The sequence below is a fragment of the Providencia sp. PROV024 genome (genome assembly GCF_032709665.1).
In the GTDB taxonomy this organism is placed as follows: Bacteria; Pseudomonadota; Gammaproteobacteria; order Enterobacterales; family Enterobacteriaceae; genus Providencia; species Providencia huashanensis.
Genome location: NZ_CP120545.1, coordinates 2076174 through 2191516 on the forward strand (window position 1 = coordinate 2076174; position 115343 = coordinate 2191516).

A 115343-nucleotide genomic window follows, 5' to 3' on the forward strand; every position below is an offset into this window, starting at 1 on the left:
CAGTGAAGGGAATGGTTTAGAACGTGGTTTTTTACGTTTCCCAACGGCAAAACAATTTAGAGTTTCTTCCCAATTTAACCCACGTCGTGTAAACCCGGTTACAGGGCGTGTAGCACCTCATAAAGGTGTCGACTTTGCTATGCCAGTAGGGACACCTGTCCTTGCAGTAGGGGATGGCGAAGTGATTGTATCGAAATACAGTGGTGCGGCGGGGAATTTTATCGCGATCCGCCATGGTCGCCAGTATACCACTCGCTATATGCACTTACGTCAATTATTAGTGAAGCCAGGCCAAAAAGTTAAACGTGGTGATCGTATTGCATTATCTGGTAATACAGGGCGTTCAACGGGGCCTCATTTGCATTTTGAAATGTGGGTTAACCAACAAGCAGTGAATCCACTAACAGCAAAATTACCAAGTTCTGGTGGTTTAACGGGGAAAGAAAGGAAAGAATACTTAGCGTTAGTTAAAGAAACAAAACCCCAACTTAAACTGCAATAATTAATGATCTTATTTTTCATAGCTGGCAGGTACTTGTATCTGCCAGTTTTCTTTGTAATGCTTTCGAAAATTATTATTATAGGCTATAAAAGATAGCCGTTATTCACTTGAGTGCAGCATGAATAAAGACCAAGACACTGATAGTAAAAAAGGGTATGTGCCAACCTTTCATCGTTCCTATCTACTACCTAAATATTGGGGAGTTTGGATGGGCGCAGCTGTATTAGCAGGCTTAGCTTACATCCCTGTTAAAGTTCGGGACCCATTACTAGCAAAGGCAGGGAAATGGGTAGGACGGGTAGCTAAAAGTGCGCGTCGTCGCGCTAAAATCAATTTACTTTATTGTTTCCCACAATTAACGGAATCACAAAGAGAACAATTGGTTGACCGCATGTTTGAAACTGCGCCGCAGTCTTTTGTTATGTTAGCTGAATTATGTCTTCGCGGAGCAAATAAAACACTCGCAAGAACACATTGGCATAATGAAGAAATCATTGAACGCTTAAAACAACAACAAAGTAATGTGATTTTTATGGTGCCTCATGGTTGGGCAGTTGATGTCCCAGCTATGTTATTAGCGGCAAGAGGTCAGACTATGGCCGCTATGTTTCATCACCAGAAAAACCCTGTAGCGGATTATTTATGGAATAAAGCCCGCTATCATTTTGGTGGGCGTTTACACTCAAGGGAGGCGGGTATCAAACCGTTTATCGCCTCTGTCAGGCAAGGATACTGGGGGTTTTATCTTCCAGACCAAGACCATGGTGAAGAGCACAGTGAGTTTGTCGATTTTTTTGGTACTTATAAAGCGACGTTACCTGCAATTGGTCGGTTGATGAAAGTGTGCAAAGCAAAAGTTGTTCCGCTATTTCCTGTATATGACCATAAAACACATCAATTACATATTTATATTCGTGAACCGATGGATGATATTGATGGTAAGGATGATGAATATATAGCACGAAGAATGAATGAGGAATTGGAATACCTTGTTTCACCGAACCCTGAGCAATATACGTGGATATTGAAATTACTAAAAACCCGCAAAGAAGGGGAAATTGAGCCTTATCAGCGTAAAGATTTATATCGCTAACTATCGGATACTATACGTTAACAATGAAATGAGCCCCCGCCTGAATAGGCGAGGGCAAAAGGTTATTCGACTTCTAAAATACGGCAAGTATTGGTACTACCGATAGTCCCCATCAAGTCACCTTGAGTAACTAGGACAATATCACCACTCATTAAATAGCCGTTGTCGCGTAGGCGAGTTACCGCTTCATTGGCGGCAGCAATTCCATCAGTATGGGTGCTACAGAAAACTGGAGTAACGCCACGGTATAGTGAACACTGGTTGAGTGTTTTCTCATGGCGTGACATTGCGAAAATAGGCAAGCCAGAACTAATACGTGACATCATACGAGCGGTACGGCCTGATTCTGTCATCGCAATAATGGCTTTAACCCCTTTAAGGTGGTTAGCTGCGTACATTGTTGACATCGCAATAGCTTCTTCTGGGCTATTAAATTCTGCATCTAAACGGTGTTTAGAGACATTCAAGCCAGGCATTTTTTCTGCGCCAAAACACACTTGCGCCATCGCAGCAACAGTTTCTGCTGGGTATTGACCTGCTGCCGTTTCAGCTGAAAGCATAACCGCATCTGTACCATCAAGCACCGCGTTTGCTACGTCCATAACTTCTGCACGAGTTGGCATTGGGTTGGTGATCATCGATTCCATCATTTGTGTCGCGGTGATCACGACGCGGTTTAATTGACGTGAGCGGCGGATCAATTTTTTCTGAACCGCGACCAGTTCAGGATCGCCAATTTCAACACCGAGGTCACCACGAGCAACCATAACGACATCAGATGCAAGGATCACTTCATCCATGACTTCATCATTAGCAACGGCTTCGGCACGTTCAACTTTCGCTACAATTTGGCATTCACAGCCTGCATCTCGTGCTAAACGACGTGCATAATCTAAGTCTTCACCTGAACGAGGGAAAGAAATAGCTAAATAGTCTACGTTAATTTTTGCTGCGGTTTTAATATCTTCTTTGTCTTTATCAGTTAATGCTTCAGCAGAAAGGCCACCACCTAATTTATTAATGCCTTTATTATTTGAGAGCTGACCACCAACCGTAACTTCAGTGAATACTTGCAGGCCTTGGACTTCACGTACTTTTAATTGAACACGTCCATCATCAAGGAGCAGGATATCGCCAGGTACTACATCAGCAGGCAAACCTTTATAGTCAATACCTACTTTTTGTTGATCGCCTTCCCCTTTACCTAGGTTAGCGTCAAGAATAAATTTGTCCCCAACATTTAAGAAAACTTTGCCATCTTTAAAGGTAGAAACGCGAATTTTTGGACCTTGTAAATCACCGAGGATCGCAACATGACGACCTAAACGAGCGGCAATTTCACGTACTTTATTAGCACGTATTTGATGGTCTTCTGGAGTTCCGTGGGAGAAGTTAAGGCGAACAACGTTGGCACCAGCGTTAATAATTTTTTCAAGGTTATTATCACGATCAGTAGCTGGACCAAGAGTTGTAACAATTTTAGTTCTTCTAAGCCGTCTAGACATGTATTACTCCGTTGACCTGTATGGTGTTGATAAAAGAGTGAAACCATTTCACTCCATTTCGAAACCTGTTTACTGCAAATAGGGATGCTGACACGAGCACAGCTATTATATACTGCGAATATTTTTATGCTATCAGGTCTGCAAAACTATTAAAGTCTGATAAGCAAAGAAAATCATTCACACTGCCAATTTATTGTATTCAGGCATTATCAAACCGCGAATCACGTAATGCTTCTTTGACGCGCTTCAAGTTATCTCTAAATTTTTCACCTCTTCTTAACGTAAAGCCAGTGGTTAACACATCAATAACAGCGAGCTGTGCCATTCTGGAAACCATTGGCATGTACATATCCGTATCTTCTGGGACATCGATAATAATGGCAAGGGAGGCGGCTTGTGCTAAAGGGGTATTTTCTGAGGTGATAGCAATTACGGTGGCATCATTTTCACGGGCTAAATAAGCCATATCAACGAGTGCTTTGGTTCTTCCTGTATGGGAAATTAACACGATGACATCTCCTTCAATACTATTGATGCAGCTCATGCGTTGCATAACAATATCATCAAAGTACATGACAGGAATATTAAAGCGGAAAAATTTATTCATCGCATCATGAGCGACAGCCGCAGAAGCACCAAAACCAAAAAAGCTTATTTTTCGTGCTTGCGTTAATAAATCGACTGCTCGATTGATGGCACTGATATCTAAGGTATGTTTTACGTTATCAAGGCCTGCCATAGCTGATTCAAAAATTTTGTGTGTATAAGTGTTTACGGTATCCGTTTCTTCCACATGGCGGTTTATATAGGGGGTGCCATTCGCTAAATTTTGTGCGAGCCGTAATTTAAAATCAGGGAACCCTTTAGTGTCCATTTTTCGGCAAAAACGATTCACTGTTGGTTCGCTAACGTCTGCTAATTGTGCTAAGGCTGCGATACTAAGATGAATAGCGTTTTGCGGCATGCCTAGAATGACTTCAGCCACTTTTTTTTCTGATTTACTTAAAAAATCGAGACTCATTTTCATTTGTTCTAAAATATTCATATAGCAAAAGCGCCTATTTCATCGAAAGGAGAAATTTTTGAGCCATCACGTTATCCTAGTGTTGATTTTAAGTTTCTTATTCATGAGGCTGTTATGGTGTGTGAAAATATACTATGTATGATGTGTAAACTATCTGAATGCAGAGGCTAAATGGTAGCTTTTTTGTGAAACTTTGACCCGTATCTAATTTTCAGATTAGTAAACATCCTACAGATTTGGTTATTTTGTTTCACGGGCTGGCTCCATTCAGTTTTGATGCGCACTTTTCGTACAATAAAGAATATTCCCGTTATAACATGAGATTAGGACAAAATTATGTTGTTTTTTTCAGCATAAAAACTGTGATCGGCATCATGAACATTTACTGGACACTTGCAACAGGGTACATTAGCGGAATTAGGGCTAATTTTAACAAAATTACAATAAGGCCTATCCTAGTTAGGTCTTAGATTCCGCAAATTGAGGAGAACCAATATGGCGGTACATAATGCTGCTCAAGCTTGTGACTTAATTATCTTTGGCACCAAGGGTGACCTTGCACGTCGCAAACTGCTGCCGTCGCTTTATCAATTAGAAAAGGCAGGCTACATTCACCCAGACACGCGTATCATAGGTGTTGGCCGTGCAGAGTGGAGCCAAGATGATTATGTTAACTTCGTCGAAGAAGCGTTACATAAGTTCTTAAAAGAGGAACTCGATTCAGCATTGTGGGAAAAGCTCAGCGCACGCTTAGATTTCTGTAACTTGGACGTTAATGAAACAGAAAGTTTTGTTCGTCTCGCTGAAATGTTAAAACAAGATTCCCAGCCAGCTATCCATTATTTCGCTATGCCGCCAAGCACATTTGGGGCTATGTGCCAAGGACTGGGTCATGCAAAATTAAATAAAAAACCTAATCGTGTCGTAATGGAGAAACCATTAGGAACGAATTTAGCATCCTCACAAGAAATTAATAATGAAGTAGCGAAGTATTTCGATGAAAGCCAAGTTTATCGTATTGACCACTACCTTGGTAAAGAAACGGTTTTAAACTTATTAGCTCTGCGTTTTGCTAACTCGTTATTTATTAATAACTGGGATAATCGCACTATTGACCATGTGCAAATTACCGTAGCAGAAGAGGTTGGTATTGAAGGTCGCTGGGGTTACTTTGACCAAGCAGGGCAAATGCGTGATATGGTACAGAACCACTTGCTGCAAATTTTAACGATGATAGCAATGTCACCCCCAGCAGATTTAACGACCGACCGTATTCGTGATGAAAAAGTGAAAGTATTACGTTCACTGCGCCGAATCGACCACAGCAATGTGCGTGAAAAAGCAGTTCGTGGGCAATACACTGCAGGTTTTGTGCAAGGCAAAAAAGTCCCTGGTTATTTAGAAGAAGATGGGGCGAATAAACAAAGCATGACTGAGTCATTTGTTGCCCTGCGCGTAGATATTGATGATTGGCGTTGGGCTGGCGTTCCTTTCTACTTACGTACCGGTAAACGTTTACCTGCAAAATGTTCTGAGGTGGTTGTTTACTTTAAAAAACCGGCATTGAATATTTTCTCTGAAAGCTACCAAGACCTGCCGCAAAATAAATTAACCATTCGTCTACAGCCAGATGAAGGGATTGATATTGAAATTATGAACAAGGCACCGGGTCTTGATCATAAACATCGGTTACAAACTACAAAACTGGATTTAAGCTTTTCAGAAACTTTCAATCAAACACACTTAGCCGATGCCTACGAACGCTTACTACTCGAAGCGATGAGAGGGATCCAAGCATTGTTTGTACGACGTGATGAAGTAGAAGAAGCGTGGAAGTTTGTTGATTCCATTATTGATGCATGGGCAATGGATAATGACGCACCAAAACCATACCAAGCAGGTACATGGGGGCCGATTGCTTCTGTTGCCATGATTGCTCGCGATGGGCGTTCTTGGAATGAATTTGAGTAACAGCTGATGTTATTTAGTTAACTCATCCCGCAAAAGCCAAACAATTGTTTGGCTTTTTTTGTCGTGAGGGGGAGATAAACACTTAGAGAATTAACTCACTGCGGCCCGTGGCAACCATATGAATAATGCCTTGTTCGATACGTAAACAGGCCATTTTGGCTGCGTCAGGCACTGAAAGCCCCGCAAGAAGTTGGGCGGTTAACTCTGCACCAAATAAGTCACCAGTCCCTTTGGGGGTCACGGGGTAACGTTTGTGACGGATCACCGCAACCTCATGTTGTGTCACGCAAACTACCTCGATATTGTCTTCATCAGGCTGAAATGCGCTGGTGATAATCACCCATTGAGTATTACCTTTTAATAGCGTGCGTGCCGCGTTAACAGCGTCATCTAAATTATTGACCTGTTTACCACTCAATGTCATTAATTCGAATTTATTTGGAATGATACCCGTTGCTAAAGGGATGACCTTGTCACGGTAAACTTCGGCGATTTCTGGCGGAATATAAAAGCCGCTATCTTCATCCCCCATAACTGGGTCAACAATAACTGGCAATGTTGGGCGTTGCTCCCGAATGCGTATTAGCCAGTTAGCTAAGTCTTGTGCTTTCTCAGGGGAACCTAAGTAACCTGTAAGGATAGCTCTTACTGAGTCTAAACTACCTCGCTCTATAAAGCCGTTTAAGTAGCCACGAAACCATTCACCAGGCAATTCACCACCATAGCAAGTAGAATAATGTGGGGTATTGCTGAGTACCACAGTGGGAACGGCAGCAACACGCAGGCCTTGCTTGGTGAGTGCAGGTACCGCAATACTATTACCGACGCTACCATAAATAACTTGAGATTGGATTGATACAACATCATAGGGTAGTGGAGTCGCATCGGCGGCATTTTGAAAACTATTGGAGGTAAGGCTGAAGGTGTTCATGACTCTCTCTTAGGTATATTTCAATCATATAGCTACTATAAGAAGCTTGTTCAACTGGCTTGTCAATGTTAAAGATCAAATAGCATATTAGTGCTGCCTGTAAAGTGAAAAAAAGGGTAAAAATCTATTTTTTTATTAAAAAATATTTGTGTAAAACGTATTATCTTCGACTTTTTATTCGTTTTTAGAATGCCAAAGTTACGTTTATCGTGTTTATCGATGCATAATTATGCGATTTTTTATTCAAACCAAAAGGTGTTTATATTCATTGACTTAATAAAAATGACATGCTAAAAATAAGCAGTAATTAACTATCAACATGAGGGTTCGGAGTAAATTGGGTAGATGTCTACCTGATGAAAAGAATGAGATATCATGCTTAGCTCAACTAGCGGCAAGATCAGTAAGTCCCAAAAAAGAACGACACATCGGCTTTTCCTTTCAGCTATCCTTTCCAGTGAACACTACTGGTGTGGTGCATTATAGCGTCTCTCTCGATTATTCATTCTGCTGAATAAACTCAGCAACACGTTGTTATTTATTTGAATTTTCAACAACTGCGTATGGGTATTTTGACCCCTTGGTCTGTATAAAAAATAGTCTATTACGCGGCTGCATATAGAGAGATATTATAATGATTTATTGGATATTTTTAGTATTAGCTATCATAACCGAGGTTATCGGTACCTTATCAATGAAACATGCCAGTGTCAGTGGCGATTTCACCGGTATGGTGGTGATGTATGTCATGATAGCAACATCATATATTTTATTGGCCGTTGCAGTAAAAAAAGTGGCTTTAGGTGTGGCATACGCACTGTGGGAAGGTATCGGGATCTTATTTATTACGACATTTAGCGTAATGTGGTTTGGAGAAACGTTATCACCCATGAAAATCGGTGGGTTAGTATTACTGATCACCGGTATTGGCTTGATTAAATCAGGGACCAAAAAAGCCACTGTTCGCCAATCTGCACAAAAGGTAAAACAAGTAACGCAAAATGCGGTCAATGCAGCCAAAACTAATGCTCTAGTTGGACGCGAAGCTAAGTCGGAGGCATAAGATGGCCAGTCATTTTGAATGGTGGCATGCAGCCTTTTTGATCCTAGCGGTAGTACTCGAAATTATCGCCAATATTTTACTAAAGATGTCGAATGGTTTTAAACGATATTGGTTAGGTATTTTATCGTTGGTGGCGGTATTAGGGGCTTTTAGTTCCTTAGCCCAAGCAGTAAAAGGCATTGAATTATCAATTGCTTATGCTCTATGGGGTGCGTTTGGTATTATTGCCACAGTAGCTGCAGGCTGGATACTCTTCAACCAGCGGCTAAATTATAAAGGTTGGGGTGGGATAGTGCTGCTATTGCTAGGAATGGTGCTGATTAAAATGTCTTAACCTATTTGGTATATTGAAAAGTAATATAAGCCCAAGTCGGGCTGAGGAGTTCGGCTTGGGCTTATTGTTATCTATCAATACGTTAAAAGTATATTCTTTTAATTTTTGCCTTTTGTCGTAGTTGCATCTCGCACTGATTTGACATCACTAACCGTCACTTTCTCTGCATTATTCCCCCAACTACTACGGATGAACGTCAATAAATTAGCCATTTGTAGGTCATCTAAACGCCACGCAAAATCAGGCATAGTTAACCCGGTTGGCGCATCTTGAGTCACAGGGACTTGGCTGCCATTTAATACTATCCTTATCAAAGAGTCGGGTTTTTCACTTAAGACTACTGGGCTGCCTGCAAGGGATGGGAAGGTTTTAGTATAACCCTGACCATCAATACGATGGCATGCAGAACAGCTGTCCATATACTCTTGAGCACCAGGTTGGCTCATATCTCCGGCAACTAACGAAGTGGTTGTGTTGCTAGTTGTTGAAGACGCTGAGTGTTTACTCGTTGATGTTAATGATTTTAAATACACGGCTATTGACGTTAGGTCTTCATCTGACAAATATTGTGTACTATTTTTAATCACATCAGACATTGAGCCAAATGCGGCATTTTTATCATTATGGCCAGTTTTTAAAAATTGAATGATATCTTGCTTAGACCAATTACCTAATCCACTTATCGCATTTTCAGTTAAGTCAGGTGCATACCAGTTATCGATTAGTGCCCCTGTTAAATAAGTCTGATCAGATTGGTCTAGTGCTTTTTCTGCGAATCCAATCCCCCTAGAGGTATGGCAGGCCCCACAATGCGCTAACCCTTGAACTAAATAAGCGCCTCGATTCCATTGTTCGCTTTTTGAATTGTCTGCTTGATAAATACTATTGTCTAAGTAGATTTCATTCCAGACAGCCAGCGGCCAGCGCATACTGATTAGCCAAGGGATATCACTTTCTAAGTTGGCTTGCTTTACGGGTTTAACTTGCGTCATGAAATAATCATAAATCATGCGCATATCTTGGTCAGTCACTTTTGCATATGAAGTATAAGGCATCGCGGGGTAGAGGTTACGGCCGTCTTTGGCAACCCCCTCACGTACTGCCTTAACGAAGTCATCATAACTATAATTACCGATACCAAACGTTTTATCTGGTGTGATATTTGAAGAATAAACGGCCCCAATTGGGGTGATCATCTTTAATCCTCCCGCGAAAGGAGCTCCGTCTTTAGCGGTATGACAAGAAATACAATCTCCAGCTGCGACCAACTGTTGACCATTAGTGAAATTATTGTCTGCTTTGGCTGCAATGCTACAAAGGCCAATAATCAATAATAGAGAGTTTATTTTTAGCTTACCCATCATATTCCCCTTTATTTAGGCTTGAACCAAAGGACCTGGGTTTGGTAAATAAAGTTCACGTATAGCGTTTGCAGCAAACAGTGCTGTCGCACCCACTATCCCGGTTGGGTTATAAGCAAGGTTTTGTGGAAAACAACAAGCCCCTAATACAAATACATTGGGAACATCCCAAGTTTGCATGTACTTATTTACGACACTATTTTGTGGGGAGTCACCCATCACTGCACCACCGGTGGTATGGGTTGATTGGTATGGGCGTACATCATAATGTGCATCCATTGACATAAACCCCATTTCATAATGTTTAGGGTTCATTCTTTTTGTTATTTCTTCAGCCTTAGAACCGACAAAGTTAGTCATTTTCAATTCGTTGGGTTGCCAATCGAATGTCATTCTTAACAGTGGTAGGCCATGCTTATCTTGGTAAGTTGGATCAAGGTCTAGGTAACATTGTTTATAAGGCATGACAGACCCTGAGGCCCCAATATGCATTGAGTGTAAATAATTTTCTTTAATAGCTTTTTTCCAACCTGTTCCCCATGTTGGCGAATCTTTTGGTATCGTCATTTGCTGAATAGGGCGTCCACCTGAAGTTGTCGTCGATATTGTTGAACCGCCGATAAAGCCTAGTTGGCTATGGTCAAAATTTTCAGCGTTATAGTTATCAATAAAACTACCTGTGCAGCCCGCGGCGGCGAATGGATTCATGAATTGGTTTTGATCGTAAAATAAAGTGACTCCACCGTTCATTTGATAAGCAAAGTTACGACCGACAACCCCTTCTCCTGTAGTAGGGTTATAAGGCTTTCCTATATTCGATAACAAAAGTAGTCGGACATTATGTAATTGGAATGCACTTAAGATAACAAGGTCTGCTGGCTGTACAACACGCTGCCCATGGCTATCTATATAAGTGACTCCCGTTGCTTTTTTCCCCGTCGAATCCATATTGACTTGAACAACATGTGAGTTTGTTCGTAATTCAATGTTCTTATGTTGCCTTAATGCTGGGAGCACACAGGCTTGAGGGGATGCTTTAGAATAGTTAAAACAGCCAAAACGTTCACAATAACCACAATAATTACAAACCCCAAGTTGAACGCCATAAGGGTTGACGTAAGGCTCTGTACAGTTAGCACTTGGTGTTGGGAAAGGGTGGTAACCAAGGGATTTTGCTGCTTCATTAAATAATATGGATGAATATTGCATTTTTAATGGTTTAGTTGGATAAGGGTTTTTCCGTTCAGACTCGAAAGGGTTTCCTCCATCCAAAATTTTGCCATTAATATTACCGGCTTGGCCTGAAGTTCCACAAATTTTTTCAAATTTGTCAAAATAGGGCTCCATTTCTTCATAACTAAAAGGATAATCCTGTACAGTCATATCCGATGGAATAAAGTCAGCCCCATACTTTTCAATAACAGTACTGCGCATTTTGATATCTGCATGTAACGGTCGCCAAAGCATGCCATTCCAGTGAACACCCGCACCACCAACCCCATTTCCGGGCAAGAAAGAGCCTAAACGCCGATAAGGCAGCGCAGTGTCTGATTGTTTATGCCTTACCGTAATGGTTTCTCCAGATATATTTTGGAATAATTTCAGTCGAATACCATAAGTCAATTCATCTGCAATTCGAGGATAAGCAAAATCAGGATAAGTATCCCGTTTTTCACCTCGTTCAAGAGCGACTATTTTTAGACCTGTATTGGCGAGCTCCATGGCCATTAATGACCCAGTCCAACCAAAACCCACAATGACAATATCAACAGGATCTTTTTTAATTTCCATGGCTATATTCCTCTTTTTTTACCTGAAATACTCACGGGCCCTAATGGGTACGGTTGACCAGGATTATCCATAACTTGTTGATAATCAGCTCTAGCACCAGGGAACCCAATTAATTTCCACGAAGCCATCGTTTGATTTCCGCCATGAATCGGGTCAGAAAAATAGCCCTCTTTTGTATTTTCAAGCATTTGTGTGAAGAACAGTTCGCTTGGAACGGAGGAAAGTTCAAGCGCGCCATTTTCAAGCTGAGTGAGTATTTCATCTTGCTCTGCCGTTTCTAGTTCAGCGAACATTTTATTGTGGTGTTGTTGACACCATACATTGACATCCTGAATCCCATTGCGCCATAAATCACGAGGGGTTAACGGAGATTGATAACCTAATTCTGGAACACTAGTTGCAAAGGGGCCATGCATATACCAAAGATGCCCATATCCATAAGGTTGTTCCATTTGTTTATCAATAAAAATAGGGATGCCTTCATCGACGGCACCTGGGCCATATTGGTCGGCAGGAATAAGCCTATTGGTGGCAGCAAGAACGAATTGCCACTCAATTTCATTAAAAAAAAGCGGGGAATATAGCGTTGATAAATTATTGGGTGAATGAGATGTAGCAGCTAAACTGTCCATGGTTATTAGATTGCTGCCTAGCGCGGTAAGCGGAATGATAGCTAATGTTTTTTGTAAAAAAATTCGCCTAGGAGGTACGTTTTCTTTTTTGCTCATATTACTATCCCAGTTATGATCTATTAATTTAAATAAACACATAAGTTTCTTTTAGTGCGCGATATAAGATAGAACTATCTAAAATTTATAGTCGTTTATTTTAATGAGGGATATTTGCCTAAAAAAGGTTTCTAAATGTGTTTTATGTAACAAAACGCAGATTTTAGTGGCAATAAATTGTTAATAAGGGAAGCTGGATTGAGAGAATTGGGATGCTGCTTTAGCTATTTTATTCGCGGGCGATTGCAGACAGAAGGCAGTTTTAAATTTAAAGGGTATATTTTTAGTTTAGAGCCCCAGTTTCGTTACTAGGACTCCTAAGCTAACCCTACAATCACTTATTTTTAAATATAAAATCAATCAATTGCAGCAATTATCTTTATTTCAACTTTATATTCAGGCTTCATCAATAATGCCTGTACAGTACAACGTACAGGTGCACTTCCCGCAACGACCCATGCATCCCATGCTTGGTTCATCCCAGCAAAATCAGCTTTATCAGCCAAGAAAATTGTTGCATCGAGGATTTTGCTTTTATCCGAACCTATACGCTCTAACATGACATCAATTGCAGCAAGTGTATTGGCGGTTTGCGCCACGATATCGGCATCGAGGTTTTCTGGCACGCTGGTGTAGTAAACAACATTATTATGAATAACAGCTTCAGACCAACGATTATCTGGGTCAATACGTTTAATGGACATAATCATTCCTTATTATACATGTAACTCAAGAATAGCAGCTTGATAGCCGGATGAAAATCAGTTGTTCAACCAAGTATTAATTAGCTCAGCAGGGTAAGCCAACTCATGGTAAAGTGTGCTACTCATTTTTTTGATAAATAGGTTTTTGTTGTGCACGATGATTTTTCTGCGGATGGCTTTTTAGCCAGAACAATTCCTGGTTTTCAACCTCGTGAAGCTCAGGTCACTATGTCCAAAGCCGTAGCTGAGTCGATTGAACAGCAACAGGTGCTGGTGGCTGAAGCGGGAACGGGAACAGGAAAAACCTATGCTTATTTAGTGCCAGCATTGCGTAGTGGGAAAAAAGTTATTGTTTCAACAGGGTCAAAAGCACTACAGGATCAATTATATCATCGGGATTTACCCTCAATAATCGAAGCGATGAACTATACTGGGCGCACAGCTTTATTGAAAGGGCGCTCCAATTACTTGTGTTTAGAAAGGTTAGATCAGCAATCATTAGGTGGCGGAAGCCTCGAACCAGAAATTTTATCTGCCGTTGTTAGGTTACGTAGTTGGTCAATAGAGTCTGAGTTAGGCGACACCAGTACTTGCCATGATATTGCTGAGGATAGCCCGGTTTGGCCACTAGTCACTAGTACCAATGATAATTGTCTGGGAAGTGATTGCCCTCGTTATAAAGAGTGTTTTGTTCTCAAAGCTCGCCGTAAAGCTTTAGAAGCGGATATTGTCGTCGTCAATCATCATTTATTCATGGCGGATAGAGTCGTCAAAGATACGGGGTTTGGGGAACTAATCCCCCAAGCAGAGGTGATGATTTTTGATGAAGCACACCAAATTCCAGATATTGCCAGCCAATATTTTGGCCAACAGTTAAGTAGTCGTCAATTACTTGACCTTGCCCGGGACATGGTCATGACGTATCGAACGGAGTTGAAAGACCAAGTACAACTGCAAAAAAGTGCGGATAGGCTAACGCAAAGCACGTTAGATTTTAGGTTGAATTTGGGGGAAAACAGCTTCCGTGGGAACTTACGTGACTTACTTAAGCTACCTGCTGTGCAAAGGGCGCTGACATTACTCGATGATTCATTAGAATTATGCTATGAGGTAATTAAAACCTCTTTAGGGCGCTCTCAAAGCTTAGATTCTATTTTCGAGCGAGTAACTATGTATCGCAACCGGCTAAACCGGCTTAAAGATGTTTCTATTGCTGGCTACAGTTATTGGTTTGAAAGCTATGGACGTCATTTTTTACTCGCTTTGACCCCATTAACGGTCGCAGAAAAATTTAGTGAGATGATTAATAGCACACCTGCGAGTTGGGTTTTCACATCAGCAACGTTATCTGTCAATGAAAAGCTAAGTCATTTTACAGACCGCTTAGGTTTGGTTAAAGCCAAAACATTATTACTGGCGAGCCCATTTGATTATCAACGTCAAACGTTGTTGTGTGTGCCGCGTTTTTTACCGGAACCGAATCAACGCGGAGTTGCGCAAAAACTGGCAACGATGTTACGGCCTTTAATCGAGAAAAACCAAGGGCGGTGCTTCTTTTTGTGTACATCTCATGTGATGATGCGTGAATTAGCCGAAGAATTTAAAGCCTCATTAACGTTACCCGTATTAATGCAAGGGGAGAGCAGTAAGAACAAACTGTTATCTCAGTTTATTGCGGCAGGAAACGCTGTGTTAGTCGCAACAAGTAGTTTCTGGGAAGGGGTAGATGTACGTGGCGATGAACTTACTTGTGTGATTATTGATAAACTGCCATTTACGGCACCAGATGACCCCTTATTGAGGGCGCGAATTGAAGACTGTGAATTACGCGGTGGCGACCCTTTTGCCGATGTACAGCTACCTGATGCTGTTATTACCTTAAAACAAGGTGTTGGTCGGTTAATTCGTGATACAAGTGATTATGGTGTGATAGTGATTTGTGATAATCGCCTAGTGACTCGTCCTTATGGTGAGGTATTTTTACGCAGCCTTCCTCCATCTCCACGGACGAGAAGCGTAACCAAGGCTATCGAATTTCTTGAAGAAAAAAGGCGACAGTCTCCCTAAAAAGAGTCAATTCCTTGGCGTTTTTCTGCTGTTACGGAAGTTGTTTGTGTTAATATGCATAACATCTTTTAATCAAAAATTATTAATTTGCCGGAGTTTAGGCATGTCGACCCGTATTCTTGCTGTTGATACAGCAACCGAAGCATGTTCAGTTGCACTTTGGTGTGATGGTGAAATCATTTCACGCTTTGCTATTTCCCCTCGTGAACATACACAAAAAGTTTTACCCATGGTTGAAGAGGTTTTGGCCGAAGCAGGTATGGGGCTAAACCAGTTAGATGCATTAGCATTTGGTCGTGGCCCGGGTAGTTTCACGGGGGTGCGCATTGGTGTAGGGATAGCACAAGGGTTAGCATTAGGTGCTGATTTGCCAATGATTGGTGTTTCTTCATTAATGACTCTCGCTCAAGGTGCATTACGTCTCACGGGGCAAACGCAAGTCCTAGTTGCCATTGATGCACGTATGTCTGAAATCTATTGTGCTCAATATCAATATGTTGTAGATAGGCAATGGTTAGGTGAAGGCACAGAAGCTGTTCTACAACCTGATGACTTTAAAGCCCAATTCACCTCATTGACTGGGCAATGGTGCTATGCCGGTACAGGTTGGGCAGCTTATCCAACATTATTAGCCAGTGATAAGGCATTGAGTGATAGTCAGGTGACGTTACCTGATGCGCAAGACATGCTGCCAATTGCTGCACAGTTATGGCAACAAGGTAAAGCGATTGCAGTTGAAAATGTAGAACCAACTTATTTGCGTAATGAAGTGACTTGGAAAAAATTGCCCGGTAGAGAATAAGTTCAGCAGAAGTCATCAAAAATTGAATTGGCTGTATCTTATCACTAAATATATAGCCAATTTATTATCTAATTTAGGTAATACATAATATCTTGATAAATTAAAATACAAATCGAATTGTTTAAAAAGATAGGTTATTATTAAAAGGTAATGTATGCCTGTTTAACATATTGTGTTGTCTCAAATTAAGACTATTTTAAACAACACAATATAAAATTATACTATTGCTAATCGGAGGTGGTCTATGAATATTGAATTAAACTGCCGCACTGCACTTAAAGGTCTTTTTGTCGCAAGCGTATTAGCACTAACAGGGTGCGTCTCGATACCCGCATCAATTCAAGGGTCGGTACAAAACCCTACGGATAACTTAACATCCGTACAAAATGCACCTGAAATGTATATTGGTCAAGAGGCACGCTTTGGTGGAAAAGTCCTTGCTGTGGCAAATGAGCCGACAAGGACTCGCTTAGAAATTGCGGTGATGGCATTGAGTAAATACGATGCTGCACCTGAACTCAATGCTCCATCTATTGGTCGTATATATGCTTATTTGAATGGCTTCCGTGAGCCGAGTGATTTCACTAATCGTTACGTCACGGTAGTCGGTAAAATCACTGGTGAACAACCAGGTAAAGTCGGGCAAGTTCCTTACAAATATGTCACTTTAGATGTGACAGGTTTTCAACGTTGGAATATTGCACAAAGTGTTATGATACCACCGAGTGGGCCGTGGAATTATGGCTACTACGGGGACCCTTACTATTATAACCATCCTTGGGGGTGGGGATATGGCTATCCAGGCGGCCCGGCTCAGGTTCACACTTACTTAACTGAGTAATATTTTATCTCTGTTTTTGAACTTAAGACTCACTAAGTAAAAAGGAAAAGGCTGTTACCTTTAAAGTAATGGCCTTTTTTTGTGCTTGAAGATAAATAATGGCGTTCTTCGGCAGTCTTTTATACCACTAAAACTATCTTTTTTTGATATGGCAAGTTATTAAGCATCGATAAGCTCTCCAAACTTAGTGTAGTTCGGTGTATAATTACGTTATCTTGTATAGATTTACATCTATTTAATTAATCTTAAGACAAACAAGGCGGCATAGACCGCCTTGTTTTTTCTTAGAAGAATAAAATTTATTTAGTGATAGAGGTCTCAACCTTGACATTGTCTGTTTTTCAAACTGGTACGCTGAGTTAATAATTTGTTAAAACATGTGTTGAGTATAATAAATTCACTAAATTCAGGAGTAACATTTTGGAAAAAATCTGGCTAAAAAATTACCCTACTGATGTGCCGGAAGAAATCAATCCTGATCGCTTTGCCTCTTTGGCTGAGTTACTTGAAAACGCGGTTTCTCAATATGCTGATCAGCCTGCATTTATCAATATGGGCGCAGTCATGACTTATCGGAAGCTGGAGGAAAGAAGCCGTGCTTTCGCTGCTTATTTGCAAAATGGGCTTGGTCTAAAAAAAGGGGATCGTGTTGCATTAATGATGCCGAACCTCTTGCAGTACCCTATTGCTTTGTTTGGGATATTGCGGGCAGGTATGGTAGTGGTGAATGTTAATCCACTGTATACACCGCGAGAACTAGAACATCAACTAAACGATAGCGGTGCAGCAGCGATTGTGATTGTGTCGAATTTTGCTCATACGCTAGAAAAAATTGTTTATAACACCAAAGTTAAGCATGTCATTTTGACGCGAATGGGCGATCAACTCTCACGACCAAAAGCGACCATTGTGGATTTTGTTGTTAAGTATGTGAAACGCTTAGTTCCTAAATACAATTTACCCGATGCCATATCATTTCGTCGTGCAATGCATTATGGCTATCGTATGCAATATATTAAACCAAACATTGCAGGTAGTGATTTGGCTTTCTTGCAATACACGGGGGGAACAACAGGGGTTGCCAAAGGCGCGATGTTAACCCATCGCAATATGTTAGCGAATTTAGAACAAGCGAGAGCAGCTTACGGCCCTGTGTTGAAGTTTGGGGAAGAGTTTGTTGTGACTGCATTACCTCTTTACCATGTATTTGCGCTGATGGTGAACTGTTTGTTATTCATCAATGTTGGGGGAGTCAATTTACTTATAACTAACCCGCGTGATGTACCAGACACGGTGAAGCAATTAGGGCGTTATCCTGTTACATCCATTACTGGGGTGAATACATTATTTAATGCATGGCTTCATAATGATGAATTTAAGAAATTGGATTTTTCACGTTTACGTCTTTCGGTTGGTGGGGGGATGCCAGTACAAAAAGCAGTGGCTGAAAAATGGCAGCAGCTCACCGGGAAACATTTGCTTGAAGGGTATGGTTTGACAGAATGTTCACCATTAGTGACGGGGAACCCCTATACCTTAACGTCTTATAGTGGAAGTATTGGTTTACCTGTTCCATCAACTGATGTTAAATTCCTTGATGATGATGGTCATGAAGTTGCCATTGGTGAACCCGGTGAAATGTGGGTAAAAGGCCCTCAGGTTATGAAAGGGTATTGGAATCGCCCTGACTCAACCGCGGAGGCCATCGTTGATGGCTGGTTAGCAACAGGGGATATCGCTGAAATAGATACTGAAGGCTATATTCGCATTGTTGATCGCAAAAAGGACATGATTATTGTTTCTGGTTTTAATGTTTATCCAAATGAAATTGAAGATGTCATTTCGGCACACCCTGATGTGATTGAATGCGCTGCAATTGGTGTTCCTAGCGAAAGTACAGGGGAAGCCGTTAAAGTGTTTGTTGTGACGAAAAATACGAATTTAACTGCTGATGAACTTAAAACCTTTTGCCGTCGTTCGTTAACCGCGTATAAAGTGCCTAAGTTATTTGAATTTCGTGATGAATTACCAAAATCTAACGTAGGTAAAATTTTACGTAAAGATCTGCGTGATGAAGAAAAATTGCAAAGAGATAAAACACCAGTATGATGATGGTTTAGTCTCATAAAGATAATAAGTAACGCCGGTTTATACCGGCGTTACTGTGATGAAAATATAAAAAGAGAAACTTGTTTTGAATTATCGTTTAGTAACTACAGATAGTGAACTAGCCCAAATATGTCAAGAAGCGAGCCATGCGCCATGGCTTGCGTTGGATACCGAGTTTGTTCGTACCAGAACGTATTATCCTCAATTAGGTTTGCTACAGCTGTATGATGGAAAGCAAGTTTCGTTGATTGACCCGTTATCAATAACGGATTTTAGCCCGTTCAAAGCACTTTTGACTAACCCAAATCAAATTAAGTTCTTACATGCGGGCAGTGAAGATCTCGAAGTCTTTATGCATGATTTCGGCTGCGTTCCTGAACCCATGATTGACACGCAAATTATAGCGGCTTTTTTAGGGTATCCTATTTCGTGTGGTTTTGCGTCGTTGGTATCAGAACATCTGGGAATTGAGTTGGATAAAAGTGAGTCTCGTACTGATTGGTTAGCGCGCCCATTGAGTGAAAAACAGTGTGATTACGCAACAGCGGATGTGCTGTATTTACTACCATTAGCTGAAATCCTGATGGCTAAAGTGATGGAGGCTGGGTATTTAGAAGATGTTAAAGATGAGTGCCAACGTGTTGTCGCTCGTCGTCAAAAAACACTCAAACCGGAAAAAGCATACCTAAATATTCATAATGCTTGGCAATTACGTGATGAACAACTCGCGTGTTTACAGTTACTCGCGGCATGGCGATTAAATCAGGCAAAAGCTCGTGATATGGCAATTAACTTTGTTGTAAAAGAAGAGCACTTGTGGAAAGTGGCTCGTTTTTTACCGGGTTCTCTCGGCGAACTTGATAGCTTAGGTTTGACGGGGCAAGAAATCCGTTGTCACGGTAAGCGTTTGTTAGCTATTGTGGATCAAGCTAAAAAACTTGATGCAAGCCAATATCCTGCACCTGTGGCAAATATTACTGAACAAAGTGAATATAAAAATCTCTTTAAAGAAATTAAAGCTATCGTCAAAGATATCGCTGAAAATGAAAAATTTAATGCAGAATTATTAGCCTCAAGAAGGCAGATTAACCAGTTACTTTCTTTACATTGGGGGCTAAAAACTTCGGCAACGCCCCCTGAGCTTCTCGATGGTTGGCGTGGAAAGTTGCTTGCAAAACCTATTTCAAAGTTACTAACAAACGTATAATCGTTTAAGGTACAGGGGGTTTTCCCTTGTACCTACTAAAAACATCCTTTTCAGTTATATTATCATTTCATTTAATCACTCTAACAAATAAATTCTAGTTAATCGCCTGCTATATTTAAATAAAAATTGGTTTTTAATTAAATTTACTCTTAAAAATAAACAAACAAAAAAGAGTAAAGGGGGATAATATAATTAATTACTATAAGGTTATTTTTTAATAAACTGAAAATAAACCATTATTTTTGTTTTTCACCAAATAATAAAAAAGCTAATTATATTAAGCTTATTTGTAAATGAAAGGTGATTTCATATACTGACATCTACGCATTAAAGGAAAATATAATATTTTCTTAATGTGCATTTTTATTTAACAAGGTAAGTTAATTTCTATTGAAAAGGACCCAAAAAATGAAAAAAAATATCGGTATTAACATTAGCAGTTACATTCTCTGTATTTTTTAGTAGCACTATGGCTGAAACCATCTCAGGGCAAAGCCAAAGTTATGATAATAATATGGTAAATATAAGAATAGATGAAACTGAATCAACAATGGGACCACACGGTGGTGCGTTAGGTACCCCCGGTATTGGTTATCGAAGCATAGCAGGAGGAAAAACTATATCATTTTCAGGCTTAAAAAGTAGTGATATTAAGAAGCCTGATAATGTTTATCTTCTTGATGGTACTACTATACCACATGGTAACATGGGCAAGTTTCAATTTAGTCAGGTTGCGGATGCCGAAGTATATTTCGGTGATTGGTCACAGACAGGGGTAAACGGTGATACAACACACACAGCTTATTTCTCGGGTGAGAACGCGATGAGTGAGGTTCCATCTAGTGGGCAAGCCAATTATACCCTAGAAGGAATCAACCAATTTGATGGTGAAACAAAACTAATAGGCTCATTCACGGCTGATTTTAATCATAAGTCGTATAAAGGCTCATTAAAAGGGAAAACATTAAGTATTTCGATGGGGGGGAATATTGCAGAGCAAGGGAAATTCAGTGGTAATGCTATAGCGAATGATACAATAACAGGTAGTAGTATGGGGCAGTTATTTGGCGATAATGCAGAGCAAGTTGCAGGTATTACTTCATTTAAGGGGCATGAGCACTTAGATACCGCATTTGGTGGCAAAAAAGACTAATAATTAAACTTAAATAAAGACAAGTAGGCAAAATATTATTTTGTCTGCTTTTTTTATCACTAAAGAATAGGTTATTTATGGTCGTATATATTAAGTATATAATTGGTTTTATTATTGTAAGCTCATGTGATTTTGTAACCCCAATATTTGCGGTGCAACAATTAGACGAACAATTTATTAGTATTTTAAGTGTAGATAATAATGATAAACATGAACTGAAAATAAAAAAAAACAAAAAATAATGAAAAAAACATCGACGAACTTGGGTTTATTCTTTATGATCTTGTTCGTAAAAAAGAGTTTGATAAAATAGAAACTATAATTTTTCTTTATAAAAGCGATCATCAGCATGATGAAAACCTAGTTAAATATATTTACGCTGAAAAGGCACTGGTAAGGCGAGAGTATGAGATAGCGATTGGTTTTTATAATGAAATTTTGGCTGTACAGCCGGATTTACCCTTAATTGAAATAAAGCTTGCACTTGCACTTATTGGTATTAAGCGCTATGAAGATGCTTTATTGGTGTATCAAACATTGCTAACCAAGTATAAAAATAAACTATCAGTAAGCCTGAGTAATTTCATTAGTAGTCAAATAATTTTACTGGAAACTAAAAATCATTGGCAGGGTACGATTAAACTTGGTGCAAGCTATGATTTTAATTTAAATGAAGCATCCAATAGTAATAATATTTATTGTTTTCGAAGCAAGTGTATGGGGAGTAGTAAAAAGGCGATAGCTGGTGGGGAATGGCATTATTCTATTGAACTATCGAAACGCTATGCATTATTAGGTAATCATGCTGGGCAGTTTTCGTTTAACATTGTTGGGTTAGAACCGATGAAAACAGTGTCCACTAAAAAAATAAGTGTTTTACTCAATGGAGGCTACCAGTTTGAAGGTGCAAATAAAAAAATACAGTTGTTACCGATTGTTGAAACTAAATGGCATGATAATCAATATCATAGTTTGAAATTAGGGGCACGGATAGCCGTAGAATACGAATTTACGCCTCAAGTAATATTATTCGGGGGGGTAGAGTTAAAAAATAAAAATTATATTGATAAATATAACTTTAATGATGGTAATAAACTCTCTTATTCACTGATTAGTGGTTATTTTCTTAATCCAAATCTATTATTTTTTTCAGGGATAGATGTTATCAAGAGGGAGAAAAAATTCAAAAGCGACAGTTATCTGCAATATGGAACAAAAATTGGGCTATTAACAGTTGTCGACCCCTATAAGTTATTGGTTGTTACTGGTTATAAATATACAGAGTTTAAGCAGTTTGATGATTATTTGAATACAAAAAGAAGTGATCATAATTGGTATTTGAATACACAACTGACATTAGAAAAATACAAAGTATTAAGCTTTACACCGGCGGTGTATTTTAATAGCCAAATAAATAAAAGTACGGCTCATATTATTTATTCTTTTAAGCAAAGTGAAGTTGGTGTCAATTTTAGCAAAAAATTCTAATGTTTAGCGGAAGGAATAATGAAAGTAAAGACAGTAATAGCGATTAATATTGCGACAGGGTTGTCTGTTTGTAGTATTCCTAATTTATTGTATGCACAAGAGCGTGAAAATATCGGTTCTATCATAGTTAATGATAAAACAACCACAATTAAACAGCGCGATAAAAAAGGGGCTGATGATCAGTATGATAAAGATGAATCGAATATCTATATCAGTAAGGAAGAAATCGAGCGTTATAAGGGGACAAACCCAGCCGACACTATCAACCATGCTGTTGGGGTGTATAGTGGTGATGCCCGCAATAGTGGGGCGTTAGATCCTAACGTACGGGGTATTCAAGGGCAAGGGCGTGTTCCTGTTACGGTTGATGGTACTGAACAGGCTATCACGGTTTGGCGTGGTTACAATGGTGCTAACAACCGTAATTATATTGACCCGAACATGATTAGTCGTATTAGGGTGATGAAAAGCGGGGGACTCAGTCGTGATGTGCGTACTTCGACAGGTGGGGGAATCGCAATAACAACTATTGGTATTGATGATGTTGTTGATGCAGATGAACAATTTGGGTTTGATATCAAGTTAGAAACCAGTAGTAATTCAACAAAGCCGAGAATTCGTCAGGTAAATTATGGTGTGGATTATCGGGATGACAAACGCCTATTAGAAACACTGGATTATAAAAAATTTCGCGGGATCTATTTCCAAGACTCCCAAGTCCTTGTTAAACCTCGTTCTAGAGGGAATGCCAATTTCTTTAATTTACAAGATAAAGCGGCACGTTTTGCCATTGGTACACGGCAAGAAAAATTTGACCTTATGTTAGCCTATAGTTATCGCAACCAAGGTAATTATTTTGCGGGAAGTCGTGGGTCAGGCAAATATACAGGTGAGATTATTACTTATGACCCAGCTTCGCCACAGAAATCCATTGACCCCTATATGCCATTTGTTGCCAAAATTTATGCTCCCAATAAAGAGGTTGGTAACACGTCTAATGAAATGTCTACATTATTAGCAAAATTAAATCTTATGCTGCCTAATGCACAAGATTTGTCTCTTGGTTACATGAGAACAACCAGCCACTATGGTGAAATCATGCCATCACAGATCCGCTATCATGATTTAACTGGCAGTATCCCACAGTGGTCTTTAGCTAATTTAACCTTAAATACCTTTTATGCGAATTATTCTTTCAAACCGGAATCTATGGATTGGGTTGATTTTCGTTTAGGGTATTGGCTGACGAAAATGGATTTAAATTCGAATACGGCGGGAGGTCAGCCTAGGGAGCCTATGCAAAGAGATTGGTCTTATGAATTTAAAACTCGACCTCGCTTAGCTGAGCTCAATGGTACATTAGTCAATGGCATTAAATTAAGCCAGCTTAATGATCGTTATGGTATTTCGTTATCCAATAAATTTCAATTAGCTCCTGAGTTTAAAATCACATTAATAGGAAATTTAATTGATGAAAAGATAGGGAGTAGAGACGATGTGTATAATTCAAATACAGTTCCGATAAGTGGTTTATTCCGTGCGGTTCCAAGGGAAGGTAAACGCAGGGAATACAATGGTGCAATAAGGCTTGATTGGCAACCAACAGATTGGTTAAGCCTTAATGCAGGGGCTCAATATATTAGCTATTGGTCTAGGGACACTTTAAAAGAAAGAAGGGTAGCGGCAAAAGACATAAATTTTGCTCGAGTCAGTCAGGTAACAGCTAGAAATTTTCGGTTAACCCGTGTGTTAACAGCCGATGAATTTAAACTAATACAGAATTATGTTAATAGTAAGGGACAAAGTTTTGCAAGCATAAAAGATAAACTACCATATGATACAAAGGTCTTGATTGAAGAAGCTTTAGGCATGCCGAAACATTCTTTAATATGGGCAAGTAATATGAAAGGAAAACGCGAATTTAGAATTGCGGGAAAAGACTACATAGTTAAATGGAAGGCCGATACCAACAACCGCTTTATGCGAAAAAATAATCCTTTTTATAATGGTGAAGTTGATTTAAAAGAAGAGGTTATCGACCCAGTCACTGGTTTGACAGCGAAAAAATATGGATTGACTGAGTTAAATAAAAGGAAAGATAAAATTAAATTTACAGAGGTTGAAAAATTTAAAGCCCCGAAAAGAAATGAAGATTCAGCTTGGGCGCCAGCCTTTGGTATAACTGCATATGTCACGGATAATGATCGTCTATTTGCCCGTTATTTAGAAACCGTTAGGATGCCAAGTCTTTTTGAAGATACTGTTGGTTTTTCGAGCAGTAGAGGTGTTAGTTATGTCCCCCCTACATTTTTACCTGAGCGTAGCCATACTATAGAATTTGGTTATGTGCGCAACTTCCAAGAATTATTAAATGCTGAAAACCACGCTGATTTAAGAATAAATTATTACAATACAGTGGTGACCAATGCGTTTGAGCGAGATATGAATTTGATTTTCACTCAAGTAGATAAACATAAAACAGCAGGGATAGAGCTATTAGCTCGTTATGATAATGGCTGGTTTTTTGGTGATGTGGGGTTAGATTACCGCTTAAAAAACGAAGTGTGTGATGAAGCGTCATTAGTATCAATGGACCCCTACAATAAATATGGAGGCTCAGAATGCACAACTGCAGGGTTTCCAGGGGGGTATTTACGGACTCAATTACAACCTAAATACAGTATTCATACTAACTTAGGGTTACGTTTCTTAGATGAAACGTTGGAAGTGGGTAGTCGTATGCGTTATCACAGTAGGGCGAAAAATGAAGATGAAGAAGCGATGATAAATAAATACCCATATCATTTTGCACCTTTAAATAATAGCCCAATGCATTGGAATGCTGTTTTTACTACAGATGCTTACGTCAATTTCCAAGTGAATAAAGACCTATCATTAGAGCTCTTAGCGACTAACTTATTTGATGAATATTATATTGACCCATTAACACGTAGCATGATGCCTGCGCCAGGTAGGGCAATACGTTTTAATTTAACCAGCAGATTCTAACAATTAACCCTTTATGTGGTGAAGTGTGGTCGCATAAAGGGTTTTTTATGTAGGAAAAGAGATGACTTATTCACGTTTTGTGTATGCAGTTATTGTCTCATTACTGCTACATGGTGGGCTAACTTATTACAGTCTACGGAGCAGTTCAGTATCTGCAAAAATATTGGTACCGATTAATTCAGATGTCATAACGGTTGCTCTATCTCAATTACTGGTTGAAAAACAAATCGCTAAAACTGAAGAGCCCCTTGTTGGCTCTGGTGGATTAATGAGTTCGCCAGTTGAATTGGAAAGCGCACTAATTGAGGTCGCAAAAACAAACAGTGAAACGCATAGCGAAGACAGTTCATCAAAAACAAAAATTAATTTGAATAAGCCCAAGAAAAGCTCAGAGAGTGAGAATAAAAAACGGGTCATCTCGAAAGAGATAGTAGAAAAAATAAACCATGATGAAACTGAGCAGCAGTTTAAGGAGGGGGATAACCAAATAGAATCGCTAGCGAGTGGGGAACAAGGGGAGCAGAAAACGAGAATGGTGGGCGATAATAGCAATGATATTCGGTTAAATTACCTTACAAGAATACGTAATGAGTTAGAACGCCATAAAAAATACCCACGGCGAGCGAAAATGATGAATAAGGAGGGCCATGTTGTTGTTCACTTTGAAATTACACCGCAAGGGGAGTTAACTAATGTTTATATTGTGAGGTCTGAACATAGTGAAATGTTTGGTAAAGCAGTACTTGACGCAACTAGACGTTACAGATCTGTTGGTGTAAAACCTGAAGGTGTTAATGCATTGAACAGCCTAACAATTTATTTCTCATTAGAGAAATAATAAGATAGAAAGACTGGCATCACAGCGATGTAATGCTTGGGTTGAAAAGCAAGCCGCCATAGTAAATAGCGGCTTCTTTGCAAATTATTTTTCAGCTGTTGAACTTTTTATTTCGTCACCTTCAGGTAACGTAACATTGAGCTCTAGAACAGAGATATCATCGCCTTTTTGTTCAAACTGCACTGATAACATATCAGGGTCAACCTGAACATATTTACAAATAACTTGCAGAATATCGCGTTTCATATCGGCCAGATATGGGGGTTCACTATCACCACGGCGACGTTCTGCAACGATGATTTGCAATCGCTCTTTTGCGATATTCGCTGTCGGTTTTTTTCTCGACAGAAAGAAATCCAATAAAGCCATTATTTATCCCCCAAATAGGCGTTTTAAGAAACCTTTTTTCTCTTCTTCAATGAAACGGATAGGGCGTTCTTCGCCTAAAATACGTGCAACACAATCATCATACGCTTGGCCCGCTTCGGACTCAGTATCTAAAATAACGGGTTCACCTTGGTTAGATGAGCGCAGTACCGATTGATCTTCAGGAATAACACCAATTAAAGGAATGCAAAGGATTTCAAGTACATCTTCCATACTTAGCATATCACCGCGGGTAACACGGCCTGGGTTATAACGAGTCAGTAGTAAATGTTCTTTAATTGGCTCTTCACCTCTTTCAGCACGACGTGATTTAGAGGCTAAAATACCTAAAATACGGTCAGAGTCACGGACGGAAGAAACTTCTGGGTTTGTAGTAATAATAGCTTCATCAGCAAAGTAGAGCGCCATTAATGCGCCACTTTCAATACCAGCTGGTGAGTCACAAACGATAAAGTCAAAGCCCAAGTTATCACTTAATTCATCAAGGACTTTAGCGACCCCCTCACGAGTTAATGCATCTTTGTCGCGAGTTTGTGAAGCGGGTAAAATAAATAGGTTTTCGGTGCGTTTATCTTTAATCAGTGCCTGATTTAGGGTAGCGTCACCTTGGATGACGTTCACGAAGTCATACACTACTCGACGTTCACACCCCATAATAAGGTCAAGGTTACGTAGGCCGATATCAAAATCGATCACTACCGTTTTGTTTCCTTTTTGTGCCAGGCCAGTAGCTATGGCCGCGCTTGAAGTGGTTTTACCAACGCCACCTTTACCAGAAGTCACTACAATTATGCGTGCCATGAATAATTCCTTGTAAATAAGGTCTAAATTAAATATTCGATGTTAAGTTTATTATCAACTAAACGAAGTTTAGTTGCTTTGGCAAGATAATCAGCAGGGATTTGATCGCTCAACCAATATTCACCTGCAATTGAAACTAATTCAGCTTGCAAGTGAGTACAGTAAATCTGGCTTTCAACATCACCAGAGGCACCTGCTAATGCGCGACCTCTCATCATGCCATATATATGAATATTACCATCTGCTAACAGTTCTGCACCTGCGCTCACATTACTTGTGACGATTAGATCACTATTTGGTGCGTAAATGCGTTGCCCAGAACGAACAGGGGTATTTATAATTCGAGTTTTACGATACAGCGGCTCAGTTTGAACCGTCGTAACCTGAGTTTCAGCTTGCACTTCAACAGGTTTTTGGCTTTTACCTTCATTCAATACCGGTAAACCAACATCATTTGCTTTTTGTCGTAACTGTGGGTCAGTACATCCGCTGACACCGACAATTCGTAAACCAGCTGAAATAACGGACTTGTGAATACTCGATAAGTCTACATTTGGTGATAGTTCAGCAATATTAATTACGACAGGGGCATTTTTAAAGAAGTCAGGAGCTTGACTTACTTTATCTTGCAGCGCTTTTTTGATGAGTTTAGGCTCTTCACTGTATAAGTGAATTACTGAAAGAGTAAAACTGCTGCCTTTAAGTTCTATTGGCGATTGTGGCATCTATCTAGACTCAGCAAATTAAAATTTCCGAAACAATCCTCGGGTGAAGATATTCTGTAAAACAATAGCATGTTATAGTTACTGTATTCTTCAAGCAAGCTAATGAACTAAGAAAAAGAGTTAAATATAATGATTTGTGCAATTTATAGAAGCCCTAAGCGTGAGCAAACTTATCTTTATATTGAAAAGAAAGATGATTTTTCACGGGTTCCTGAGGACTTATTAGCCCAATTTGGAACACCACAATTTGCTATGCTTATTGCGTTGGATAAACGCGACAGGCTTGCCAATGCTGACTTAGCACGTGTTAAGGCCGATCTTATCGATGTTGGTTATTACCTACAATTCCCACCTCCGGTAGAAAATTTGCTTTCAGAACACAAAGAACTGAATAACTGAAGCAAATTAAGAAAATCCTGAAAAGTAATTCTGTCTGGAGGATACGAATGAAACCAACATTATTATATACATTAGTCGCTGGTTTGCTTTTAGCAAGTTGTTCTGCGACACAACCTGAATCCGTGGTAACTCAACCGATTACTGCAAAACAAAACGAGGCAATAATTCAAGAAGTTGCCGCGCTAGATAAAGCATTTCCAATTGAACAACGTGAACCAGAGCAATTTCCCGCCTATGTGGAATTACTAAAAGAACATGCTGTTGCACAAGGGATTAAACCCGCAACGATTGAGCGAGCCTTTGCTAATATACATTTTATAGAGCGAGTGGTAAAAGCAGATAAAGGTCAGCCAGAAAAAAGAGCCACCGTTACATTAGCCAGCTATTTAAAAAATGTCTTGCCACAATCACGGATTAACGCAGGGTATAATAAATACTTAGAAAATAAAAAATTGTTGGATTCCACTAGCCAAAAATATGGGGTGCCACCCCAATTTATTGTATCGTTATGGGGATTAGAAAGTGGATTTGGGCGCTCTCAAGGGAAAGAGGATGTCATTTCTGCTCTTGCGACACTGTCGTTCGAAGGGCGTAGAGAGGCGCTTTTTAGTAAACAATTATTAGCCGCACTTGAAATAATGGATAAAGGCTTCATTCCAGAAGACCAGCAATTGAAAGGTTCATGGGCCGGGGCGATGGGGCAGAGCCAATTTATGCCAACCTCATACTTATCCTATGCCGCAGATGGCGATGGCGATGGGAAAATGGATATATGGGCTAATAAGGCCGATGTTTTTGCCTCTATTGCCAATTACCTATCAACGGAGGGCTGGCAATCACAATTACCTTGGGGTTATCAAGTCACTTTACCTGCTGATTTCAATCGAACTTTGGAAGGCGTAAAAACTGAACAAGGGAAAACAGTGAGCGAATGGCAACAATTAGGTGTTAAATTGCCTACAGGTGCGCAATTATCTCCAGACGTGAAAACATGGGTAGTTATCCCTGATGATCCAGAAGGGAGAACATTTTTAGTGACTGAAAACTTTCGCACCATTATGCATTGGAACCGCTCATATTATTTTGCACTGAGTGTTTGTATGATGGCAGATGGCATCGCTAACAAAATAAAATAATGATAGTAGATAGGAGTCCCCTTATGTATCAACATCGTGATTGGCAAGGTGCGTTACTTGATTTCCCAGCAAACAAAGTAGTTTGTGTGGGTAGTAACTATGCAAAGCATATTAAAGAGATGGGGTCAGCGGTTCCTGAAGAGCCTGTGGTTTTTATTAAGCCAGAAACAGCTTTATGCGATATTACACAATCAATTGTTATTCCAAAAGATTTTGGTGAGGTTCACCATGAAATTGAAATGGCAATTTTAATTGGTATGCCGTTAAAAAATGCTGATGAAGACCGAGTTTCGCGTTCTATTGTCGGTTATGCAGTTGCTCTGGATTTAACATTACGGGATCTACAAGCTAAATTTAAGCAAGCAGGGCAGCCATGGGAAAAAAGCAAAGCTTTTGACGGTTCTTGCCCAATTTCTGGTTTTATTCCTGTTAGTAACCCGAATGACCTACAAAATATTGAGCTTTCTTTGGAAATTAATGGTGAAGTTCGCCAAAGCGGCTCGACGCGTGATATGATCACCCCAATTTTACCACTGATTAGCTACATGTCCCGTTTCTTTACTCTACGTGCAGGGGATGTCATTTTGACTGGGACGCCTGAAGGTGTAGGCCCATTGGCTTCTGGTGATATGCTGAAGTTATCGATAAATGATCATTCGCTGACTACTCGAATTATTTAATTATAGGATTAATTAGTATTATGTCGCAGTTTTGGCAAGTTAAAACATTGGATGAAATGACGGATGAGGAATGGGAGTCTCTCTGTGACGGGTGTGGGCAATGTTGCTTACACAAATTAATGGATGAAGACACTGATGAAATCTATTTTACTAATGTAGCTTGCAATCAGCTAAATTTAAAAACATGTCAATGTAAGCATTATGAAGACAGGTTTAGTTATGAAGCGGACTGTATTAAACTTAATCGTTATAATTTAGAAACGTTTGAGTGGTTACCCAATACGTGTGCTTATCGTTTGTTACTTGAAGGTAAGTCGCTCCCTGCTTGGCATCCATTGAAAACAGGTTCAAAAGCTGCGATGCATAGTGAGGGTATTTCGGTTCGCCATATTGCTGTAAAAGAAATTGATGTGGTGGATTGGGAAGAACACATTATGAACCGGCCTATGGGTAGGGGGTAATATTCCCCCTCATTGGTAAGGTAATTTTAATGGGTATCTCTTTACTAACCGCAGCTTTATCTATTCTCATCAATGCATCTTTATTGCCTGCTCTTGGGGTTTTTATCGAAAAATTCTGTCAGTATGCAGAGACGATGCTTTATACATTTTAGACATTATTGAGTTAAATAGAATCAATAATATCGAAAGAACTATTTTGGAATAATGCCAGTTTTAAGCATAGATATTATTTCATATGTTGACTTTAACGATAAAAAATTATTTATTAATATCATTCGATTGTTTTAGCTTATTAAAAACACTCAATTTATTAAGCGGAAATTTCCAATTAAACTGTGCCTTAGAACACATTTATTATTGTAGTTACGCAAAAAAAAGCCCATTTATAATAGCAGCCGCACAACTAGTGGCTCCTTGCTTTGCTTTTATAAAGATAGTCCGCTACCCTATTTTAACAGAAGTGATTTGAGGGTCTGGAATGAAAACGTTTGGTGTTGTGCTCACAATCATTGGGTTAATTACAGCGATTATTTCTTATAATATGGATGTTAGTATCCCTATTGTTTATGGAGAGTCGATTAAAGACACAGGCTTAGCATTTGATAGGCAAAATTATATTATTGGTAGTTTGCTGGTTGCAGTTTTTGGAGTATTAATTGTTATTTTCGATAGTAGAAAACGTAAATAGTACAATTATCAGGGATGATAAGGTTTCTTTTTTAGATTGTTTTATCCATTTCTCATCATTTATACCAATATAAGTTAAGCAAAGTTAAAGAACGATTGCCATCAATATTCTTATAGCAATAACCCGCTATGTATCCTTTAGTATTGAAACTGTATTTCAACTAGTGTGGATATCGAATCCTATATCAAAATATTGTACTAATTTGATGGTCAATCAGCGTAAATTAATCCCTTAATAGGGTCGGTTTCACACTATAATTTGCCACCAAATGGTCATTCTAGTTTGCCTTTTATTCCATATCTATTAGTAAAAGTTCTATTCCTTATGGTTTTTTGGCTATACCACCACCATCAGCCACTCTCTTTTTTAGTGATTAATCATTTCAATTTATTAGCCGATATTAAATGAGTATCAATCGCTTTTTGCTCGTCATAAAGCGAATAACGGAATGAAATGTTGCAGGTAGTATCCGTCAACTATTCCGTATGTACTTTAGGCGATATTTTAAGAAAGGCATATTGATTTAGTAAAGGTAAGCTAGTCGGTATATGGCAAATTATTGATATAAAATATTTTTATTTGTTAATGTCTCAAAATTGTTAAATTATGATACTAAAATGGAGATAGCTACTTTATGTTATGTAATCGACAAAAAATGAGCGTTATTCACGGGATTGAATTGTTTGAAAAACGGTAAACTCTCTTTTTTATGCATAAATGAGGGTAAGAAAAACATCTTTTATTGATGGCTTTAAGCTTAGGATCACACTTTAACACACTATGAGAGTAAATTAGGAATATTCTTAATGATAAAAAACGGTGTATAGATCACATTTTTGGCTGTTGTTCGGTTTGAGAAAATACGCGTATTTTCATATGGTTATAAAATAGAAAAATTGACATAAGTTAGTTTATAGTTTGTGCAGCGATTCTGTTTTTTTATTTTATATCAAAAACAATGATAATTTTTTCTAACATAGGCTTACTTGTACAAGTTGATATTGAGTTTTTAGTAATAATTTAGAGTTGAATGAAAAGAGGATTATATTGCGATTTTATCGTCATTTTCGTTAACATTCTAAATTTGTCCTCATCATATATATTATTATTTTAATTAAAATCGATGTTTCTCCCTCCAAAACACACATTTCAGAATTTTAATAACGACCAAAGTTGACTGTTGATATAAAAACTCACTTATACACTCATAGTGTGTTTTTTAGGTTTTAAGCATAAAAATTCGGTATTAAATTTTTTTTTGAAATCGAAATTTATTACGAATATCAGTAAAAATACATTAATAAAATTAATGACACAATCTTTAAATGATGGTCATTAATAGATATATATTGGTGTTATTTTGCGACTAAAAGTATCAAAATGTGTAATTTAGTATCATTTTAATATAGTAAATGTATTTTTTGTTGTTCATGTAAATCTAATTTATTAGGAATTAATAGTTAATTAAGTCTGTAATTCAATAAAATTAAGATTTTTTTCTAAAATGTAAGCGCGGCACGAGTAATTTAGTGAAATAATCACATCAAGTAACTCAATCAATAGAACAGTTTTAATAGGCATGACCTATTAAAAAATAAATAAGCGATGGTAAAAACGATTTAATAAAACTTAAGTTATTATGTATCCTCTCTTCGAAATCATATAGAGCATATGATTATAAATTCTAAATAGGACTAATTAAGAAATACATTTATTTGCATTAATACGAATGGTTCAAAGTGAAGCATAAACTACCAGTCATACTCTATGTATGACTAGACTCTTGCATTTATTTTTTGCCTAACAATAAAACAAAAAACTTAATCAGTTCTTTTTAATGTAAAAAATAAATACCCTCATATTAGGAAATGAAAATGAAGAAAGTACTACTGACTGCAGTTGCAACAACTATTATTGGCTTATCAACAGCTAACGCTGCAAGCACCAACGTTGGTGGCGGCCAAGTTAACTTTCACGGTAAAGTGACCGATGTTTCTTGTACTGTTTCTGTGGATGGACAAGGTAGTGATGCTAGCGTTTACTTAGCGCCAGTTTCATTAACAGAAGTTCGTGATGGTGGTGCAGATGCATTGTTAAAACCAAAATCTTTTGTTATTGACGTAACTAACTGTGTTGCAGCAGATGTTAAAGATGCAGCTAATGATTCCGCGATCGATAAAACGTTATTAAACGTTAACTGGACTGGTGGTAACTTACTGCAAGGTGCATCAGGTAACTCAGAAGGTTACTTAGCAAATACTGAAACTACAGGTGCTAAAAATATTCAATTAGCACTTTCAACTGATGATAGCTCTGACTTATCAGGTAAAATCATTCCTGGTAACCCATCTCAGAAAAAAGTTAAAGGTGACTTAACTAAAGTTGAGAATGGAGCTCGTTTCCAATACTACGTTGGTTACGCAACTTCTACACCTAAAGATGTCACAACAGGTGAAGTTAAAAGTTATGCAACTTATGAAATCACTTACCAATAAGAATGTAATAAGTTAATTCCTTATTAGTTTTAATTACATAAGCATTGTTTAAATATTAATTTAATCAGCATTACTTTGATAAGCGGTAGGTATACTGCCGCTTTTATTTTGAGGTTCAAATGAAAGCAATAGTATTTATCTTCTGCTTCATTTTCAGTATGCATTCATTTGCTAATAATATTATCGTTAATGGTACACGGTTTATTTATCCTGGAAATGAAAAAGAAATTACCGTGCAATTAAATAATACTGCCGATCGTCCTGCAATTGCACAAGCGTGGCTTGATACAGGAGATGCGTCAGAAACACCAGATACGATAAAAACCCCATTTCAGATTACACCACCAATTTCGCGTGTAGAAGCTAAAGGTGGGCAAACGTTACGAATCAAATTAATGGATAAAGGAAGTATTCCTCAAGATCGCGAAAGCTTATGGTGGTTGAATATTTTGGATATTCCCCCTATGGCTAAAGCTAAAGAAGGGGATAGTCAGAATGTATTGCAACTAGCGATCCGTTCTAGATTTAAATTCTTTTATCGGCCAGCAGGGCTGAGTAGCCGTGAATTAGCGCCAGAGCAACTTGTTATAAAAGCAAATGGCAAGAGCATTATTATAGATAACCCGACACCTTACTATATTACCATTACAAAAATTTCAACAGATGGTAAATCCGGGTTAAATGAAAAAACAATTTTATTAGAACCAAAAAGTCAAACGACAGTTGAATTAAAACAAGCCGTAAGGTCAGGAAGTCATATCGTAATTAATAATATTAATGATTATGGGTCAGATATTGCGGTGAAAACCACCGTTAAATAGGAATATATAATGAAACAGCGAGAGTTAATAAATAAATATAGCAATACGCTCTCTGTGACTTGCTTTGTCACTGCATGCATGGTGCCTACATTTAATGCTTGGGGTGAAGAAGATACAACCTATGAATTTAATAGTGGTTTTATTATAGGTAGTAAGGAAGATGTTGATTTAACGCGTTTCAATTCTTCAGGGATCAGCCCCGGTAAATATTCAGTTGACGTATATACGAATAACAATTGGAAGGGGCGCTACGATCTTAATTTTGAAGAACAAAAAAACGGTCAACTAGGGGTGTGTTATACACCAGAAATGCTTTCTGACTTTGGTATTAATATTGAAAAGCTAAATCCTACGGTTAGTAAAGATAGGAATACTTGTTTACCTTTAATGGATTGGAATGATCAAAAAGACGTTGTAGATACATTTCATTCTTCTACATTGCGTTTGGATATTTCTGTTCCACAAATATATGAACAGAGAACTTCCCGTGGTTATGTTTCTCCTCAATTTTGGGAAACGGGTATTCCTGCACTAAATATCGGTTATATGGCTAACTATTATGATAACCATACCAGTGGCTCAAAGGGAACGAATAACGCTAGCGCTTATTTAGGGCTGAATGCTGGTTTAAGTTTTGATGGGTGGCTACTCAAACATATTGGAAACCTTAATTGGCAGCGTCATGGTGGAACGAATTGGAATAGCAATCAAACATATCTGCAAAAACCAATCACTGAACTAAAAGCAAAAGCGACAGCAGGGCAGTTTTATACCGATGGTGACCTCTTTGACAGTATTAGTTTACGTGGTGCAAAACTAGCAACAGATGACAATATGTATCCTGATGGAATGGCAACATACGCGCCTGAAATCAGAGGAATAGCACAAAGTAATGCCTTAGTAACAGTAACGCAAAATAATTCTATTATTTATCAAACAACGGTTTCACCTGGGCCTTTTAGCTTAACGGATGTTTATCCATCAGGCTACGGGAATGACTTAGTTGTAACAGTAAAAGAAGCTGATGGAAGTGAAAGTAGTTTTAGCGTGCCATACTCATCATTAGCGCAGTTATTACGTCCTGGTTTTACACGTTATCAAGTTGCTGGTGGTAAGGCTGATGCTGATGGATTGAGAAATCGTCCATTTATTATGCAGGGTACTATTCAACATGGTTTAAATAATACATTTACGCTTTATGGTGGTGTCACTGCATTTGATGACTATCAAGCTTACTTAGTTGGTACTGGTGTTAACACTGGGTTTGGTGCAGTTGCTGTGGATTTAACTCAGTCTAGAACCGCATTCAAATATAGAACAGAAAATGGGCAAAGTTACCGTCTAACATTTAGTCGTTTGTTTACTCAAACGGATACTAACTTGGTATTAGCTGCTTATCGGTATTCAACGAAAGATTACTATAACGTCAGTAATGCATTATATGCGATAGATAACGATAAGCGTGGCGTAGAGAATACATTAGGACGCGAGAAAAATGGCTTTAGTTATACAGTAAATCAAAACCTTCCTGATGGTTATGGTGGGGTTTATTTTACGGGCCGTATTTCTAATTACTGGGATAAGTCAGGGACAGAAAAGCAATACCAACTGAGTTATAACAATAATTTTAATCGTCTTTCTTATGGCGTCGCATTTATGAGAGTTTATGCGGAAAATACCAATAATAAAAAAGATGACCGAATCAACTTAAACTTTAGCTACCCACTGTATTTCGGTGAGAGTCAGAGCGCAACATTAACTTCAAATACGACATTCAATAATGAAAAATTTGGTTCCAGCCAAATCGGTGCGAGTGGTGCATTTGATAGAGATAATAATTGGACTTATGGCGTAAATACTTCAGTTGCAAATGGTGGACAGAAAAATATTGGTTTGAATACGGGTTATCGTGCACCGTTTGTTAATACGAATGCGAACTATAGCCAAGGTCAGGGGTATCGTCAGTTTGGGCTTGGTGCAAATGGTTCAATGATTGTGCACTCTGAAGGCATCACATTCACACCAAATACTTCAACAACGTTGGCTTTAATTGAAGCGAAAGGTGCGGAAGGTGCATCAATCATGGGAGCACCGGGAACACGGATTGACGGAAATGGTTATGCTATTGCTCCTTATGTCAGAGCTTATCGCATTAATAATGTAGAAATTGATCCAAAAGGAAGTCCTGAAGATATTGTTTTTGAAAATACAGCAACGCAAGTTGTTCCTTATGAAGGGAGTATCGTTAAGGTTAAATTTGGTACTAAAGTCGAAAAGAATATCGCATTTAATGTTGTAAGACCTGGAAATAAGCCATTGCCATTTGGGGCGAATGTTACTGATATAGATGGTGAGTCCATAGGTATCGTTGGTCAAGGTGGTACAGTATTTATTAGTAGCGAAACTGCAAAAGTGGCAATTATAAAATGGGAAAACGGGCAGTGTTCATTTTCTTTAGAAGCTGGCAATAGTAAGGAAAGTTTATGTCAATAACGAAACAAATTTGCTTGTATATCGGAGTTGGTGTGTTTCTTACCGCGAGTTATGCTTCTGCGTATTGTAATAGAACTTCAACCCGGACATATGAATTAAATATGCAGATGGGGAGAGTCGTGGTAGACCCTAACTTAAATGTTGGCGATACCATTGCGGAGCAAACATGGGATATGCGGGAAAACTCAAGTGCTATTTATGCGTATTGTACGAGGAATACACCGATAACAGCCTCCGTGACTATGCCAAGTTTAGTTCCAGTAGGGAACAAAATTTACCAGACAAATGTGCCAGGAATTGGTATGAAATTTCACCGTGAAGGTGCGGTGAGAATGACGTACCCAGATACATTTTATGCACCTAGATCAAGTAACTATTATCTTGCGGGTTCAAAATTTATTTTAACTCTGGTGAAAACAGCTCCGGTTACCGGTTCTGGAACTATAGCAAGTGGTCTTTATACGTCTTATGGATATACTCCAAACAACGACCCGTTTTTAATTACTAAGTTAGATGCTGAAGCTATCACAATAGTTTCACCTTCTTGCCAAGTTGAAGGGGGAACTGAAAAAAATGTGTATCTTGATCCTATTAAGCGCTCACAGCTGAATGGTACAGGGACGACGGCAGGCGAAAAAGATTTTGATATTCGATTAATATGCAGTGGTGGTGTTAGTATTTCTGGTTTTGCAAATGTTAATATGACTTTCAGCGGCGATATTCCAACAAATATGAATAACCGGCAAGGTGTTTTGGTTAATCAGAATAAATCCAGTAGCGGAGCTACAGGGGTTGGTATACAAGTTTTAGAACGTAAAGCTAATAAACCACTTATGTTTAATGAAAAATACAAAGTTGGACGTTTAGTTGACCGGCAAACAAAATATCTTGATTTAAATTATAAAGCTCGTTATTACCAATATGGCCGTACAATTTCTGCTGGAGAAGTAAATTCTAAAATGGTTTTTAATATTACCTATGATTAAAGTTTTATACATAAATTTTGATTTAGTGTGATTATAATTAAACTAAATTTTTGGTGATGTTCTGTAAGTTGATAAAATCAACTTTAAATAAATGGCTAATCTTTATGTAGAAGATTAGCCATTTTATTTTAATAATCTTAGGAAAATAAAAGTACAAATAACATGGCATAAAAATGCTTATGTTATTTGTACTTTATTTGTATGAACTTAATGTTTTGATTGTATTAATATTGATCTTTAGAAGGGGCGATAACACTTTCAGCGGTGTATCTTAACTCTTGATTAAGTTCATTGGATAGTCCGTTTTCGTTTGATTTTGAACTACTTACATAACCTTGAAAAAACCATTCAATAGGGCAATTTAGCGCTTCTGCGATATCAACCAAATGATTAATTGGTATTTTATTAATACCATTTTCATAACGTGATATTTGTTGTTGGCTTAAATTTAGTTTATTAGCTAAATTGGCTCCAGATAGACCTAGTTCTTTTCTCCGGTTTTTTATCTTGATACCTATTAGAGTATGAATGTCCATATGACATCCTCAATTTATATGAAGGGTTATATTTAATATTTTTAATAAGATTTACATTATATAGTATATTAAAAACTAAAGTACTTTAAAAGTTCTAATGATGATAATTATGATAAAAATCTCCATTTACAACTAATGATTAATAAAAAATAACATTATTTTTAGTAGGGGGATTGTATCACTTAATAAGTAAAAATAATTAATTTTATTTTATTGCTTGAAAGTAAGGTTGTTAGCGCAAGTGAAAGATAGAAAATTTAGCTTAATACTTTCAATCTGGGCATGTTTTATATTGAAAGTACTATAGGTAACTCTATAAATACAACCAATTACGATATCTTTAATAGCAAACTATAAAATTCAAATGAAAAAGTTAAGAATGTGGTGTTATATTGTTAATTTTATGCTTAATATATTAACTCTAAATATAAGTTAACTATAAAACACACGCTTTAATAGGTTAATAATATTAATAAAATGTGAGTATTTATTAATTTAAATAAATGCTTAAATAATCTTATATGATGACTTTTTCAAATGGGTCATGTTTTGGGTTTTGGTTCCATATATACTCCATTTTAATAGCGATATCAGTTGCTATATTTAACCCATAGAAATCATTAACAATTTGCAACGACATATCAATACCGGCACTAATACCTGAAGAGGTATAAAATTTTCCGTCATGCACCCATCTTGCACTAGGTTGCCATAAAATTTTTTTATTTAGCGATGTAACCCAGTCATAGGCTAGTTTATTGGTGGTTGCGCGAAGCCCATTTAAAAGAGGGGTTTTTGCAATGAGTGCAGATCCTGTACAAACTGAAATCACAGTATCAGCAAACTCAAATTGTTTCATTAACCATTGGATGTACCTATCGTCTTGCGATAAAGGCCGAGTGCCTTGTCCCCCTGGGATTAAAATATGTTTATAGCGAGGCTTATCTACTCGTATAGTTTCAAGTGTGACACCTTGTGAGCTAGTCATAGGTAAGCCAGATGGGGAAATAAAGTTAATTTTGCAATTATCTAAGCGGCCAAATACCTCTACAGGCCCCATGACATCAAGGGTTTCAAATTCATTAAAAAGAATGATAGCAATAGAGTCTAAAGTCATAAGTCTCTCTGGCATTTCTGTAATGTGGTTATTTTGTCATGATTATTACTTCATTATTGGGATTTTGTGCACTTTATTAACACTAAAGGTAAGTGAAATTTTACAAATCATTCACACATAAACAAAATCACTAAAGTATACTGTAAATATGTATTGGGTTTTTTTACTCCCTGAACAATGAGGTTAAAAATGAAACTATATGTTTATGACCATTGCCCATTTTGTGTCAGAGCCAGAATGATTTTTGGTTTGAAGAAGTTAGCGGTAGAGCAGGTTGTTTTACTGGATGATGATAAAGAAACACCTATCAGTATGATAGGTAAAAAAATGTTACCTATCTTGCAAAAAGAGGATGGCAGTTATTTACCGGAAAGCTTAGATATTGTCCATTATATTGATAGCCTTAATGAGCCTAAATATGCTAATGGAACGATTTTTCCTGAAATAGAAACTTGGTCTAAGGCCGTATCTTCAGTCGTTTATAAACTTGTGACACCTCGCTTCACTGAAACTGATTTTCCTGAAATCAGTACAACTAAAGCAAGGGAGGCTTATATTGAACGCTCTACCAAATCGCATGGTGATTTAGGAGAACTGAAGAAAGAAACTCACACTTTATTAATAGAGTTAGAACCTCAAATGTCATTATTAGATGCGTGGTTAGAAACACGTGGGGAAGTTATTGATATTAATGATTTTATTATTTTCCCAATTCTACGTAGTTTGAGTATTGTCGACGAATTGTCATTCAGTACAAATATTAGCCATTATATGGCCCGTATTGCAGAAGCGGCGAAGATTAATTTACTGTTTGACCAAGCCAAATAATTTTTGTGTTAAATGAAAAATGCCTCCCAACAGGAGGCATTTTAGTCAATAGAATGCAAACCGTGAGTAGATAATCTTGCCTGTTAATTCATATAATCACGTAAGGTATACACGAGTTTGTAATGCCCTTGAATCAAGACAAGTTGATTATTTTTCAACGTAACAGTTGCACCATCAGTTAACATTCGTTTTATTAATGGGTCCCATTTTGATAAATCTTCATCGACACATTCAAGTTCTGTTTTATTTAGATCTTTAACGGTAATTTTAGCATTGTTAATATTACCGAACCCGTTGAAATCATTGCACATTGATGCGGAAATAAACATTTTTTCACCAAAAGAAATAGATGGCGTTGTTTGTTTATTTTGAATCGTTTTGCCGTCAACTTCGGTCAGAATAAAACGATGGTGCATTAATTTGTTTCTAAGTTCTTGGTCGTCATTTCTGGCATTCACTTGATGTGTTTGGCAAGCGGCTAATAGTACACTTAAAATTGTAAGTGGAATTAGGTGTTTCATTGTTCCATTATCCAACTAAGCATTAACAATATTAGGGCAAGTTTCACCACTATTAATTTGGCGAATATTATTAAGCGTTGTTTGGCTAATGCTTATCAACGCTTCTTCAGTTAAAAATGCCTGATGCCCCGTGAATAACACATTATGGCAAGATGAAAGACGACGGAAAACATCATCTTGTATAACATCGTTAGACTTATCTTCAAAAAATAAATCACGTTCGTTTTCATATACATCCATACCTAACGAACCAATTTTTTGTGATTTTAACGCATTGATTGCTGCAACAGAGTCTATGAGTGCACCGCGGCTGGTGTTAATGATCATGACCCCTTTTTTCATTTTATTAAACGCACTTTCATCAAGTAGGTGATGATTCTCTGCGGTTAATGGGCAATGTAGAGAAATAACGTCTGATTGCTTATATAAGGTATCTAAATCCACATATTCAGCCCCAAGATCTAAAACTGCTTGGTTTGGATATGGGTCATGGGCTAGGAGTCGCATCCCAAAACCTTTTAAAATACGTAGAGTGGCTTGGCCAATTTTACCTGTTCCAATAATGCCAGCAGTGCGGTTGTGCATGTTAAAACCGGTTAAACCTTCAAGAGAGAAGTTAGCATCTCGAGTCCGTTGGTATGCTCGGTGGATCCTGCGATTTAGGCATAGCATCATGCCAACAGTATGTTCAGCAACGGCTTCTGGGGAATAAGCAGGCACACGTACCACCTGAATCCCTAATTCTTTAGCCGCTTGTAAATCGACATTATTAAAACCCGCGCAGCGTAAAGCTAAAATTCGAATGTTTAATGCAGCTAATTCTTCTAAAACAGCACGGTTGGCTTCATCATTAACAAAAATACAAATGGCATCAGCACCTACCGCATTTTTTGCAGTCTGAACCGTTAATGGAAAATCAAAATACTCAATATTAAAATTAAACCCAGAACTTTGATTAACTTGTTCCATGTGCTTACGGTCATACAGTTTGGTACTATAAGAAACAATTTTCATCAGAGAGACTCCAGTTTTTAGGAACCAATAAAATAACAGTAGGTAAAAATGTGTACCTACAAAATATAAACTCAGAATAAGGCAATTAAGTTTGTAAATCACCTATAAATTAAGAAAATAGGTATCTGTTTACAATCAGATATAGTTTATGCTTGCTAGACAATGAGTTAATGTGACAGTCGAATGAACTTCATTACTTGCAGTGTAGATCAAATCAGACAAGGACGAAGCTAATGCAGCTATTAAAAAGAGCATTTATGATATTACTTTGTTTTTCAGGGGTAAGTATTGCTCTCTTAGCATTATTATGGATTACCATTTCTCGTTGGGCTCCAGTGGTTGCTTCTCACTATCTTCCTGAACCGTTGAAGCTTTCATTTTCAGCGCCGCGTATTATAGAAGGGCAATTACAACTTAGCGAGATCAATCTAAACGTCGATAAATGCAAGTTAGTTGAGATAAAAAATACTCGGGTTTCAATATTCCCATTGCATTTTATTGTTGATAACCTCACTGTGGCTCCTGAATGTTTTAGTGCTATTAAATCAAGTAGTCATGGCACAGATGATGCTATAAATGTTGAGCAGCTGATAGGCAGTATTCCCGAGTTTTCGCTTGTCATAAAAAATGTAGACGTTCATCCTTGGGAGGACTACCAAGGTAGCTTATGGCTCAGAAGTAGCCATACTGATCCTTTAAAATTGGATTTTAGAGGAGATAATTTACAGTTAACCTCTTTAATTACCGCGGATAATCAATTGGTTATTCAAGAATTTTCTACATACCTCCCAGAACAAAAACAAACGTTAGAGCTTTCAGGTGAAATCCAATTACCTTTGACGGCAAATCGATTACCTGAGAAAGGTGAGTTAAACGCTAATTTTAAATTATTAAACCCTGAAAAATTCCTGACTGCTAAATTTAGTTGGGGAAATAATAAAGGTAAAATAAGTGTCGTTGATATAGACAAACAGCAAGAAATACTCCACCTTCCTTGGGTTTTAACCCCTGAAGTTATTCAAATATCCGACGGTAAATGGCAGTGGGATGAGGCTGATATTCCTTTAAAAGGGGGAATAAACTTACAGGTTAATAACTGGAATAATATATTGAGTGAAATGGTTTTTTCAGGGCGAATCAATCTATTGACTCAAGGGAAAAAAGGAAAAGCAAACTTAGTATTAACTCTGCCCCCAACACATATTGATTTAATAAATACTGCGGTCAATTTTCAGCTTAATGGCAGAGTGAAATATGAAGATATGATTTTAGATATCAACTTGCCAGCTCAAGTATCAGGCGAACTAACCGCGGCAAAAATCTCATTTTTATCGGGGTCATTACTTAGAGCATATGGAAGAGCATCACCAACAGTATTAATTAAAGAAATCCGTTTACCTCTTGCAGGCACTTCCCTTAGTGAAGAGGGTATTTCCGGGCCTCTACAAGCGATATTAAAGGTTAAAGAGCAATATTGGGGGGATTTTGATATCCATTTAGATGGTAAAGCCAATAAATTTACCCTCGATAACGGCACATGGTTTTGGAATTATTGGGGGAATGCTGTATTGCCTTCAATCTCTGCTAATTGGGATATTAAAGGGAATGGTAGTTGGCAAGATACACTGATTACACTAAATAATTTAACGACAGGTTTTAACCAAATACACTATGGTTTACTGTCGATGAGTGCACCGCGTTTGCAATTAACAAAACCTTTATCTTGGCAACGAGATCTCAACAAAGCTAACTTTAAGGGGTCATTGCAACTTACGAGTGAACGAATGCAATTTGGTAAAGAAAGTTATTTACCAAAAATCACGGTAAATGCAGATATTAATGGTAAATCACCTGCTGATTTTCAGTTAAAAGGCGACCTGAGTACTAAGGATGTTGGGCCAATTGTGATTTTTAGTCGTTGGGATGGGGAAAGGCTAAGAGGTGAAGCCCGTTGGCCTGAGCAATCAGTGACTGCATTTCAAACATTAATACCCGCAGATCTTGGTATTGAATTAAAACAGGGTAAATTATTTTCTCAAGCTGCATTTTCTATTACACCTGAAGATGGCTTTATTGCTGGTGGGCACTGGAGAGTTGAAAATACTAGCCTTTGGCTGAAAGATGGAGACCTATCGGGGTTAAATTTTGTATTACCATGGCGGTTAAAGCAAAGCACATGGACTTTGGGTGGAAAAATACCTGTTGAATTACGGATTAAACAACTAAATAATTTATTTGAACTTACGGATATTAAAGCTGATTTATCTGGAAGTTATCCTCCAACAGATAGTGCGCCATTGAAGCTAACTAATGTCGGTTTTAAGACATTAGGAGGGAATATTTCAATGGATTTATTACGCTGGCCACAGACACAAGCTTCAACGATTAAATTGCGACAAATTGAACTTAGCCAGTTATTTACCATACTGAAAGTGTCACAGTTTGCAGTCTCAGGTAAAGTTAATGGAGAGCTGCCATTTTATTTAAATAATCCGGAATGGATAGTTAAAAATGGTTGGATGGAAAACAGTGGGCCGCTGACTTTACGGTTAGATACCCAATTTGTCGATTCTATTCGTGAAGATAATATATCTGCAGGTTCTGCAATGAGTTGGTTGCAGTATTTAGAAATACAGCGTAGCAGAACAGATGTAAATATAACTAATTTAGGGATGTTAACGATGAAAACGATCCTTGAAGGTTATAACACGCAAGAAAAGAAAAGGCGTGAAGTTCATTTAAATTATCATCATGAAGAAAATATCTTTCAACTATGGCGTAGTTTGCGATTTGGTAGCTCTTTAGAAGAGTGGTTAGAAAAAAATTTATAATAGGCGTAGGGATGAATGTGAATATATTGAAACTGAGTACAGTAGTAGTAATAACCTTTTTATTATCAGCTTGTTTGCGAGTTGAGGTTGCCACCCCGGATAAGCCAATTAACATTAATATGAATGTGAAAATTGAGCATGAAATCCAAATAAAAGCGGATAGGCAGGTTGAGGAGTTACTTAAGGAAAACAGTGATCTATTTGGCGAGGTAAGTGAAAAATGAGTAAGATAATTAAAGTGTTAGCCTTATGCTCATTGTTTAGTGTTTTTCAATCTATGGCATTAACAATTGATGAAGCGAAAGATCGAGGGGTGTTAGGAGAAACATTATCAGGATACTTAGCCCCTGTTAATACAAATAATCCAGATGCTGTAAAGTTGGCAAACCAAATTAATCAAGAACGTGAAAAAAAGTATAGTGAGATTGCTAAAAAAAACAATCTAAAAACTAGCGAAGTAGCGAGAATTGCTGGGCAGAAATTAGTTGAGCGAGCAAGTGAAGGGGAGTATGTACGTGGAATTAATGGGCAATGGCTACAAAAGAATTAAAAAAGCGCACTAAGAAAGCGCGCAAATTATAACAATGGTAGCTTTAGGTATATGAGGTGCTTATTAATTTATGATGTTATTTATATGTTCTTGAGCTTGTTGATGAGCTTGTAAAACTGAATCGGGTCCTAACGCAGTCCCTTCAGCAAAAATAAACTCAATATCGCTGATACCAATAAAATTCAAAAATAATGTTAAATAAGGCACCATAGTATCAGCAGGTGTATCTTTATAGATGCCGCCTCGGCTTGTTAATACATAAGCGCGTTTATCTTTTAATAAACCAACGGAACCTTGTTCTGTATATTTAAAGGTATGGCCTGAACGTGCGATAAAGTCAAAGTAGTGTTTTAAATGAGACGAAATCGTAAAATTGTACATAGGTGCTGCAATAACAATCGTATCATGAGCTTTGATTTCTTCAATTAATGCATTTGATAGGTCTAAATGTGCTTGTTGTTGTTCTGTTTTCGTGTCACTAGGGCCAAAAGCTGCTAAAATTTCACTGTCAATTGCTGGGACCGGCTGATTGACTAAATCACGTACAGTAACTGCGTCTGCTGGGTATTTTTCCTGCCATTGCTGAATAAAGTAATCTGCCATTTTATTGCTTTGTGAGTAGTCAGCAAGAATACTTGATTTCAATAGTAATATTTTACTCATATGTTCCTCAAATTTATTGTATTACTTTACTCTAATCATACGTGATACATAACTGATTGATAGAAAGAAAATTAGATAGCTTACTTCAAAAAAAATGATGGTATTTTTATGTAATAACAACAATCAAAACCTAATCTAAATGCTACTTCTAAACGGCGAAGTTTAATGACTATCGTAATTGTAATTAAAAATATAAGGATTAAAAAGTGAAATCCATACTGACAGCATTAAACGCTGATATTGGACAAACTTCATTACGTGACCAATGGTTACTGAAAAAAAGAGTGCATGGAGTCGCGAAAATTCAAGATGAAAAATCGCGTTCAGCTGTACTTGATATCATTAAGTCGGATATTGAAACGGCTAAGCAGAAGGTGTTAGCCAAAAGGTTAAATCCACCTAAAATTGTTTACCCTGATAATTTACCGGTCAGCCAGAAAAAAGATGTTATTTTTGATGCGATTAAAAAACATCAAGTGGTTATTATTGCAGGTGAAACTGGCTCAGGTAAAACAACCCAAATTCCAAAAATCTGTCTTGAACTTGGACGAGGTGTACTCGGCTATATTGGCCATACCCAACCGCGTCGCCTTGCTGCTAGGTCAGTTGCTTCTCGTTTAGCACAAGAATTAGAGTGTGAATTGGGCACTAATGTGGGTTATAAAGTCCGTTTTAGTGACCAAGTGAGTGAAACCACCCAAATTAAATTGATGACGGACGGTATCCTCCTTGCAGAGCTGCAGAATGACAAATTACTCCTACAATACGATACGATTATTATCGATGAAGCACATGAGAGAAGCTTAAATATTGACTTCATTTTAGGGTATTTGCGTCAATTATTACCCAAACGCCCTGATTTAAAAGTTATTATTACTTCAGCAACTATTGATCCTGAAAGGTTCTCGAAGCACTTCAATCATGCGCCAATTGTTGAGGTATCTGGGCGTACTTACCCTGTAGAAGTGCGTTATCGCCCAATTGTTGGCGGAGATAATGACAGTGACCGTGACCAAATTGATGGGATTGTTGATGCTGTTAACGAATTATCACTAGAAGGTAATGGTGATATTCTGATATTCATGAGTGGTGAACGTGAAATACGTGATACTGCTGATGCTTTATCAAAGTTGTCATTACGTCACACTGAAATTCTTCCTTTGTTTGCAAGGCTCTCTAATACAGAACAAAATCGTATTTTCCATCCTCATGGAGGAAGGCGAATTATTTTAGCGACCAACGTAGCAGAAACATCATTAACAGTACCTGGTATCAAATATGTAATTGATACAGGTTATGCACGGATCAGTCGTTATAGTTATCGAACAAAAGTGCAACGTTTGCCTGTCGAGGCCATTTCACAAGCTTCTGCGAATCAACGAAAAGGGCGTTGTGGGCGTGTTTCTGATGGTATCTGTATTCGCCTATATTCGGAAGAGGATTTTCTTTCACGAGCGGAGTTTACTGACCCGGAAATATTACGGACCAATTTAGCCTCAGTTATTTTGCAAATGACTTCTATAGGCCTTGGTGATATTTCTGCATTCCCATTTGTAGAGGCTCCTGATAAACGTAATATACAAGATGGCGTAAAACTGTTGGAGGAGCTCGGGGCAATTAAACCTCATAGGCAGGCAGATAAGGGCTACCAATTAACAGATACAGGTCGTCAATTAGCCCAACTGCCTGTTGACCCGAGGTTAGCTCGTATGGTTATTGAGGCGAGAAAACATGGTGCCATTAGGGAAACGATGGTCATAGTTTCTGCGCTTTCAATCCAAGATCCAAGAGAAAGGCCTTTGGATAAGCAACAAGCTTCTGATGAAAAACATCGTCGCTTCCATGACAAACAATCAGACTTTTTGGCTTTTTTAAACCTTTGGGATTACCTGAAAGAGCAACAAACACAGCTGTCTAACGCTCAATTTAGGAAAATGTGCAAACAAGAGTTTTTAAATTATTTACGTATTCGTGAATGGCAAGACTTATATACGCAACTAAGGCAAGTTGTAAAAGAACAAGGTTTTGCGATTAATAGCTCAGCAGCTGATTTTCGTAGTATCCATATCTCTTTATTGGCTGGGTTACTTTCACATATCGGGCAAAAGGATGTTGATAAACCAGAATATACTGGAGCAAGGAATGCGCGGTTCACCATTTTTCCTGGCTCAGGTTTATTCAAAAAGCCCCCTAAATGGGCAATGGTTGCAGAGTTAGTTGAAACATCAAAATTATGGGGGAGAATTGCGGCTTCTATTGATGTTGAGTGGATTGAACCATTAGCAGAGCATTTGACGAAGTATAGCTATAGTGAACCCCATTGGTCAAAATCTGAAGGTGCGGTAATGGCATCAGAGAAAGTGACCTTATATGGTTTACCGATTGTTTCAGCGCGGAAAGTGAATTATGGCAACATTGACCCTTTATTATGTCGTGAGTTATTTATTCGGCACGCCTTAGTAGAAGGGGACTGGGTAACGCGTCACGCATTTTTTAAAGAAAACCTTAAACTGTTATCTGAAGTTGAGGATTTAGAACATAAATCACGTCGACGTGACATATTAGTTGACGATGAAACCTTATTTGCTTTTTATGACCAGCGGATCCCGAATGATGTGATTTCTTCACGCCACTTCGATAACTGGTGGAAAACTGCGTCAAAACAGCAGGCAGACTTGCTAAGTTTTGAAAAAAGCATGTTAATCAAAGAAGATGCCAGTAAAGTTTCGGCGCTTGATTACCCCAATTATTGGTATCAAGGGGAGCTTAAATTTCGCTTAAGCTATCAATTTGAACCAGGCACTGATGCAGATGGCGTGACAGTACATATTCCTCTCGCTATTTTAAATCAGGTGCAGAATATGGGTTTTGACTGGCAAGTGCCAGGTTTACGGCATGAATTGATTGTTGCATTAATTAAGTCATTACCCAAACCAATTAGAAGAAACTTCGTTCCTGCGCCAAACTATGCTTCAGCCTTTCTTGAGCGTGTGCCAGAACCTGAAGGTAGTGTGTTAGACAAGCTAGAAAAAGAATTGCGTCGGATGACTGGAGTGACTGTTGAACGTGAAGCGTGGCAGCTTGACCAACTTCCTGTACATTTAAAAATGACTTACCGTGTTATTGGCGACAAAAATAAAACTATTGCGGAAGGCCAAGATCTCGATATTTTGAAAAATAGCCTGAAGGAAAAAGTGCAAGAAACACTCTCTGAGGTCGTTGACGATGGGATTGAACAATCTGGTTTACATATTTGGAGTTTTGGCGAATTACCTCAACGTTTTGAGCAAAAGCGAGGAGGGTATTCAGTTAAAGCCTATCCGGCCTTAGTTGATGAAAAAAACAGTGTAGGAATTCGTGTATTTGAAACAGAATTTGAGCAACAGCAAGCAATGTGGTGTGGTATTCGCCGGTTATTATTGCTAAATATTCCATCACCCATTAAATATTTGCATGAAAAACTACCGAATAAATCGAAATTAGGGTTGTATTTTAATCCCTATGGTAAAGTTTTAGACCTAATCGATGACTGTATCTCTTGTGGGGTAGACCAATTAATTGCTAATTTTGGTGGAGCTGTGTGGGATGAAGCGCAATTTGAGAAGCTTAAAGAGTTTGCTCGTGCTGAATTAAACGATGTCGTTGTCACTATTGCAAAGCAAGTTGAGCAAATTCTTAGTGCAGTATTTGCAATTAGTAAACGTTTGAAAGGGCGAGTAGACTTTTCGATGGCTCTAGCACTTTCTGATATAAAAGCACAAATGGGGGGGCTGGTATTTAAAGGCTTTGTCACTGCTCATGGTTGGAAACGTTTGCCCGACGTGTTGCGGTATTTAAATGGTATTGAGCGTCGCCTTGAAAAGTTGGCTATTGACCCAAATCGTGACCGGGCTCAAATGAGTAAAGTCGAACACATTCAAAATATGTGGCAGCAATGGTTAGCAAAATTGACACCAATTCAAAAAGATATGCCTGAAGTACAAGAGGTTCGCTGGATGATAGAGGAATTGCGTATCAGTCTGTTTGCTCAGCAATTAGGGACGCCTTATCCAATTTCAGATAAAAGAATTATTCAGACGATGGATAGCTTATCGCAAAAATTGTCGTAATAATCGCCTTTTGATTTACCAAAGCTTCGTACTTAACGGCACGAAGCTTTTTTATTTAGCTTCGTATTTAATAAAACTATTTTCACCCTGATTTAGTTACAACATACTGTAAGAATTACATCCAGTTAGCCACTGTGCTCGTACAAAATAAACATTTAACTAGGTTGAAATTGAAAACAAAGAGAGGGGGGAGATAACGAAAAAAGATGATTTATACAGTGAGAATGATGAGCCTATATGGTCAAAGAAGGTAGGCTTAATAATATTAGACTAAGCCTACCTAAATGATGGACGCTATGCGAGTAAATAATAGAGTGCGGGTATTGCTGCGACAGCAATAGCATAAGCCATGATTATTTCTATCGTTTTTAATGGGGCCTTATTGGTCTGTTGTTGGCGAGCATAGAAAAAGACTAGAATGCCAGGGGCATATAGCACCACAGATAATAGCAAGTTAATTAAACCTGATGCATAAAGTAACCATAAACCATAGATGCTGGCAATAAATCCGACGGCAAGTAATGCTTTGTTATGGCGCTCAAATGCAACCTTCATCAAAAATGCGCCAACCAAGAAATAAGGCACTAAAATCATTTCAGAGGCAATTGTTAGCAATGTATTATAATTGCTACCACTGAGCCAAATTAAAACCAGTGAGAGCTGTACCGCACCGTTGGTTAGCCATAATGATGAAGATGGGGCATCATTTTTATTTAATTTATTGAAAATTTTAGGGAATGACTGGTATTGAGCCGCAATATAAGGTACTTCTGCAGCCATGATTGTCCAGCTTAAATAAGCACCGCATACCGAAATAATTAACCCAGCAGCAATGATGATATCACCACTTGAGCCCATTAAATTAACCATCAAAGCCGCCATTGATGGGTTTTTGATTTCTGCAAGTTCAGCGCGAGGCATAATACCGAGTGATAGTAGGGTAACAAGGATATAGATGATTAGTGCTGAGCTAACCGCAAAGACTGTTGCTAAACCAACATCTCTGCGGTTTTTTGCGCGTGCAGAAACAACTACAGCACCTTCAATACCAATAAATACCCAAAGGGTAATTAGCATAGTATCTTTGACTTGTTCCCAAACCGGCATTTTTAGGTCTATTCCGCTGAAATCTGCATTAAAGATATCTAATTTAAATGCAAAAAACGCCAAGACAATAAACAAGCCAAGGGGAACTAATTTAGCCATTGTTGCTAATTTATTGATGCCGGCGGCGGTTTGTACGCCTCGTAGAACTAAATAATGAACAAACCACAATAGTATTGATTCACCTATCAATGCCTGCCAGGTATTTCCATCACCAAAAATAATGTTATCAGGGGTATCAGTAAAGAAGCTGATCGCCGCAAAAACAATAACGAGATAGGACACGTTTGCTACAACGGCACAGAGCCAATAACCCCACGCAGAACAAAACCCGATGAGTTCACCAAAGCCAACTTTTGCATAGGTAAAAATGCCGCCATCTAGATCAGGGCGTATTCGAGACAATAGTAATAGAGCAAATGCGAGAAATAAGATCCCAACACCTGTAATAGACCAACCAATGATTAAAGCGAGTGGACTAGCCACTTCGGCCATATTTTGCGGAAGGCTAAATACACCAGCACCAACCATTGAACTAAGAACAAGGGCGGTTAGTGCAGTAAGGCTCAATGTATTTTTCAAAGTAAATCCTGAGTGTTTAGCAATCAAAAGTTAAAATGACGTTAAAACGTCATTGCAGTAATGAGTTTAACTGGCAGGTTTAAATAATCTAGTGACTTTGACTGCCGTAATTTAAGTTGTGGGATTCTACGAATGAAATGGCCGATATGCAATGGGAAAGTATGCATTTTATTGGATGATTTATTCACTTTTATGTTAATGATGAAAAAGTATCAGAAGAAAGAGGTAAAGATGGGGTTTCAAGCATTTTGAGTTATTAAAATAAAAAAACCAGCCTAGATAATTAGACTGGTTTTTTAGAGACGTTATTTATTACTTAAATAAATCGGCACTAATGGTGACACTTCCACCGTTAGATTGCCATTCTCTTGTAATATGGAAATATTTGGCACCTTTCGCTTCAGCACGTTTTGCAATTTGATAACGTACTTCTGGTGTATTTGTGTAGTAACCAGAGAAGGTGATTGAATCAAATGGAACCATTTGTGCAGCAGCTGTTTTATTGACTTCTTCAATTACATAGCCACTTGGTAGTGTTACACTTGTTCGACCAGGTTGGCTGCTAGAAGTTTCAAAGAAACGACCTACCGCTGTTGTGGGTTCTTCGGATGAAGCAACACCAGGTATTCTTACCTTTTTAGCCGCTTCACCACCTTCAGCGAGCAGCGCTCGACCTGCATCTGAATCAGCGGGAACAACAGCATCTTCATTGAGAACTTGCCGTTTTGGTGCATCTTTTTTATAGATGTACGCGGTTGCTAAGGTATTACCACCATCGTTCATTGCAATATTACGTACGACATAGAATGATGCTGCATTCTTTTCGAGCGCTTTTTTTGCAATAGCTTCGTAAAGGTCAGGTTGAGAAGGGTAAAAACCGCTAACTGTAACAGTATCGAAAGGTTCGTACTGTGCAGCGTCAGTTTTAGTCATTTCTTCAACACCGCCAAAGACACGACGTTTTGGTTCGTCGACTTTAGGTGCATCTTTCGCGTAGACATCCGCAACAACACGCATGTTGCCGCTATCACCTACATCATCAAGGCTTTGAATGTAAAAGGCATACGCCCCCATTTTATCAGCCCTACGGGAGACTGCATCGGATGCTTCATAGATAGCATTAAAGCGCCCGGTAACTGTTATACGCTCATAAGGTTTTAATTCAGTAGCCTGTTTTGGCGTCAATTCAACAGCCGCCTGAGTAGCAGTTATACTAGTTAATGATAACACCGCGGCTGCGATGACCGTAGTTTTCAGCTTCATACAAAATCCTTCCGCCTTGCGCAATTTATTATAAAAGTGCTGAATCTTAGTTGTATCACATGTACGTGATTATTACACGTAACTGAACCTGTTGTCTCATGATTTTCTTTTTATAAGAAATAAATAATTATTGACTAGTTAAATTTACCAGATTTTTTAAAGTATCCAGTATTTTATTGACCTAAAACTAAGATTTTCACTGCGAATTCCATTTACTGTCTAAGAATCGTGATCAATTATGGATCAAGAAGCATATTTTCAGTAGGTTATTAGAACATTAAAAATCTGTTTATACACAAAATAAGACTTTTCTCTGTGATGATGGTCATTATTTTAGCAAACATTCAATCAACAACATTACTTTAGGCTTTAAAAAGGGAACATTATGCGTATTGGTATACCAAGAGAACGACTTGCCAATGAAGCGCGTGTTGCTGCTACACCTTCAACAGTGACTCAACTAGTAAAGTTGGGTTTTTCTGTCTGTGTAGAACAAGACGCAGGGCACTTAGCGAGTTTTGATGATGTAGCATACGAGCAGGTAGGTGCAGAAATAGTTGATCGTGACACTGCATTTGCAGCTGATATTGTTTTTAAAGTCAACGCTCCACTGGAAGATGAAATACCGTTATTAAAAGAGGGAGCGACACTGGTGAGCTTTATTTGGCCAGCTCAAAATGCTGCGCTAATGGATGCTCTACAAGCGCGTAATATTAATGTGATGGCTATGGATGCAGTCCCTCGTATTTCAAGAGCACAATCACTTGATGCGCTAAGCTCAATGGCAAATATTGCCGGTTATCGTGCGATTGTTGAAGCTGCCCATGAATTTGGTCGCTTTTTTACTGGTCAAATTACCGCAGCAGGTAAGGTTCCGCCAGCAAAAGTCATGGTCATCGGGGCTGGGGTTGCTGGGCTTGCGGCTATTGGCGCGGCTGGCAGCCTTGGTGCGATTGTTCGTGCATTCGACACTCGCCCAGAGGTGAAAGAGCAAGTCCAAAGTATGGGCGCTGAGTTCCTTGAATTGGACTTTAAAGAAGAAGCTGGAAGCGGCGATGGTTATGCGAAAGTGATGTCAGAAGCCTTTATCAAGGCTGAGATGGAATTATTCGCGGCTCAAGCTAAAGACGTGGATATTATTGTCACTACTGCTCTGATCCCTGGAAAACCTGCTCCTAAATTGATTACTAAAGAAATGGTCGAATCAATGAAGCCGGGAAGTGTGGTTGTGGATTTAGCCGCACAAACGGGGGGGAACTGTGAGTTAACTCAAGCTGATAAGCTAGTTGTTACTGATAATGGTGTAAAAATTATTGGTTACACAGATTTACCAAGCCGCCTACCAACACAATCATCACAGTTATATGGTACTAACCTTGTTAACTTGATGAAATTATTGTGTAAAGATAAAAATGGTGAAATTGATATCGATTTCGACGACCTCGTTATTCGTGGTGTAACGGTGATCAAACAAGGGGAAATCACTTGGCCAGCACCTCCAATTCAGGTATCTGCTCAACCGCAGGCGAAGCCGCAACCAGTTGAAAAGGTTAAAGCGCCTGAGAAAAAGATGTCGCCAGTGGTGAAATATGGCTTGATGGCATTAGCAATTGTATTATTTGGTTGGTTTGCCAATTCAGCGCCAAAAGAGTTTTTATCACACTTCACGGTATTTGCACTTGCTTGTGTTGTTGGTTATTACGTGGTTTGGAATGTGACTCATGCATTACATACACCATTAATGTCAGTCACGAATGCAATCTCAGGGATTATTGTTGTCGGTGCCTTACTCCAAATAGGGAGTGGTGGCTGGGTAAGCTTCTTATCCTTTATTGCCATATTGATAGCAAGTATCAATATTTTCGGTGGGTTCACAGTAACTCAACGCATGTTAAAAATGTTTCGTAAAGGATAAGGGGTAACTTATGTTGTCAAGTGGAATTGTGACAGCGGCTTACATTGTTGCTGCTATCCTATTTATTTTTAGCCTTGCGGGGCTATCGCGCCATGAAAGTTCTCAAAGAGGGAACACTTATGGCATCGTGGGGATGGCTATCGCACTCGTTGCTACCATATTAGGTCCCCATAGCGCAAATGTGGGCTGGATGATCGTTGCCATGGTGATTGGTGCCGTGATTGGAGTCCGTTTAGCAAAAAAAGTTGAAATGACGGAAATGCCTGAACTGGTGGCTATTTTACATAGCTTTGTTGGTTTAGCTGCGGTACTAGTCGGTTTCAATAGCTTTATCGCAAGTGAAGCACATGCTGATGTCGTAATGGAAAATATTCATTTAACTGAGGTTTTCTTAGGTATCTTTATTGGTGCGGTGACCTTTACGGGCTCGGTTGTGGCTTACGGCAAGTTGTCAGGCAAAATGTCATCTAAACCGATGATGTTGCCAAATAGACATAAACTTAACTTAGCGGCACTGGTTGTTTCATTTATTTTGTTAGTGATTTTCGTTAAGACCCAAAGCGTTGGTTTACAAGTGTTCTTAATGTTAATCATGACTGTGATCGCATTAGCTTTTGGTTGGCACTTGGTCGCCTCTATTGGTGGTGCTGATATGCCAGTCGTTGTTTCGATGCTTAACTCATACTCAGGTTGGGCAGCAGCGGCGGCAGGCTTTATGTTAAGTAATGACTTACTGATCGTAACTGGTGCATTGGTTGGTTCCTCAGGTGCAATTCTGTCTTATATTATGTGTAAGGCAATGAACCGCTCATTTATTAGTGTTATTGCGGGGGGGTTTGGTACCGATGGGTCATCGACTGGCTCTGAAGAAGAGATGGGCGAGTATCGTGAAACGTCAGCGGAAGAAGTCGCTGAAATGCTAAAAAACTCAACATCAGTGATCATTACTCCGGGTTATGGTATGGCTGTGGCGCAAGCTCAATATCCTGTTGCTGATATTACCACTAAGTTGCGGGAACGTGGGGTCAAAGTTCGTTTTGGTATCCACCCAGTTGCTGGGCGCTTACCAGGGCATATGAACGTATTATTGGCGGAAGCGAAAGTTCCTTACGATGTCGTATTAGAAATGGATGAAATTAATGACGATTTTTCTGATACCGATACTGTGCTAGTTATTGGTGCTAACGATACAGTTAACCCTGCGGCACAAGAGGACCCAAATAGCCCAATAGCTGGGATGCCAGTGCTTGAGGTTTGGAAAGCGAGTAATGTCATTGTATTCAAGCGTTCGATGAATACAGGTTATGCCGGTGTACAAAACCCATTATTCTTTAAAGAAAATACCCAAATGTTATTTGGTGATGCGAAAGATAGCGTTGATGCCATCTTACGTGCACTATAACTACTAAATAATTAAAACGTTTAATTAATATAATGGGGCTATTGGTCGATACCAGTAGCCCCACTTTTATGGTGTTAAGCCTTGTTAATATATTAAGCATAAAACTGGATATGGCTTTATTAAATAAGGTATTAGATACATTATTTAACTTTAAAGTTTAGATGGAAAATAAAATCATACATCATCAAATGTCTTATTATCTATTTGAAATAATCATTCATTGTGATAATGGTATTTTTTTATTGTTATTTTAATGTGCGTAATATACGAATATTAAATTTGTTTTTGGGTATTTAATGTATTATTGTTTTTCCTGCTCTTACTTTTTTATTTTCTTAAAACGGAGTTTTAAAATGAAAAATGCTATGTTTGATAAAGCTACTCAGGCTAATTATATTATTGATTTAGAATGTTCCATAATTTCTACAAATAATAATATTTCATATGTGCGAAAAATAACTGAGCTATATGAAAAACATATGGCAAAAAATGAGCCAGAACGCCAACGTATCTTGAAGGTAGACCTCCAAGGAAAGAGTGAAATACTTAAGCCTGAAGAATATAGATTAGTTAAGGAGTATCTTGAACAGATTGATAATCATTATAATGAATTAAAGGGTAGCATAGATACTCATAATAAATTAATATCTGAAATAAGAGGTTATATTGATAATCCAGGCTCTCGAAAAAAGGCTGCTACTTCAATTTTGGAACGATCTACAAAACTAAAAGGGATGTTCGATAAGTTCGATAATATCCCTGCAATAGGGAGTGAACTACGAAAAATATTGTCTGACCTACCTTATGATGTTGAAAGGTATTTAATCAATGTGGAGCTTGAAGCTACACTTCTTTACCGTAAGCATGGGGAATTATTGTATAAGGCTAACAAAAATTATTCCGCGATAAATAACTATGAAAAAAATGGGGAATATACTGGGCCAAATCATCTTAGACATGTAAGTAATTTTGAAAGAGATATGGTGGAATTAAATGCTAATATTAGTAGATTAAATGAAGAATTAAATAGTAAAGAAATGACTGAGTTTGAGCGAATAGAGCATAATCGAACTTTAGATACCAGAAAAAAAGTATTTAATCTGAAAACATCATATATTAATTTGGCTAATAAGGTTGTTAAGGATATAGATAATTATGAAAATAGCAATAAAGTTATTTCAGGTTTGGATAATAACATCACGTTTGGCGTAGTGAATAAAAATGATTTCATTGGTTTTTTAGAGAATAAATTAATTGATTGTGTTGTGATTTTTAATACAACTGATGCTGATGCGGCTTATGCTAAAACAGAGGAAATCAATAATACTATAAAATCCGCTCCTTTATTTGTGAAAATTTCTATGTAAAATATTTCCAAATCTGCTCAACTTTGAGCAAATTGTATTTTTTATGATGGTTTTAGCTTATTTAAATTGCTTTTACATCTTTATTATTCCCCCTGTTTTACAGGGGGATAATTTACTACTGATGACGACAAAATATTGAAAGATGGTTTTACAATATAAGCCTGAGATGAGGTAGAGCTTGATAGGTTTAATCAAGTCATTTACAACCCGATGAAACCTTGGCCGCTATTTAATGTAGAAATAAGTGTTAATAGGAACCCCCCATTAAAAATGGGGGGAAGTGAAATCAATCATCATCAGCTGCACTGATAGGACATACAAAGCCATCCGGTTTTATGGCTAATAAGTCACATTTGAGTTTATCAATCACATGCTCAGCTGTATTACCTAAAAAGGCAGCAGAAATCCCTGTACGGCCTAAAATCCCCAATACAACTACACCGGCGTGTAGTTCTTCACACATATCGGGAATTATTTTTTCAGGTAGCCCTTCACGGACATGAGTGTATTTTTCATCGATAGCAAACTTTTGGCGTAATTCCTTCATCGCGATTAGGTGTTGGCCTCGAAGAGCGTTATTGTATAGGCTAGGGTCGAAATCCGGCAGCTCGATGGCGATATTCATCGGTGCAACAGGGTACGCACTCACTAAATGAATCTCTTGTTCTTTAATGATACGGGTTGCTAAATCCCGAGTTTTTTCAACCAGTTTAATATTGAGATCGTCGTGGTAGGATTCTTCATTTGATAAGTTTACGGCCACTACAACTGAGCCATGATCAGGCCAAACTTTATCTTTTACCATCCAAACTGGCGCAGGGCATTTACGAAGTAGATGCCAGTCGAGTGGGGTAAAAATTATTGATTCAAAATTGTCGGTTTGATGTGCCATTTTCAGTAGCAGGTCGTGTTCTCCACTAATAACCTCTTGGATAATGGCCTCATATGGCTTGTTATGCCAAATAACTTTAATTTCAATATCAATCCCAGCTTCAAGGTAAAAATGGGCTTGTTGTTTAATCCAGGCCGCTTTTTGGCTAATGACCCCTTTACGCATTGCATTACGCTCTTCAGGGGAGAGTAATGTTGTCATATCATAGGAAAGATCATAGATAGGAAGAAACGCTTTTATCCGTCCACCATTACGCTGCACGATGTAGACAGCACGTCTTAATGCAGGTTGATCATCCTGATTTGGGTCAATTGCAACTAGCAGGTTTTTATAGTTTGCCATATTGAAATCCTCTCGATATACGGATACTTCCACATAGATAAACTATGATATTGGCATTAAATAGGCAAGAAATCTGGGAAAAAAAACGAAAACGGACCACTAAGAATGTGATCCGTTTAGGATGGTTAGCATGTAATAGCTGTAACTTTACCTGCAATATCAGTTAGCTTCGTCATATCTTCAATAGTAATGTACTTGCCTTTGACGCTAAGCATACCACTTTTTTGAAAACGACCTAAAAGACGGCTAATAGTTTCAACGGTTAGACCGAGATAATTACCAATATCACCACGAGTCATGGTTAGCCTAAATTCTCTTGGTGAAAAACCACGCTCTGCAAAACGATGAGATAAATTAAGAATAAATGCAGCTAATCGTTCTTCAGCATTTTTCTTGGACAGTAAAAGGATCATTTCCTGATCACCTTTAATTTCACCGCTCATTAATCGCATAATTTGTTGACGTAAATTAGGCATTTTGCCTGATAAGTCATCTAATGTTTCAAATGGGATTTCACAAACCATTGAGGTTTCAAGTGCTTGTGCAAAACTTGGGTGCTGTGTATGAATAATGGCATCAAAACCAACAAGGTCACCAGCTAAGTGGAAACCGGTAATTTGCTCATCGCCTTCCTCAGTTATTGTGTAGCTTTTTATTGTACCGGAGCGAATGGCATATAATGAGCGCAACTCATCACCAGCTTTAAATAAAGCTTGGCCTTTTTGGATAGGCTTTTTGCGCTCGATGATATTATCAAGTTGATCCAGTTCATGTTCATTCAGTGTAAAAGGAATGCAAAGTTGGCTAATACTGCAGTCCTGACAATGAATAGCACAACCACCAGACTGGATGCGACGAACAACTCTTTTTTCTGGGATCATATTTAAGGCTCAATCAAGTTAAAATTATTGATATGCGTCAATTTTAACATAAGATAATGAGACTGGTAAGTAGTAATGTATGACAGAATCGACTTAATAGATAAAAAAGCCAATTAGAGAGGAGCTAATTGTTAGCGTATTTAGACGTTAATGCTAAATTAAAGAAGATTATTAAAGATTAAATTTGATGTAGATTAAATTTTGACCTCTAAACAGTAAAAAAGGTGATTGCTATCACTTCGATAATAATTACTTAGAAATATGACTTTCAAGCTATAAATACTAAACTAATTAGCATTAATTTAACACAAAAATAAATTTATAAATATCAATTTTTCAACTTAACTTTAAGAAGGGAGATTATGATGATACACGCTCAACCATCTTTACCGACGACAATGACCGCTGTTGACATTATAGAACCTGGTGGGCCTGAAAAATTGCAATTAATAGAAAAACCACTACCAAGAATTTCTGCAGGTTATATGTTAGTAAAAGTCGAGGCCGCAGGGGTTAATCGACCGGATATTTTTCAAAGAAAAGGGGCTTATCCACCGCCTCCAGATGCATCGCCAATTATGGGGCTTGAAGTTGCTGGAACTGTTGTAGCTAAAGCTGATGACGTTGATGAGTGGCAATTAGGCGATAAGCTTTGTGCATTAGTCGCAGGTGGAGGGTATGCGCAATATTGCTTAGTACATAAGGACATAGCGTTGCCGCTAGGTTCATTATCTTTTATTGAAGGCGCCTGCATTCCAGAAAACTTTTTCACAGTTTGGGCCAATGTGTTCCAAATTGGTAAGTTAAAAAAAGATGAATCGGTACTTATTCATGGAGGAACATCCGGCATTGGTAGTGTTGCGATTATGTTAGCGAAAGCATTTGGTGCAGTAGTGATCACCACTGTTGGTTCAGAAGAAAAAGTTGACGCAGCCAAAAAGCTAGGAGCTGATTGTGTCATTAATTATAAAACCGATGATTTTGTTGAAGCGGCTTTAAATTACACCTTATCACGAGGGGTTGATATGGTGGTGGATATTATAGGCGGTGATTATGTCGAGAAAAACTATCAGGTAGCCGCTAAATTTGGCCGGATTATTCAAATTGGCATGATGAAAGGTAACCCTAAACAATTAAATATGATGCCGTTAATGGTAAAACGATTAGTTCATACAGGTTCAACAATGCGTTCCCGTTCAACTGAAGAAAAAGCATTGATTGCAACAGATCTTAAAACACAAGTTTGGGATATGTTGCAAAAAGGTAAAATAAAACCAATTATTAACAAAGTGTACCAATTGACACAGGTAAAAGAAGCCCATCAACATATGGAATCTGGTGATTTGCTGGGTAAAATAGTTTTATTAAACAATTAATTATTTGTTTTTTTCTTGGCGTTTTCACTACTGGCTGATGGCATGTGCTAGTAGTGAAAGCACTTGTCATTTATAACAAATAATTTACACTATCAAGTCTTTTTACCGTAAATATCTCTTTACAGCTAAATAATTATTGATTTTTTGTCCCCGCCCACAATTTCGAACGAAATTCTTATTAGTTTATTAATAATTTAATAGGAATAGATTATATCTATAGATAAGTTGGCCATTAACGGTTTGTCTATCAATATTTTCTTGTTAAATGATATTTAAAAAATGTATATCATTAACATATTGATGTCTTTTAAACACACAGCCCGTTATGCACTTTCCAATGATATTAAGTTAATTAACTTAAAGACAATTAACGTAAGTTATTTGTAGTTTGAAGGTGTAGTAATAATGAATAATTTTAAAAATTCAAAAATGAATGTCGATGCCTTGTTCTTAGGCCCTAAATCAGAAAATGCGGTGTTTTTCAAAGAGATGATGGAGTATTCCATCACAGAGCACATGCATTGGCGTTCAGGATACCACCCTGAAGACCCTGACCTTATCTCTACTGTTGACCGGTATGCCCCTGAATATAGGGATACATTATACCGTACCGAGGGTATTCTTAACCAACTCTCTTCAAAGCTAAAAACAACATCTGTTCCTTGGTTTTCACCCCGTTATATGGGGCACATGAATGCCGATACACTGATGATCTCTAATCTCGCTTATGTGATGGCGATGATGTACAACCCCAATAACTGTGCACAAGAATCTTCACCTACAACAACGGTATTAGAAGTAGAAGCTGGTTTAGATTTATGCGCTATGTTTGGCTATGACGTACAACAAGCTTGGGGGCATATTACCTCTGGTGGTACGGTGGCCAATTATGAAGGGTTATGGGTGGCACGAAACATCAAAACGTTACCATTAGCTGTTGTGCAACACCCAGAAGCACAACATTTACTGAATGGTAAATCAGAAAAAGAATTACTGAATTTGCCGGTTAGTAAAATATTGGACTTAATTGATGAATTAAAAAAACGCCACATTTTTGAAGAGGTTCGTGATTTAACGTGCCGTGGTGTTGGTATTGAGCAAGGAAAATTAGGTAAATTATTAGTGCCGCAATCCAAGCATTATTCATGGATGAAAGCGATGGATATTCTTGGTTTAGGTCAACAGAACATCGTCCAGTTACCCGTCGATGAAAGTTACCGAACTGATGTACAAAAAATGCGTGAAACGGTCTTTTCATTGATAGAGCGGGGTGAACCGATCCTTGCTGTGGTTGCTGTTGTGGGTACAACAGAAACAGGATCAATTGATAACATTAAAGAAGTCATTAAGTTACGTGAGGAATGCGAACAGCGTTTCGGGGTTTCATTTTATGTGCATATTGATGCAGCTTATGCGGGGTATGCTTGTGCAATGTTCCGTGATGAAAATAACCAATTCATTGATTATGATGCACTAATTAAACGCTATCATAGTGAAGGGATATTCCCTAAAGAGATCGTTTGGCCGAAGCCTGAGGTATACGAGAGTTTTAAAGCACTAAACCAAGCCGACTCTATTACTGTTGACCCGCATAAAGTTGGTTTCATTCCTTATTCAGCTGGCGCTATTTGTATGAAAGATAAGCGCATTGTCGATTTGATTTCTTATCATGCTGCTTATGTATTTGAGGAAGTACAAGAAAAACAGCGTAAAACGGACAAAGTACAGAATGTGTTGCTTGGTTCTTCTATTATGGAAGGTTCAAAATCTGGGGCAACCGCAGCTGCGGTATGGGCGGCACATCGTTTAGTGCCGCTAAATCTTTTAGGCTATGGGAAGGTGATCGCGGCAGGAGTAACGACGGCTCATTGGATAATTCAGGAAATTAACCAATGTGAGCCATTTATTATTGGCGACCGTCAATTTTCAATTGCTGCAATGCCCGCACCTGATTTCCACATGGTGAATTTTATGTTCCGCGAATCAGGCAACACATCATTAGAAAAGCAAAACCAATTAAATAAACGGTTATATGAGCTGTGTTCGTATGCTTCAGGGCGCACTTATTCTAATGATTTTCTAACCTCCTCAACTTCGTTAACTCATGAAGAATATGGAGATACTCCGTTAAAACTATGCCGAGACGCACATTTTTCAGATGAAGAGTGGCAGAAGGTCCGTTCAGTATATGTATTAAGGGCGGCAATTATGACTCACTGTTTACGAGATAAAGGGCATTTCGATAATTACTGGGCGGAATTAAAAAATATCTTTGCAGACAAGCTACAACAACTCGTTGATGAAGAAAATAAACTCAATCATTCCAATTATAAAATTAGTGTTTAATTGACTTGCTAGGATCTCAATATGAAAAATCGCACGCTTGGTAGTGTTTTTATTGTTGCAGGTACTACGATTGGCGCAGGTATGTTGGCTATGCCAATTGCAGCCGCTGGCAATGGTTTTATGGCCAGTTTAGCCATGCTATTAGTGTTATGGGCATTGATGTGTTACACCGCATTATTATTGGTTGAAGTTTATCAACATGAATCCCATGAAACGGGGATCGGGAGTGTTGCTCAGCGCTATTTAGGTTCAGGCGGTAAGTTTATTACCGGTTTTAGCATGATGTTTCTGATGTATGCTCTGACAGCAGCTTACGTTAGTGGTGCAGGGGAAATTATCACATCAAATTTAAACAGCAGTTTGGCCATTGAAATGGCTGATTGGATGGGGATCGTGCTATTCACAGTAATAGGCGGCGGGGTAGTTTGTTTTGGCACGTCATCGGTAGATTTTATTAATCGTATATTGTTTACAGCAAAAATTGTATTTTTAGTGATTATTTTGGCGTTAATGATACCACATGTAGAACAGCAAAATTTGCTGTCGGCGCCGACTGAAAAGGTACTGATATTATCTGCTATTCCGGTATTTTTTACCTCTTTTGGCTTCCATGGTAGTGTGCCTAGTATTGTTAAATATATGGGAGGAGACGTAAAAAAATTACGGATCATATTTATCATTGGTAGTGCTATTCCTTTAATCGCTTATATATTATGGCAAATAGCAACTCTTGGAAGTATAGGTACAACGACCTTCGTGGGTATTCTTGCTGAAAATGCAGGGTTAAACGGGCTGTTAGATGCTATTAAAAATGTAGCGCAATCTGAAAGAACCGAACTGGTTGCTCAAATGTTTATGAGTCTCGCTTTAGCAACGTCATTCCTCGGTGTTGCATTAGGGTTATTTGATTTCTTAGCGGATTTGTTCAAACGGCAAGATAACGCATCAGGGCGTTTACAAACCGGAATACTGACTTTTGCTCCACCACTAGTTTTTGCCTTGTTCTATCCGAAAGGGTTTGTGATGGCGTTAGGCTATGCCGCGATAGCACTTTCAATATTGGCGTTGTTATTACCTAGTGCGATGGCGTTTAAATCCAGAGCATTAAATCAACGTAAGTATCAAGTCTTAGGTGGCGGGTTAGGGTTATCACTGGTATTCATTTGTGGTATTATCGTTATAGGTGTTCAGTTAGGTATAGTTTTCAATATATTACCTAATATAGGCTAATTACCATTCTTATTGTAAACCAGTCATATTTTAATGGCTGGTTTCTTCATCGTCAGTTTATCGCATTTTTTCACTATATTATCTCGACATTGCTGGTATGATTTATATACGAATGATTATCATTAGCACGATATGAGAAAAACCGATATATCTAAAGCTAGCATTTTCTGTAAAAATGGCTATTATGTTAGATATATCGGTTTTGATAGCGAATAACCACTGAGAGTTTTAATGATAAGGGAACCGCAGTCAGGGTCATGCTTATGTAATGGCAAAAGTGTCAGTCGCATGTTCAACCCAAAACAGTTGAGGATATATATCTTACATTTACTGACAGGGGGAATAAACTATGGTTATGACCTAATTAAAAAAATTGGGGAAGAAACCGCTGGTTTTTATTGCCCAAGCCCAGGGGTGATATATCCAACTTTGACTTTGTTAGAAGAATTAGGTTTTATCACAGAGGGTAAAGATAACGGGAAAGGCCGTAAATGCTATGTGATCACACCTGAAGGGCGGTGTTTTTTATTGCTCAAAGCTGAGATTTTAGCTGAAGTTCAGCTAAAATTAAAATATGCACAGGAATTGAAAGCCGGAAATCAGTTTGCTAATGAAATTGAATGTGCAGTAGATAAATTTAAATCATTGTTAAGGCATAAAATTGTTCTTCAACAATTGACGAAGGATGAATCGACTAAAGTGGTTGAGATCATCAATCGAGCAGTAGAAAGAATAGAACAAGTGAATGCAGTATTAGTGACAGAAGGAAAATCAAATGGCTAAAACAAATGATATTATACAAGTGAATGAGCAATCATATATGAAAGATACTAACAAAACACAGAAGAATAAAGCCTCAACACCCGCTGACGGTGAAGCAATACAACCTTCAAATAAAGACGTAAAATTCAAAGAAGTCGTTTGCCCTAGTGTGCCAACTTCTTATTTTAAACGTGCAAAAAATAAAAAACAAAAATTAAAATACTAAAAAACTTGTTTAGTATTTAGGCTATTAAAAAAAGTATTTTATAAATAATTATTGATAGGTTAACTTATTTTATTGATAAACCAATAAAAAAACTCCAGAGGACAGCGGTTGTATAACAAAGATGGGTACTGTCCTGCTAATGAAAAAGGTATTGAGCTTGTGCCATCAGTATAATGATGTTGTTACCTTTATGGGTTAAATTTTATTGGGTCATATTTATAGGAAAAATATTCCGATGAAAAAATCGAATAAGGATTGGTTTTTCTTATTTGAAATTCATATTTTTGGGAAAATAGATTAACCATATATTCGAGCCCCTCGTCTCCATAACGCCGCGTCGCACCCAGCAAAATTTTATTGACTTCCTCGGTTTCAAAATTTCCAGTTACGGGCCCTAAGTACGCTTTTACGGGTTTATTGGTTAACCTAGCTAACTGTTTTGCAAATGACTGCTCTCCTCCATTTCCTGAGTGGCACATAATTGTGCGTATATTGGTATAATTAGATAAGTCTTTTCTTTTTGATAATATTTCATACAATTCATTTGGGGTCATATGATTTTGAGCGCTTCTGTAGAGTAGTGCGGTACCGTTTTGTTGTTTTATTCCATGTGCAACAATATTTAGTCGCTTTTCATTATGATAGATATCTTCAAAAAAATAAAAATCTTTCCCCATAGGGACCATCCCTTCCATTTTGCCACCAAAGGTTGTTAATTTTGTACTGAGAGGTGAGCTATTTTTGTTTGTTAGTATAGAAAATAGCCTATTGGAATTGAGCTTAAGGCTACTTACACTAGTACCTATGCTGGCAATACCCAGTGCAAGAGATGCCCAGCCTAAGATACTTGAAGCTTGGGGGTCACTTTTCCGAGTTAACATGCTAGCGATCCCCGTAGCATCTGAGGCAACACTTAATATTAGTGTAATACTTGCCATGATGGCGCCAGAGGCTGCTAATGATGCACCAAATGTTACACCAGAGAAAATTATCCCTAATGCCCCAATCGCTAACCCGCTCATTGCTTTAAGACTAAAGTGCCCTGATGGGTCAATCCGGTTTATCGGGTCTCCGGCACAATAGGCATAGGGATTTATCCCCCCTTTGCCAAAAGGGCTCAAACTATCAGGGCAATGAAAGCGCATTAGGCATGGGTTATATGCACGATAACCATTGCCTAGGTGATAAACACCTGTAATTGGGTCAATTCGCTCACCATTTAAGCCAAGAAAATGTTCTGTTGTTTTATCTTCGCCATATGGCAACCTAGAGTGGGACTGGCTCAGCTTATTGTTTGTATTTAAAGACCATATTAAATTGTCATTATATTCATTCGCCATTAAGGTTAGTTCAGTATTACATCCAACAGCTAAGCAAGTATGACCTGCTTTTATTAAACGAATTTTGTTGTTTTTTTCTGTGGTGATTTCATTAACTAGCTCGTCGGCGCGGTAATAGAGTTGATGATTTTGATTATTTTTGACGGTTTGGCTCACAATTTTATTTAGAGCATTGTAGCCATATTTGCTATTTTCCAGCCCATTAACGCGAATAAGCCTCCCTAGAGGGTCATAGTGTAATGTCCTACCTGCATTATCTAGTATCAGACGACCACATTTATCATACTCAAGTGGAATATTCGCAGGGTAATTACGGTGTGAATGAGATATGGCGGTTAATTGTGTAGGGTCATCTTTATTATTGTAATGGTGCTGGGCAATATCCACTTCGTGGTTTTTTAGTACGGTGCGTACCTGAATAAGGTTATTTAATGGGTCGTAATCATAGAATTGCTGTCTAACTGATTGCCCATAGCAGTCTATAGGGTGCTCATTACCTTCAAAAGAGTAACCTATTAAACGATTACGTTTATCATAGCGATATTTTTCATTTTTTACGGGCTTATTATCCAATGTCGTATGTTTGGATGATAGTAAGCCATTTTTTAGCCATATACTTTGAATAACCAATTGAGAACCTTGGTTATCGGTGATACTCCGTCTAATTTCCTGATTAAACTCATTGTAAGTGAATGTGGTGAGTATAAAAGCATGGGTAGAATTATCAGTTACTATTTGCGTAATTAAACGACCCAGCGCATCATAGGTAAAATCAGTTATCAGAGCACTATCAAAAATTCGACTTAATCGACCATATTTATCTCGTTGATAGTCTGTTTTTGCCCCTGTAATATCATGGTGTGACACGGGCTTTCCTTGCAATGTCCATTGATATTCAGTCTGCTTAGTTACACCCGATAAAATCATTGTTTCTCGTTTCAATGTGCCTGAATTATTCCATTGATTGCTCACTTTTGTGTCTTTTTCTGTAGAATGTAACAGTTCTGCGGTGGCTAAATCATATTCAAACTCCTGAGTGACGCCACATACATTGACCTTATTTATGGCATTATTTAATTCAGGGATATACTCATAATGTACGGTTTCTCCTGAAGGTAATGTGATGAATGAAGGCGAGGGGGATGCGTTATCATATTGGTAGGTTGTGACTCGTTTGCCGCTTTCTTGTAGGGTTAAACGGCCTAAACTGTCAAATTCTTGGCTTCCTAGAACCCAGCAATGGCCATTGATATCAGTTACTTGAATGGACGAAACTTCTTTTCCCATTAAATATGGGACATATGTTTGTTCAATTACTGTGCCATCAGGTAATGTTTGGCTAAGAACACGACCATACACATCATAGGTCCATTCAATAGGATTGCCTAACTCATCAATTTGTTTACGTAAACGCCCTGAACCGTCCCAAAAGTGTTGTTGAGAGGCAATAATTTCACTATTCGAATCAATACGTAGTGTGAGTTTGGGCAATTGATTTTTCTTATTAAGAATAGTCATCCACTGGCCACTTTGTAGATGTTGGCCGTTTAACCAACCTTGCTGAGTATGTGTTTCGGTTAATAAGATTGGGTCAACTATTCGGTGTGTTTCAAAATTATTATTAAGCCTTGTCGTGGTAATTTCACCCCATGAGTCTCTTTTATAGGTTGTATTTATGGTATAGCACTGCTGTTTTCTATCAGAAAATTGGGTATCTTGTTCTGTTGTTGCTTGTAGGTTACCTAATGGCCCATATTTCTGATGCTTTACCTCGTACCATTCTTGGGTTCCATCATTATCAAATTGATATTGTTTTATAGGGTAACCTAAACTATTGAAGAGTATTTTTGCTTGATTACCATATGAGTCTTTTTCATAAGTAATAGGGCCTAAATGAGTGATTTTATAATGCCAATATATTGTTCGCTCATAGGCGGAACCCACAGCTTCAGTTTGGCTCAATATCCGGCCAATCTGGTCATAAGTATAATTAGTTTGAATGCCTAACCTATTTATTTCACTCAGCAAACATAAACTCAGCATTGATAGTTTTTTCATTGTTGCTAATTGGCAACCATCATGCCCTTGAAATTGATTTTTTTGAACTATTTGCTGGTTTTGTATAGAAGTGCTAATAGATTGTTTTGAATCGAAGTGGGTTGAGTTTTCCCCATCTTGATAAAAAATATTATAACTAGCTGTTATTCTACCATATTCTATACCATTTCTCTGGCTACAAAATTCAAAAATACGTTTTTGCAGTAAACGATTATCTGCATAATATTGTTCTTGGTGTAAAATAATTATCTCGGTATTTTCTAGGTAGCTGTAGGAATAATATGTTGATGTAGTCGGTGTTTGATAATCAGTTTGGTTAGGTATTACTATTTTGGATTTCATGAAGCGGATAAATCCATTTTTTTCGCGAGGGCACAATAAATTATTATTGGTATCGCTACTTTCTTCTGCTGAATACCATTGCATAATGGTTCGCGTACCATCGGGATGTATTTCTAATGTAGGGTTGCCATGTTCGTCAAATTCGGATTGATAAACATCTTGTCGTTTTTGACCTTGTTGATTTTCCCATGTGATAGTTTTTTTGTTAACGAATTGAAATTGAGGGGGTTGCTTATCAAAAGGAAGACCGATAACGGCGTAATAATCATAGTCTGTACGATTAATATTAATAGAACCATTATGTGATTGATATGTTGTAATTTCATTTGTCAGTAAATGATAGTTATTATAGAGCCGTTTAGTTTCTATAATTAGGTCATCACTTCTCTGTATTTCTGTAGACCCATAAGTATAATTAGTTAAAAGCGAATATAAATTATCAGTATCCGATTTGAAATTTAATCCGCTAGCAAAGCCTAAATAATTTGTGTTTGTATAAGTATAGGAGGTGACAATATCAGGTTGTTCTCCTTGGAAGGATAACGTATGGCGAGTTGCGGCAATTAGTGCAGGGTATATATCCTCAGGGAATCTAATGAGGTCTCTTTGATAATAAATAGATTCAACCAACCCAGTAGGATGTATTATTTTTTCTATGTAACCATATTCATTATAACTGAAATGCCAAATATAATTTTCTGTTGTTTTTATAAGTTGCTGTAAATGTCCATTGAATATTTTTAATTTTATTTTATAGCATTCTAGTGATAGGGGGTATATTGATATTATAGGCTGATTATAATTTTCGTAGTCTATCGATAATAAAACATTATTTTCATCTTTTATTTCTAAAAGGTGAGGGAAGCCAAAAAACGCCCATTTTAGGGTAACAAAATGGCCATCATAACTTTCGATTTTTAATGTGTTTTTGATATCACTTCCCGAAGATGGTCCTTCTAATATTTCAACTACACCTGATTTATAGGTGATTTTATAAAAATCATCCAAACGTTCAAAAATAAAATTATTTAACTTTTTTTGTTTTACTTCAAAATTGGCAACAGTATCATTAATAAGATATTTTTCACCAGATGATAAGTGAAGTAGTTTGTTCTTACTGTCATAGGTGGTTAATGGTAATGAGAAGCCCATACCAAAGCCACTATTATTATTTTGTAATGAACTACTGCATAATGATAAGTTAATTTCGGGGCCCATGCCATAGTTACAATTAATATTAACGATAGGGATATTTAAGGAAAAAATACCGGTTCTAGGGTCTATTCCTGTTTTTAATGCACTTATGAAATTTTGGCTTTGTGAAAAAAATGTATTCATAGAATGTTATCCATTTAATTTATTATTGATTTTTGTTGGATGTTTTTGATTATGACATTATTAAAATAATAAGCGTTATAATTTATAATGCTGAGAAATTAATAAATATAATAATGCGGTTGGTTAGCTAACATAAAATTTAATATGTTCATCATTACCTACCTTGGCTATAATTGTGGCTTCATTTCCATATTGGTCACGCAAAATAAACGCCATTTTTTCTCCCCATTCACTATAATTCCATAAAGCACCATACCAAACACGGTAACTCCAAAAGCATAACCCTGATTTTTCATGGTTTTTTGATGTAACAGTGATGGACCATTTTTGTGTGAAATGAAATGTTGTTGTATATGCGGCATCGTGATTTTGTTTGACTGAAGAGTCCGTTGATGTGCTACAACCTTTGTAATTACCTGTTTGTTTATAGTGGAACCATAGATGCTCTTGGCATGATGCGTCATGAGTAATTGTGCCATTTGTATTATTAAATCTTACGTAGTATTTAGTCAAAATGCTATTTGAGTAACCACCCACGCCTTTCTCGATAATGGGGTGTTCAAGAGAGTACTTATCAAGATCGGACTCTGAAAAAATACGTTTGGGTAGTACATTCAATAGAACATAATCAGGCATTTTATTTTTCCCATTATATTCTAGGGCTGTAGTATATTCATCTTGATTAATTTGACATCTTACACAGAGTTTAAATGCTTCAATTAGATGGTTAAGAGAGACATAGACAATACATGATGAAATGTTAACCTGTTTATTAGACGTACCACTGTTTGGGGCATAGTTTCCGCATATATCAGTATAGTGAAGTACATTAGAAAACGGTTCATTCTTATAATCTACTAGTTGAATGTTTTTAAATATATCTTTTGGCGATATGTCAAGTGGTTGGTTGTGATTGTTTTTCGCTTCGATATTAATTTCAACCTGAACTTGGTGGTTGCCATTAGCATAAATAGATGCAGCTTTACCCCCACCAGGAATGAATATTTTTAAGGCGGATAGAGAGTGAATATCCTCCCAGTAGCAAATACCCGATACATAATCATTTCCCTCTATCACGGTGCCTAAATTTATTGACGCATTGCCATAAACCCTCGCATTACCTCTTATTATTGCATTATTCCTGATAAGGGCATTACCATAAACTTGAGCATTTTCACTAATGAGTGGACTGCCTTCTACAGTGGCATTTTCATAGACTTTTGCATAATTAGTTACCTGACAACTAATAAGTATTCTCGCATTGTCATAAACCTCAGCATGACCACTAATAATAGAATTATTAGTCACTATGGCATTACCATAAACTTTAGCAGAGTCTTTTATTATTACTGCGGTATAATCTTTTCCTGTGATTTGAGCAAATTCGCTTATTTCAGCTGAATTCATAATAAGGCATCTTCCTCTTAATTCAGCATTGCCTGAAACTTTAGCATTATCGAAAACATCGGATTTATCTAATACTTTAGAATTACCAGAAACACTAGCATTATCAGATACCTTTGCATTTCCATAAATATTTGCATTATCGGATATTAGAGCATTACCATAAACCATAGCATTGTCATATACTTTTGCATCGTCACATATGCAGGCATTACCAGATATTTGTGCATCACCAGAAATATGAGCGTTACCATATACCATCGCATCATCTAAAATAAAACAATTACCTTCCTGACTTAAATTACTTTCACTACTAACCCATCCACCATATTCTTTGGTTATTAGGTTTTCTATTTTATATAGTGTGATGCCATCATGATTTTTTTCAATATCGGTGATCCTATATTTCTGCATAATAATTAACCTTGTTTATTGGGTTTGTAGGTATACTAAATTTTGGACTATATGTTTATCTTTAATGGGAAATATAAAATATAAAAATATTATTAACATTCAAAGATTGTTAATGTTAATGAAAAAAATAAATAATTAGAATGCTAAAAAAAGAGTATTCTTATTTAAAATTATAATAAATTAAATTTATCATAGAAACATGAATGGTATAAATTCCCCTGATAATATTGAATTATCAGGGGAATAGGTTATAAACCTAATTGAGATTGTATATAGGCAATTTCTTCAATCCATTGCTGCTGTAATTGTGGTTTTTGATGATTCAGTTTGCGTTTTTGGTCAGCTTGTAACTTTTCCTCTAACACTAACAATTTTTCTAGCAATTCATCTTCCTGAGTTGCTTTGCTAGGGTAAACATCAAGCTCCGCACTTGCATTAATAAGCGGGGGATTATTGACTAACAACAGCTGGGATTGCTGCTCAATTTTATGATAGATATCATCTACATTGAGGTATTCTTCCAAACGATTATCATTAATAAACCAAAAACGTTGGCAGCTATTTTCGATCAGCCACCTATCATGGCTGACGACCAGTAATGCCCCTGAAAATTGGCGGATTTGCTCGCTTAGTGCTTCTTTCCCTTCAAGATCAAGGTGGTTTGTTGGCTCATCCAGTAACAATAATTCATATTGAGCCAAACTTAAACCAATAAACAACAGTCTAGAGCGTTCCCCGCCACTCAGTGTTGCTACTTTTTGTGAGTGACGAGTATAAGCAAAACCTGCACTGATTAAGGCCATTTTGCGTTGTTCATCTGTTAACGGTGCAAAAGGGCGTAATGCATCCAGTAGAGTGTCATTATCATTTAGCTGCGCAAGTTGCTGATCATAATAACCAGTGCTAATTGCAGGATGAAACTTTAGCTGCGAACTATAGCGTAAATCTTGCTGATAGTGCTGCCAAAGTAGACGCAATAATGTTGATTTACCACAACCATTTGCACCGATAATAGCAATACGATCGCCACTTTTAACTTGATGAAATGCACTAGTAAATAAATGCAAGCCATTAGGTGTTGAAATGACGGTATTCTCTAACTCAAGTACGCGGTTTGCAGGGATGGATTTGCCATTTAAAGATAATGTCCATTGGTAACCCTCTGTGACTTCTGTTTGGTCATCCTTAAGACGATCAATATGCTTTTCCATCTGCTTTGCTTTACGAGAAAGTGCTTCGTTATCGTACACGTGTCCCCATATGGCTAAGCGCTTAGCACTTGAGGTTATGCGGTCAATTTCCTTTTGCTCTGCCTGAAACCGATGTTCGTCTGCGATATCTTTTTCAATTAGCGCTTGACGAGCGGCGCTACAAGCTAACCGAAAAAAATGGAGCGATTTATCCCGCAAAATCCATGTGCAGTTGGTCACTTTATCAAGTAACGCTTGGTCATGGGAAACAAGTATAAAGCTGCCTTTCCATGATTGCAGAAAATCACCTAACCAAATAAGGGTAGGCAGATCTAAGTGGTTACTCGGTTCATCTAACAGTAATAAATCAGGTTGTTCAATTAAAGCACGGCCTAATAATAAACGAGTATGTTGACCACCACTTATTGTGTTTGCTTTTTGTTCCCATTGTTGTGTCGTAAAGCCTAACTCAGATAATAAAACTTCAGCCCGCCAGCGGTCTGTTATTTTATCTTGCTCAGGAAGCTTCTCAACAATAGCATCAATGAGTGACAGATTAGCAACATCTGCAGGTAAATGCTGTTCGATGTAAGCGGTGACGCAATGGTTTGCATAAGTGATAGTGCCACTATTTGGAGATAACTGGTGGGTTATCAGTTTTAATAATGTACTTTTCCCACTGCCGTTATGGCCTATTAAGCCTATACGTTCACCTTGTTGTAAGGTAAAAGAAACATCATTTAATAAAGACGTTGTTGGTGTATCGTAGTTTAATGATTTTACAGATAATAAAGTACTCATAGCTTACTCAATTTTTAGGCATAAAAATGCCAAGGAATTGTCAGAACGACAACCCAGTAAGCTGAGGGAACACCCAATTGGTAATTTCGCTCAGGCAGGGTTATCGCAGTATAAAACTGTGAAAGCCTGAGCTTTGGCGATTACCAAAGAAGTGTGAATATTCAATTAAATCACACAACAACATAGATTAGCCTCCTTATTATTTAGTTAAGTTGAACAATGTCGGTATCATAGCAAATAGACTGTTTAAGGAGCAATGACCTAAAATGCGCTGTTTAATTTATCTACTCAGAAGTAAGTTATTGGTATAAACAAAACTTATACAGCTAATGATGAGATGAATAAAATTTCTGATGGTTGGGATTTTAGCGAGTAATACATAAAATTGATGCTCAAATTATAAGGGAATGACTAATGAACGTAGAAATAAAACCCGCAACACGCCAAGATGCTGCATTAATTTTAGACATGATCATCGAGTTGGCTGATTATGAAAAGGCTCGTCATGAAGTAAAAGCCTCCGTTACTGACATTGAAAATTCGTTATTCGGTTCAGATTCAAATACTGAAGCTTTAATTTGTTACATTGACGGGCAACCTGCAGGATATGCCGTATTTTTTACAAGTTATTCAACTTGGCTAGGGAATAATGGAATATATTTAGAGGATTTATACGTTTCTCCTGATTACAGAGGCGCTGGTGCAGGGAAAAAATTATTGAAATACATTGCAACGCTTGCTGTAGAGCGCAAATGTCAGCGCCTTGAATGGAGCGTTTTAGACTGGAATCAGCCCGCAATCGATTTTTATAAAAGTATCGGTGCACAGCCACAAGATGAGTGGGTTCGTTATCGGATGGATGAAAAAACAATTGCAATATTTGCTAGTTAATTTTTGTAGAAAATAAACAACTTGTAAATGTAATATTAAAGATGTTTTTAAAGTTTATTCAAGTAAGCCAGTAAATTAAATACTGGCTTTATTTTTGTATAAACATATACAATAAATGCCTTATTATCACTTTTTCTAATCTATTCTATTTTTTTGTGATGTACGGCAACTATACTTAAGATAAATCCTGATAAAATGTCGTTAAATTAGATAGATAGCTAATAATCGAACTGTATTTGGAAAAATGTAGCTCGATTAAAAAAAGAAAGCATCACAACTTCAGTCTTAATCGTATTTATTTCGTATATAAACAGTTATACGGCTTTATTAATTTCACCAGGTTAATAATCAAAATAATTGTTGTTCATTGTTTTCTCATTTAATGGAAAAGGGATGGTATGAAAATAAATAAGCGAAAAGTATCGTTGTATCTCATTTTAATAATCATTATTGCCGTGGGCGGCTATTATTACTGGAGTGTGAACTCTGGGGGGCTACCTGCGGGCTTTGCGCAGAGTAACGGCCGTATTGAAGCAACTGAGATTGATATTGCGACTAAAACAGCAGGTAGAATTGAAACAATCAACGTAAAAGAAGGGGCTTTTGTTAAAGCAGGTCAAGAGCTCGCACGGATGGATACTCGTGCTCTTCAAGAGCAACTGCATGAAGTACAAGCACAATTGCGTCAAGCGATTAGTGCCGTCACTACGGCTGAATCTGCCTTAGCACAACGTAAGAGCGAAAAATTAGCCGCTCAAGCAGTCGTTCGCCAACGTGAAGCTGAGTTGAATGCCGCACAAAAACGGCTTAATCGTTCTAGAGCATTAGTCAGAACAAACGCCGTTTCACAGCAGCAAGTTGATGATGATACCGCGCAGATGCAAGGGGCTAGAGCCGCTTTAGAAGCTTCTAAAGCACAAGTTGCCGCATCGACTTCTGCCATTGATTCTGCTTCTGCAGGGATTGTACAAGCTAAAAACCGTGTTGAAGCTGCGACGGCTACAGAGCGCAGGATTTTAGCAGATTTAGACGATAGTATTTTAAAAGCCCCAAGAAATGGACGCGTTCAATACCGTGTAGCTGAGCCAGGAGAGGTACTTGGAGCCGGTGGACGGGTCTTAAATATGGTTGATTTAAGCGATGTTTATATGACATTTTTCTTGCCGACAGAAGATGCAGGGAAAGTTGCGATAGGTAGCGATGTCCATATTATCCTTGATGCTGCGCCTAATATTGTTATTCCGGCAAAAACAACCTTTGTTGCCAGTGTGGCTCAATTCACCCCAAAAACGGTGGAAACCCAAAATGAACGCTTAAAGCTAATGTTCCGGGTTAGGGCGCGCATATCACCTGAATTATTAGAGCAACACCTTGAATACGTCAAAACGGGGTTACCAGGAAAGGCTTATGTGCGTTTAGACCCAAATGAACCTTGGCCTGCTGAACTTGAGGTGAGATTACCGCAATGACCAACAAATTGATGGATGATGTGATAATCGATTTACAGCATGTCAGCCAGCATTATGGTGAAAATTGTGCGTTGGATGACATTGTTCTTTCTATCCCTGCGAGGAAAATGGTTGGGCTAATAGGGCCTGATGGAGTGGGTAAATCGAGTCTAATTTCACTAATTGCAGGGGCTAGGGCGATTCAGCAAGGCCACGTAAGGGTACTTGATGGGGATATGAACAGCGCTTTGCATCGCAGGGCAGTATGCCCACGAATTGCTTACATGCCGCAAGGGCTAGGAAAGAACCTGTACCACACACTATCCGTATATGAGAATGTGGATTTTTTTGGCCGGCTGTTTGGCCAATCAAAAGCTGAACGTGAGTACCGGATTCAAGACTTACTTGAAAGCACAGGGCTCGCTCCGTTTAAAGACCGACCCGCTGGTAAGCTATCGGGAGGGATGAAACAAAAATTAGGCCTATGTTGTGCGTTGATTCATGACCCGGATTTACTTATTTTAGATGAACCGACGACAGGGGTAGACCCATTATCTCGTGCGCAGTTCTGGGACCTGATTGACCGAATTCGTTTACGTCAAACAAACATGAGTGTATTAGTGGCAACCGCGTATATGGAAGAAGCGGAACGGTTCGATTGGTTGGTTGCGATGGACGACGGTAAAGTTTTAGCCACCGGTCACGCATCGGAGCTAAAAAAACAAACCCATTGTGATGATCTTGAAGCTGCGTTTATTCAATTGTTACCTGAAGAAAAACGCAGTGGCCACAAAAAAGTCATTATTCCCCCGCGTGATAAATCAAAAGATGATGTGATTGCGATTGAAGCGCAAGGCTTGACGATGCGCTTTGGTAATTTTGTGGCGGTTGACCATGTGAACTTAAAAATCCCTAAAGGGGAGATATTTGGTTTTTTAGGTTCTAACGGTTGTGGTAAATCGACCACCATGAAAATGCTAACCGGGCTATTACAAGCGAGTGAAGGACAAGCTTGGTTATTTGGGCAAGAAATTGACCCTAAAGATATTGAAACGCGTAAGCGTGTGGGCTATATGTCACAAGCCTTCTCCCTGTATAGCGAACTGAGTGTAGAGCAAAACCTTGAACTGCATGCGAAACTCTTTCATATTCCAGAAGATAGCATTGCACAGCGTATTAATGACATGTGCCAACGCTTTGAGTTGGAAGATGTTAGAGAAACCATGCCAGATGATTTACCTCTAGGCATCCGCCAGCGCTTATCGTTGGCCGTTGCGGTGATCCATGAACCAGAGATGTTAATCCTAGATGAGCCTACCTCAGGGGTCGATCCTGTCGCGAGGGATATGTTCTGGAATTTGATGGTAGACCTATCAAGACGTGACGGTGTCACAATTTTTATTTCGACCCACTTTATGAATGAAGCTGAGCGTTGTGACCGAATTTCGTTGATGCATGCAGGGAAAGTACTGGATTGTGATACGCCAGTTAATTTAACCAAAAAAAGAGGTTTAGGCACTCTTGAAGAAACCTTTATCGCCTATTTGCAAGATGCTGTAGGGGAAGCGGGAGCTGAGCAAGAAACAGCCCCTGAATTCCATGTTGACCTTGCATTAAAAGAGCAAGCAACAGATGCACTTAAAAAGCGTTTTAGCTTACGTCGGTTATTCAGCTATTCCATTCGTGAAGGCATGGAGCTTCGCCGCGACCCAGTTCGTTCAACATTAGCGTTACTTGGAACAGTGATCCTAATGTTTATTATGGGTTATGGGATTAGCATGGACGTCGAAAACTTACGCTTTTCAGTACTAGATCGTGACCAAACGGGGTTAAGTCAAGGATATACTCTAAACCTCGCAGGTTCTCGTTATTTTATAGAGCAGCCGCCTATCAAAGATTATGATGATTTAGAGGCTGGAATGCGTAGCGGTAAGATTACCGTTGCTATAGAAATTCCACCTAATTTTGCGAGGGATGTTGCTCGAGGAAATAATGTCAAAATTGGGGTATGGATTGATGGCGCAATGCCAAACCGAGCAGAAACGGTACGTGGCTACGTGCAAGCTATGCACCTTGCTTGGCTAAGTACAATGGCTGCTCGTCAACCTGTCGGGGTTGCAGGGATGCCGGCTATCGATATCGAAACTCGCTATCGTTATAACCCTGATGTTCGCAGCTTACCCGCTATTGTACCTGCGGTTATCCCATTGTTATTAATGATGATCCCAGCCATGTTAAGTGCTCTTAGTGTGGTACGCGAAAAAGAATTAGGTTCGATAATCAATCTTTATGTCACCCCGATCACCAAATTAGAGTTTTTGCTTGGTAAACAATTGCCTTATATTTTATTAGGCATGTTTAACTTTTTATTACTGTGCATTTTATCGGTATATATATTTGGTGTGGAATTTAAGGGGAGCTTCCTAACGTTGACGTTAGCGGCTTTCTTGTATGTCAGTATTGCAACGGGGATTGGTTTACTCATTTCTTGTTTTATGAAAAGCCAAATCGCTGCTATTTTTGGTACATCAATCATTACTTTAATTCCTGCGACTCAATTTTCAGGAATGATTGACCCCGTATCTTCATTAGAAGGAATAGGTCGGTGGGTTGGTATGGTCTACCCGACATCACATTTCTTAACCATCACTCGGGGGACATTCTCTAAGGGGCTGAATTTATTTGATTTACAGGCATCATTTATCCCGCTACTTATCACGGTACCGCTTGTTATTGGCTTAAGCGTATTGTTTTTGAAAAAGCAGGAGGTTTAGTATGATGCGTAAAATACAAAATATCATCAACCTAGGGGTTAAAGAGTTACGCAGCTTAGGCCGAGATAAAGCGATGCTTGCATTGATCGTCTTTGCGTTTACCGTTTCGATTTATTCATCGGCAACGGTTACGCCGGGTTCGTTACATAACGCGCCTATTGCGATAGCCGATCAAGACCGCTCACAGTTATCGAATCGGATCATCAACAGCTTTTATGCCCCGTATTTTTTACCCCCGGCAGATATTACACCTGACCAAATTGACGGTTTATTAAATAGAGGTTCATACACCTTCGCACTCGATATTCCGCCTAATTTTCAAAAAGATGTTCTTGCAGGGCGACAACCTGAAATCCAAGTTAATATTGATGCAACACGGATGAGCCAAGCTTTTTTAGGAAATAGCTATATCCAAAATATTACATTAGGAGAGGTTAACGAGTTTTTAGCAAAATATCGAAGTAATGCAAGCTTGCCAGTAGACTTAGAAGTGAGGATGCGTTTTAACCCTAATTTGACGCAATCGTGGTTCGGTTCCGTAATGGCGATTATCAACAATATCACGATGTTGTCTATTGTCTTGACTGGGGCTGCGTTAATCCGTGAACGGGAGCATGGCACAGTAGAGCACTTGATGGTGATGCCGTTGACGCCATTTGAAATCATGATGTCGAAAATATGGTCCATGGGGCTGGTGGTACTGATTGCATCGGGTGTTTCATTGTTGCTGGTGGTTAAAACCTTGCTGCAAGTTCCTATTGAGGGGTCTATATTGCTCTTTATGGGAGGGGTTGCGCTGAGTTTATTTGCGACGACATCAATCGGGATTTTTATGGGAACTATCGCAAGGTCCATGCCTCAGTTCGGTCTATTGATGATTTTAGTTTTATTACCTTTAAATATGCTTTCTGGGGGAATGACGGCACGTGAGAGTATGCCTCAATTAGTGCAAGATATTATGCAAACTATGCCGACAACTCACTTTGTTAGCCTTGCGCAAGCTATTTTGTATCGTGGTGCAGGTTTCCAAATAGTTTGGCCGCAATTTGTTATTTTAATCGTCATTGGGAGTGTTTTCTTTACACTTGCATTGTTCCGCTTCCGCAAAACTATTGCCACGATGGCATAATCATAGAAAAAATACCTTCCTAACAACAAAACGCTTGCTGAAGAGTTCAGTAAGCGTTTTAATGTCGCACCTATTAATTATATGACAATGATTAGGTTATACCTATCAAATCGATAGTGGGTACTGATTGGATTTAATTGCTGTAAAACAGTAACTTAATAGGCAACCAAACAGGAGAACATCATATGTCATTAATTAATACTCAAATCAAACCTTTTACTAACCAAGCATTCAAAGACGGTCAATTTATCGAAGTTTCTGAAAAAGACGTTGAAGGTAAATGGAGTGTTTTCTTCTTCTATCCAGCTGACTTTACTTTCGTTTGCCCAACGGAATTAGGCGATATTGCTGACCATTACGAAGAATTCCAAAAATTAGGTGTTGAGATTTTCTCTGTATCTACTGATACCCACTTTACACATAAAGCATGGCATGCAAGCTCAGACACTATTGGCAAAATTAAATATGCCATGATCGGTGACCCAACTGGCGCATTAACTCGTAACTTTGAAAATATGCGTGAGAATGAAGGTCTAGCAGACCGTGGTACGTTTGTTGTTGACCCACAAGGTATCATTCAAGCAATTGAAATCACTGCTGAAGGTATTGGCCGTGATGCTTCAGATTTACTGCGTAAAGTTAAAGCTGCGCAATACGTAGCTAGCCATCCAGGTGAAGTTTGCCCAGCGAAATGGAAAGAAGGTGATGCGACACTGTCTCCGTCTTTAGACTTAGTTGGCAAAATCTAATTAGTTTCTAGATTAATAAAAAAACTATTCAAGTTGCAGGTGTTTAGGCCTGCAACTTGAAGCATGGACGGGTATATGTACCCGATTTTATGATTAAAATTAAAGGGGATTACATGCTCGACAATAATTTACAGGCACAATTAAAAGCCTACTTAGAACGTTTAACTAAACCCGTTGAATTAGTTGCTAATATAGATGACAGCCAAAAATCAAATGAAATCAAACAGCTGTTAGAACAAATCGCATCACTATCAGATAAAGTCAGTGTGCGTGAAGAACGCAACGACGCGATAAGGACACCTTCTTTTTTAATTACTAACCCAGGAATAGATAGTGGCTTGCGTTTTGCAGGTTCGCCACTGGGACATGAATTTACCTCTCTTGTGCTGGCATTATTGCAAATTGGTGGTCATCCATCGAAAGAAGCACAAGAGTTATTGGAACAAGTTAAAGGCCTAGAAGGTGAGTTTCATTTTGAGACTTATTACTCGTTATCATGCCATAACTGCCCTGATGTTGTTCAAGCACTGAATTTAATGGCTGTATTGAACCCCAATGTTAGCCATACCGCGATTGACGGTGCGCTTTTTCAAAACGAAATTGACGAGCGTAATGTAATGGGCGTTCCTGCGGTTTTCCTTAATGGAAAAGAGTTTGGCCAAGGGCGTATGACATTAAGTGAGATTGTTAGCAAGGTTGATACCAACTCGGATGCACGCGCAGCAAAATCACTGACAGAACGTAAGCCATTTGAAGTACTGGTAATTGGCAGTGGCCCTGCGGGTGCTTCAGCTGCAATTTATACTGCTCGTAAAGGGATCCGTACTGGGGTGATCGGCGAGCGTTTTGGCGGCCAAGTAATGGATACCGTTGATATTGAAAACTATATTTCAGTGATTAAAACCGAAGGGGCAATTTTTGCGGGCGCGTTAAAAAATCATGTCGATAGTTATGATGTTGATGTCATTGATGGTCAATCGGTAGCGAAATTGATACCCGCAGCAGAGGAAGGTGGTTTACACCAAATTGAGACAGCATCAGGTGGTATCTTAAAATCACGCAGCATCATTATTTCTACGGGGGCTCGCTGGAGAAACATGGGCGTTCCTGGGGAACAAGAGTACCGCACTAAAGGCGTTACATTCTGCCCACATTGCGATGGTCCATTGTTTAAAGGTAAACGTGTAGCGGTAATTGGTGGTGGTAATTCAGGAATTGAAGCGGCTATCGATTTAGCGGGAGTCGTTGACCATGTTACTGTGCTTGAATTTGCACCAGAACTGAAAGCGGATTCTGTGTTGCAAGAAAAAGCCCGCAGTTTAAGTAATGTCGATATTATTTTGAATGCACAAACCTTAGAGGTTAAAGGTGATGGTAGCAAAATGACGGGTCTTGAGTATAAAGACCGTACAGATGATAGCGTTCATTTACTTGAGGTTGCAGGGGCATTCGTACAAATCGGTTTATTACCCAACACCAATTGGTTGGGAGATACCATCGCAAGAAACCGTATGGGTGAAATTGAAATCGACGCACGTAACGAAACGAGTGTTAAAGGTATTTTTGCCGCGGGGGACTGTACAACAGTACCTTATAAGCAAATTATTATTTCAGCCGGAGAAGGGGCAAAAGCCGCACTTAGCGCATTTGATTACCTGATCCGCACAAGTACCAGAACCGCTGAATAGGTGTAATTTACTTTATATTCAGTGAGTTGTAGTCAAAAGGCACTCGGGGGCGAGTGCCTTTTTTTTGTGCATAATCTGTACAAAAAAGGCTCAAAAGTGCCTAAAAGTGTTCAAGTGTGGACAACTTGTGGACGATCTAAACGCTGATTTGGTGGTACTTGCAGCGGAGAAATGCATCCCAGTGTGGACAATTTGTGGACATGAAAAAGTTAAATTTGTATTGCTTTTTGTCGTTCAAATCATCCTAAAACGAACAATCATTTAAGCTAACTCTGTTCCTCCTTTTAATGGGTTGTACGTAATCGCATCTTGAAGAAAGTCTGGTGCAAAGTGAGCGTAGGTCAGGGTTTGCTGTAATGTCGAGTGACCTAAGATCCTCTGCAAAGTAATAATACTGCCGCCATTAACCATGAGCGGATCGCCAAGAATCACGCACAGTTAATTGCATTGCTAGAAACGTTAGCGTTAGTTCTTCCTGTGAAAGCTGCCCATATACGGCAAACCCGTGACTTTATTATTGAGTTGTCCAAACAACGGGTTCAAGCGAATCAACTCGACCAACCGCAAGTAATGGAGTTTTGGGAGCTGTTTGATTATTTACACGATAACGAGGCTTTTGGTGTGAATCACAGTAGTGAAAAGGGTGTTTATGCGGTGAACTTTAACTATATTGCGTAGGTGGCCAGTGAACATCGTCAATCGATGTTGGTGAATACAGATATTAAAAATTTACTAAAATCAGGCCGAATGCGTAAGTTTGTGAGCGTTAAGACGGTAAGAAGTGTAGTAAACAGTGAGTTTAATAGCACGCTGCGGAGGGGATACGTTTAAAACACCTGAAGTGATTAAGTGCTGGGTATTTCAGGAAAACAGTGAGAGTTAGTTTCCCCCTCCATTCATCTATAGGCTGCCGATGTGCAGATTTCTTTATGTACATATATCCCTCCCTCAGCAAGTCTGCTTAACTACAAACACTTTCAATCATACTATGCACCTTTTGATAACACTTAATAAAATTAAGTAATATAATAATAATTAAAATATCAAAAGATATTTTCAAAGTTGTAGTTAGATTCAAAATTAGGAACTTTTAAAACCAATAGTATTAAAATTTTGCACAAAACAGCACAATCACTTTACCATTAAATTGTTATCACTTATTTGAATTGGTACGAGTTTAACTACATTATACGCTTGTCCCCCTTTTGCGTGTGGACGAGGCGGGGGAGTAAATGCACGCAAAGGGATAATGTTTAAGCTAATAGGCATCAAAGGTAAGGAATAGTACGTGAGTGAGATTTATCTTATGTACCTAAGGTAAATTTAACATTAAGACTATGCACTGATATTTGTTAATGATAAATGGAATTGTTATGTTTGATGGTCTTGGTTATGTTGTTGCGATCGGTGCGGTAGTCTTAATTACTTTATGTATAACCTACTTGATTTCAATTGGAAATGCTTTCAACGATACAATACCAAAGGATAAAACCTCAGAATGTAATTCTGAAAAATTTCTTGCTAAGGATGATGAAGAGAATAGTTTTAAAAGTAAATTAAAAAATAATAAAAAGGTTTATAAATGGAGAAGTCTGATTATTGCCTCTATTTTTATTCCATTTTTAAATTTTATATACTATTGTAATGTTGGGATTTATTTTGTTAAAGATAAAGGTGAAATATTTTTTGGTATTTTCACATTTTTCATATTTACATTTTTGAATTTTTTTCTGGTTGTTTTTAGGTTCAAAAAATCAAGTGAATTTGTTGGTGCATTCTTAATATCTTTTGTTGCATACAATATTATTTATTTTCCTCAGAAATTAAATGTTGATTTTGAAAATAAAGTACATTCATTTATTGCTAATGGAGACACTAACTCTTTAGAAAAAGAATTAGGGAAAAATTGCAGTTTAGTTGAGTATGAACTAGACGATTATATATGGTATGCATTATTTCGGTCTGAAGCCCCCATTGACTCTTTAGAGTTTTTATTTGGCTGCCAATTTCATGAAGATAACTTTGATGTTAATAAAATAGAAGAAGGTAGACATTACCTTCGGTCTTTTCTTGATAAAAAAATATCAAAGAATATAACAACAAATCATAATTTTGAGATTCTTTTTGCTGAAAATTATTTCACTTTGCTTGATGAAGAGTCAAAACGAAAATTAATACGGGAATTAGTATATAAAATTGCAACTGAAAGTAAGAAGGAATACAGTGATATATATATTAGTAGATTAGATAAGTTAATTGATTTAAATCCAAGTATTGCTAATTATGTTAATCTTCGTGATATTGATTATCATAAAATAATAGAGTATAGAGAAATTAATGCGACAAATTATTTTTTAACAAGATTGCCGCCTAGTAATGAAGATTATAAATTAGCAATGAATATATTGACGAATAATTTACCTTTCATCACTGAGAAAATTAAGAGTGATAGAGGTGTTTTAGAAAATACAACCATCAATGATATTGATTCCTACTTTTATAAAAAGAAAAATATAAATCTAATTTTTTATGCATTTTATGTTGGTAATGCAGAAATGATTAATTATTTGATTGAAAATAAATTGTTTAAAATCGAAGATTATAACTATGAAATGAAAACGACTGGCAGTTATGAAGCAGGTTGCAACAACTACTTAGTTACAGGTATTGCTGAGAGTTGGACTCTTAATGAAGATGAGAAAAAAGCATTGCTACAAAAATTAAAAGGTTTACCAAATATTTGTGACCGAATGATTGAAGTGGAATTAAATAAAATTGATGAGATGTTAGCCAAGTATAAGTCTTAATCGCTGCTTAGATAAGCAAACTGAGTTAATGGATCACTCAGTTTGCTTATCTTTAGTTTATTTATAATTCGACTCTTTTCCCTTTACCTGAGTCAAGAAATCCAGCAACGCATATTGTTTAAAGCGGATCACCTCAACACCTAGCATGTCGTTAATTGATTTCATGCTTTCCATTAGTGGTAATAACTCATTGAACCAAAACACCATTGCGGCCTTATCAACATCACCAAGACTGCCCGAGCCTTGCGGGATGATCCCCATCAGCTGTGGTGGTATCCGGTGCATAGCCAACAAATCATCGTGGGTGGTGTCCTTGATACCGACAAACTCATCTTTGGCACTGATTTGGGAGAAAGGTAAAATTTGAATCCCATCCTTGCCACCATTGGCAGCATAGACAAAGATATTCTTAAATGCCTTGCCTTTGCGGGCTTCAGTGAGTGATTTCTTTAATGATTCAACGGCCTTGTCGTCGGCTAATGCTGCGAAAAGATACACTATTACACCGGCGTGACTTCCTTCTGATAATAGTTTGTCCGAAATAAGGTAACTGAATGATTCAAGTTAGCGGAAATAAGCCCCGCCATATATCTCTTGGTGAATACACGGATTTTTCAAATGAATAATGCTATTTTTGTGGGATTCGTAGGCATCTTGGTAATTCTTCCTTTGTAGTATCACTCCTAACTCTGTCGTGACTAAAGACATTCCTCCTTGTGTCATTGTTGGTGGGCATTCCTGAGAAGATAATTAAATATCGTTTTGATGAAAATACGATTCAACGATTATTAAATAGTAATTAGTGGGATTATCACATTACAGATTTGCCATCCAATCTCTATTGCAGTGATATAAATCTATTTTTGGATGAATTAGTGACAAATTTATCTCGTAGAAATACAGTTAAATATAACTATACAAATTTTAATTTGTCAGAAATCTTTAGTGAGTATCACAATAGTGATTTTAAGTTTTGGGGCTAATGGTCGAGCAAAAAAGAGGGCGATTACATCGAGGACGCCGAGGGAAATATTTTTGTGATGCGACAAACCTTTAAAAACGAACAATCCGCTAAACGTGCCGCCGCGGCCAAGTAGTCAAAATTACAAAGGGGCGTAGCAGAATTTAATATTACGTTGGCCGAGGGGCGCGCCGACCTTTACCCTGAAATGCCCGTCATGGTAACTGGCTTTAAACCGACCATTGATAGTCACCAGTGGGTGATTAGCCGAGTGACGCACATCATTGATGGGAACGGGTTTATAACCCATTTGGAACTGGAAATAAAAATCAAAGATATTGATATGACGGATGACGAGCAAAGTGACGGATAGTTGATTATAATAACGTCAGGCATACCCATAACCCAAGGTTATAAAATGGCGTTCAATTGTCCAAAGTGTGGCGCTGTGACTTATACCAAAACTAGTAAATCCATGAGTAGTGAAACCCGTAGAAGCTTGTGTGGTTGTTCTTTTACGACAATAACCTCAGTAGAGATTTATCTCACAAAAACAATCTCACAATAGTTGCCAGAAGGCTTTGAGATCCCGATGGATGAGTTACCTAGATCACATCGGGGGGAGAAGCAGATGGAGATGTTTTGAAGTATTGTGCTAGAACTAGGTTAATTAGCAAATTTATTAACTAACTTAGTTCTAAACGATAATGGCAACACGGAGTTGTTTTATTTAAAGTCTTTTAGAATATCATTTTTTAATTTTGACAATGGGGTAGTTAAATAGTCACTCTCATTACCAGTTACACCAAAAATCATAAGGCTAAACTCTTCGTTAGATATTCCATCATTTTTGATTATGTTTTCAATGGATTTTTTATATCCATTATGAAAAATTTGTCTTTTTTTTAGTAACATGGAAATATCTTCTTTGTGACTTTCATATATTTCTTTGTGTCTAAAGAAATAGGAATTGTTTTTTTCTAATGTATCATTTGGCGTTATTTTTAAATCAAAATCGTTGGTGTTTCCAAATATCCCACTAATGCTTCTGTAGGATATTTCAAAATATTTTTTATCTGATGGCATATCAACGTAAATAGATGGCCATGGAAATAATTTGTCACTTTTTATTATGCAATTACAATAAGAACATGATGGTATAAAATTTAATAATGTTAGTGAGTATAGTGGAAATACGGATTTTGGAAATAAATGATCTATTTGTGCTATGGATTTTATTTTTCCCTGATATGAGTATGTGTCTATATACTGCCTATTGCAATAAGGACAAACTTTAATTTCATTATTTTCTAGTATTTCATTTCGTATATTTTTTTGAAATCTCAAGAAATCATTATAATCGAAAATTTTTCTTATTTTTTCATTGTTATCATTGAATTTATTTCTCACATGCTTGTGAAATATTAAGAAGCTCTTTTCAGTTTTTATTATTTTTGGATCATTTATACCAAGGGTAATCAGTATTTTATTTTTTTTAAAAGAGTCAATTATGCTTTTTCGTTTATCTATTAGGTTTTTTTTATAGCCCAATCCTGACTTTTTATTAAATTGTATTTTTATTATTTTTAGATAATCACTTCCATGTAGTAGAAATTGTGATATTTCGTAATAGTCATTTAAAAAAGATTGATATTTATCATTCAAATTATCAAAAGAAAATGGGTCGTATGCAATACGATTTATTAAATCATTTATAATAATATCATTGGACTTAAATGAATGATGAAAAAAAGTAAATCCAATGTTTTTTTTCAATACAAAGGATTGTACTAGTTTTTTGTATTTTAGTATGAATTGACTATTAAATACTTTATTTTTAGAAAGTTTAATCATGATGTTTTCCATTGATCTCATTAAGTAGTTTATTTTTTTTTGAGATTAGAGTCTGTATATCGTCTTCTATTTTTTCTAATTGTAATTCTTTATTGAAATTGTGATTATCGCAAAGCTTTGTAAGTAACGTTTTTCGAATGTAAGTATCGTCAATAGTATTTATTAATCTCTGTAGTTCATTATATTTTTTGGAATTTATACTTTTATCATCAATCAAATTCAAAATGTCATTTATTTTATTTTCTGCAAATTTGCCAATGGGTTGTGATAAAAAGAAAGAATCATTTATAATGTCATATACATTACTAGCAAAGCTGTGTGTTGCTTTTGTACTATAAAAAGTCTTCAGTAAGGAGTTGTATTCGATTTTAATTACATTTTCTTTCATAAGGTCACTGATAATGTATGGTGAATGTGTTGATATAATAAGTTGGAATTTACACTCTGAATGCTCTTTTTTTAAATAATCTAACAAGTAAGCAAAAAAACGTCTTGACCATTCTGGATGCAGGTTTTCATCATATTCATCTAAAATAATAATAAAGTTTTTAATATTATCAATTTCATTTTCACTTAAGTTAATTGCTTTGCTGATACCTGCTATTTTACTATTTAAACTATACTCTCCACTGCTCATATTAGGAATTCTTATAGCTATAGGAGCATTTATCTCTTCAATTTTTAAAATTAGTTCATGTATTGAATTATCATATTCATTTAATGGTATAGAGCATGAAATTTTATTTTTTCCTGATGATTGTCCATTGTTGAAAGTTAATTTGTTATTATTTTTAATTAAACTTATAATTTCAAAAAAAAGCTGTATGTTTAGATGCTCGAAAAGATAATCATGATTATTTTCTAAATACTTTATAATTTCAATAGTTGTTTTCATTAAGGATTCTTTAATGAGGGTGAAATTAAGCATATCATCATCATATTCATTATTTGTAATTATTTTCTTACAATTAGTGATATTTTCTTCATCGATTATATTATTTATAATATACGTGATGTAAGACTCAATTAAACTAATTATGAAAAGATCTTCGTTCCTTTCTATTTTTTTTATATTTTTTTTGCTACGTATAAATATTAGTGAATCATGTTCTAAATAATAATTTAATTGTGAGTAAAACTTTATTTCCGTGCTATCTTTATTCGTATCTATAATATTTATGTTTATGTTTTTTTTGTTTAAATTACTACAGAAATCATTATTTTTAGTTATGAATTCATATAAGCTAGCTACGTTAGTTTTTAAATAACTCCTTTTGAAACCATAATTACGGCTATCATACTCATGTATATTTGAATTGCCATAACTATTTTTATTATTAGAAAAATCAGGGTTGTGTATAATGCAGTAGTTATTTTGAATATTTCCATTATTCTGTATGAAATCATCAAAATATAATTCATTATTATCTTTTTTTAGACTATATGCTATATATTTTTTTGCATATTTATGTATATTAAACTTTTCTTCTAAATTAAATCCTTCAAGAAAATATGCGCCATTGTTTTCATATATGGCCATCCATTGGCTATCTGGATAACAAGATTGTACATCTAAACGATTTAAACCCAAAATATTTAAAATAGTACTTTTCCCACTCCCATTTTTTCCTACGATAGCACTGACATTGATTATATTTTCACCATAAAAATTGAGGGGGGCTTGATGTTCGAGTTCTTTAATTTCTAATGTATTATCTTTTTTAAGTGTTATAAATGTATTTTCGGATAAATTTATACCTAGGTTAAAATCAACATCATAACAACGCCATAGATAAAAATAAATTAGCTTCATTGCATCTCCAACAAATAAATTAATTGATATATTATAATAACAAAAACTAATGTTTTTAACATCATATACGATATAAACTTTCATGTTATAACATCTACTAATTGATTACTTTGTAAGTAAATATACTTATTTTGATGGGAATTTAATCAAGTAAATAAAAGGGCATATTTGTTGTAAAATAAAGCCTCTCGTCAAAAGAGGCTTTATAAGTGTGGTCAATATGTGGACATCAACATTGACTAAATCCATTTAAATCAATTGCTTAAATCACTTTTAGAACGCCGCACTTAGCGCATTTGACTACCTCATCCGCACAAGTACCAGAACCGCTGAATAGGTGTAATTTACTTTATATTCAGTGAGTTGTAGTCAAAAGGCACTCGGGGGCGAGTGCCTTTTTTTTGTGCACAATCTGTACAAAAAAGGCTCAAAAGTGCCTAAAAGTGTTCAAGTGTGGACAACTTGTGGACATTAATCATTGACTAAATCCATTTAAATCAATTGTTTAACTCACTTTATATTTGCTTAACAAATGAGGTATTTTCAACAAAAGATAGAGTTTCGAACAACAGCACCGAGAAAATTATTGATGATGATATTCTATAGCTTCATCACACACATCGAAGTTTTCGTCATTTCAGCAGTAGATCACACCAGAGAATTGTGACCCATCATCATTATCATCACGTAGAGGTAGATAAATCTTCAAAGGCGAGCGTTCTACTAAAGGTGTCGTGATGGTTAAAATTACAAAGAGGTATGGCAAAATTTGATATTACCTCGCTGGAAAAGGGGTTATCTTCCGACATTATAAAGTTTCTTATCAAAATAAATGTTATAAATGTGGAGCAGTTCTTAGATATTAATTATCAACAAAATCAAAAGCTAATCATTTTCTGGATACCACGATTAACACTTTATATTCCAGTCTTTATATGCTGATCTTTTGATCATGAAGATAACTCATGTTCCAAATGAAATTAAGTCGCTTTAACTCATTCATCGGCTCTGGCATAAATTAGGTTATTCAAAATCATTAACTTATTGACAACATAAATATTGATAAATGGAAACGTGATTTTAAAAGCGAGGCTCCGTTTCCATCTTGGCGCTTAGGATGCAACAAACACGATGAATAAAGATTTTACCTTTAAGATTAAAAGCAGTGTTTTCGACGAGAATTATAACCCTTCGGAAAATACTCGCATTACGACCAACTTTGCTAATTTAGCGAGAGGGGAAAACCGTCAAGAAAATTTACGTAACACGCTGGTGATGATGAATAATCGTTTTAATACACTAGCGTATTGGGATAACCCAAAAAGTGACCGTTATTCAATCGAAATTGAAATTATTTCGGTAGAGATGAGCGTTGAAAAAAGTGCCAATACTTTTCCTGTTATTGAAATACTAAGAACTAATATTATCGATAAAAAAACGGGTAAAAGGATAGAAGGACTTGTCGGAAATAACTTTTCGTCTTATGTCCGTGACTATGATTTCAGTGTTCTATTGCTAGACCATAATAAAAACCAAACAAACTTTAGCCTTCCCGAAAATTTTGGTGATTTGCATGGGAACATCTTTAAATATTTTGTAAATTCAAATGAGTATAAAGCGCGCTTTAACAAGGCGCCAGTGATATGTTTAAGTGTATCAAATAAAGACATTTACCACCGTACAGGAAATCAACACCCGGTATTAGGGATAGAATATCAGCAAAATGGTAGCTCATTAACGGATAAATATTTTAAAAAAATGGGATTACAGGTTCGCTATTTCATGCCGAAAAATAGTGTTGCACCGTTGGCCTTTTATTTTACGGGGGATTTGCTGAATGATTACAGCAATATTGAGTTGATTGGCACAATCAGCACGATGGAAACATTCCAGAAAATTTATCGCCCTGAAATTTATAATGCGAACTCTGTCGCAGGGCAATGCTATCAACCGAGTTTGACGAACCAAGATTATTCATTAACAAAAATTGTTTATGACCGCGAAGAACGTAGCCGACTGGCTATTGAGCAGGGGAAATATACAGAAGAACACTTTATTGAACCCTACAAACATATTCTAGAGAAATGGTCTGCTAACTGCGTGCTTTGATTAATTTAAAAATTTAAGGTCAATTATTATGAAAATATTATTACCAACATCCACTGCAGGTAGCTTACCGAAACCTTCATGGCTTGCTGAACCGGAGAAACTTTGGTCTCCTTGGAAATTACAGAATGATGAATTAATTGAGGGAAAACAAGACGCGCTTCGTTTATCTTTGGACGATCAGCTACGGGCAGGGATTGATATTGTTAGCGATGGTGAGCAAACACGCCAGCATTTTGTGACGACATTTATTGAACACCTTAGCGGCGTTGATTTTGAGAAACGTCAGGTGGTTAAAATTCGTGACCGTTATGAGGCAAGTGTTCCTACCGTTGTTGGTGCCGTTGCGCGCCAAAAACCTGTCTTTGTGGAAGATGCCAAATTTTTACGTCAGTTAACTAACCAACCGATTAAATGGGCTCTGCCAGGCCCGATGACGATGATCGACACGCTGTACGATAACCACTATAAAAGTCGTGAAAAACTGGCTTGGGAATTTGCTAAAATCCTCAATCAAGAAGCAAAAGAGCTTGAGGCGGCAGGGGTTGATATTATCCAGTTTGATGAACCCGCTTTTAATGTTTTCTTTGATGAAGTTAATGATTGGGGAATAGCGGCATTAGAAAGAGCTATTGAAGGGCTAAAATGTGAAACTGCTGTTCATATCTGTTATGGCTATGGCATTAAAGCCAACACAGATTGGAAAAAATCGTTGGGAACAGAGTGGCGGCAGTATGAAGAAGCATTTCCTAAACTGCAAACTTCGAATATCGACATCATTTCTTTAGAGTGTCATAACTCACGTGTTCCTATGGATTTGATCGAACTGATCCGTGGTAAAAAAGTGATGGTAGGGGCCATTGATGTGGCAACAAATACGATAGAAACCCCTGAAGAGGTTGCGAACACATTACGTAAAGCCCTTGAGTTTGTTGATGCAGATAAACTTTACCCTTCGACAAACTGTGGTATGGCTCCATTATCTCGTCAAGTGGCTAGCGGTAAACTCAATGCGTTAAGTGCCGGAGCAGAAATCATCCGTAGAGAGCTTTCAACGAAGTAGTTGCGCTAAATCCCCTAGTTTTGTAATAGGTTTATTTCTTATCATCACATGTTAAAGAAGCTTCTTACCTATAAGAAGCTTCTTTAATACAATTAGAGTTAAATGACATTTCTTCCCTATCACCGTTGGATGACTAATTAAATGTTAACCTATTAATAAAGGGTTAATGACGTTTTGGTTATCGTCAATTTACCGTCAATTCATCCGTAAAAAACACCATATATAGCCACTAATTAATATCCCTTTAAATAGTTAAAGTAGGAAATTATTTTTGATTTAAATCACATTAACTAAATATTATTCATACATTAACAAATCAAAAGCGCTATTGTTAAATTAATGGGAATGCATTGTTAATCTTTTGGGTGGTGGATCGGAAATGAATACAGAAAAATATGACTATATTATTGTCGGTGCGGGCTCTGCGGGATGTGTTCTTGCTGCTCGATTGATTCAGAACATTCAAGCTAGGGTATTACTTCTCGAAGCTGGAGGAAGTGATAACCACATGTTTATTCGTATGCCAGCAGGCGTGGCTAAAATTATTGCACAAAAAAGCTGGCCTTACGAAACCGAACCGGAAGCTCATGCGAACAACCGTAAAATGCAGATTGCTCAAGGGAAAGTTCTTGGGGGAAGTAGCTCTGTAAATGGCATGATTTATATCCGCGGCCAAAAACAAGATTACGATAATTGGGCTCAAAATTATGGTTGCGAAGGTTGGGGTTACGATGATGTGCTCCCGTGGTTTAAAAAAGCGGAACGTAACGAAAGCCTGACAGGTGAGTATCATGGAACCGAAGGGCCTCTCCCTGTGAGTGAGAACAGGTACCGGCACCCACTATCGATGGCATTTATTCGTGCGTCACAAGAACACGGATTACCTTATGTTAATGACCTCAATGGGGGAAACCAGCAGGGTACTGGTTTTTACCAAACGACAACCCACAATGGTGAAAGAGCAAGCACTTCAAAAACATATTTAAAATCGGTGGAAAATAGCGAAAAACTCACGCTAAAACTGAATGCACAAGTTAACCGCATTATTATCCGTAATGGCTGTGCTGTTGGTGTTGCTTATCAAGGGAAAAGTGGACATGAAATAGAAGCGTTTGCAACAAATGAAGTTCTTATTTGTTCAGGCGCGATGGGGTCAGCAAAATTATTGATGTTGTCAGGCATTGGGCCAGAAGAACATCTTTCCAGTCTGGGTATTGATACCGTTGCAAATCTGCCTGTTGGCAAAAATTTTCATGACCATTTGCATATGTCAATTAACGTGACAACCAAACAACCAATTAGCTTATTTGGTGCGGACCAAGGGCTAAATGCGATTAAACATGGACTGGAATGGATGGTCTTTCGTAGTGGGCTATTAGCCTCTAATGTATTAGAAGGTGCTGCGTTTAAAGACAGTTGTAACCAAGGGCGCCCTGATGTACAAATCCATTTTCTTCCTATATTGGATAGCTGGGATGATGTTCCTGGTGAGCCATTACCAGCGACTCACGGTTTTACATTGAAAGTGGGGTATCTTCAACCCAAATCCCGTGGTGAAGTTTTATTGCGTAGTCGTGACCCTCTCGTCCCGTTAAAAATTCATGCAAATTATCTTGCTTCGCCTGAAGATATGGAAGGTTGCAAACGAGCAGTTAAATTTGGTTTAGAAGTGCTCAATTCACCGTCATTGCAAGCGGTAAGCAAAGATATTTTGATGCCTCCTGCGGCGGTATATGATGATGAACGGCAGTTAGAAGAGTTTGTCCGTAATTTTTGTAAAACGGTTTATCACCCCGTGGGAACTTGCCGCATGGGAACAGAAACAACAAATTCGGTAACAGATTTACGTTTAAGGGTTCATGGTATTAAGAATTTACGGGTGGTGGATTGCTCTGTCATACCAGAGATCCCAAGTGGTAATACGAATGCGCCAACGATAATGATTGCAGAGCGTGCAGCAGCAATGATTATTGAGGATAGAAAATAAATTTTATTATTGTTATGTCTGCTGAGGGTAGTCTCAGCAGCTGACTTTTGGGGGGTATCAAAAAACACCTGAGCTACACAAGACATAGGTAACTGGTGTTTAATGTGGTTCTATATGTCAGGCACGTTGATCAGTTGATTAAAATTCTACTTTTTGCATTTCTCCTTTTGTTCCCAGATAGGGTATATTAAAGAAATCATCGTAAAGTTGTTTTTTATTATAGGTAACATTGGCAATGGCAGTGATCCCAAAAAACTATGCGCGCTTGGAAAGCGGCTACCGTGAGAAAGCACTTAAAATTTACCCGTGGATATGTGGGCGATGTACTCGGGAGTTTGTGTATTCAAATTTACGCGAATTAACGGTTCATCATATCGACCATGACCACACCAATAACCCAGAAGATGGTAGCAATTGGGAATTATTGTGTCTGTTTTGTCATGACCATGAACACTCCAAGTATACGGAAGCTGACCAGTACGGTACACGCGTGGTCGCAGGGGAGGATGCGCAAGATGATGTTGAAGCCGCAACTTACAATCCCTTTGCAGATTTAAAATCAATGTTAAATAAAAAGAAATAATTTTAGTCGTAAAACTGCGCTTATAGTTAATCAATGATAGCAAATACATTTATCTGAGTGTATTTGCTATCGTTAATGCCTCACTAAATACCCATTTTTTAATTCCCTGATCCGCACGATATGTTCATATGATTGTTTGACAAAGGGGATTACTCAGGCTTATATTTAATTCATTCAAATGAATTAAATATAAAGAGAGATGATGATGAATACAATAGCTGTTCCAAGCCCCTTTTCTTTTGAAGAACGTGATAGAAGGTGGGGGATAGCAAGGAAAATCATGCAGTTAAATGACCTAGAAGTCTTAATGATTTATGGGGATAGGGAGTCAGCTGCGCCAGCACCTTTTTGTATTGACCACTACTTTACTAATGACCGCTTAGGTTCCGTCGTGATTTTTCATCAAGATAAAGCACCGCTGGTGGTGACATTTGCGCCAATGATGGTGGCTGACCATATGCAAGCGCAGATGCGGGGCGATGTACAATGGATCTCGCCAGAGCAGATTATTGTGGGTAAAACAGGGCGAAATATTGCACAAATATTTGTTGATTTAGGGGTATCAGCCAATGCGAATATCGGTGTGGTGGGTTTGGAACCTTATCCCCCATTTTATTTTGATGGGGCGATGCCTTATAACACGTTAACAGGTATCAAAGAACGCTTACCTCAACTTAATTTTGTGCCTGTGTATAAACATTTTTTCCAGTTAGCTTCAGTGAAAAGTGCCGAAGAATTAGAGCATGTAAGATATGCTGCGATGATTGGTGAAGCAATGAGTGAATCAATGCGCGCAACTGCGTTGGTCGGTCACTCAGAAGCCGATATTGCCGCAGCAGTGACAGCCAAGTGTTTGTCCATGGGCGGGTTTACTGCCGAAATTTTAATGGGTTCTGGCCCTGAGTATATTGGTTGGGGGCAACCTGCTTGGCAATATCGTTCACAGCCACCGCGTAAAATTGAGCAAGGTGATATTGTCTTGAGTGAAATATTTGCACTGTATGGGATGTATGAAACACAACACCAAGCCGCAGTCGCTGTAGGGAAAATTCACCCTAACCTCGAAAAGGCTGCAGCCGTCGCACGGGAATGCTATGAAATAGGCGTTGAAAATCTGAAAGAAGGTGTCACTTTTGGGGAAGTGGTCGATAAAATGGAACAGCCTCTTTTAAAATCAAAAGGATGGCATGTTCACCCGTTGATCCACAGTATTAACCCATATGGGCCAATTGGTTTTGGTACTGCGCCGGGTATCGAGTCTTTACCTATTGCACAAAAGTATCGCCAATTAGAGCGTTTACCGAACCCTGGTCGTGAGCTGGTGTTAAAAGCAGGTATGACATTTGCCTTTGAACCTAATTGCGCATTTGGTTACCATTTATGTAATTTGGGTGGAACTGTCGTCGTTGGTCAAGGTCAGGGTATTGAACTGAATCATAATTCAACTTATCTTATGCGGGCAGATAATTAATTGATGGAATAACAGCGGGATATGACTGAAACCAATAAAAATACACTTTCTTCTGAGTCAACCAAAGAAAAGTTAATCAATGAAGGGATTAAACAGTTTGCTCTTCATGGTATTAATGGTGTAAGGACGCGACAACTAGCTGAAAATGCAGGAGTTAACCAGTCTGCAATTCCGTATCATATGGGCGGGAAATTGGGCGTTTATACCGCTGTTATCCAAAAAATAGCCGCTGATTTATCCCAAGCGAGTAATATTCAGCTATTTGATGATCAGATGGCAAAGATAAAAACACAGTCTGTTGTGGAAAATGAGCAAATAAATCAATTGGCATGTTTATTGATTAAAGGATTGGGTAATGCATTACTATTACCTGAACATGAATATTACTCAGTATTGATCCTTCGGGAGCAGTTAGAACCGACAGAAAATTATGATGTTATTTATCGTGATTTTATTGAGCCTTTTCATATTAGGTTATCTAGCCTCGTTCAATTGGCTCATTCGGTTGATGAGCAAACTGCAATTATTCGCGCCCATACATTAATCGGCCAAGTATTAGGCTTTGTTGTTGCACGCAAGCCATTACTCAAGCGATTAGAGCGCGAACAAATAGATGATGCGTTGTTAGCACAAATTATGCAGCAAATTTGTTTAATGACGAGCAACGCATTTCTTATCTCTATACAAAACTAATATGGCGAATATAGCTTTCCACATGGTGTTTTAATGGATATCTTGATGGCTACGGTACACTAGTGATAATTCAGGGTGATGCCATAAACTCGCTGGAGTAACGGTTGTACGTTCCCAAGGGATGTGTCCAATAAACCATAATTTCCAAAAATTTAATTTGGCTTTTGGGTTTTTGGTTAATAAAGCTTCAAAGGTTTCAATTTCGCCAATTTGGATAGATAACGCTGATTGGTATATATCAAACACGAATTTTGAACAAAATTGCCTCGAAGAATCATAATTAAACCCCGTATGGTAAAATTTATTTAAACGTGGTGGTACTTGTGCGACTAACGCTTTTTTCTGTTCTTGGGTCAATGACTGTCTGAGTCGCCGTACACTATAGCGCTTATCAGATGACCGAGAAATAAAACGGGATAAGGTAGTTGTGGTTGATAGTGGAACACGGCTTTCAGCGATTAAATAGTCATCTCCATCATGGCCTACAATCATGCCGACATGGTTGCTCCAGCATTGTGAAGCAGAGGCTATCTGGCGAAACAACTCTGTTCCGATACTGGTAAATACAATATCACCAACTTCGAATTTATGGGGATAATTTATTGTCGTCATCAATTTACCTCAATGAAATATAATGTCATTAAGGTACATTTATAATGGTTCGTAGAAATCAAGCTATCAGATAAAAGCTTAAAATAACCATTGTTTAGGTTGGGTATAGGTTCGTTAGTTTTTCGCTGAGCCGTTTTACACTACTTATGATGTCATTTTCATTATGAGCGGCATATCCAAAGAGAATCGCATTGTGGTTGCGGCTTTCAATACAATAACGAGATAACGGTTGTGCACCAAAGCCTAATTGCTGGCATTGTTCAAGGATTATCCGAATATCGTAACCTGCTTTGACCCAGCAAACAGTGTGAATACCAGAGTCTGTCATTTGTACGTCAAATAAATGGGGCAAGTATAAGTTGATTGCGCTGAGGAATGCGTTTTGCCTGTCATGACATATTTTGCGTATTTTCCTAACATGACGTGCATAATGCCCTTCTTGAATAAACTGAGCTAAGGCCGCTTGCTCTAGGTAGCCACAATGACTATCACTGTAATATTTCATCATTGTAAAAGGTTCGCTCAGTATTTCTGGGACAACTAAAAAGCCTAAACGGAATCCGGGATACATCATTTTAGAGAATGTGCCTGCATAAATTACACGTTGGTGATTATCCAGTCCTTGTAATGCTTGAATTGGTTTAGATGAAAAACGAAACTCACTGTTATAGTCATCTTCGAAAATCCATGCATTATTTTGTTGTGCCCAATCTAGCAATGCCAAGCGCCGAGGTAAACTTAACGTTGTTCCTAGTGGAAATTGGTGTGAGGGCGTGGTGTAAATTAATTTTGCATGGCTATATTGTTTTGCAGCGTAAGTGATATCCATTCCCTCCTGATCTGAAGGAATAGCGGCGATTTTAGCCCCTGTTGCGGTGAGTATTGCCCTTGCACTATCATAACCAGGGTCATCTAACCAAACAGTATCACCTTGTTTTAATAGAACTTTGGAAACTAAATTAATGGCTTGCTGGGTACCGTTGACAATAATAATTTGATTTTCATTACAGTGGACTCCACGCGTTGAGCGAACATAGTCAGCCACCAGTTTTTTTAACGGCATATAACCATCGGGATGGTTAAAATGAGGGATTGCAGACTTAGATTTACGCCAAACACGGCCCAGTAAACGCCCCCAAAGTTCATGTGGAAATTGGTCTACACAGCCAATACCAATATTAAACATTTGGTGTGTGTTTGTATTCGGGCGTGATTTATCCCATAAGCTTTCTAGTGTGCTGATAATAGGGTTCAGATTAAGTGCATTGTATTCAGGGCAATTAATAATTTGAGGCTTACTTGTTGTTCTAACTAATTCGTCTGGGATCTTCGCTGAAACATAAGTGCCAGACCCTTTCTTGGTATACAAATAGCCTTCATCAATTAACCTATCGAATCCTGCAATCACAGAATTTCTAGAAATTGACATCATTTCCGCAAGTGCTCTAGTTGAGGGAAGTTTAATACCTGTATTAATACGCCCATCCAGAATTGCATCACGGATTGTGTGGTAAACATTTTCTTTAATGTAACCCTCTTTAAGTAAAAGAAGGGGAAATGGAGCTTGCTGCTTACGGCGCATAAAGTGGACCCTATTTAAATAACAAAAGTGTATCTTATACAGCACCAGATTGGTATGTACTATAACCCCACTAAGTTATAAATTAATAGATGGAAGGGTTATTATGAATAAAACAGCATTACCAGTCACAGTCGATTTTGTCGCGCCAGAACATTACCCTGAGTGGTTAGTTTATTGGCTAGAATATCAAAAATTCTACAAAGTGGATTTAAAAGAAGAGGTGACGTTAAAAGCGTGGGAGCGCTTCTTTGATGCTAATGAGCCGATGTATTGTGCTGTAGCACTGGAAGAAGGAAAAGTTGTTGGTTTTGTGAATTATTTATATCACCGGTCAACTTGGGCTGAAAATGATTTTTGTTATTTAGAGGATTTATATGTGACACCTGAAATGCGAGGTCGTCATGTTGGGAAACAGTTAATCGAGTTTGTACATCAGCAAGCTAAAGAAAAACAATGTGGTCGTCTTTATTGGCATACGCAAGAAACTAACTTACCCGGTCAAAAATTGTATAACTGGGTGGCAGAAAAGCCCGGCGTGATTGAATACAGAATGGCCTTGTAATAAATAGCCGCCGAATATCCTACATTTCAGTTAATTATTTGCTGACCCGTTGTTTGGCAACAACGGGTTTTTCATCTCAATCAGAGAGCATGCAAAAATAAACTGAGTTAATCAGCTAATTGGGAACGTACTTCCATCAATGCGAAACCCAGTAAATTTAACCCTTTCCACGTTAGAGGATTTTCGATATTTTCACTATCTTCAGCTAACCCAATTCCCCAAACTTTATCAACGGGGCTGGCTTCTACGAGTATTCGCTCATTTGTAGAAAGTAAAAATTGCTTTAGTTCTTCATTTTGTGAAAATTTTGCCATATTAGCGGCAACCACGATCTCAAAACGGTTTTTATCCCAGACATCTTGTTTAAACCCACGGACTTCGCGACCAAAAGCTTTAGCCGCACCTGGATTTGGTGCATGAATAATTTTATTTAGGGTTTCTGTATCACCAAATAAGCGTGCTTTTTCCGCCATCATAAAATGTTCAGCACTTGCAAATCGATGACCATCAACAATAAATGGGGAAGGGTACCATTGGCTAAAACAGCTTTTGGTTATGTGATTTTGTTTTGTTTGGTGGCCCCAGAAAAAAACATATTTATATTTTTTGCCTGAGCGAAATTGATTACAAAGAGTTTTTATATCCATAAGTTAGTCAGCTTTAGCTAAGAATAATATGCTTAGCTTAGCTTATCTATCACAGGTAACCCTGACTATCGGAATAGCCTGCTTAGTCAATTATAAGCAGGCGTGATGCCTAGAGTACCTTACTTAAAAATTCTGCAGTACGTGGGTTTGTCGGGGAGTTGAAAATTTGTTCAGGGCTACCTTGTTCTTGGATGATGCCTTGATCGATAAAGATAACGCGGTCAGCAACTTCCCGTGCAAACCCCATTTCATGAGTAACGATAACCATCGTCATTCCTTCATTGGCTAAAGTTTTCATGACTGCTAGAACTTCTCCCACTAGCTCAGGGTCAAGCGCTGAGGTGGGTTCATCAAATAATAAAATTGACGGTTGCATGGCTAAGGCGCGAGCTATAGCTACTCGTTGTTGTTGCCCACCGGATAAACTCGCAGGCCATGCATCAATTTTGTCTAATAACCCAACCTTGGCGAGTAATTGCTCAGCTTGCTTAAGTGCCTGATCCTTTTTTAGTCCTTTGACCAATGTCGGCGCCATCATCAGGTTTTCAAGTACGGTCATATGAGGGAATAAATTAAAACGCTGAAAAACCATACCTATATTTTCACGCATTTTATTTAAATCAGTTTTAGGGTCATGGACGTTAAACCCATTAACTTTTATTTCGCCGCCATCAGGGCGTTCTAATGCATTTAAGCAACGTAAAAAGGTACTTTTCCCTGAGCCTGAAGGCCCAATGATACAAATAACTTCTTGTGGTTGAACTTCACATGAAATGCCTCGTAATACATGGGTATTACCAAATTTTTTTTGTAAATCATTAACGTAAATCACTTCTGCCCAACCTTTTTTCCATATATTGCACAAGCTGAGCAAGTATAAATGTCAGCATCCAATAAATTACTGATATGGTTAAATACGGTTCCCAATAGGTTGCGTAAGCACCGGAAACGGTTCTTGCTGCATAAGCAAGGTCGGCTAAACCGATAGCTGATGCAAGGGATGAATCCTTAACGATTGCAATGGCATTGTTCCCTAATGGCGGAAGGATCCTGCGGAAAGCTTGAGGCAAGATAACTTTTCGCATTGTTTTAGCCCAGCTCATACCAAGCGCTCGAGAGGCTTCCATTTGCCCTTTATCAATGGATTGAATACCGGCTCTGAATATTTCAGAGACGTAAGCTCCTGAGTTCAGCGTAATTGCGATTACACATGATAAAAATGCACCGTAATCAGAGCGTAACATACGCGCAGTATCGATGGACATAATCCCTGATGTGACTAATAAGCCATCACGTGGGTTAATAAAAAGCGGTACTAAGGCAAAATGGACGACCATTATTTGTACAAACAGAGGTGTGCCACGAAATGCACTTACATAGAAACGGACAGGCCATTGAACGAAATAGTGTAAAACAGGTTTCCAGATCCCTTGTTCAGCTTTAGCTGTTCTTCCTAAACCTAATGTTAATCCCCAAAGTGAGCCTAAAATAACGCATATGATGGTTGCTTTGATAGTCATCATAGCGCCTTCGGCAAACAAAGGGGCATATTCTTCGATTATTTCCCAACGAAACGCAGACATCTTAATTATCACCCTGATTTATATCGCGAAAAAGCCACCTAACGATGGCTTTAAATTCTACTATTATTGTTTTGGCAGTTGCGGAACGTTCTCATCAAACCATTTTTGGTAAATTTTGTTATAAGTTCCGTTCTCAACAATTTTGTTTAAACCATTATTGATTTTTTGTTGTAATTCACTATTGCCTTTAGCCACCGCAATACCGAAATATTGTTTTTCAAAATGGTTATCGTAGATCAGCTTAAATTTTTTCTCTGGGTGTGTTTTGATATAAAACTTAATCACACCCACATCGCCGACTGCTGCATCAATACCATCTTCAAATAGTTCTTGTAGTAGAAGAGGGGTATTATCAAACCGTTTGATTGAGGTACTATTTTTGCCAATAACTTCAGAGACTACAATATCCCCCGTACTGGAATTGACCACTCCAACATTGAGATCTTTTAAGCTGTTCAGGTCAGTCACATTGGAGGACTCGCTGATAACGATAGCTTGTTCTGCTGGGAAATAAGGGTTGGAAAAATCGACCATATTTTTACGTTTATCTGTGATAGTGATACCGGAAATTAAAATGTCTCGATCACCTGAGGATAAAGTTGCAAAAATACCTTCCCAAGGGGTATTGATTAACTTCACATCAAAACCTTCAACTTCCGCTATAGCTTTAATAATATCGATATCAAAACCTTCCAGTTGTTTTTGGCTATTTTCAAACTCAAAAGGGCGGTATGTACCACCAGCACCGACCGTATAACTTTCTTTAGCGTAAACATTCCCTGAAAAAGCCGCGAGTGTCAGGCATCCCGCAAAAACTAATTTTTTAAACATCATTACAGCCTCTTTATTTATGCAATTATAGTGCATAAAAATACATAAACTTTAGGTTGTAAGCAAACAATATTTATAAATTAGTACTGTGATATGAGGTTGAATAATGCGGAGGGATACCGTTTTGTGTTGTCAGTGAGATTAGCGGAGAAAATAAAACTATTTAAGAATAGGAAATGTGAGGTATTTCTAGTTTTAATGAAAAAACCTTCTTACAAAAACGGATATTCACAATACCGCTTTTTTTACCTAACCATAACATTGCATTAACGATAAGCTTCTGCCATGTTTAGCTAGCTCATTGAATAAATTAACTTATCATGGAAAAGATTTTATTGGTGTTATGGCCCTTATTTGCGTTAATAGCAATTGGGTTTATCTTACGTCGTACAAGTTTATTTTCTAATGATTTCTGGCCGAGTGCTGAAAAACTTAACTATTTTATCCTATTCCCTGCATTGTTGATTAATAGTTTGGCCAGTGCACCGCTAGATAACCCTAAATTAACTTTCCTTGCCAGTGCAATATTCTGTATCTTAGGGGCAAGTTCATTTTTAGTTTTGCTATGTAAATATTTATTCAAAATTACGGTTCCGCGCTTCGGTGCTTATATTCAAGGGATCACGCGTTTTAACACCTACTTAGGCTTGGCAATAATAGCTGATTTATTTGGTCAAGAAGGGGTTGCAATTGCTGCGGTAATAATGGCAATTCTTGTCCCTAGTTGTAATGTGATTGCGGTACTTTCCCTAACATCAGGTGAGAAAATATCGATAAAGCAAATTCTATTCCCGATCATTAAAAACCCATTAATTATCTCTTGTTTGGTCGGTATTCTATTGAATTTATCCCCTGTTGGTTTGCCATTTGGGTCTGGCCAATTATTAAAATTATTGGCGGCGTCCAGTTTACCATTAGGGTTGATATGCATTGGGGGCGCTTTGCAAACGGCAACCTTAAGAAGAGAATTCCAGCCTTTGATTATCTCAACATTGATACGTTTATTAGCGATGCCAGTATTGGCGGTATCAATCGCATATTTATTTTCCTTACCTGAATTTGAAACTCTTTTATTAGTTATTTTTTTTGCTATTCCAACTGCGCCAACAGCTTATATTCTGACTAGGCAATTGAATGGTGATAGCCAATTAATGGCAGGTATTATTACATTACAAACTGTGATGGCGGTTTTTACCTTGCCACTAGTTCTGTCATTAGCCATACAATAACAGCGATATATTTTGCAACCTTAGCCTCCATACACTATGTTATCGGGAGATTACTTCGTCTGATAAGGAGTTGTGTGTGTCTTTGGATAAATGTCAGAAATATGAAAATTTATCAATTGAAGAGGTATTGGATAAACTTTCATTGTTATATACAAATGCAATTGATTCATTACGAGATGCAATCGCTATTTATGTTAAAGATGGCCGCATACCTGAAAATGCTGAACGGGAAAATGGTTTATTTGCCTACCCAGAGCTATGCGTAACATGGTTAGGGGAAGTTGATCACTGTGAAAAAACACGTGCTTATGCACGCTTTGTTAAACGCGGTAATTATACTGTCACGATAACTCAACCAGAACTATTTCGGGCTTATTTAGTTGAGCAGCTTTCTATTTTACAACAAGACTATGATGTATCTTTTACGGTTCGCCCATCCAAAACAGAAATTCCTTACCCATTTGTGATTGATGGTTCAGATTTAGTCCTAGACCGTAGTATGAGCAGTCGTCTTGCTGCACATTTTCCGATTACAGACTTATCACATATTAGTGACGATATTACGGATGGTTTAAACCCAATAACTGATGAAATGCCATTATCGCATTTTGATGCGTTGCGGGTAGATTTCTCGTTAGCGCGCTTAAAACATTACACGGGTACACCGCCTGAGCACGTCCAACCTTATATTTTATTTACGAACTATAACCGTTATGTGGATGAATTTGTGAGCTGGGCATGCGAACAAATTCGAGACCCTGAAAGCCGCTATATTGCTTTGTCTTGTGTTGGTCACAATTATTTAACGGATGAAAATGCAGACCCACAAATTGCAACTTCCGATTTAACATGGAAAAAGTTCCAAATGCCTGCATACCATCTGATTGCAAAAGATGGCTCTGGTATCACATTAGTGAATATTGGCGTTGGCCCTTCAAATGCAAAAAACATTTGTGATCACCTTGCTGTATTAAGGCCACATACCTGGCTAATGATTGGTCATTGTGGTGGTTTACGAGAAAGCCAAAAAATTGGTGATTATGTGTTAGCTCATGCTTATTTACGTGATGACCATATTTTAGATGATGTATTACCGCCAGATATTCCTATTCCAAGTATCGCAGAGGTTCAGCGTGCTCTTTATGATGCAACAAAACAGGTAAGTAATATGCCTGGTGAGTTGGTCAAACAGCGGCTACGTACTGGAACGGTAGTTACCACAGATGATAGAAACTGGGAACTGCGTTTTTTTGCAACCGCACGTCGGTTTAGTTTAAGCCGTGCGGTCGCGGTGGATATGGAAAGTGCAACAATCGCAGCGCAAGGTTATCGTTTCCGAGTACCTTATGGCACACTGCTTTGCGTTTCAGATAAACCTCTGCATGGTGAAATTAAATTACCGGGACAAGCCAATAGTTTTTATGAAGGAGCGATATCCGAACACTTACAAATAGGTATTCGTGCTATTGATTTATTAAGGCAAGAAGGGGATAAATTACATTCTAGGAAATTAAGAACTTTTGATGAACCGCCATTTAGATAGCAAGGAGATGCCATCTATGAATTTGATACCAGAAATTGAAACGGATAGGTTGATTTTATCCAAACATCAGGTAAGTGACTTTCCTGCACTGACCAAGTTATGGGCAACAGAATCTATGGTACGCCATATTGGTGGCGTTCCATCTTCAGAGCGTGAATCGTGGATGAGAATGCTTGCGTATGGAGGGCTGTGGCCATTACTGGGGTTTGGCTATTGGGCTGTGCGCAAAAAAAACACGAGGCAGTATATAGGGGATTTAGGCTTTGCTGATTTTCACCGCATGGTTGAGCCTAAAGTTAAAGGGGTCCCTGAAGCTGGTTGGGTAATAGCACCTGAATTTCAAGGTCAAGGTTATGCAAGCGAGGCGATGAGCGCCGCTCTAATGTGGTTAAAAAAACAAAAAAAACATAAGCAATCAATTTGTTTTATTGAGCCGAGAAATATAGCGTCTTTGCGTGTTGCTGAAAAAGTAGGCTATGTTGTCGACCGTGAAATATTTATGAACGGTTGCATTACGGTATTATTACGCCAGGAATTAGATGTTGCATAACTAGTTGATGTAGTTATTTAATCATGAATTTTTATTGCATAACGGGTTATTATTTTATGTATGATGAGCTAGATATTTCCCAAGTTAGCCAGTTATCAGGTTTGGCACCCTCTACACTTCGTTATTATGAGGAAAGAGGGTTAATTAAACCGATAGGCAGAAAAGGGCTAAAACGGGTTTATCATGGCAAAGAAGTTATAACCCGTTTATCTTTGATTTCGCTAGGGCAGGAGGCAAAGTTCTCACTTGAAGAAATAGCTGAAATGCTAAACCATAAAGGGGGCCCTAAAATTGAACGAGAAAGTTTACTGGCAAAAGCGGATGAGATTGAACAAACCCTGCAAAGTCTGTCAGTTTTAAAAAATGGTATTTTACATATTGCTAATTGCCCTGAAGAGAATCATTTTTTATGCCCTAACTTCCAAAAGATTATGGCAAGTCGTTTAAAATTAAACCAGTTAAAGAAAAAAGGACCCTGATTATATTATCCCACTTTTGATAATAATGAATCCTAATTTCAAGCATAGAATGGGATGGCCAATCTGATTACACTACTAAAATTGTAGTAACGATTTTAGGGAAATTATGACAACTCATTTTTTGGCGTTTGAAAAACCGATTATTGAACTTAACGAAAAAATAGCAGCTTTGATCGCCTTTAAACAAAAAGGCCGCCCATCTGAAATTAAACTCGATGAAGAAATCCAATTATTAAAGAAAAAAAGCCTCTCATTGACTAAAACAATATTTTCATCACTTGGTGCATGGGAGGTTGTTCAGTTAGCTAGGCACCCATTAAGGCCTTATACCTTAGATTATATCCCATTAATATTTACTGAGTTTCAAGAGCTTGCAGGTGATCGCGCATTTGCTGATGATAAAGCAATGGTAGGCGGGCTTGCGCGTTTAGACGGTAAGCCTGTGATGGTTATTGGCCAACAAAAAGGACGTACAACGAAAGAAAAAGTGATGCGCAACTTTGGAATGCCCTCACCAGAGGGGTATCGAAAAGCATTGCGTTTAATGAAAATGGCGGAACGCTTTCATTTACCCGTCATTATTTTCATTGATTCAGCAGGGGCCTATCCGGGTGTTGGTGCGGAAGAACGAGGGCAAGCTGAAGCTATTGCCCGTAATATTATCGAAATGTCTCGTTTAAAAACACCGATCATTTGTGTGATAACAGGGGAAGGCTGTTCAGGTGGTGCATTAGGGATAGGTGTAGGGGACAGAATAAATATGCTGGAATACAGTACTTATGCAGCAATATCACCGGAAGGGTGCGCATCTATTTTATGGAAAGATGCACAAAAAGCCCAAATAGCCGCGGAAGTGATGGGGATGACAGCTCCTAGATTAAAAGACCTCGGAATTATCGATACAATTATACCTGAGCCAATGGGAGGAGCACACCGTGACTATACATTGGCAGCTGAGCACTTAAAGCAGCAGTTATTGGTCGATTTAGCTGAATTAACTCAATTAGATATAGACACATTGCTCGCTTCTCGTTATCAAAAAATAATGGATTTCGGTTATTGTTAATGTTATTAGTTCAGGCCCATATGTTGTGGAGCATGGAGGAAATATGACGGTTGACCTGAATTTATTGAAAGTTTTTATTGCGGTAGCCACTCAAGGGAATTTTGTGAATGCGGCAAAGCAGCTTTCCATGCCTACATCAAATGTAAGCCGTTATATTAAACAACTGGAACATCAACTAAATAGCCAATTAATTGAGCGAACAACGCGGCAAATGCGTTTAACCGAGGCCGGCAATATATTATTTGCTCAAAGCCAAAAACTGGTAGATGAATTGGAGCAAGTCGTCCAGAGAATTTGTCACCCTCAAGCGCTCACAGGGACATTGAGGCTGACTATTCCCAGTGAGTCTGGTAGTTTATTATTGGCTGATTTACTCGCAAAATTTGCATTATTGCATCCCCAACTAAATATCCATTGTGATACTCAATTAACACCACAAGATGTTATCAGTGACGATATTGATTTATTGCTGACTTTTCATCGGGGCCATCTCGAAGACAGTAGTTATCACTCACGGTTAATTAAATCATGGCCAAGTGCGGTAGTCGCATCACCAAAACTAATTGAAAAAACGGGGAAACCTTCTACAGTGGCTGATTTGGCTAGTGTGCCTTGCATTTCAAGTTTAAGCGCTTTACAAGGGCAGCCGTGGATATTTATTGATGCACATGACCGCCAGCAAAAAGTAGTAATAAACAGCACATATCGGGTTAACAGTGGGTTACTTGCTAATGCCGCTGCGGCAAACGGCGTAGGTTACGCGATTTTATCGTTAGAGGCTTGTCGTGAGCAAATACAGCAAGGGGTACTTGAGTTGATTGAATTTGGTGATATAAAACCTGCACCTATTGAGTTACGTGCTGTTTATGCCAGTCGCAGTGCATTATCACCAAAGATAGCTGCGTTTTTAAATTATTTATTACAGCAAATATAACAAGCTTACTACCGGTTAAATCGTGGGTCAAAAGCAAAGTCGAGGGGCTTAATGGTTTGGGTCACTTTTTGAAATTGCGGGTGCATAGGGTTAATAATGGCATTATATTCATAAGGAATAATACAAGAAGGGACAATTAAAGCTAGGCTGTCTTGGTTCGTTAACCAGGTTGTGCCTATGTCCATTGTGGAGGTAGGTGCTGGGTCACGCTGCCAATCATCAGGGAGATGCTCTACTGACAGCTTCATCACATACCTATCGTTGATCTCAATTGATAATAAAGTGAAATGATTAAGCACGGTATCTTGGTTTATATGAACGAGAATTTCTAAAGCAGCTAATGAAATACTTGTTGATGTGTAGATAGCGGGCGTACCTTTATGGTTCCAGCGCCCACCGTATAACCTAGCACCTTGACCGGACCACGCATCATGAGCAAAGTCAGATTTAATCAAACGATATAAAATCATGAAAAAACACCGTGTTCAATGCGGCCAATAAGGTCGATAACTTCAAGAGCACCACTTTCAGTGGCAATCAACTCTATAGGGCGCGTATGTCCTAAGCCTTTCACGGGGTGATTCAACCAATCACTTGCCATTGACTTATCACCATTGAATAAGCGTACAGCGGCATCAAATACACGCACTAAGCGAGCAATTCTTTCACTTTCATCGGCATTGAGTGGCTGACCTGCATTTCTACGCCTTGCCACATTGCGCTCATTAATACCTGAAATTCGGAGTAATTCAGATTTGCTGATGCCAGACCATTCTTGAATGTTGTCTAACACCGTAACAGAAAGACCTTGTCGTAGGAAATGAGTGAGTTCGATACCACGTTCTGCGGGTAGGCCAGCAAAGCGCCATAGGGGCTTAAAAGGTGGCGTGGTGGGTTGGGTTGGGAGTGCTGGAATATAGTTTCTCATTGAATACCTCCTGACATTTGTCTTGTTTATTATAGACAATTGTCAGTAAGGTGTAAAATGAAAGATTAAAAAATAGCCATTGGTAAAGGCTATTTATCGCCTCGAAAACGCGTTGTGAGGCCTTTTAGAAAGTAACGAAGTAGCTGGTCTCCACATTCACGGTAGTTTTTATGCCCGGGTTTACGAAAAATGGCATTTAGTTCGGGTTTTGAAACACGAAAGTCAGCGAGTTGGTAAATTTCAATCATATCAGTGTCTTTTAGTTCAAAAGCGACACGTAATTTTTTGAGAATAATATTGTTGTTTAAACGAGTATCGATTTCAGGTGCAGGACGACTTTCATCTTTACCACGGCGATAATAAATCAGCCCATTCAAAAAATGCCCCATTACATTATCATTACATTCAATGTATTCAGGGTCTGTATCTTTCTTTAACCAACTCACCATGTCTTCTTTTGAAATTGTGAGGTCTGCTAGTTTTACGATATTAACCATCTGAGCATCGCTCAAGTCCAACATATAGCGAATACTACGTAAAACATAATTATTAAGCATGGTTGTATTTTATCCATTATTTATAAAATTAATTAACGCAATCATATTGTTTGCATTAATGGTTACCGTGACAACGCTGACAAGATATTGTTTGAAAAGAAACTTGCGATGACGAGGTGGCTATTATGAGGGAATAACAGGATAAAGCAAAGCACTGAACGATGCTTTACCCCATGTAGCGTTATCTAGCCCATAAAATAAATAAGGGAATAGAAAAAGACTAAGGTAAGCCCAACGGTTAATAGCATATTTTTAAGCACTGAAGCTACGACCACACAAAAGAGAGCACCCCAAAGGTAAGGGTTGTCTGGGAAGCTGCGAATCTCATGGTTTTCTAGCAAAATTACAGGTGCGCAAATAGCGGTCAATAAGCAGGGAGCCGAATAGCTCAAAGCTTGACGAACGACAAGGGGTAACCGTATTGGTAATTGGGGGATTAGAAAAATATAGCGCAGAGTAAAAACAATAGCGGTTAAGCTAATAATTAACAACCAGATCATTTTTCCTCCTTCAATAAACGTGAAACTGCGACAGAGACAAACATCCCACCAACGCCTGCGATAACAATAGCACTACTGAAGGAGTACATTGAAAGTATGATAGCGACAACGAGTGAAAAGATAACTCCGCAAAGTGTACTTATTTTTCTCGTTAATGGAACGACGATTGCGAGCAAAGTTGCAACCACAGAAAAATCAAGATGTAATCGACTCAAATCGCCCACAATATTGGCCATCGCAATCCCGCAAAGACTGGTAATTAACCAAACCAGATAAAAACTAAAACCTGCACCAAAGAGATAAGGAAAACTTAAACTCTGGCGTTTTGCTGCACTAATCGCAAATAACTCATCAGTCAGTAAGAAGCCGATACTAAGGCGCTGAGGCGTTGTAAAGTCTTTAACTTGGGGTCGCAGTGTCAACCCATATAGTAAGTGTTGAGAAGTAATAAAGAAAACCGAGATAATAATCGTGATATAACCAGCACCAGAATTAAGTAACCCAAGTGTAACTAATTGAGCAGCACCAGCAAATACCATGGCTGACATGGCAAGACTTTGCCAAAAATCAAGCCCTGTTTCGACAGCCATAGAGCCAGCGAGGACTCCCCATGGAATAACGGCAAGGTTGAGAGGGGCAGTGTGAACAGCGCCGTTCATCATTGCTTTTTGCCATGAGTGATGTTGTTGAGAATACATGTAGATATATACCTATTATGAGTAAAAATAATTATAGCAATATAATTTATATTAAAGACTTATAACTCAATGGGATAAAACAAGATTGCTCTTTTATATCCACCTGATTACGTGCCATTGATCATTTCAAGTCCACCAAGGCCTTGTAAATGAAAGTAATGGGTACTTTCCATAGCGTTCCCAAAAGTGAGTCGTTTATGAGCTATTTTTATTAAGCGACTTATTGATAGCATTATTTTAATAACAACTAATAAGCAGAAAGATGGCATTTGGAATACTAATTTATATAGGGTGTTTAATAAATAGATGTTAGTGCCATAGCTACTTTTATGTAATACAGGCTGTTATGTTATATCTTGAAATACAAACTTAATCACTACTGCTAATAGATGGCCATAAAAAGTTTAAAACTCCAATTAATTATGAAATGTAAGCATAAAAACACGCTGGTAAATTATTTTCAGCACGCCACTGAATAGGGTGACCGCTCTGGTTTTATGTTCTGTTGTGTATGCCAGTGACTCATTGGTTAAGCTGGTTTTTTGTTTATATGCAGATAATAAATCCATATTGAAATTATTAATTAGTGATATCTTTCATATAAAATAGAAGATCTGTATCATAGTAACCATTAAGAAAGAATGTGAATTTTTTGTTATAACTTTTATAGAGTTAGCAGGTTTACTATGCTTGAAAATCTCGGTATTACAAACTTATGGACTTATCTTATTGGTGTAATATTTATTACTCTGGTACCCGGCCCTAATTCTTTATTTGTTTTAACGAGCAGTGCAAAATATGGCGTAAAAAATGGTTATAAAGCAGCGTTAGGTGTTTTTACTGGTGATGCTGTACTCATATTTTTATCATTTTTGGGTGTCGCTTCATTGGTGAAAACCTCCCCTATATTCTTTAGCGTCATAAAATATGCAGGGGCAGCTTATTTATTTTATTTAGGGATTAAAACACTCTATAGCGTTCTACATAAAAAAGACACGGCGGGTGATGTTGATTCTATTGTCCTTGCCACTAAAGGGACATTTAAAAAAGCCGTCTTTTTAAGTTTACTTAACCCCAAAATGATCATTTTTTATGTGTCGTTCTTTATCCAATTTATAGACCCTGCTTACCCAAGCGCTGGAGTGCCATTTTTCATTCTGGGCCTCATTTTAGAAACTTGCAGTATGATTTATTTATCATTACTAATTTTTGGTGCAGTTGCAGTGACTAATATGGTGAAACACAATAAAAAATTATCCAAATTTTCCAATAGCTGTATTGGTGCCGTGTTTCTAATGTTTGGTGTGAAACTGGCTTTAACCGCATAGGGATAAATTATCCTACTACCTACTAATAGCCGATGGTATATAGGCTATTTTTATGGAGACTAACGTTTCATCACTGTAACCTGCTCATGGTTCACTATCCGTTCCTCGACATCTTTCCAGCCCATTCGACGATAGAGTTGCTGCATATCCGGAGTGTATAAGTAAAGGCTTTGGCCTATCAGGTTGTGATAGTAGTTATATAATTCTTCAATAAGTTTACTGCCCATTTTATGTCCACGGGCTTCAGGGACTGTGAGCACTTCGCCTAGCCACCAAGTAGCTTGGTGGACACCCGTTAATTCATGCAAAATAGTACTTGCAGTAGCAAGGAGATTGCCATTTTTATCCGCATAACAAGAT

94 protein-coding genes and 3 pseudogenes (2 of these 97 cut by a window edge) are annotated in these 115343 nt (G+C 37.9%); 59 read left to right on the forward strand and 38 right to left on the reverse strand.

Annotated features, from left to right (window positions below; translation table 11 throughout):
• A protein-coding gene (gene mepM, locus P3L56_RS09620; RefSeq protein WP_129465874.1) for a murein DD-endopeptidase MepM crosses the window boundary here: on the forward strand, nucleotides 1-502 show its 3' portion. Its footprint begins 839 nt before the window's first position; 502 of the gene's 1341 nt are visible here — the last part of the coding sequence; its start codon lies beyond the left edge, outside the window; the stop codon is at nucleotides 500-502.
• A gap of 118 nt (nucleotides 503-620) precedes the next feature.
• Nucleotides 621-1595 (forward strand): lauroyl-Kdo(2)-lipid IV(A) myristoyltransferase, encoded by a 975-nt coding sequence (lpxM, locus tag P3L56_RS09625; protein WP_042843890.1) that lies wholly within the window; start codon nucleotides 621-623, stop codon nucleotides 1593-1595.
• 62 nt (nucleotides 1596-1657) lie between these two features.
• Here the strand turns inward: lpxM and pyk are convergent, their stop codons facing one another.
• Nucleotides 1658-3100 (reverse strand): pyruvate kinase, encoded by a 1443-nt coding sequence (gene pyk, locus P3L56_RS09630; RefSeq protein ID WP_042843889.1) that lies wholly within the window; start codon nucleotides 3098-3100, stop codon nucleotides 1658-1660.
• A gap of 199 nt (nucleotides 3101-3299) precedes the next feature.
• A complete protein-coding gene (locus tag P3L56_RS09635) occupies nucleotides 3300-4145 on the reverse strand; it encodes a MurR/RpiR family transcriptional regulator (RefSeq protein ID WP_042843888.1) in 846 nt (281 codons plus the stop codon).
• Nucleotides 4146-4619: 474 nt separating this feature from the next.
• Between P3L56_RS09635 and zwf the strand changes: the two genes are divergently transcribed.
• Nucleotides 4620-6095, forward strand: a complete 1476-nt coding sequence (gene zwf, locus P3L56_RS09640; protein ID WP_042843887.1) for a glucose-6-phosphate dehydrogenase — start codon at nucleotides 4620-4622, stop codon at nucleotides 6093-6095.
• A gap of 82 nt (nucleotides 6096-6177) precedes the next feature.
• On the opposite strand, the gene pdxK is transcribed toward zwf, so the two are convergent.
• Complete coding sequence (pdxK, locus tag P3L56_RS09645) at nucleotides 6178-7026, reverse strand: pyridoxine/pyridoxal/pyridoxamine kinase (protein ID WP_048607124.1); 849 nt, start codon at nucleotides 7024-7026, stop codon at nucleotides 6178-6180.
• 634 nt (nucleotides 7027-7660) lie between these two features.
• Here pdxK and mdtJ point away from each other — a divergent pair.
• Together mdtJ and mdtI are read left to right on the forward strand one after the other, a co-directional pair.
• Nucleotides 7661-8089, forward strand: a complete 429-nt coding sequence (gene mdtJ / locus P3L56_RS09650) for a multidrug/spermidine efflux SMR transporter subunit MdtJ (protein WP_042843885.1) — start codon at nucleotides 7661-7663, stop codon at nucleotides 8087-8089.
• Nucleotide 8090: 1 nt separating this feature from the next.
• A complete protein-coding gene (mdtI, locus tag P3L56_RS09655; protein ID WP_042843883.1) occupies nucleotides 8091-8423 on the forward strand; it encodes a multidrug/spermidine efflux SMR transporter subunit MdtI in 333 nt (110 codons plus the stop codon).
• Nucleotides 8424-8521: 98 nt separating this feature from the next.
• On the opposite strand, the gene P3L56_RS09660 is transcribed toward mdtI, so the two are convergent.
• From P3L56_RS09660 to P3L56_RS09675, 4 genes are all read right to left on the reverse strand, one after another.
• Nucleotides 8522-9787 (reverse strand): c-type cytochrome, encoded by a 1266-nt coding sequence (locus P3L56_RS09660; protein WP_210831674.1) that lies wholly within the window; start codon nucleotides 9785-9787, stop codon nucleotides 8522-8524.
• Nucleotides 9788-9799: 12 nt separating this feature from the next.
• The gene (locus P3L56_RS09665) at nucleotides 9800-11575 is read right to left on the reverse strand and encodes a GMC family oxidoreductase (protein WP_048607132.1); all 1776 of its coding nucleotides are present in this window, start codon (nucleotides 11573-11575) and stop codon (nucleotides 9800-9802) included.
• Between the two features lie 2 nt (nucleotides 11576-11577).
• Complete coding sequence (locus P3L56_RS09670; protein WP_048607134.1) at nucleotides 11578-12303, reverse strand: gluconate 2-dehydrogenase subunit 3 family protein; 726 nt, start codon at nucleotides 12301-12303, stop codon at nucleotides 11578-11580.
• A 356-nt stretch (nucleotides 12304-12659) separates the two neighbouring features.
• Nucleotides 12660-13007, reverse strand: a complete 348-nt coding sequence (locus P3L56_RS09675; protein WP_042843880.1) for a RidA family protein — start codon at nucleotides 13005-13007, stop codon at nucleotides 12660-12662.
• A 150-nt stretch (nucleotides 13008-13157) separates the two neighbouring features.
• Here P3L56_RS09675 and P3L56_RS09680 point away from each other — a divergent pair, with 150 nt between their 5' ends.
• From P3L56_RS09680 to P3L56_RS09720, 9 genes are all read left to right on the forward strand, one after another.
• Entirely contained in the window at nucleotides 13158-15074 is a 1917-nt protein-coding gene (locus tag P3L56_RS09680; protein WP_048607135.1) for an ATP-dependent DNA helicase, read from the forward strand.
• A gap of 103 nt (nucleotides 15075-15177) precedes the next feature.
• Nucleotides 15178-15876, forward strand: coding sequence for a tRNA (adenosine(37)-N6)-threonylcarbamoyltransferase complex dimerization subunit type 1 TsaB (gene tsaB, locus P3L56_RS09685; RefSeq protein WP_048607136.1), 699 nt, complete (start codon nucleotides 15178-15180; stop codon nucleotides 15874-15876).
• Between the two features lie 244 nt (nucleotides 15877-16120).
• The gene (locus P3L56_RS09690) at nucleotides 16121-16717 is read left to right on the forward strand and encodes a Slp family lipoprotein (RefSeq protein ID WP_042843877.1); all 597 of its coding nucleotides are present in this window, start codon (nucleotides 16121-16123) and stop codon (nucleotides 16715-16717) included.
• A gap of 420 nt (nucleotides 16718-17137) precedes the next feature.
• Nucleotides 17138-18826 (forward strand): long-chain-fatty-acid--CoA ligase FadD, encoded by a 1689-nt coding sequence (fadD, locus tag P3L56_RS09695; protein ID WP_042843876.1) that lies wholly within the window; start codon nucleotides 17138-17140, stop codon nucleotides 18824-18826.
• 85 nt (nucleotides 18827-18911) lie between these two features.
• Entirely contained in the window at nucleotides 18912-20033 is a 1122-nt protein-coding gene (gene rnd / locus P3L56_RS09700) for a ribonuclease D (RefSeq protein WP_042843875.1), read from the forward strand.
• A 469-nt stretch (nucleotides 20034-20502) separates the two neighbouring features.
• Complete coding sequence (locus tag P3L56_RS09705) at nucleotides 20503-21186, forward strand: Slam-dependent surface lipoprotein (protein ID WP_210832151.1); 684 nt, start codon at nucleotides 20503-20505, stop codon at nucleotides 21184-21186.
• 438 nt (nucleotides 21187-21624) lie between these two features.
• Complete coding sequence (locus tag P3L56_RS09710) at nucleotides 21625-22674, forward strand: surface lipoprotein assembly modifier (RefSeq protein ID WP_272686004.1); 1050 nt, start codon at nucleotides 21625-21627, stop codon at nucleotides 22672-22674.
• An 18-nt stretch (nucleotides 22675-22692) separates the two neighbouring features.
• Entirely contained in the window at nucleotides 22693-25683 is a 2991-nt protein-coding gene (locus tag P3L56_RS09715; RefSeq protein ID WP_210831838.1) for a TonB-dependent receptor domain-containing protein, read from the forward strand.
• A 61-nt stretch (nucleotides 25684-25744) separates the two neighbouring features.
• Nucleotides 25745-26521 carry an energy transducer TonB gene (locus P3L56_RS09720; RefSeq protein ID WP_166684902.1) on the forward strand — a complete coding sequence of 259 codons (777 nt, stop codon included), beginning with the start codon at nucleotides 25745-25747 and terminating at the stop codon, nucleotides 26519-26521.
• Between the two features lie 84 nt (nucleotides 26522-26605).
• On the opposite strand, the gene minE is transcribed toward P3L56_RS09720, so the two are convergent.
• The 3 genes from minE to minC are packed head-to-tail and all read right to left on the reverse strand — an operon-like array spanning nucleotide 26606 to nucleotide 28434.
• Complete coding sequence (gene minE / locus P3L56_RS09725; RefSeq protein WP_042843873.1) at nucleotides 26606-26890, reverse strand: cell division topological specificity factor MinE; 285 nt, start codon at nucleotides 26888-26890, stop codon at nucleotides 26606-26608.
• A 3-nt stretch (nucleotides 26891-26893) separates the two neighbouring features.
• Nucleotides 26894-27709 carry a septum site-determining protein MinD gene (gene minD, locus P3L56_RS09730; RefSeq protein ID WP_042843872.1) on the reverse strand — a complete coding sequence of 272 codons (816 nt, stop codon included), beginning with the start codon at nucleotides 27707-27709 and terminating at the stop codon, nucleotides 26894-26896.
• Nucleotides 27710-27732: 23 nt separating this feature from the next.
• Complete coding sequence (minC, locus tag P3L56_RS09735; RefSeq protein WP_042843871.1) at nucleotides 27733-28434, reverse strand: septum site-determining protein MinC; 702 nt, start codon at nucleotides 28432-28434, stop codon at nucleotides 27733-27735.
• Between the two features lie 129 nt (nucleotides 28435-28563).
• On the opposite strand from minC, the gene P3L56_RS09740 reads away from it, so the two are divergent.
• From P3L56_RS09740 to P3L56_RS09780, 9 genes are all read left to right on the forward strand, one after another.
• Nucleotides 28564-28833, forward strand: a complete 270-nt coding sequence (locus tag P3L56_RS09740; protein ID WP_042843869.1) for a YcgL domain-containing protein — start codon at nucleotides 28564-28566, stop codon at nucleotides 28831-28833.
• A 47-nt stretch (nucleotides 28834-28880) separates the two neighbouring features.
• Nucleotides 28881-29969 (forward strand): lytic transglycosylase domain-containing protein, encoded by a 1089-nt coding sequence (locus P3L56_RS09745; protein ID WP_210831837.1) that lies wholly within the window; start codon nucleotides 28881-28883, stop codon nucleotides 29967-29969.
• A 23-nt stretch (nucleotides 29970-29992) separates the two neighbouring features.
• Nucleotides 29993-30649, forward strand: coding sequence for a fumarylacetoacetate hydrolase family protein (locus tag P3L56_RS09750; RefSeq protein ID WP_042843866.1), 657 nt, complete (start codon nucleotides 29993-29995; stop codon nucleotides 30647-30649).
• Between the two features lie 20 nt (nucleotides 30650-30669).
• Nucleotides 30670-31110 carry a YcgN family cysteine cluster protein gene (locus P3L56_RS09755; RefSeq protein ID WP_042843865.1) on the forward strand — a complete coding sequence of 147 codons (441 nt, stop codon included), beginning with the start codon at nucleotides 30670-30672 and terminating at the stop codon, nucleotides 31108-31110.
• Nucleotides 31111-31588: 478 nt separating this feature from the next.
• On the forward strand, nucleotides 31589-31798 hold the full coding sequence (locus tag P3L56_RS09760; RefSeq protein WP_166684904.1) for a hypothetical protein: 210 nt from the start codon (nucleotides 31589-31591) through the stop codon (nucleotides 31796-31798).
• A 1874-nt stretch (nucleotides 31799-33672) separates the two neighbouring features.
• On the forward strand, nucleotides 33673-34293 hold the full coding sequence (locus tag P3L56_RS09765; protein WP_129465879.1) for a fimbrial protein: 621 nt from the start codon (nucleotides 33673-33675) through the stop codon (nucleotides 34291-34293).
• A 119-nt stretch (nucleotides 34294-34412) separates the two neighbouring features.
• Nucleotides 34413-35114 (forward strand): molecular chaperone, encoded by a 702-nt coding sequence (locus tag P3L56_RS09770; RefSeq protein ID WP_129465880.1) that lies wholly within the window; start codon nucleotides 34413-34415, stop codon nucleotides 35112-35114.
• 9 nt (nucleotides 35115-35123) lie between these two features.
• Nucleotides 35124-37607 carry a fimbria/pilus outer membrane usher protein gene (locus P3L56_RS09775; RefSeq protein ID WP_210856231.1) on the forward strand — a complete coding sequence of 828 codons (2484 nt, stop codon included), beginning with the start codon at nucleotides 35124-35126 and terminating at the stop codon, nucleotides 37605-37607.
• Nucleotides 37598-38593 carry a fimbrial protein gene (locus P3L56_RS09780; RefSeq protein ID WP_166684906.1) on the forward strand — a complete coding sequence of 332 codons (996 nt, stop codon included), beginning with the start codon at nucleotides 37598-37600 and terminating at the stop codon, nucleotides 38591-38593. Before P3L56_RS09775 ends, P3L56_RS09780 begins: the two co-directional genes overlap by 10 nt.
• A gap of 224 nt (nucleotides 38594-38817) precedes the next feature.
• Here P3L56_RS09780 and P3L56_RS09785 read toward each other — a convergent pair whose 3' ends face one another.
• Both P3L56_RS09785 and P3L56_RS09790 read right to left on the reverse strand, forming a co-directional pair.
• On the reverse strand, nucleotides 38818-39129 hold the full coding sequence (locus tag P3L56_RS09785) for a helix-turn-helix domain-containing protein (RefSeq protein ID WP_042843858.1): 312 nt from the start codon (nucleotides 39127-39129) through the stop codon (nucleotides 38818-38820).
• 517 nt (nucleotides 39130-39646) lie between these two features.
• A complete protein-coding gene (locus tag P3L56_RS09790; RefSeq protein WP_129465883.1) occupies nucleotides 39647-40246 on the reverse strand; it encodes a DJ-1/PfpI family protein in 600 nt (199 codons plus the stop codon).
• Nucleotides 40247-40435: 189 nt separating this feature from the next.
• On the opposite strand from P3L56_RS09790, the gene grxB reads away from it, so the two are divergent.
• A complete protein-coding gene (gene grxB / locus P3L56_RS09795; RefSeq protein WP_210831716.1) occupies nucleotides 40436-41074 on the forward strand; it encodes a glutaredoxin 2 in 639 nt (212 codons plus the stop codon).
• Nucleotides 41075-41157: 83 nt separating this feature from the next.
• Here grxB and P3L56_RS09800 read toward each other — a convergent pair whose 3' ends face one another.
• Together P3L56_RS09800 and P3L56_RS09805 are read right to left on the reverse strand one after the other, a co-directional pair.
• On the reverse strand, nucleotides 41158-41595 hold the full coding sequence (locus tag P3L56_RS09800; protein WP_042843855.1) for an META domain-containing protein: 438 nt from the start codon (nucleotides 41593-41595) through the stop codon (nucleotides 41158-41160).
• Between the two features lie 15 nt (nucleotides 41596-41610).
• The gene (locus P3L56_RS09805) at nucleotides 41611-42609 is read right to left on the reverse strand and encodes a 2-hydroxyacid dehydrogenase (RefSeq protein WP_042843854.1); all 999 of its coding nucleotides are present in this window, start codon (nucleotides 42607-42609) and stop codon (nucleotides 41611-41613) included.
• Between the two features lie 233 nt (nucleotides 42610-42842).
• Here P3L56_RS09805 and P3L56_RS09810 point away from each other — a divergent pair, with 233 nt between their 5' ends.
• From P3L56_RS09810 to P3L56_RS09820, 3 genes are read left to right on the forward strand one after another with little or no spacing between them, the layout of a single operon-like run.
• Nucleotides 42843-45440 (forward strand): YdbH family protein, encoded by a 2598-nt coding sequence (locus tag P3L56_RS09810; RefSeq protein WP_272686003.1) that lies wholly within the window; start codon nucleotides 42843-42845, stop codon nucleotides 45438-45440.
• A gap of 11 nt (nucleotides 45441-45451) precedes the next feature.
• The gene (locus P3L56_RS09815; protein ID WP_042843852.1) at nucleotides 45452-45664 is read left to right on the forward strand and encodes a YnbE family lipoprotein; all 213 of its coding nucleotides are present in this window, start codon (nucleotides 45452-45454) and stop codon (nucleotides 45662-45664) included.
• Nucleotides 45661-45990 (forward strand): YdbL family protein, encoded by a 330-nt coding sequence (locus P3L56_RS09820; protein WP_042843851.1) that lies wholly within the window; start codon nucleotides 45661-45663, stop codon nucleotides 45988-45990. Before P3L56_RS09815 ends, P3L56_RS09820 begins: the two co-directional genes overlap by 4 nt.
• 63 nt (nucleotides 45991-46053) lie before the next feature.
• On the opposite strand, the gene P3L56_RS09825 is transcribed toward P3L56_RS09820, so the two are convergent.
• Nucleotides 46054-46653, reverse strand: coding sequence for an FMN-dependent NADH-azoreductase (locus P3L56_RS09825; protein ID WP_042843850.1), 600 nt, complete (start codon nucleotides 46651-46653; stop codon nucleotides 46054-46056).
• 206 nt (nucleotides 46654-46859) lie between these two features.
• Here P3L56_RS09825 and hrpA point away from each other — a divergent pair, with 206 nt between their 5' ends.
• On the forward strand, nucleotides 46860-50762 hold the full coding sequence (hrpA, locus tag P3L56_RS09830) for an ATP-dependent RNA helicase HrpA (RefSeq protein WP_048607147.1): 3903 nt from the start codon (nucleotides 46860-46862) through the stop codon (nucleotides 50760-50762).
• Between the two features lie 294 nt (nucleotides 50763-51056).
• Here the strand turns inward: hrpA and P3L56_RS09835 are convergent, their stop codons facing one another.
• Both P3L56_RS09835 and ydgH read right to left on the reverse strand, forming a co-directional pair.
• Nucleotides 51057-52397 (reverse strand): amino acid permease, encoded by a 1341-nt coding sequence (locus P3L56_RS09835; RefSeq protein WP_395346592.1) that lies wholly within the window; start codon nucleotides 52395-52397, stop codon nucleotides 51057-51059.
• A gap of 363 nt (nucleotides 52398-52760) precedes the next feature.
• Nucleotides 52761-53711, reverse strand: coding sequence for a DUF1471 family protein YdgH (gene ydgH, locus P3L56_RS09840; protein WP_071548056.1), 951 nt, complete (start codon nucleotides 53709-53711; stop codon nucleotides 52761-52763).
• A 385-nt stretch (nucleotides 53712-54096) separates the two neighbouring features.
• On the opposite strand from ydgH, the gene pntA reads away from it, so the two are divergent.
• The 3 genes from pntA to P3L56_RS09855 all read left to right on the forward strand — a co-directional run bounded on the left by pntA (nucleotide 54097) and on the right by P3L56_RS09855 (nucleotide 58395).
• Nucleotides 54097-55626, forward strand: coding sequence for a Re/Si-specific NAD(P)(+) transhydrogenase subunit alpha (gene pntA, locus P3L56_RS09845; protein WP_048607149.1), 1530 nt, complete (start codon nucleotides 54097-54099; stop codon nucleotides 55624-55626).
• Between the two features lie 13 nt (nucleotides 55627-55639).
• Nucleotides 55640-57028 carry a Re/Si-specific NAD(P)(+) transhydrogenase subunit beta gene (pntB, locus tag P3L56_RS09850; RefSeq protein ID WP_042844348.1) on the forward strand — a complete coding sequence of 463 codons (1389 nt, stop codon included), beginning with the start codon at nucleotides 55640-55642 and terminating at the stop codon, nucleotides 57026-57028.
• Between the two features lie 353 nt (nucleotides 57029-57381).
• Complete coding sequence (locus P3L56_RS09855) at nucleotides 57382-58395, forward strand: hypothetical protein (protein WP_272686002.1); 1014 nt, start codon at nucleotides 57382-57384, stop codon at nucleotides 58393-58395.
• Between the two features lie 286 nt (nucleotides 58396-58681).
• Here P3L56_RS09855 and uspE read toward each other — a convergent pair whose 3' ends face one another.
• Both uspE and P3L56_RS09865 read right to left on the reverse strand, forming a co-directional pair.
• Nucleotides 58682-59629, reverse strand: coding sequence for a universal stress protein UspE (uspE, locus tag P3L56_RS09860; protein WP_048607154.1), 948 nt, complete (start codon nucleotides 59627-59629; stop codon nucleotides 58682-58684).
• Nucleotides 59630-59754: 125 nt separating this feature from the next.
• The gene (locus P3L56_RS09865) at nucleotides 59755-60510 is read right to left on the reverse strand and encodes an FNR family transcription factor (RefSeq protein WP_042843842.1); all 756 of its coding nucleotides are present in this window, start codon (nucleotides 60508-60510) and stop codon (nucleotides 59755-59757) included.
• Between the two features lie 365 nt (nucleotides 60511-60875).
• Here P3L56_RS09865 and P3L56_RS09870 point away from each other — a divergent pair, with 365 nt between their 5' ends.
• The 5 genes from P3L56_RS09870 to P3L56_RS09890 all read left to right on the forward strand — a co-directional run bounded on the left by P3L56_RS09870 (nucleotide 60876) and on the right by P3L56_RS09890 (nucleotide 66450).
• Nucleotides 60876-61886, forward strand: coding sequence for an NAD(P)H-quinone oxidoreductase (locus tag P3L56_RS09870; protein WP_405030462.1), 1011 nt, complete (start codon nucleotides 60876-60878; stop codon nucleotides 61884-61886).
• A gap of 405 nt (nucleotides 61887-62291) precedes the next feature.
• Entirely contained in the window at nucleotides 62292-64232 is a 1941-nt protein-coding gene (locus tag P3L56_RS09875; protein ID WP_166684914.1) for a pyridoxal phosphate-dependent decarboxylase family protein, read from the forward strand.
• An 81-nt stretch (nucleotides 64233-64313) separates the two neighbouring features.
• Nucleotides 64314-65462 carry a tyrosine transporter TyrP gene (tyrP, locus tag P3L56_RS09880; RefSeq protein ID WP_230232918.1) on the forward strand — a complete coding sequence of 383 codons (1149 nt, stop codon included), beginning with the start codon at nucleotides 64314-64316 and terminating at the stop codon, nucleotides 65460-65462.
• A gap of 288 nt (nucleotides 65463-65750) precedes the next feature.
• Nucleotides 65751-66245 (forward strand): PadR family transcriptional regulator, encoded by a 495-nt coding sequence (locus tag P3L56_RS09885; protein ID WP_232370530.1) that lies wholly within the window; start codon nucleotides 65751-65753, stop codon nucleotides 66243-66245.
• On the forward strand, nucleotides 66238-66450 hold the full coding sequence (locus tag P3L56_RS09890; protein WP_042843838.1) for a hypothetical protein: 213 nt from the start codon (nucleotides 66238-66240) through the stop codon (nucleotides 66448-66450). The genes P3L56_RS09885 and P3L56_RS09890 overlap by 8 nt, the downstream gene beginning before the upstream one ends.
• A 188-nt stretch (nucleotides 66451-66638) precedes the next feature.
• On the opposite strand, the gene P3L56_RS09895 is transcribed toward P3L56_RS09890, so the two are convergent.
• From P3L56_RS09895 to P3L56_RS09905, 3 genes are all read right to left on the reverse strand, one after another.
• Nucleotides 66639-71528: an RHS repeat domain-containing protein gene (locus P3L56_RS09895; RefSeq protein WP_272686001.1), complete on the reverse strand. Its 4890-nt coding sequence runs from the start codon at nucleotides 71526-71528 to the stop codon at nucleotides 66639-66641.
• Between the two features lie 123 nt (nucleotides 71529-71651).
• Nucleotides 71652-73346: a hypothetical protein gene (locus P3L56_RS09900; RefSeq protein WP_198861371.1), complete on the reverse strand. Its 1695-nt coding sequence runs from the start codon at nucleotides 73344-73346 to the stop codon at nucleotides 71652-71654.
• Between the two features lie 248 nt (nucleotides 73347-73594).
• Complete coding sequence (locus tag P3L56_RS09905) at nucleotides 73595-75337, reverse strand: ABC-F family ATP-binding cassette domain-containing protein (RefSeq protein ID WP_048607160.1); 1743 nt, start codon at nucleotides 75335-75337, stop codon at nucleotides 73595-73597.
• 414 nt (nucleotides 75338-75751) lie between these two features.
• Between P3L56_RS09905 and P3L56_RS09910 the strand changes: the two genes are divergently transcribed.
• From P3L56_RS09910 to ahpF, 6 genes are all read left to right on the forward strand, one after another.
• Nucleotides 75752-76228, forward strand: a complete 477-nt coding sequence (locus tag P3L56_RS09910; RefSeq protein WP_042843836.1) for a GNAT family N-acetyltransferase — start codon at nucleotides 75752-75754, stop codon at nucleotides 76226-76228.
• A 398-nt stretch (nucleotides 76229-76626) separates the two neighbouring features.
• Nucleotides 76627-77697, forward strand: a complete 1071-nt coding sequence (locus P3L56_RS09915) for an HlyD family secretion protein (RefSeq protein ID WP_042843835.1) — start codon at nucleotides 76627-76629, stop codon at nucleotides 77695-77697.
• A complete protein-coding gene (rbbA, locus tag P3L56_RS09920; RefSeq protein WP_210831871.1) occupies nucleotides 77694-80450 on the forward strand; it encodes a ribosome-associated ATPase/putative transporter RbbA in 2757 nt (918 codons plus the stop codon). Before P3L56_RS09915 ends, rbbA begins: the two co-directional genes overlap by 4 nt.
• Nucleotides 80451-80454: 4 nt before the next feature.
• The gene (locus P3L56_RS09925; RefSeq protein ID WP_162493717.1) at nucleotides 80455-81579 is read left to right on the forward strand and encodes an ABC transporter permease; all 1125 of its coding nucleotides are present in this window, start codon (nucleotides 80455-80457) and stop codon (nucleotides 81577-81579) included.
• A gap of 185 nt (nucleotides 81580-81764) precedes the next feature.
• Complete coding sequence (ahpC, locus tag P3L56_RS09930; protein WP_042843832.1) at nucleotides 81765-82328, forward strand: alkyl hydroperoxide reductase subunit C; 564 nt, start codon at nucleotides 81765-81767, stop codon at nucleotides 82326-82328.
• A gap of 113 nt (nucleotides 82329-82441) precedes the next feature.
• Complete coding sequence (gene ahpF / locus P3L56_RS09935) at nucleotides 82442-84016, forward strand: alkyl hydroperoxide reductase subunit F (protein WP_071548062.1); 1575 nt, start codon at nucleotides 82442-82444, stop codon at nucleotides 84014-84016.
• Nucleotides 84017-84277: 261 nt separating this feature from the next.
• On the opposite strand, the pseudogene P3L56_RS09940 reads toward ahpF, so the two are convergent.
• Nucleotides 84278-84427 (reverse strand): annotated as a pseudogene (locus P3L56_RS09940) (integrase); the annotation flags it as partial.
• Between the two features lie 36 nt (nucleotides 84428-84463).
• On the opposite strand from P3L56_RS09940, the gene P3L56_RS09945 reads away from it, so the two are divergent.
• The gene (locus tag P3L56_RS09945) at nucleotides 84464-84694 is read left to right on the forward strand and encodes a hypothetical protein (protein ID WP_243853432.1); all 231 of its coding nucleotides are present in this window, start codon (nucleotides 84464-84466) and stop codon (nucleotides 84692-84694) included.
• A gap of 695 nt (nucleotides 84695-85389) precedes the next feature.
• Nucleotides 85390-86823, forward strand: coding sequence for a hypothetical protein (locus P3L56_RS09950; RefSeq protein WP_272686000.1), 1434 nt, complete (start codon nucleotides 85390-85392; stop codon nucleotides 86821-86823).
• 57 nt (nucleotides 86824-86880) lie between these two features.
• Here P3L56_RS09950 and P3L56_RS09955 read toward each other — a convergent pair.
• Nucleotides 86881-87507 (reverse strand): annotated as a pseudogene (locus tag P3L56_RS09955) (phage portal protein); the annotation flags it as partial.
• Between the two features lie 302 nt (nucleotides 87508-87809).
• Here P3L56_RS09955 and P3L56_RS09960 point away from each other — a divergent pair.
• Nucleotides 87810-88157: pseudogene (locus P3L56_RS09960) on the forward strand (phage late control D family protein); the annotation flags it as partial.
• Nucleotides 88158-88510: 353 nt separating this feature from the next.
• Here the strand turns inward: P3L56_RS09960 and P3L56_RS09965 are convergent.
• Both P3L56_RS09965 and P3L56_RS09970 read right to left on the reverse strand, forming a co-directional pair.
• Nucleotides 88511-89638 carry a hypothetical protein gene (locus P3L56_RS09965; protein WP_272685999.1) on the reverse strand — a complete coding sequence of 376 codons (1128 nt, stop codon included), beginning with the start codon at nucleotides 89636-89638 and terminating at the stop codon, nucleotides 88511-88513.
• Nucleotides 89631-91535 (reverse strand): AAA family ATPase, encoded by a 1905-nt coding sequence (locus P3L56_RS09970; protein ID WP_272685998.1) that lies wholly within the window; start codon nucleotides 91533-91535, stop codon nucleotides 89631-89633. Before P3L56_RS09970 ends, P3L56_RS09965 begins: the two co-directional genes overlap by 8 nt.
• 1047 nt (nucleotides 91536-92582) lie before the next feature.
• Here P3L56_RS09970 and P3L56_RS09975 point away from each other — a divergent pair.
• The 6 genes from P3L56_RS09975 (at nucleotide 92583) to P3L56_RS10000 (ending at nucleotide 99354) form a co-directional block, all read left to right on the forward strand.
• On the forward strand, nucleotides 92583-93560 hold the full coding sequence (locus P3L56_RS09975; protein ID WP_131680002.1) for a DUF1852 domain-containing protein: 978 nt from the start codon (nucleotides 92583-92585) through the stop codon (nucleotides 93558-93560).
• A gap of 28 nt (nucleotides 93561-93588) precedes the next feature.
• Nucleotides 93589-94620, forward strand: a complete 1032-nt coding sequence (locus P3L56_RS09980) for a methionine synthase (RefSeq protein WP_042843827.1) — start codon at nucleotides 93589-93591, stop codon at nucleotides 94618-94620.
• A gap of 379 nt (nucleotides 94621-94999) precedes the next feature.
• Nucleotides 95000-96607, forward strand: coding sequence for a GMC family oxidoreductase (locus P3L56_RS09985; RefSeq protein WP_198861404.1), 1608 nt, complete (start codon nucleotides 95000-95002; stop codon nucleotides 96605-96607).
• Nucleotides 96608-96842: 235 nt separating this feature from the next.
• The gene (gene yajD, locus P3L56_RS09990; protein WP_042843825.1) at nucleotides 96843-97190 is read left to right on the forward strand and encodes an HNH nuclease YajD; all 348 of its coding nucleotides are present in this window, start codon (nucleotides 96843-96845) and stop codon (nucleotides 97188-97190) included.
• Between the two features lie 205 nt (nucleotides 97191-97395).
• Nucleotides 97396-98661 carry a M24 family metallopeptidase gene (locus tag P3L56_RS09995; RefSeq protein ID WP_166684947.1) on the forward strand — a complete coding sequence of 422 codons (1266 nt, stop codon included), beginning with the start codon at nucleotides 97396-97398 and terminating at the stop codon, nucleotides 98659-98661.
• Between the two features lie 21 nt (nucleotides 98662-98682).
• Nucleotides 98683-99354, forward strand: coding sequence for a CerR family C-terminal domain-containing protein (locus P3L56_RS10000; protein WP_042843824.1), 672 nt, complete (start codon nucleotides 98683-98685; stop codon nucleotides 99352-99354).
• A gap of 30 nt (nucleotides 99355-99384) precedes the next feature.
• Here P3L56_RS10000 and P3L56_RS10005 read toward each other — a convergent pair whose 3' ends face one another.
• Both P3L56_RS10005 and P3L56_RS10010 read right to left on the reverse strand, forming a co-directional pair.
• Nucleotides 99385-99966 (reverse strand): YebB family permuted papain-like enzyme, encoded by a 582-nt coding sequence (locus P3L56_RS10005; RefSeq protein ID WP_166686521.1) that lies wholly within the window; start codon nucleotides 99964-99966, stop codon nucleotides 99385-99387.
• A gap of 94 nt (nucleotides 99967-100060) precedes the next feature.
• Nucleotides 100061-101548 (reverse strand): PLP-dependent aminotransferase family protein, encoded by a 1488-nt coding sequence (locus P3L56_RS10010; protein ID WP_042843821.1) that lies wholly within the window; start codon nucleotides 101546-101548, stop codon nucleotides 100061-100063.
• A 103-nt stretch (nucleotides 101549-101651) separates the two neighbouring features.
• Here P3L56_RS10010 and P3L56_RS10015 point away from each other — a divergent pair, with 103 nt between their 5' ends.
• The gene (locus tag P3L56_RS10015; RefSeq protein WP_042843820.1) at nucleotides 101652-102110 is read left to right on the forward strand and encodes a GNAT family N-acetyltransferase; all 459 of its coding nucleotides are present in this window, start codon (nucleotides 101652-101654) and stop codon (nucleotides 102108-102110) included.
• Between the two features lie 107 nt (nucleotides 102111-102217).
• Here P3L56_RS10015 and P3L56_RS10020 read toward each other — a convergent pair whose 3' ends face one another.
• The 4 genes from P3L56_RS10020 to P3L56_RS10035 all read right to left on the reverse strand — a co-directional run bounded on the left by P3L56_RS10020 (nucleotide 102218) and on the right by P3L56_RS10035 (nucleotide 105171).
• Nucleotides 102218-102757, reverse strand: a complete 540-nt coding sequence (locus P3L56_RS10020; RefSeq protein WP_042843819.1) for an NADAR family protein — start codon at nucleotides 102755-102757, stop codon at nucleotides 102218-102220.
• Nucleotides 102758-102866: 109 nt separating this feature from the next.
• On the reverse strand, nucleotides 102867-103589 hold the full coding sequence (locus P3L56_RS10025; RefSeq protein ID WP_042843818.1) for an amino acid ABC transporter ATP-binding protein: 723 nt from the start codon (nucleotides 103587-103589) through the stop codon (nucleotides 102867-102869).
• On the reverse strand, nucleotides 103576-104340 hold the full coding sequence (locus P3L56_RS10030) for an amino acid ABC transporter permease (RefSeq protein WP_042843817.1): 765 nt from the start codon (nucleotides 104338-104340) through the stop codon (nucleotides 103576-103578). Before P3L56_RS10030 ends, P3L56_RS10025 begins: the two co-directional genes overlap by 14 nt.
• 63 nt (nucleotides 104341-104403) lie before the next feature.
• Nucleotides 104404-105171, reverse strand: coding sequence for a basic amino acid ABC transporter substrate-binding protein (locus tag P3L56_RS10035; protein ID WP_042844340.1), 768 nt, complete (start codon nucleotides 105169-105171; stop codon nucleotides 104404-104406).
• Between the two features lie 320 nt (nucleotides 105172-105491).
• On the opposite strand from P3L56_RS10035, the gene P3L56_RS10040 reads away from it, so the two are divergent.
• From P3L56_RS10040 to P3L56_RS10065, 6 genes are all read left to right on the forward strand, one after another.
• Nucleotides 105492-106400, forward strand: coding sequence for an AEC family transporter (locus P3L56_RS10040; RefSeq protein WP_198861405.1), 909 nt, complete (start codon nucleotides 105492-105494; stop codon nucleotides 106398-106400).
• Nucleotides 106401-106515: 115 nt separating this feature from the next.
• Nucleotides 106516-107943, forward strand: coding sequence for an AMP nucleosidase (locus P3L56_RS10045; protein ID WP_370661193.1), 1428 nt, complete (start codon nucleotides 106516-106518; stop codon nucleotides 107941-107943).
• Nucleotides 107944-107959: 16 nt separating this feature from the next.
• Complete coding sequence (locus tag P3L56_RS10050) at nucleotides 107960-108493, forward strand: GNAT family N-acetyltransferase (RefSeq protein WP_226693208.1); 534 nt, start codon at nucleotides 107960-107962, stop codon at nucleotides 108491-108493.
• Between the two features lie 56 nt (nucleotides 108494-108549).
• Nucleotides 108550-108972 (forward strand): helix-turn-helix domain-containing protein, encoded by a 423-nt coding sequence (locus P3L56_RS10055; protein WP_042843814.1) that lies wholly within the window; start codon nucleotides 108550-108552, stop codon nucleotides 108970-108972.
• 106 nt (nucleotides 108973-109078) lie between these two features.
• A complete protein-coding gene (gene accA / locus P3L56_RS10060) occupies nucleotides 109079-110038 on the forward strand; it encodes an acetyl-CoA carboxylase carboxyl transferase subunit alpha (protein ID WP_166684924.1) in 960 nt (319 codons plus the stop codon).
• 43 nt (nucleotides 110039-110081) lie between these two features.
• The gene (locus P3L56_RS10065) at nucleotides 110082-110972 is read left to right on the forward strand and encodes a LysR family transcriptional regulator (protein ID WP_042843811.1); all 891 of its coding nucleotides are present in this window, start codon (nucleotides 110082-110084) and stop codon (nucleotides 110970-110972) included.
• 8 nt (nucleotides 110973-110980) lie between these two features.
• Here P3L56_RS10065 and P3L56_RS10070 read toward each other — a convergent pair whose 3' ends face one another.
• The 5 genes from P3L56_RS10070 to P3L56_RS10090 form a co-directional block, all read right to left on the reverse strand.
• Nucleotides 110981-111442, reverse strand: a complete 462-nt coding sequence (locus tag P3L56_RS10070) for an RES family NAD+ phosphorylase (RefSeq protein WP_042843809.1) — start codon at nucleotides 111440-111442, stop codon at nucleotides 110981-110983.
• Nucleotides 111439-111900, reverse strand: coding sequence for an antitoxin Xre-like helix-turn-helix domain-containing protein (locus tag P3L56_RS10075; protein ID WP_042843808.1), 462 nt, complete (start codon nucleotides 111898-111900; stop codon nucleotides 111439-111441). Before P3L56_RS10075 ends, P3L56_RS10070 begins: the two co-directional genes overlap by 4 nt.
• A gap of 89 nt (nucleotides 111901-111989) precedes the next feature.
• Nucleotides 111990-112457 carry a DUF1456 family protein gene (locus tag P3L56_RS10080; protein ID WP_042843807.1) on the reverse strand — a complete coding sequence of 156 codons (468 nt, stop codon included), beginning with the start codon at nucleotides 112455-112457 and terminating at the stop codon, nucleotides 111990-111992.
• Nucleotides 112458-112642: 185 nt separating this feature from the next.
• Nucleotides 112643-112957, reverse strand: a complete 315-nt coding sequence (locus tag P3L56_RS10085; RefSeq protein WP_042843806.1) for an AzlD domain-containing protein — start codon at nucleotides 112955-112957, stop codon at nucleotides 112643-112645.
• Nucleotides 112954-113655 carry an AzlC family ABC transporter permease gene (locus P3L56_RS10090; RefSeq protein ID WP_048607181.1) on the reverse strand — a complete coding sequence of 234 codons (702 nt, stop codon included), beginning with the start codon at nucleotides 113653-113655 and terminating at the stop codon, nucleotides 112954-112956. The genes P3L56_RS10085 and P3L56_RS10090 overlap by 4 nt, the downstream gene beginning before the upstream one ends.
• A gap of 686 nt (nucleotides 113656-114341) precedes the next feature.
• On the opposite strand from P3L56_RS10090, the gene leuE reads away from it, so the two are divergent.
• Entirely contained in the window at nucleotides 114342-114983 is a 642-nt protein-coding gene (gene leuE, locus P3L56_RS10095) for a leucine efflux protein LeuE (RefSeq protein WP_048607183.1), read from the forward strand.
• A 59-nt stretch (nucleotides 114984-115042) separates the two neighbouring features.
• Here leuE and P3L56_RS10100 read toward each other — a convergent pair whose 3' ends face one another.
• On the reverse strand, nucleotides 115043-115343 hold the 3' portion of the coding sequence (locus P3L56_RS10100; RefSeq protein WP_042843802.1) for a GNAT family N-acetyltransferase. The gene runs 158 nt beyond the window's last position; 301 of the gene's 459 nt are visible here — the last part of the coding sequence; its start codon lies beyond the right edge, outside the window; the stop codon is at nucleotides 115043-115045.

Bases quoted from the DNA above. Each gene is read 5' to 3' on its own strand.
- lpxM (WP_042843890.1), top strand. From the start codon at position 621: ATGAATAAAGACCAAGACACTGATAGTAAAAAAGGGTATGTGCCAACC.
- pyk (WP_042843889.1), bottom strand. From the start codon at position 3,100: ATGTCTAGACGGCTTAGAAGAACTAAAATTGTTACAACTCTTGGTCCA.
- P3L56_RS09635 (WP_042843888.1), bottom strand. From the start codon at position 4,145: ATGAATATTTTAGAACAAATGAAAATGAGTCTCGATTTTTTAAGTAAA.
- zwf (WP_042843887.1), top strand. From the start codon at position 4,620: ATGGCGGTACATAATGCTGCTCAAGCTTGTGACTTAATTATCTTTGGC.
- pdxK (WP_048607124.1), bottom strand. From the start codon at position 7,026: ATGAACACCTTCAGCCTTACCTCCAATAGTTTTCAAAATGCCGCCGAT.
- mdtJ (WP_042843885.1), top strand. From the start codon at position 7,661: ATGATTTATTGGATATTTTTAGTATTAGCTATCATAACCGAGGTTATC.
- mdtI (WP_042843883.1), top strand. From the start codon at position 8,091: ATGGCCAGTCATTTTGAATGGTGGCATGCAGCCTTTTTGATCCTAGCG.
- P3L56_RS09660 (WP_210831674.1), bottom strand. From the start codon at position 9,787: ATGATGGGTAAGCTAAAAATAAACTCTCTATTATTGATTATTGGCCTT.
- P3L56_RS09665 (WP_048607132.1), bottom strand. From the start codon at position 11,575: ATGGAAATTAAAAAAGATCCTGTTGATATTGTCATTGTGGGTTTTGGT.
- P3L56_RS09670 (WP_048607134.1), bottom strand. From the start codon at position 12,303: ATGAGCAAAAAAGAAAACGTACCTCCTAGGCGAATTTTTTTACAAAAA.
- P3L56_RS09675 (WP_042843880.1), bottom strand. From the start codon at position 13,007: ATGTCCATTAAACGTATTGACCCAGATAATCGTTGGTCTGAAGCTGTT.
- tsaB (WP_048607136.1), top strand. From the start codon at position 15,178: ATGTCGACCCGTATTCTTGCTGTTGATACAGCAACCGAAGCATGTTCA.
- P3L56_RS09690 (WP_042843877.1), top strand. From the start codon at position 16,121: ATGAATATTGAATTAAACTGCCGCACTGCACTTAAAGGTCTTTTTGTC.
- P3L56_RS09705 (WP_210832151.1), top strand. From the start codon at position 20,503: ATGGCTGAAACCATCTCAGGGCAAAGCCAAAGTTATGATAATAATATG.
- P3L56_RS09715 (WP_210831838.1), top strand. From the start codon at position 22,693: ATGAAAGTAAAGACAGTAATAGCGATTAATATTGCGACAGGGTTGTCT.
- P3L56_RS09720 (WP_166684902.1), top strand. From the start codon at position 25,745: ATGACTTATTCACGTTTTGTGTATGCAGTTATTGTCTCATTACTGCTA.
- minE (WP_042843873.1), bottom strand. From the start codon at position 26,890: ATGGCTTTATTGGATTTCTTTCTGTCGAGAAAAAAACCGACAGCGAAT.
- minD (WP_042843872.1), bottom strand. From the start codon at position 27,709: ATGGCACGCATAATTGTAGTGACTTCTGGTAAAGGTGGCGTTGGTAAA.
- minC (WP_042843871.1), bottom strand. From the start codon at position 28,434: ATGCCACAATCGCCAATAGAACTTAAAGGCAGCAGTTTTACTCTTTCA.
- P3L56_RS09740 (WP_042843869.1), top strand. From the start codon at position 28,564: ATGATTTGTGCAATTTATAGAAGCCCTAAGCGTGAGCAAACTTATCTT.
- P3L56_RS09745 (WP_210831837.1), top strand. From the start codon at position 28,881: ATGAAACCAACATTATTATATACATTAGTCGCTGGTTTGCTTTTAGCA.
- P3L56_RS09750 (WP_042843866.1), top strand. From the start codon at position 29,993: ATGTATCAACATCGTGATTGGCAAGGTGCGTTACTTGATTTCCCAGCA.
- P3L56_RS09755 (WP_042843865.1), top strand. From the start codon at position 30,670: ATGTCGCAGTTTTGGCAAGTTAAAACATTGGATGAAATGACGGATGAG.
- P3L56_RS09760 (WP_166684904.1), top strand. From the start codon at position 31,589: ATGAAAACGTTTGGTGTTGTGCTCACAATCATTGGGTTAATTACAGCG.
- P3L56_RS09765 (WP_129465879.1), top strand. From the start codon at position 33,673: ATGAAGAAAGTACTACTGACTGCAGTTGCAACAACTATTATTGGCTTA.
- P3L56_RS09770 (WP_129465880.1), top strand. From the start codon at position 34,413: ATGAAAGCAATAGTATTTATCTTCTGCTTCATTTTCAGTATGCATTCA.
- P3L56_RS09775 (WP_210856231.1), top strand. From the start codon at position 35,124: ATGAAACAGCGAGAGTTAATAAATAAATATAGCAATACGCTCTCTGTG.
- P3L56_RS09780 (WP_166684906.1), top strand. From the start codon at position 37,598: ATGTCAATAACGAAACAAATTTGCTTGTATATCGGAGTTGGTGTGTTT.
- P3L56_RS09785 (WP_042843858.1), bottom strand. From the start codon at position 39,129: ATGGACATTCATACTCTAATAGGTATCAAGATAAAAAACCGGAGAAAA.
- P3L56_RS09790 (WP_129465883.1), bottom strand. From the start codon at position 40,246: ATGACTTTAGACTCTATTGCTATCATTCTTTTTAATGAATTTGAAACC.
- grxB (WP_210831716.1), top strand. From the start codon at position 40,436: ATGAAACTATATGTTTATGACCATTGCCCATTTTGTGTCAGAGCCAGA.
- P3L56_RS09800 (WP_042843855.1), bottom strand. From the start codon at position 41,595: ATGAAACACCTAATTCCACTTACAATTTTAAGTGTACTATTAGCCGCT.
- P3L56_RS09805 (WP_042843854.1), bottom strand. From the start codon at position 42,609: ATGAAAATTGTTTCTTATAGTACCAAACTGTATGACCGTAAGCACATG.
- P3L56_RS09810 (WP_272686003.1), top strand. From the start codon at position 42,843: ATGCAGCTATTAAAAAGAGCATTTATGATATTACTTTGTTTTTCAGGG.
- P3L56_RS09815 (WP_042843852.1), top strand. From the start codon at position 45,452: ATGAATGTGAATATATTGAAACTGAGTACAGTAGTAGTAATAACCTTT.
- P3L56_RS09820 (WP_042843851.1), top strand. From the start codon at position 45,661: ATGAGTAAGATAATTAAAGTGTTAGCCTTATGCTCATTGTTTAGTGTT.
- P3L56_RS09825 (WP_042843850.1), bottom strand. From the start codon at position 46,653: ATGAGTAAAATATTACTATTGAAATCAAGTATTCTTGCTGACTACTCA.
- P3L56_RS09835 (WP_395346592.1), bottom strand. From the start codon at position 52,397: ATGGTTGGTGCTGGTGTATTTAGCCTTCCGCAAAATATGGCCGAAGTG.
- ydgH (WP_071548056.1), bottom strand. From the start codon at position 53,711: ATGAAGCTGAAAACTACGGTCATCGCAGCCGCGGTGTTATCATTAACT.
- pntA (WP_048607149.1), top strand. From the start codon at position 54,097: ATGCGTATTGGTATACCAAGAGAACGACTTGCCAATGAAGCGCGTGTT.
- P3L56_RS09855 (WP_272686002.1), top strand. From the start codon at position 57,382: ATGAAAAATGCTATGTTTGATAAAGCTACTCAGGCTAATTATATTATT.
- uspE (WP_048607154.1), bottom strand. From the start codon at position 59,629: ATGGCAAACTATAAAAACCTGCTAGTTGCAATTGACCCAAATCAGGAT.
- P3L56_RS09865 (WP_042843842.1), bottom strand. From the start codon at position 60,510: ATGATCCCAGAAAAAAGAGTTGTTCGTCGCATCCAGTCTGGTGGTTGT.
- P3L56_RS09870 (WP_405030462.1), top strand. From the start codon at position 60,876: ATGATACACGCTCAACCATCTTTACCGACGACAATGACCGCTGTTGAC.
- P3L56_RS09875 (WP_166684914.1), top strand. From the start codon at position 62,292: ATGAATAATTTTAAAAATTCAAAAATGAATGTCGATGCCTTGTTCTTA.
- tyrP (WP_230232918.1), top strand. From the start codon at position 64,314: ATGTTGGCTATGCCAATTGCAGCCGCTGGCAATGGTTTTATGGCCAGT.
- P3L56_RS09885 (WP_232370530.1), top strand. From the start codon at position 65,751: ATGTTCAACCCAAAACAGTTGAGGATATATATCTTACATTTACTGACA.
- P3L56_RS09890 (WP_042843838.1), top strand. From the start codon at position 66,238: ATGGCTAAAACAAATGATATTATACAAGTGAATGAGCAATCATATATG.
- P3L56_RS09895 (WP_272686001.1), bottom strand. From the start codon at position 71,528: ATGAATACATTTTTTTCACAAAGCCAAAATTTCATAAGTGCATTAAAA.
- P3L56_RS09900 (WP_198861371.1), bottom strand. From the start codon at position 73,346: ATGCAGAAATATAGGATCACCGATATTGAAAAAAATCATGATGGCATC.
- P3L56_RS09905 (WP_048607160.1), bottom strand. From the start codon at position 75,337: ATGAGTACTTTATTATCTGTAAAATCATTAAACTACGATACACCAACA.
- P3L56_RS09910 (WP_042843836.1), top strand. From the start codon at position 75,752: ATGAACGTAGAAATAAAACCCGCAACACGCCAAGATGCTGCATTAATT.
- P3L56_RS09915 (WP_042843835.1), top strand. From the start codon at position 76,627: ATGAAAATAAATAAGCGAAAAGTATCGTTGTATCTCATTTTAATAATC.
- rbbA (WP_210831871.1), top strand. From the start codon at position 77,694: ATGACCAACAAATTGATGGATGATGTGATAATCGATTTACAGCATGTC.
- P3L56_RS09925 (WP_162493717.1), top strand. From the start codon at position 80,455: ATGCGTAAAATACAAAATATCATCAACCTAGGGGTTAAAGAGTTACGC.
- ahpC (WP_042843832.1), top strand. From the start codon at position 81,765: ATGTCATTAATTAATACTCAAATCAAACCTTTTACTAACCAAGCATTC.
- ahpF (WP_071548062.1), top strand. From the start codon at position 82,442: ATGCTCGACAATAATTTACAGGCACAATTAAAAGCCTACTTAGAACGT.
- P3L56_RS09950 (WP_272686000.1), top strand. From the start codon at position 85,390: ATGTTTGATGGTCTTGGTTATGTTGTTGCGATCGGTGCGGTAGTCTTA.
- P3L56_RS09965 (WP_272685999.1), bottom strand. From the start codon at position 89,638: ATGATTAAACTTTCTAAAAATAAAGTATTTAATAGTCAATTCATACTA.
- P3L56_RS09970 (WP_272685998.1), bottom strand. From the start codon at position 91,535: ATGAAAGTTTATATCGTATATGATGTTAAAAACATTAGTTTTTGTTAT.
- P3L56_RS09975 (WP_131680002.1), top strand. From the start codon at position 92,583: ATGAATAAAGATTTTACCTTTAAGATTAAAAGCAGTGTTTTCGACGAG.
- P3L56_RS09980 (WP_042843827.1), top strand. From the start codon at position 93,589: ATGAAAATATTATTACCAACATCCACTGCAGGTAGCTTACCGAAACCT.
- P3L56_RS09985 (WP_198861404.1), top strand. From the start codon at position 95,000: ATGAATACAGAAAAATATGACTATATTATTGTCGGTGCGGGCTCTGCG.
- yajD (WP_042843825.1), top strand. From the start codon at position 96,843: ATGGCAGTGATCCCAAAAAACTATGCGCGCTTGGAAAGCGGCTACCGT.
- P3L56_RS09995 (WP_166684947.1), top strand. From the start codon at position 97,396: ATGAATACAATAGCTGTTCCAAGCCCCTTTTCTTTTGAAGAACGTGAT.
- P3L56_RS10000 (WP_042843824.1), top strand. From the start codon at position 98,683: ATGACTGAAACCAATAAAAATACACTTTCTTCTGAGTCAACCAAAGAA.
- P3L56_RS10005 (WP_166686521.1), bottom strand. From the start codon at position 99,966: ATGACGACAATAAATTATCCCCATAAATTCGAAGTTGGTGATATTGTA.
- P3L56_RS10010 (WP_042843821.1), bottom strand. From the start codon at position 101,548: ATGCGCCGTAAGCAGCAAGCTCCATTTCCCCTTCTTTTACTTAAAGAG.
- P3L56_RS10015 (WP_042843820.1), top strand. From the start codon at position 101,652: ATGAATAAAACAGCATTACCAGTCACAGTCGATTTTGTCGCGCCAGAA.
- P3L56_RS10020 (WP_042843819.1), bottom strand. From the start codon at position 102,757: ATGGATATAAAAACTCTTTGTAATCAATTTCGCTCAGGCAAAAAATAT.
- P3L56_RS10030 (WP_042843817.1), bottom strand. From the start codon at position 104,340: ATGTCTGCGTTTCGTTGGGAAATAATCGAAGAATATGCCCCTTTGTTT.
- P3L56_RS10035 (WP_042844340.1), bottom strand. From the start codon at position 105,171: ATGTTTAAAAAATTAGTTTTTGCGGGATGCCTGACACTCGCGGCTTTT.
- P3L56_RS10040 (WP_198861405.1), top strand. From the start codon at position 105,492: ATGGAAAAGATTTTATTGGTGTTATGGCCCTTATTTGCGTTAATAGCA.
- P3L56_RS10050 (WP_226693208.1), top strand. From the start codon at position 107,960: ATGAATTTGATACCAGAAATTGAAACGGATAGGTTGATTTTATCCAAA.
- P3L56_RS10055 (WP_042843814.1), top strand. From the start codon at position 108,550: ATGTATGATGAGCTAGATATTTCCCAAGTTAGCCAGTTATCAGGTTTG.
- accA (WP_166684924.1), top strand. From the start codon at position 109,079: ATGACAACTCATTTTTTGGCGTTTGAAAAACCGATTATTGAACTTAAC.
- P3L56_RS10065 (WP_042843811.1), top strand. From the start codon at position 110,082: ATGACGGTTGACCTGAATTTATTGAAAGTTTTTATTGCGGTAGCCACT.
- P3L56_RS10070 (WP_042843809.1), bottom strand. From the start codon at position 111,442: ATGATTTTATATCGTTTGATTAAATCTGACTTTGCTCATGATGCGTGG.
- P3L56_RS10075 (WP_042843808.1), bottom strand. From the start codon at position 111,900: ATGAGAAACTATATTCCAGCACTCCCAACCCAACCCACCACGCCACCT.
- P3L56_RS10080 (WP_042843807.1), bottom strand. From the start codon at position 112,457: ATGCTTAATAATTATGTTTTACGTAGTATTCGCTATATGTTGGACTTG.
- P3L56_RS10085 (WP_042843806.1), bottom strand. From the start codon at position 112,957: ATGATCTGGTTGTTAATTATTAGCTTAACCGCTATTGTTTTTACTCTG.
- P3L56_RS10090 (WP_048607181.1), bottom strand. From the start codon at position 113,655: ATGTATTCTCAACAACATCACTCATGGCAAAAAGCAATGATGAACGGC.
- leuE (WP_048607183.1), top strand. From the start codon at position 114,342: ATGCTTGAAAATCTCGGTATTACAAACTTATGGACTTATCTTATTGGT.